The sequence below is a fragment of the Maribellus maritimus genome (assembly GCF_022267315.1).
Lineage (GTDB): Bacteria > Bacteroidota > Bacteroidia > Bacteroidales > Prolixibacteraceae > Draconibacterium > Draconibacterium maritimum.
In genome coordinates this window covers 1-114,484 of record NZ_JAIKLE010000025.1, presented here as the reverse complement: position 1 = coordinate 114,484, position 114,484 = coordinate 1, and the positions used below count along the sequence as shown (strand labels likewise).

Sequence of the window (114,484 nt, the reverse complement as noted above, 5' to 3'; positions counted from 1 at the left end):
AATAGAAATGCAACCCGAAACCATAATGTCAATAACCGGAAACAAACACTACCTAAAAAATTTCAATGCGGCATTTTGTATTTAAAATGGTATAACTTTCAATTAGCTTTTGTAAACCCGCTTCAGTTATTTGAGCTGTTTTTATTGCATTATGCGTTGAATCACTTTTTACGCTCAAACTTATTTGTTTGCGGGCAAGTTTGTTGTTTTTAAACAGAATCTTTTGTGTTTCCTTCGAGTGAGTTTTGAGATTACCTCGGACATCGTTCCCTGAATTTTAATTTCGTTTGGTGTAATCTTTAAATCAGTAAGTTTTTCAGAAAAATCTTCTTCGACTAAAAGAATTTGGTAACCGTCGGTATTTGTTTTAGAAATGACAGCGGTTGTTGTGGAGGAAGACATCATAAAATTAAAAAGAAGCAAAAGAGCAGCGTTGTGTATTCCGTGGAAATAAAATCCATAAAAAAAGCCACAGTGATTTCGTACAAAGCCAAGTATAAGTCCGACTGAAAATTGGGGAAGCACCAACAAGGGTGCAAATATTAAAAGATACCAGCTAAACTGGAAGTTGCTTAAGTGAAGTAGAGCAAAAACTGTTGCTATAAAATAAAAGTAGAGTTTGTATTTTGATTGCAAATACGTTTTTATTTTGGAGAAAATAAATTTGTTGAAAATTAGAAATGAAACGATTCCGGCTATGCAAATGGGGAACAGCATAACCCAGGATGCTTCACCATGGATTTTGTATGTATAAAAAATGCCCTGGTATAAGGGAATTGCGATTATAAATGGCAAAAAATTAATGGGTTTAATTTGTAAAGGAAGCCGGGAAATGAGTTCTTCCAAAAAAGGAATTAATAATATCGTTGATAAAATAACTGGTATTGAGTTTCCCTTTTCCGAAAATAATTCCACAATCCGATGGCTTTCCGGATCGATAAATCCAAGACGTTGCGGTATTTTCTGTAGGGGAATAAAGATGAACATCAACAGAAAATCAAACAGAATAAGCAGCGAAATCCACTTGATCTTGGTTTTTAACTGTGGTTTCTGTGTTGGAAACTCTGTCGGATTTTTCAGAAAAAGAACAAGGGTAGTTAACAGTTTGATCATGATTTTTTAGTCTATTCTTCGAATAAGATACTAAAGATAGCTTTTTTAAAATCTTATAAAAGATTGTTGATTCCATATTTTTGTATTTTTATGATAAATAATTTTGTAAAATGGAAATTTAGAAGAACTGTTTACTTTATTTTTCCCATTCAAAGAAGTATTAATCACCTTTTTTCCAGGTGATATTGACCTGTTGGCGTCCCCATTCTTTTGCAAGTTCCTCGTCTTCGCCCATATAAATATCGATTTTTTTTGTCCATCGTTTGTTCATTTTATCCAGAACCAAGTATTTTCCCGGGAGGCCCTCTATTTTTACTTTTGTTTTATAATCCAATCCCATTTCTAATAAATCTCTGGAAACGGCAATTCCTTTCATTCCCGGTTCAAGTTTATCGCCCCACGCTGCTATTTCTGAATGTTCAGGATGAGTTTGTCCGGGCAGTGAATTGTATGCTGTAGCTATTACTGCAATCGTTTCCGTTTCATGGTTATCGCATTTTAATATTACCAGAAACAACAGGGGAATTACAATCACTATTATTTTTAATCCTTTTGTCTTCATTCGCTACTCCTCTCTGCTTTAATATATTAAAAAAAATAGAAATTGCAAACTAGCTGAAATCAGTCAGAGAAAATAGCATGCCGATTTTTTTATTCGAACTCTTTTTTTGAAAAAGTAAAATATAATTTCTGAATATTCCGGAAAGAATGATTGGGAGTTTATTCAAAAAGATGAAAAAACAAAAAGAATTTTAAATTGGATTTTTTTCAATTGTTTTTAATAAAATATCATTTCCTTAAAGCTTCATAAAGCACCTCTACCGGATGTTTTGCCATTTTGCCGGTACCATCTTTTATCTGGTGGCGGCATGAGGTTCCGGGCGCAGAAATAATCGTTTCTTCGTCAGCTTCCCGGACTGTTGGAAAAAGTACCATTTCTCCTATTTTTTGCGAAAGTTCGTAGTGTTCTTTTTCATAACCAAACGAACCTGCCATCCCGCAACAGCCTGATGGAATTTCTTTTACAGAATAATTGGGCGGCAGAGAAAGCATTACTTTAGTTGGTTCTGTGCTGGCCACCGCTTTTTGCTGGCAATGGCCGTGAAGTAAAATATATTTTTCTTCGTTGGTAAAATCGGAAGCAGAGATATTTCCTTTTTCCATTTCTTTGGCAATAAATTCTTCAAAAAGTAAAGCGTTGTCGCCCAGTTTTTTTGCGGCTGTTTGTAATTCAGAGTCAACCAACTCGGGATATTCGTCACGGAAAGCTAAAATCGCAGAGGGTTCAATTCCTATCAGCGGTGTTGCTTCCGAAATAATATCTTTTAAAAGCGAAACATTTTCAGTTGCAATTTTTTTCGACGTGCGAATCAACCCTTTTGAAAGGAATGTTCTTCCACTTTCTTTGTGAACCGGAATTTTTATATCGTAGCCCAATTTTGTAAGCAAAAGAATTGCTTTTATACCGATGTCACTTTCGTTGTAATTGGTGAACTCGTCGTTAAATAGATATACAGTTCCCTTATTTTGATTTTCTGTTGAAGGGATTCCATTTTGCACCCAACGGGATAAAGGAATTTTCGACAATTTTGGGATACTTCTTTCCGGGGCGAACCCAACCGTTTTTTTGAAAACTGTTGTATTTGTTACCAAGTTTGAAAGTGATCGAAATACCACTGCCAATTGATAAAGCCGGGGTAAGTATGCAATTAATCTGGAGCGCATCGACACACCATGGATGTCGTAGTACTGCTGCATAAACTCGGCTTTTAGCTTGGCCATGTCAACATTCGATGGACATTCACTTTTACACGCTTTACAAGAGATACATAAATCCAGAATATCGTAAATTTCCTTGTGGTCGAAAGCCTTTTCTTTGTGATTGTTGTACAGAAATTCGCGTAAAATATTTGCTCGCCCGCGAGTCGATTTATCTTCGTCGCGCGTAGCCATAAACGTAGGGCACATGGTTCCGCCAATTACTTCACTTTTACGGCAGTCGCCGGTTCCGTTACATTTTTCAATGCTTCTGAAATAACCACGGTAGTTGCTAAAATCAAATACCGTGTTGTATTCGGGTGTTTCTTTGCCCGTTATTACACGCAGGTTTTCCGTAATTGGAGGCGTGTCAACAATTTTTCCGGGATTTAAAATATTATCCGGATCCCAGGCTTTTTTTACCTCTTTTACAAGTTCATAATTTTTATCACCCAACATAAACGGAATGAATTTCCCGCGTGCACGCCCGTCGCCGTGTTCGCCACTCATTGAACCGCGGTATTTTTTTACCAGTTTGGCTACTTCGGTCATCAGTGTGTCAAAAAGTTCAACATCGCCTTTTTCTTTAAAATTAATTAAGGGACGGAAATGGATTTCGCCAGTGGCAATGTGCGCATAATATACACTTGATAACCCTAGTTTTGCCAACACTTTTTTTATGTCGGCTACATAATCCGGCAAATATTCCGGAGCAACGGCAGTGTCTTCAATTCCGGGAACACCTTTCCGGTCTCCGGGAATGTTAGCCAGCAGCCCAAGTCCGGCAGTACGAAGCGACCAAACCCTTTTTATTTTATCAGCTCCGGTAACCAGTGGAAAGTGATAACCCAAACCCGCTTCCCTGAAATCTTTTTCCAAAGCAGTAGCCGTGTCGGTAAGTTCTTGTTCTGTTTCAAAAGAAAATTCGATCATCAGCATTGCTGCAGGGTCTCCCTTTACAAAAAAACGATTTTTCCGCTGCTCAATGTTTTCCTTGGCTGCCTGCATGACCGTGTCGTCCATCAGTTCAATAGCTGTGGGATTGTGTTTTAATGCAATTAGATTCCCCTGCAAAGATTCCTCCAACGAAGCAAAATGGGCACAAACTAAACCTTTAAATTTGGGTGGGAGAGGGATGACGTTTAGTTTTATTTGTGTTGAAAAAGCCAAAGTTCCTTCCGAACCTGCTAATAGTTTGCAGAAATTGAACGGAGTTCCGCCTTTGGTATAAATTTCAGAATCGAGTAACACATCAATGGCGTAACCCATATTCCGACGCGTAAGTTTTGGGTCCGGAAACTTATCTCTTATTTCTTTTTGATTTTCCTCATTAGAAAGAATTTCGTTGATATTTTGATAGATGGCTTTCTCCAGTTTGTTTGGATTTCCATTTAATTTTTGCTGAAATTCTTTTTTTGTAAGTGATTTGAATGTCGTTTCCGAACCATCTGAAAGAATGGCATCCACTTCCAGAATATGTTCACGAACGCTGCCGTAAACCAGGGAATGTAAGCCACAGGAATTGTTTCCAAGCATTCCTCCAATAACGCAGCGGTTGGCGGTTGAGGTTTCCGGGCCAAACTGCATTCCGTATTTCGACAGAACCAGGTTTAATTCAGCCAAAACAACACCGGGTTGAACGATTACATATTTTTTTTCCTCATTGAATTCAATGATTTTGTTCATGTATTTCGACATGTCAACCACAATCCCGGAGCCAACCACTTGTCCGGCCAAAGATGTTCCTGCCCCGCGCGGAATAACCGATGTACCATTTTCGCGTGCAAAAGCAATAATTTTTTTGATGTCTTCCTTGTTTTTCGGACGGGTTACTGCCAGCGGCATTTCCTTGTATTGCGACGCGTCGGTTGAATACAAAACGCGTTGCACATTGTCGAAAAAAAGGTCGCCGTCAAGTTGGGATTTTAGTTGATTAAAGTCGGGTTGCATACATTGATGTTTTTTAGTGGAGTAAAAATAGAAGTTTAACTGTTCAGGTACAAGGAAAATACGTTCTTGTTCATATTTTGTCTGTTCCGGTTATCTTTCCATTTTCAGAAACTCAGTACTAAAAGGAGCCGCGGGTAATCCTACAGAATTATATAAAGTGCATACCGGATTGGTGCGCCAGGCATATCTCGCTGCCACCGGATTTTTTATAAATGAAGAGGAAAGAATAACCTGTGAGCCTTCTATTCTAATTTCGGCGGGGTAATATTTTTTGTCGTCTCCGGCAATTTCAAAGCCGTTTATATCTTTGTTCGGTTTTAGTATCAATTCCTTTTCTGTTTTAAAATGAACCACTATTGAGTTGTCTCCCACAGAAAATGATTCCGCCATTGGTCCGTCAGAAACAACGTTCATCCTGTAAACTTTATCTTCAGCCTGAAGAGCGATCCTTTCGGCAAATTCCTTTTTGTTTTTTGCATGAACATCGTAAGGATCACCAATATCCAAACAAACTACCATTCCTGTATTAGGAAGTACCAGGGCTTTTTTTTGTGCCATTCGAATAAGACAGCGTGAATCGTCAAAGGTTTTAAAATGGTGGGAGAGTTCGGTATTTGAAATCTGGAAAAACAGGAAAGGTAAATTACCAAGTAGCCAATGTTGTCTCCAAACTGTGATTAATTGGTTGAACATTTTTTCATACAAAAATGGCCTGCCTGCGTCAGATTCTCCCTGGTACCAGATGAATCCTTTTATTCCGAAAGGAATTACCGGGGCAACCATGCCGTTAAAAAGAAATGCCGGGTTATTTTGAAAACTTCTTTCAGGGGGATTTACAGTTTCAAGTTGTGCGTTTATTTTCCATTTTTTAGAAAGATCTATATGGAAAGCATTGTCACTGGTAGCGATGAAAAAATTGTCTTTTTCCCCAAGTGTTTGAGCCGAACCAAAAGGTTGCGCAATTCGAATGGTCAATACATTTTCGCCTTGTTTTAAAATGTTGGGCGGGATTTCGGTTGTTACTGGTTTTGGATATTGAAAATAGCCGAGCTCAACACCGTTCATAAATACCTGACTTTGGCGATTCAGAAATCCCAACGACAGTTGAAGCGCTTGATTACGATATTCTTCCGGTATATTAATTTTTTTGCGAAACCAAACTACATTGCTGTTCTTTTCGAATGGAAAATCAGTTTCACTCCAATTCGTATCGTCGTAATTGTCAGCAGTAATTTGTTCTTCCAATTTTTTAGGCGGATAACTAATTTGATTGCGACGAACCCTCTGTTGTTCAATGGAGGAAAGAGCTGTTTTTTTCCATTCATTCTGATTAAAATTTTGGGTAAGCGGAGGAAGAGCAATTGAATCGCAGAAGAGTTCCAAAGATGGCCTGTCGAGCCACGTGCGAATGGGAGTTCCGCCCCAGGAAGCATGGATAATTCCAATGGGTATGTTTAAATCGGTATTTAATTGTTTCGCAAAAAACCATGCTATGGCAGAAAAGTCCTCTACTGAATTCGCGCTTGCTGTTTGCCACTCACCGGAGATCAAATCATCCTGTTCTATAGGCGAAGGAAACTTGGGAACATTAAAAAGCCTTATTTTAGGATAGTTGGTGTCCTGAAGTTCATCCTTGTAATTTTCGATAACGGAGTGCGGAATCCACTCCCAACCCTGAACCGGATGTGTCATATTCGACTGGCCGGAAGCAAACCACACATCGCCAATCAGTATATTTTCAAAAGTTGTGCTGTCGGATTCTCCGGCTATCGTTAAGCTGAAAGGACCACCTGCTTTAAATTCTGGCAGGAAAACCTTCCATTTTCCCTCGCTGTTTGTTTTTTCCGAAACGGATTTTCCGTTAAATGAAACGACAATCTTTTCGCTCGGTGTTGCTGTTCCCCAAATTGGAATTTTTATTTCCCTTTGAAGTACCATATTATCAGAGAAAATACGCGCTGGTTTAATCTCTGCAAAACTACTCGAATAAAAAATAAAGAGTAATGGGACAGTTGCTACTATAAAAAGTCGTTTCATTTTAATTTATGGTTACCGGATGAAAGGTTTGAATGGTCACGGGTCCCAGCAGCCCCGATTTGATAAGAGGAACTTCAGCCCATGGATAACGTTTTTGGTCGCCGGATTCCATCGTTTTGGCCGGCACAATGGTTGTTTCGATGTTGGTATTTGTAAATTTTTGTCCGGTAATAGCATCACCTGTTAATCGGTTCGACCATACGTTGGCAATTTCTATGGTAAGTGTGTTTTCTCCTTGTTTCAGAATGTTCGTGATCTCGAAACGGTAAGGTTTTGACCAGCTAATGCCAAGGTGTTTCCCGTTTAGCCAAACATCTGCTACTTTTGATATTTCACCTAAGTCGAGATAGATACTTTCATTGCCCGTTTTTGTTTTAGCCTCGTATTGAAATGTTTTTTTGTAGGTCGCTGTTCCCGAATAATATTTTATTCCTTCAATCGGCGATTCTGTCCATGAAATTAGTTTCTGAAAAACAGTTTCTTCCGGTGCTCCCCAACCTTTGGCAAACACAACATTCCAGGGGCCGTCTATTGTATTTGTTTCAATTTTATTCTGAACAGAAAGCGATTGTTCTGAACCTTCCAATGAAAAAGTTCCTTCCTGCAAAAAGTTAATTCCTTCGGATGTGTATTCGAAAAGCGGAGGAGTTGTTTCTGAAATGGATGTAAATTTTGGTGGAAGAGAAGATTTTTTGAAAAGGACAAAACAAGCTCCGTAAGGAGGGAGAGTTAGCGGAAGATCTACAAATTCTCCTGTTCTGTTAAAAATAGACGCCGGAAAAATTTCGCCGGAAACCGGATTCCATATTTCAGGCGATTTATTCTGCTGTCTGAATTTTATATTGCGGGAAAGCCATTCATTTTGTGTATTTCGGATAAAATAAAAATCAAGGTCGTTTTTGTTAGAATGAATAAAATCAATCAACTCTGAATCTTTTCCAGAATAATCAATATCGGGCTGAATATTCAGAGTTTGTAACATTTTAAGCGGAGAAATTCCCGAATATATTTTCCCTTTGGGAGGCAATTTATTTTCTGAAAGGCCTGATGCGCTGCTCCATAAATTGTTAAGCAACTTCTTTCTGTCAGTTTCTGCGACAACATCATCCATTTTTTCGGGTTTCTCACCGATAATTACGGCTCCTTGTTTTACCAGTTCTTCCAGTTTTTTAAGTACTTTTGAATTTATATTTCCTTCATCTTCCAACACCAGCAAGCTAAATTCAGCACCATTGGATAAAATCAGTTTCCCATTTTTTACCGAAAGTTTGTCGAGTAGAATTTCCGTATTAATAACTTCATAATCGTAGCCCGACCCCACTTTAAAATGGGTGTTTTTAGGCGTTGCAGAATTCGGTACTTTATCTCCGTAATACCAAAGTACATCGGCTTTAAAGTTCGTTTTCTGAAAAACGGCGGAAATCCTTGAAACATAATCGATAAAAGGTTTTGCTTTCGACCACCAAACCCGCTTGTCATTAAAATGGGTTCCTGCATGATAAACATAGCCGGGAAAGCCCGAACTGCTGATGTTGTGGCTGAAACCGTGAAAAACAACGCGGTTCATTCCCTCACAAAATGCCCGGTCGCCAAAGGGTTTCATGTCAAACGGACCTTCCTGCCAGTGCATAAACGAGGTAAATGCTTCTTCTTCCACAATCCTTTTTTCATAAATGTGTGATGCCGCTGCAGCTTCTTTAACAACACGGAGAATATCAATACTATCATTTCCATCCTTGTAAAAACGGGAGTGGTTAATCCAGAATTCACCGCGGGGAATATCAATAGAACCTTGCGCTTTTAACGGTTCTGCCGGCCCGTTGTAAAGCGGATAACCCGGTCCGCCTGCTTCGCTGTTTATTTTTAAACCATAACGGTTACAAACTTCTTTAGATTTTTTATACAAGTTGTTGATCATTAATTCTGATAACGTTTTCTTGAAATCAGTCTGGATCTTTTCAGCAATTCCCTTTTCGAATAGTTCGGGGTTAAAAAATGACGGAATAAATTTTCGAATGTCGTAGCCGTTTACTTTTTTAAATTCCTCGGGTAATGTTGACGTCCATACAAAACCACGCGCTTCGTAACTGGCAAGATAGAAGCTTTTTAAAGCTGTTTTCCGAAAGTCGCCTAAAACAGGCAGCAGCCGGTTGATAATATACATGAGGTGTGTTTCCACGGCTGTGGAGTCGAAATGGTCTATGGTTAAACCTGCTGAAAACGGGCTGGGACGAACTACCTGCTGCCCTGAATTGGAACAAACATATCGGCATATTTCCCAGTCTCCTGCCGGGGCTTTCCAATTAAGCTCGTCTGTTTCAGGATTGAAAAGCCGGGTGACATCAATAATATTTGCTGTGTCTAGTTTGCCTTTTTCAATTGCGGAAGGAATGGCAAGGACAGCTATTTCTTCGTAATATTCAGGCCTGCCATTTTTGCTGAACGGTATCAATGTTTCTCCATTACCGCCAATTAGCGATTCTTTGGGAAATGAAATTTCAGGAAAAGGAAGTTTTATTTTTTGAGCTTGAGCGTTTCCTTTTATACTGATTTTTGAAGAATACAACGATTTTCCTCCATGCTCAGGTTTTACCCAATTTCCTCCCGCATTCCAACTGCTGGCCAGGTTTAGTCCAACGGTTAATCCCAGTTTTCCGGCTTCATCCACCGCAAATTTTATTAACTGAAGAGATTGGTCGCTCATAAATGCCGGTCCTCCCGGTATCATCGTATCTGAAGGCGGAACGCCAATTTCAAAGAAATCAAAACCTGCAATTCCGGCCTCTTTCATCGCATGGAGTTCTTGTTTGGCGCGCACTGTATCAATGTTTCCGTTAAGACACCACCAGTATACTTTTGGACGAGCCGACTGTGGCGGATTTAGAAAACTATTTTTAATATTTTGGTAGTCGTCACTGTTTTGTCCTTTTGCCGGTGCGCCGGAAAATCCAATGAAGAGAATTACTATTACTGCAAAATATATTTTCATAATCAGGTATTAATTTTAATTCATCGATATACTTTCAAGATTTATTTGCCGTCTTTTTTTACAGGCATTTTTGCATCAATTTCATTTTGCCATTTTTTCAGCATATTGAAAAGCTCTTTTGCCTTTTTAGGTTTTTCAGATTTTAAATCATTGCTTTCCGAAATATCTTCGTCTAAATTGAAAAGTTCTGTTTCTCCGGTTTCATAATTTTCTACCAGTTTCCATGCGCCGTCACGCACTGCCCCGGCCGGTTTTCCGCCTTGTCCGCTAAAATGAGGAAAATGAAAAAAAACAGGACCTCTTTCAAATTTGGCTGCCGGATTGTACATTGTGGAAAGAATACTTTTCCCATCTACATCGGAAGGAATCGCTTTGTCTCCAATTAACTCCATAATGGTAGGTACAAAATCCTGAATAACTACATAGTTTTCATTTTTTGAATCTGCTTTTATTATCTTTTTCCATGACATAATTAGTGGAACACGGATACCACCTTCGTACACATGGCCTTTCCATTTTCGTAATGGTTCCATCGTTGTCGGGCGGTAGGCTATTTGATCCATCCCGACACCGCCATTGTCTGACATAAAAATTATCAAGGTATTTTCGTCTAATTTTAGGCGTTCCAGTTCTTTCATTATCTTGCCAATCCCATCATCCATGCTTTCAACCATTGTGGCATAATACGGGTTATATTTTCCCTCAAACTTGTTGTATTTCCACATATACTTGCTCACTTTTTCTGCTTTCGGAATGATTAAAAGATGAGGAGCAGAGTATGCGAGATACAAAAAGAAAGGATGTTCTTTTTGTTGTGTTTGGATAAATTCAACAGCATAGTTAGTAAGTTTATCTGTGAGGTATTCCAAGCCATTGTCTTCAAAAATAGTTTTTCCGTTACTTGATATTCCGTAGTTGTAATAATCCAGTGCATTTTTGCTGATAACCCTGTTGTAGTCGAATCCCTGGGCAAAAGCTCCCGTTTTATCCGTATCTCCCAAATGCCATTTTCCTACCATGCCGGTATTGTACCCGTTTCTTTTTAGAATTTCAGCCAGTGTTATTTCGGAAGAGGGGAGGTTTTCTACCGTCTTTGGCACAACAACCGGAGAATTTGGATCTTGTCTGTCAAGACCCAGGGCTGTGGTTATTTGTAACCTGGCCGGATGTTTACCCGTCATGAGTGCAGCCCTTGAAGGACTACAGGCCGGATGAGCGTAAGCTTGCGTGAATGACATGCCGCTTTTTGCAAGTTGGTCTAAAACAGGTGTTTCATTAAACGGATTACTATAACAACCTAAATCTTTGTAACCCAGATCGTCGGCCAGTATAAAGATAATATTGGGTCTTTCCTGTGCCTGGAGTAGCAAAGGGAAAAAAACAAAAATGGTAATTATCAGCTTTAATTTTTTCATGACAGGGCACACTCTATAAATGAATTATTTTAATGCAACGGATTCTTCTTTCCCAAACTTAATTGTTACCGGGCCAACTAAACCAGAAGGCATGAGTTCATCTTTGGCAGAAAAAGCCTGGTGCCCGGCTTTATATTCCGACCGATCCGGAACACGGCGAACGTTGGTTTTGGTTGTCCATTGGCTTTCCGGCAGCCCGGCATCGCCAATAAGGCGGTTTGCCCAGCAGTTGGTAACTTCAATTTTAATTTGGTTTTGACCTTCGTTTAAAACTCCTGTAAGATCAACAGACCATGGCGCTGTCCAAACGATTCCCATATCTTTTTCATTAATCCATACGTGCGCGATATCGTGGACTTCTCCCAATTGCAAAATGGCAGGGCTTCCAGCCTGCTCTGCAGTTAAAGTAAAAGCATTTGTGTAGGCAGCTGTTCCTGAAAAATATTTTATTGAGGCATCGGCATTTTCATTCCAAAGTGTAAGTTGAGAAAATTCAGTTTCAAAAGGTAAGGCTTCGGTTGCCGGATGAAATGTTACATTCCAGGTTCCTGTTATTTCTGAAGTAGGAGGAACCGTTGCCGCTATTTTTTTTGTATTTCCATCAGCTGTTGTAAAGTTGTAATCACCGTTTTTCCAGAATACAAATTGAGAAGACCCTTCTTTGTTCTCCTTCGTTTCCGGATATTCCGGACCTTCAATGGAAACAAAATGATTTTTTTCCGTCTCTTCCCGGAATACAACAAAAGCAGAACCATTTTTGGGAAGATTAAGTACGATGCTTGTTCTGCCGTCATCTGTTGATTTGTAGCTGGCAACTTCTGTAACTTCAGTGCTTAGAGGATTCCATATCTCTGGTTTTTTATTGTTTACGCGAAAAGTACACTCGGCTTTTCCTTCGCCGGAAACAAAATAAATATCGAGATTGTCTCCTGCCCGGTGAATATACTCGAACGGCCCTTCAAAGTCAGGAAGGATTTGGTTGTCTTTCAGTATCTCTTCCATGTTTGTTCCGGAATAAACTTTTCCTTTTCCCATTTTACGAACCTGCATTTGCCCGGAAGTTTGCGTCCAAAGTTTATTGGCGATGTTACTGATTTCTTTGTCACTTTCGGGATAGTTGTAAATGCCGGGCGCATTTTGCGGTTTGGTTTCCCCCAGAACAATGGTCGCCCCTTCGTTTATCAATTTATCAATTTTTTTCAGAACAGGAACAGGAATTTCGGGTTCTACGAGATCGATAACCAGCATTTTATAGCTCATCCCGTCGGGAAGTACAAGCCGGCCATCTTTTACCGATAAACGGTTTACAAGCACTTCGGAACTTAAAAGATCGTAGGTGAAACCTTTCACGGGAGCAAGCGATGAGTTTGGATTCCATTTTTCGCCCCGTCCCCATCTTACATAGTTTTTATCGCTGACATAACAACATACATCAGCAACAAAATTCCCTTTGCGGAGCATATACTGGCATCTTCCAAGATAATTGAAAATACTGCTGGCTTCGTTCCACCAGGTAATGTTGGTGTTTATATGTGTGCCGGCAAAATATTCATAACCGGGTTTACCAACTTCCAATGGCGAAGCTGTAAATGTATGCCAGATGAAAAAGTTTGCCCCATCAATTAAATTAACATCGGCAAAGGGTTTTAAATAGGCAGGATACTTTGTCCAGTGCCGCCCCATGTGGGTGAACGCTTCAACTGCAATCAGCGGGTGTTCATAAATGTGCCCTGCCATGGCAGTGTACCGAACATTCGATTTTGTATGTAAATCATCGGTACTGGAACACCAAAATTCACCCTGAGCCATATCGTTTCTGCCCCAGAATGTTAATTGGTCAGCTTCTTTAAACATAGGAGCCTCGCGGGGCCATGGACCGCCATCTTCAGAATGCCATTCCATTCCTTGTGCATGGCAAAGTTCTCCAATGGTTTCATAACAGTTGTGTTTAAAACAGTCGCTGATAGTTGTTAAATAGTCGCGCATAAAACGCTCGTTTACTTTGTTGTCTTTCAATGATATTCCAGCGAGGATGGGCATGTATTGTTGTATGTCGTAACCACGGTATTTTTTAAAATCATTTTCGAAATTTACACTCCAGTCAGGCTCTCCTCCTTCCCAGCTTACATTGTAAAAATGGGTTAGTGTAGTTCCCGCCAGCGGCCCTGCATCTTTCAGAATTTCAGAACCCATTAAATGAAAATATTTTGTTACGGCCTCGGTATTTAAAATATCTACACTGCCTTCTTCTCCGATAACATGGAATCCAAAACGTAAGATTTGCCATTCCCCTTCGGGAGCATCCCATTGCAGAGTGCCATTGTCGATTTTTTCAGCAAGATTAATCATTTCGCCTGCAACCGGTGCATCTTCAGATGGTGTAGATACGGTTTTCCAGTTTGTATTTAGATCACTGCTTTTATCAGATGGTTTTTCCTTTGATTCTATTTTTACCGCCATCAATGCAACATCCTGAAAATATTTTTGGTCAGAAGGATTTTCTATAGGAATCGATACTTTGCTTGAACCGGAAATGGTTGTCGAAGTCCAGATGAGTTGTTTCGGACCGTCTTCTTTCATATCCCACGGACCACGAAGAGAACCTCCTGTATTGGCAATGTTAATACTCATTTTGAGTCCCAGCCGGTTGGCTTCCTGCATGGTGTATTTAACCATTTCTCGCCATTCTGGACTCATAAATTCATATTTTATATGAAGTGGAACCGGAATGTGGCCTGTTCTGCCATCGTAAGAATCCCAATAACCACGGGAATCGAACAGCAAAAATCCTCCAATGCCTTTTTTTTGCATTTCTTCCAAATCATGCGTAATCTGTTCTTCAGTTACATTTCCTTTAAGCCACCAATAATAAACCCAGGGTTTGAATTCTGCAGGAACGGAATGAAAATCATTTTCCGAAATATTTATTGTTGGGAGATTTTCAATCTTTTTTTCTTCCTTGATTGAGCAGCTATAACAAATTAATGTTATTAGAATTACTCCAGAGAGAAAAAGTTTTAAATGATATTTAAGATGTGGGTGATAAATCGTTCGTTTCATGGTTTATTCGTTTAATTCGTTCAGATTAATGAATGTATAAATTATTTTATTTTTCGGGATAAGAATTTCTTTTTACTTTAAATGAATATTCGCCAGATTCCAATTCGTGAAATCTAAAACGGGTTTCATTTTGGAGCTGTTTCAGTTCTTTAATAGGCTTTCCGTTTTTGAAAATTGAATCTTGTTTATTAGCAGGAATGAATATTGTTGCCGTAGTATTTGCCGGAACAGAAACGAACCATTTAAATTCGTTGCCGGCATTCTGCCAGTTGCTGGAAATCGGTCCATGAATGGAGTTGTAAGTTGCTTTTGCAGAATCTAAAACGTTTGTTAACTGAGGGCGGAAGATGATGTGTTTGAATCCCGGATTTTCCGGATCGGGTTTAATTCCTACAATTCCATTGTAAAACCAGGCATCAAAACCGCCCTGAAACGGATGATTTTTTGAACGTTCGTCTCCATCTATTTTCAGTCTGTCTTCAAATTTTAATTCGCCCCAATTTTCCCAGAAAGTGGTTGCTCCCCGCGAAAATAAATATCCGTAGCTGGGGAAAGTATTGGAATGTAATATTTTCTTGACTGTTTCTTCAAATCCAAATTGTGCTAAAATTTCATAAATATATCTGCTTCCAAATATCCCGGTGGACACATGATAATTATGATTTTCGATAATGTCTTTGTTCAGATTATTGGCGACAGCTTGTTTGTCTTCTTGCGGTACAAGGTTAAATGCGAGTGCCAAAACATTTTTCTCCTGTCCTTCGTATGTTTTTTTCTCTTTATTGTAAAATTTGCTATTAAAAGAGTTTTTTATTTGAGTCGCGAGTAAAGCAAATTTTTCAGCTTCACTCTTTTTTTCAATGGCTTTTGACATTCGGGATATCACATCAGCACAGAAATAGTAGAGCATGGTTGACGTAAATGCTTTGGGCGTTTCTTCCGGTGTTATACGATTGGGGGAGAACAGACTGCCAATGCCATTGTGAACAATATTGTTACTGGCTATTTGTTGCAGATGATTCATAAAAAAAGTCATGCCATCATAATGTTCTGAAATTACTGATTTATCGCCATAGTAAAGAAACATATTCCAGGTTAACTGGATATAGGCTGCTCCCCAATCAGGACTTTTGCCTCCGCTTCTTCTTCCCGGTACAATATTATCGGGAATTCCGTCTCTGCGTGAAGTTTCAATGTCGACAAGGAATTTCGACCAAAATGTAGCCGCGTCAAAATTGTAGATGGTCATGTCGGAAGTAAGAAAAGCATCTCCAAGCCAGCCACATCTTTCACGGTGCGGACAATCAGTGGGAATACTGTGGAGGTTGCTTTTTTCTGTCCATAAAGCTGTTTTATGCAGACGGTTCAACCGTTCATCAGAACACGTAAATTCCCCCGCTTCTTGCAGTGAAGAGTGAACGACAATTCCCTTAAGATTGTCTTTGGATGGAGTGCCGGGAAATCCAGCCATTTCCACATAGCGAAAGCCATGGTATGTGAAGCGGAGTTCCCATATCTCTGTTCCGTTTCCTTTACAGGTATAACCATCTGTTTGAACAACGCCGGTTGCATACACACCTGTACTGGCAGGATTCAATAACCCGTTCTTATCAAGGTTTTCAGCAAAGCGCAACTGTATTTTTGTTCCTTTTTCGGCATTTACAGTTAATTTTGCCCATCCTGCAAAGTTTTGTCCCATATCGTAAATATAGATTCCGGGTTTTGGATTGGTAATATTTACAGGAGCAATGGTGTCCATTTTTTTTATGGGAGGGATGTTTTGACATACGAGTTTACCTCCGGGAGCTTCTACCAAACTAACTTTGTTCCAATCGTTATCATTAAATCCTGAATTGTTCCAACCAGGTTGTTCCAGTCTGGCATCGTATTGTTCTCCAGCGTAAAGATTGTTGGAGGTTACCGGCCCAGGGGAAACTTTCCATGTTTCGTCGGAAATAACGGTCTTTTCAGTTCCATCGTCAAAAGTGAGCTGCATCTGAAATAGCAACCTTGGTTTACCATAAACTGCATCTCCCCAACCATATCTGGCGCTGTTCACAACGTTCTGGTTATACCATCCGTTCCCCAGCATTATTCCAATCGCGTTTGTTCCTTGTTTTAATTGCTGCGTGACATCGTATACAACATAAAATGTTCGTTGTTCATAATCGGTTTGTCCGGGGTCAAGTACATGATCGCCAATTTTGTTGCCGTTTATACTTAATTCGTAAAATCCCAGTCCGCTAATATATACCCGGGCTTCTTTTAACGTTTTAGAGATTTCTATTTCTTTTCTAAATAGGGGAGCAGTCTGGCTGTTAAATCCAATCCATTGGGCTTTCCATTGTTCCGGTTTCAATAGACCCATTTCCCAATTAGCAGTGATACTCCATTCCGAACGGTTATTATTTTTATCCCATACGCGTACTTTCCAGTAATATTTTTTTGTTGATTGAAGTGGTTTTCCCTGATAGATAATCTGGCAAGACTGATCTGATTTTATTTTTCCGGTATCCCAAATATCGCCCTTTTCATTATTTAGATGTTTGAGGCTGCTGGCAACCAGAATTTGGTAAGCTGTCTGTTTTTGATTTTTTTCTGTTGATTTAATTATCCAGCTTAATTTGGGATTTCGGTTGTCAATTCCCAGAGGATTTTCAAAGTAGTCGCAGCGCAAGCCAGTAACTGTTATACTACTGTCATATTTCTTTACTGCGCACGACAGACTAAGAATTGCGATTATAAAAAGCAAAAAAATCCCCTTCATTTTGTGGTATATAGCTCGAAGCAGAAAAATTCTGCTTCGAGCCTTTTTGATTTTAATTAATAACCATCGTTTTGTTCCAATTCCGGACTAATCTCTAGTTCATCATCTGGTATTGGCATTAAAAGTTCATAGTCATCCAGAGTATAACTACTTCCTATGCTTTCGAAATAGGCATTTAATACTGTTTTTGCCCGGCCTGTTCTGAGCAAATCAAACCATCGGTGCCCTTCATGAAAGAATTCAACACGGCGTTCTTTTTCCATTGCCAATGTAAATTCTTCTTTTGACAACCCAGTAAGATCATCTAATCCTGCCCGTTCTCTAACTTCGTTTAGATAAGGCAGTGCGTCAGAAGTTTGATTGCTTTCATTTAAGGCTTCTGCATACATTAGCAAAACATCGGCATAGCGTAAAGCTGTATAATTAATGCCTCCGTCGCCTGATGTTCCGGTTGAAAAATCGACAAACTTTAATCCGCAAAGCGTGTATTCGTATGTTCCATCTGTTAAAAGCACAGAATCAATTACCGAAGCAGTTTTTCTTTCGTCTCCTTCTTCATAGGAGTCGTATAAATCTTGGGTGGGGCACATGTATCCATTACCGTTCATATTGTTCGGAAAAATTGCCATGTTGAATAGTCCCGGAGTATAACTTGAAGAAAAAGAATTTCCCTCACCAAGATCGCCTGAATGGTAACCAATTTCAAAAATGGATTCATCAGATTCTTCATTTGTTCCGTCAAACAGGCTTCCATAGTCGTCAACCAAACTGTAGGCATTCATATCAATAACTTCTTTTAAAATTCCGGCAGCATTTTCATATTCATTTAATGTGAGGTAAACTTTTCCGAGTAAGGTTTTTGCTGCTCCTTTAGACGCCCTTCCTTTTGAGAGCTCAATCCCGTCCAGCAAGGTCGCTGCATTGGTCAAATCGTCTTTTATTACCGTATAAATTGCACTAACGGGCTGACGTGACATGTCGAAAGATGAAATCTCGTCGGGGCTTCTAAACGCAACATTAACGACAGGCACATCACCATAAAGGCGTACCAGGTAGAAATAGCAATATGCCCTTAAAAACAATGCTTCCCCTTGAAACTGGTTCTGTTTGGACTCACTCATCTCAATGTCGTCAATTCTTGACAATATATTGTTTGAATAGGCTATTGCAGTAAAACAACTTGTCCAGATACTGTTTATGGTACTATTTGCCGATGTTACTTCGGCTTCATCAAACTCAGCAACAACCGAACCCCATGTATAAGAGTTAATTTCGGTATTGTCGGTTAATAGTTCTGCCGGATACATAATTGTTAAATTATGCAGCCCCTGTAACAAGTTGTATATCCCTATAACAGCTGTTTCATAATCGTCTTCCGACTGATAGTAGTTAATTTCGTTGATTTGATATTCTGGTGATAACGAGAGAAAATCTTTACAAGAAGTCAAACTCACCAGAATGATTGATATTATATAAACTATTTTTTTCATTTTTTACAAATTCAAATTTAGAATGAAAGCTTAATGCCCAATGTGTATGTTCTCGCCAATGGGAATGTACCGTAGTCGAGTCCTGAGCTGGTGATGTTATTCCCCGAACTGCTTGCATCAGGATCGTAGCCCGGATAATCTGTAAATGTGTACACATTTGCAACATCAGCATATACAGTCAGGTTGCTCATGGATATTCTGTTTAATAATTCACCGGGGAACGTATAGGAAAGATTAATATTTTTAATTCTGACATACGAAGCGTCGTGAAGATAGTAGGACGAGGTGCTTAAAGAATATGCATAGTTACTACGAATTGCCCTTGGTGTCCTTCCATCTCCCGGGTCGCTTTCCGATCTCCACCGGTGTATGCTTGCCAATTGGTTTTGTACACCAGCACTGTTCATCATGGCGTTATTCATTAAATAAGTGTCGGCACCATTTGAGCCATTTAAAGCGATACTCAGAGAGAAGTTACGATACAAAAATTTGTTGTTAAATCCCCATGTGAAGTCAGGCCACGGGTTCCCAACAATTTTTTGGTCGGCAGAAGTAATGTCTCCATCGCCATTGAAGTCTTCAAATTTTAAATCACCGGGTTGTACATTGGCATGCTGAAGCGCACTGTTTGCAATTTCTTCTTCGCTTTGAAAAATACCAATTGCATTAAGCATGAAAAAACTGGAAATGGGTGAACCAACCTCGGTTACCTGGTATGAGTTATTGCTGATTCTCGCTCCTTCAGTTGCCAGTTTTAGTACTTTATTTTTATTGGCGCTAAAGGTAAAGTTACTTGTCCAGTTGAAATTTTTGCTTTTAACAGGTATGGTTTCAAGTGCCAGTTCAATTCCTTTATTTTCAATATCACCAACATTTTGAGTAGAGCTTGAATAGCCTGATGCTGCGGGTAATTCAACAGCCAATAACAGGTCTGTTTTTTTGTTTTTATACACGTCAGCAATAAGTGATATTCTGTCATCAAAAAGTCCCAAATCCAATCCGAGGTCGATTTGGTGTGATTTTTCCCAGGTCAGGTCGTCGTTGGACAGGGAGCTGGGACGTAACCCAGAGATTTTGCTGTCTCCGTCAACATAATCAGACGAGCTAAGTAAGCCAATAGTTGCATAGTTCCCAATTTGATTGTTCCCGGAAACACCATAACTAAACCTGAGTTTTAGGTTGCTTAGGTTCTCGACAGATTTCATAAAAGATTCCTCTGAAATATTATATCCTCCTGAAAATGAGGGGAAAGTGCCCCATTTGTTGTTTGATCCAAATCTGGAACTTCCATCTCTTCGCACAGTTGCGGTAAGAAGGTATTTGCCAGCGTAGGAATAATTTATCCTGGAAATTATGGATAACATCGCCCATTCCGCTTTTATTTGTGTGCCGGAGTTTACTGTCCCTGCCGAAATGTAGGTCACATAATCTGTTGGAAAATCAGTTGCACCGGCAGAGAGACGGTTGTAGGTGCTTTTTTGAGCAGTGAATCCCACTAACGCGTCGAATGAGTGTTTTTCTTTAAAAACACGCTTGTAATTTATGGTATTTTCATTTAACCATTCAATGTTGTCGGTTTTTGTAACACCAGCAGATGAAGGATAATTGAGTGTTGTATATAAAGGAATAGCAGATGAACGCCAGAGTTTAATCGTACCTGCGTTGTAGTTAATGCCGACGGTACTTTTGAACGTTAGACCATCTAGAATTTTGTATTCAAGATAATTGTTGATCATAGCGTTGGCTTTTGTACGTTCATCAGAATAATTATCTTTATTTAAAACAGTTAAGGGGTTTACCAGCCATCCAAGACCATAGGAAACGTCGTCTGCACTGAAATATGGGCTACCGTCTTCTGCGTACACCGGAATTGTAGGTGAAGCCGCCAGAGCCATCATAATAACACCGCTTTGTCCATAGTGTCCCTCGGTATTTGGGAAAGTTCCGTATCCGTACGACCCGGATATGGTTGAACCTATTTTCAGATTTTTAAGAACCTGAGCATCTAAATTTGTGCGAATGTTAAAACGTTTGTAGTCGGAGGTAAGAACAATTCCTTCCTGGTGGAAATAACCGCCTGAAACAAGATATTTGAGCTTTTCAGTTCCTCCGCTGGAAGAAAGCTGATAGTTCTGTACCGGAGCAACGCGGAAAATAATATCTTGCCAGTCGGTATTTGTTGCTATTGAAGAAGGAGTGCGAAATTCTTCCGGAACTTTGTATGACTGAGGTCTTGCACTGTTTGGATCGTTGGCATCCCCTCCGGAATAAACCCATGCATTATCCCTGCCCTCGGCAACAAATTCTGCATATTCCTGAGAATTCATCATATCCAGTTTGTGTGCTACCTCCTGAATACCGTAAGAAACATCAACATTAAACTGTGATTTGCCCATACTTCCTCTTTTTGTAGTAATAATAACAACGCCGTTGGCTCCTCTGGAACCATAAATTGCCGTTGCAGAGGCATCTTTCAGAATCTCAATCGATTCTATGTCAGACGGATTTATCGATGTTAAAGGATTAATTCGGTCTGTAGTACTTCCTGCCATGTTGGAGGCTGAATAATTTGAGCCACCAAAGCTAAGCATGTTAGAACTACCTTCACCGATGTTAACGGGAAATCCATCGATAACATATAAGGGTTGATTTCCACCGGTGATGGAACTTACACCACGAACAAGGATATTTACATTTCCACCGGGAGCACCGGTGGTTTGTGTAATCTGGACGCCGGCAACTTTTCCCTGGAGCATCTGGTCAAAAGTTGATGTGGAAGGCAGAATCATCTCATCTCCCTTCACTCTGGATATTGAGCCGGTAAGGTCTTTCTTTCGTTGTGTTCCGTAACCAACGACAATAACTTCATCCAAGCTTTTTACGTCTTCATCAAGTGTCACGTCTATCGAGGTTTGTGAATTTATTTCCACCTCTTTAGTTTGATACCCGATAAAGCTAAAAATCAGTATAGCGTTGGGATTCGCAATTTCGACAGAGTAATTTCCGTCGGTGTCAGTAATAACTCCGCTATTGGTACCTTTTACCAGTACATTTACACCGGGAAGTGTTATCCCGTCAGCACTTTTTACCTGTCCGGCAACCACAATCGGTTGCTGCGGTGCCTTTGCGGAAAAATTGGCGTTGGCAGCAAAAGAAATACAAAACACCAAAGAAAGGAGAAAAATTCCTCTCAAAAGGTTGTAATCCTTTTTTTTGTTCAAATAGTTTAGAAAGATTTTCATAAAATTTTACATTTTTAATTGGTTGAATCAGAAGTAATTATTACAGAGTCTATGTTTAAGTAGTCAGCTATTTTGGCAATAGTATTTGCATGATGTCCGATGCCGAGCGAGAAATGATGGGTGGGGCCTTCTTTAATCCAACGAGTGAGAAATGTTTTAATGTCAGGTTTAAAAAATCCTCTTGTATTTGTATTTCCGGTAGGAGGGATCGGCCCGGCGACCGATTCTCCTTCAGCAATCACAAATTTGAATTTCCCATCGTATGTTGAATTGATTGAAAGCATGGTAATCGGGCCTTCTTTTATTTTAAATTCCACACCTGCTCCGTTTCCGGGCTTACCGTGGTATTTTTTTAAACTTCTTAGTACCGGTTTTCCTTCAGCGATGGCAATGTTGTGTGGCCCGTCGTGGCCAACAAGGACAAATCCTTCGTTAAAATCAACGGGGTGGAATTCCGCAAAACTGCCGCCAATTCCAAGTCTGTCCATAATAAGAAGGCCAATAAGTGTTTTTAAATCTGATTCTCCGCACATTGGAAAACCTCTTGAGGTTAACAGTGAATTTCCAACTATCAAATTGGTAAGTACGGTTTGTAATTCGCTGTTTTCCGGACCGTCGTAATAGTAAGCAAGTCCATCGAGCTTTTTTTCTTCTACAAAACGGGTCAGCGCAACGCTTACTTTTGCAGCAACGCGTAAATCTTCGTCCTGAAGTTTCATTGAAATAGGATCGGAAACCGGATCCGGCGTATCAAAAAAGTTAAGTATTAATTCTTCACGTTCTTTTATTTCTTTTTCGGTAACCTTTTTATAACAGGAAAAGAGTTCGTTCGCTTCACACTCAACCACGTGGCTTCCAAAAACAGAAGTTAACATGGTTTCATCGGTATGCATATCGAGCATAGCGTTTATCGGATGACCCAAGTGGCCCAGCTGAGCATTTTTTAAATCGTGAAGGACACGGGCAATCCGGCAATATTCATTGAATTGGATCTCAACTTCCGGATCGTCATTTAATGTTCCTATTATCATATCCGGAACCTTTTTCCCCATTCTTACGGCCACACCCGCAAATTCAGGCAAGGCGCAAATGTCATCGTTCATCAGTTGCATGTATGTTGAGGCTTTTGTATAATCCAGCGCTTTTCTGGGTTGTAATGCGACAAGTACAATCGGAACCGAAACTGTTTTTATGATGATTCCAAATGTGCCGGAAGTCGCATATGTCAGCATATTACAGAAAATCAAGTCGAGGTTGGCAGCCTCCATCTTTTTTACAGTTTCATAAGCTTTTTGCGGATTATCAACCATCCCAAAATCAACAACTGTTGCTTCCTGAATTTCAACTTTATTAATTATTTCTGCGTGCTTTTGCATTAATTCGTCGAAGAGACCGGGAAACTGCTCCCAGTATTTGTCATATCCTACACCAAATACCCCTATTCTTGGAGCGTTTCTCTCTGCATTAAGCAGCATGTTATTTGATTCTTTTTTTTTCATAATAACGCTTATTGTGTTTGTTCTTTACGCACTAAGTTTATTTTTGTAAATTTTTTTTATGATGTATTTTGTGTTGATCTATTGAAATGCTTTTAAGAGTTTAATCTTTGGTATGAATATAATAAACGCAATAAATGCGATGGAATACATCGAACCTGCATAAATCCACACCGGATCATAGGAGAACCGGGAAATAATCAGGCCGATGACAGGATTGAGAATCAGAGATGAGAGTGCACCTGCCGAACCTGAAAATCCGATTATTGTTGATGTTATTGTTTTCCCGAAGATGTCGCTGATTGACGTTATATAGTTGGTAATCCAGAGCCCGTGGGCAAAAAATGCAATCGAGATAATAAGAATCACCCACTCGGCATTTGGTGCTATTTTTACGAGTAGGGCAGGTGCAGTAAGTAAGGCTGCAAATCCCATTATCATTTTTCGTGCGGAGTTCAGGTTGCCGGTTTTTTTGTACATTTTATCTGATATCCAACCGCCGAGCATGTTTGAAATTCCAAGTGCAAGAAATGGAATCCAGAAGAGTTTTCCAATCAGGTTAATGTCAATTTCCCGTGCCTCGTTTAAATATTTCGGAATCCAGAACATATAAAAATAAAATATGGGATCAAGTAAAAAGCGAATTAGTATAAAAACCCAAACTTCTTTTATTTTAAGTATCTCGATGAGGTTGACGCGATTTTGTTTTGAACCTGTATTGTCTCCTTTTTGATTTGTTTGCTCCGGTGTTGCTGCTTTCTGTTTCGGGCACAGCAGCCATGCAGTTACCCAAAAAATGCCAAAAGCCCCGGTAATCAGAAACACACCACGCCATCCGGTAACACCTATTAAATAAACACACAGAGGAGGAGCGACTACGGCGCCAAGTGCTGAGCCGCCTATGGCAATTCCATTTGCAAGTGCTTGTCTGTGTTTCGGAACCCATTCAACAACTGCTTTTATCGCACCGGGAAATGCTCCGCCTTCTCCTATTCCTAAAATGAACCTGAACAGTCCAAACTGGAAAGCATTATTGGCCAAACTGTGCAAGAGTGTGGCAAAGGACCATATTCCTACTGAAAATGCCAATCCTAGCCGGCTTCCATAGCGGTCTATTAATATGCCGCCAACGGTAAACATAATTGCATAGCTGATTAAAAAACCGGTGTTTATAAAGCCGTATTCAATATCGGAAATATGAAAATCTTCTTTAATTTTTATAATGGAGATAGAAAGTACCTGCCGGTCGAGAAAACTTAAGGCTGTAGCAAAGAAGGTCATCGCAACAATAAGCCAAGGTATCCAAGTTAGATTTCTTTTCATTTTAGTTAACGCACTAAGTTAGATTTTGTGCAAATATAAGTAAGAAATATTAATCTGCAAATACGGGTTGATAAATTCTTTACTTTCATCTACTTTTATGGCATGAATTCGACTCATCCAAAATATATTGAAATTTGCCTGGATATTATTGAAAATATTGAATCGGGCGATTTACAACCCGGAGATAAAATTCCTTCGGAAAACGAGCTTATAAAAAAATACAATATAAGCAATACCACAGCGCGGAAAAGCCTTCACGAGATTGAACTCAGGGGATGGGCTACACGAATTAAAGGGAAGGGGACTTTTGTTTTAAACCGCACAGAAGACAAGCACGTTACCCGAACACTGGGATCCATTTATACTACGCGTTCCGGCTTTGAAGAAAATTTGCGAAAGGAGGGATTTAAACCGAAAAGTGTAATCATTGAGAAGACTATACTCGACGCCGGTATTTCGACGGAGATTAGCGGACATCATTATATTATTGAAGGCCCGGTAGTTAAAATTCACCGTCTTCGGTATGCCGATGATGTTTTAATGAAAGATGAAACACGGTACATTTCATTAAAGCTTTGTCCAAGGATTAATATAATTGAAACAAAGAAGCCATATTTTACAATTTATGAAGAAGTGTACAGCCTTAAAATCACCGACATGAAACAGACATTAAGTACGGTAATTTTAGGCCCAAAATCTTCAGATAACTATTTTGATACCAATTCACCTTTGCCCGTTTTTATTTTGGACGGTGCTATTTTTTGTTCGAGTGGCAAGGTAGTGGAGATAGAAAAGTCATATTATCGCGGAGATCGATACAAATTTTCCATCATTGCAAAACCTGAAGTTTATTGATTTTTTGCCGTGAAGAGACAAAAAAAGAGGCTGTTTTGTAAAACAACCTCTTTTGTGAATTATTTGATTTCCTGTTCTATCCAGCCTGAACGATTTGGTGGTTTTGGTGCTTTTACTTTTTTTACCGGATTTTCTTCCAGTTCTTTTAGTAATACTTCTACGGCTTTTTCAATTCCCGGGTCAATCCCTTTTGCGAGTTGCTCCGGACGATCAACTACTTCAATATCAGGATAAACACCAATTCCCTCGATTACCCATTCACTATTTTCGTCGTAAACCCCAAAACGGGGAACAGAGAAACTGCCGCCGTCAACAAAGCGCGCATTACCGGAAATTCCAACCAATCCGCCCCAGGTGCGTGTTCCGATAAGTTTTCCCAGCCCTTTCTTTTTAAAATAGTAGGGGAAAGCATCGCCACCGGAAGATGAATAACCGTTTATCAGCATCACTTTTGGCCCGTCGTGTGCGATTGCCGGAGTAGACATGGGGCTTAAACCATTTACATTCCAGTAACTAAGCGTTTTCCTATTGAGTAAATCAGCCATCACATCGGGGATAAAACCACCACCGTTATATCGATCATCAATTATCAAAGCTTCCTTGTTATGGTATGCATACATTCCTTTAAATAGTTCGCGGTTTCCATCCGTCGATGTGTTGGGAACATAAATGTAACCGATTTTTCCACCGGATAGTTTATCAACCAAAGCGCGGCGCTCCTGCACCCAGTTGTAATGCAATAAAGCCAATTCACTCTCAATTGGTTCAATCATCGATTTGCGACTATCCTCTGCTTTGGGCTCTGAATTTACAGCAATCTCAATGTGTTTTCCTGCCGTGTTTTCCAAAAATTTGTATGGATTATCGTCTGTAGTAACATTGTGGCCGTTTATACTGATAAGATAATCGCCTTCTTTCACGTCTACACCCTGTTCTGTTAATGGAGAGCGAAGAGACGAATTCCAGTTTTGACTGTCATAAATTTTTGAAATTTTGAAACGACCGGCTTTTTCATCTGCAACTATTTTTGCACCCAGCAAACCACCTTCCACACGTTCAGGTTTTTTGAAATCGCCCCAGTTTACATAGGAGTGCCCCGTGTTCGATTCAGAAACCATTTCACTGAAAATATAATCCAAATCCATACGATGCCCTACAAAAGGAAGCAATTGAGCGTAATTTTGTTTTACTTTTTTCCAGTCAACGCCATGCAGATTGTCTACATAAAAATAATCGCGGTAAATGCGCCAGCCGTCGTTATAAATTTGCTGCCATTCTTTTACCGGGTCAATTTTCATTTCCATGTTATCGAGTTCTAATTTTCCGGTTCCGGCTTTTTGTCCCGGTTTTACAGTTGTGATTCCAAAATCTCTGCCTGAGCGATACAGAAAAGATTTCCCATCATCGGCCAATAAAAATTGCATTGTTTTTTCCAGTATGTCTTCTTCCTTTTTATCTGCAATGCTGAATTTTTTTAGACTTCCGTTGTTGATATAAAGTATTCCATCATCAACAGCAGTGAGGTTCCTGTAGTTGCCATTTCCGAGTGGCAATGCAACGATACGATTGTTTATTCCTTCTACGTCAATTTCAATTGTTACTTCCGTTTTATCTTCGTTCCCATTTTTGTTTTCCTCTGTTTTTTCCTCCTTTTTTACCGGTTCCTCATCATTTTTAAACTTGAAAAGTTCTTCGCCATCTTTTTTCAAAATCATGCCATAAATACGTGTTGGGTTATTGTACACATAATCAAACTCAAAACCAGAAAAATCAAGATTGAAATCCCGATCGGAAAGGAAGTAAATATATTTCCCATCACATGAAAATACTGGCGAGTAGTCGTTGAAAGAATCATCGGTTAACTGAATATTTTTTTTCTCCTGAATATTGTAAACCCAGACTGCAGTTAATTCGTTTGGCGATTGTTTTTCATATATAACCCATTTTGAATCGGGCGAGAAATTGTACGTCTGTATTTCGTTGAATGTGGCATGGTCAATAATCGTTTCTTTTTCGCTTTCCACATTCAGGAGTTTCAAATTGAGCGTGCGGTCGGAATACAGCAAGTATTTGCTGTCGGGCGACCATTCACTGTCGTATTTCCACGCAGAAGAGTTTTTGGTAAGCTGCTTTGGTTTTGCCCCTTCTTTATTTTCCAGAAGATAAATTTCATATTCTCCGGTAGCATCGGAATAATACGTAATGTATTTTCCATCGGGCGACCAGCTCGGATAAATTTCCCGAATCCCCTGCGTTTGCGTTAAGTTTTCTGTTACGCCGTTTTCAGCAGGAACAGAAAAAATATCACCCCGTGCATCAAACAGAGCACGTTTTGCTGTTGGAGAAACCGTAAAACTGTGAATATCTTCTGCTACATTTTTAAAATAAGGAAGCAGATTCGGATTATCGAAATTAATATTTACCGTCACTTTTTCGGTAGCGCCGGTTTCAAGATTTGTTTTGTAGAGAAATCCTCCATTTTCGAAAACCATCTGCCCGTTTTCTCCTGAAGGCCACATCACGTCAAAGTCTTTAAATGTAGTAACTTGTTCGACTTCTTTCGAATTTGTATCGTAACTGTATATATTTAATTTTAAATCGCGGTCGGATGCGAAAAATATTTTGTTGTTATACCAAACGGGCCACTGGTCAGAGCCTTTAAAATCAGTAATTTGTTCTGAAACATCTTTTGCCAGGTCGTAAATCCAAAGCTCAGTTGCACGTCCGCCTTTGTATCTTTTCCAGGTTCTGAATTCGCGGTCGACGGGAGTAAAACAAACTTTTTTCCCGTCGGGTGAAAGCGCGGCAAAACCGCCATTTACAATTTGTAACGGCTTCTCAAGTCCGCCATCAATGTTTACCAAATAGTATTTTCCATTGCGTTCGCCAAATTCTGTGCGATTGGCGCGAATCATTATGTTTTTGCTGTCGGGTGTCCAATCCAGTACTACGTTATCAAATCCACCTCGAGGCGGCATCAATCCTACCGAGTTGTAGTAAGTGAGTTGTTTGGGAACACCACCATTGGACGGAATAACAAACACCTGACGCGAACCTGAATATTCGGCAGAATAAGCAATCCATTCTCCGTCGGGAGAAATTTTCGGGAAAAGTTCCATCCCTTCGTGCGATGTCAGATGTTTGGCATTTCCTCCGCCGGCATCTACTGTCCAAACGTCTCCGGCATATACAAATGCTATTAAACTGTTATTAATGTCGGGGTATCTCATCAGCCGCGAATCGTTTGCAGCTGTAGTTCCAAGCGCAATTCCAATAAAAAGAAATAACGCCAAAAATTGTTTTGTAAAATGTCGCATGTTCATTTATTTTTTTAGAACCTAATTGTAGAAATTATTTTTTATTTACACAAGAATGAAAATCATAATCATTCAGCGGCTTTTGAGTTGATTTTTAATCTCAAAAATTGTTTGGATAAAAAGATAACAAAAACACAGGGGAGAGGTTTATAAATACAAAAGTTTGCCTATTTGTTTCATAATTTCTGCCGCATCACCCTGAAGAAATACATCTGTAATTTCGCGTGTGAAATGTGTTTCTTTTATGTTTATTTCAATGATTTTTGCACCATGTTTTTTTGCTGTTACAGGAATGTCGGCAGCGGGGAGTACTTCTGCGTTTGTACCGATAATTAGAAAGACATCGGCTTTTTCAGCTTCTTCGAACGAACGTTTTTTGGCAAATGGAGGAATGGGCTCGTTAAAAAAAACCATGTCGGGTTTTAAAATGCCTTTACATATGTAGCAGGTAGGAGGGAGGTAGTTTAAGTCAGCAAAACTCATATCATATTCAGAACTGCACTCTGTACAAACGAGTTGTTTGTATGTTCCGTGAAGTTCGTAAACATATTTGTTGCCGGCTTTTTGATGGAGATGATCGATATTCTGGGTAATAACCGACTCAAGGAAACTTCGTTTTTCCATTTTTGCCAAAACTTCGTGGGCAATATTGGGTTCAGCATCGCCTAAACTATCGTAAAAAATTTCCTTGATTTTTTTCCACGACTGGAGGGGTTTTTTATTAAAAAATTCAATTTCCAGAAAGATAGGACTGGTTTTATTCCATAATCCGTTTTTGCCGCGAAAAGGGGGAATACCGCTTGCTACTGAAATGCCGGCACCCGTAAAAGCAACGGTGTATTTTGCTTTCCGGATAAATTTTACGGCTGATTCAAGTTTAGCGATATCCATTCATTTTAACATTAACAACCCGGCAGAGGGATAAACCCTCTGCCGGGAGTTATTTTTTGTACTATTTTTACAGGTTTTCAGTAATTTCCTTATTTACAGAAACCGTGGTGTCTTCATTAAACCTGATTTTGAAGTTTAATTTTCGGAAAACTGAAATCATTGGCTTGTTGTCTTTTGTTGTTTCCGCCATTAATTTTTTGATTCCACGTATGTTGGCAATTTCCATGCAGTAATTGGTTAAAGTGTAACCAAGCTCTTTTTTCTGCCATTTGTCGGTAATTAAAATGGCATATTCCATTGTTTCCAAATCCGGATCGGCAATTAAACGGCCAACACCAATAAGCTCTTTTGAGCCATCTTCCTTTTCATGTTCAGCAACTATGGCTATTTCACGGTCGTAATCAATAAAACAGAACTGAGACGCAACTTCGTGCGAGTCGAAGTAGAAATCATATCTGAAACGGTGATAAATAGCTTCTTTTGAACAGCTTGCCAGGAGTTCAAGCCACATGGGTTCGTCTTCCGGTTTTATCGGGCGAAGTGTAATTTCTGTACCGTCTTTCAATGTGCAGTTTTTTATCAGACTTTCCGGGTATGGACGAAGTACAAGATGCGAGTATTCCTTTGCCGGCTGTTTCATGATTTCTTCATCAACCACAATTCGGGCGTCGAGCGCTATCACATCCTCTTCTGTTACAATCAACGGATTAATGTCCAATTCTTCAATCTCCGGATAATCGGCAGCCAGATATGACATTCTGATTAATACTTCGATGAGTTTATCGATATTTTTTGGTGCATCACCACGCCAACCAGCCAGAAGCGGATATATTTTTAATGATTCCAGCATTTGTCTTGCCAGTTGTTCATTTAACGGAGGAAACTCTAGTCGTTTATCTTTAAATAATTCGGCAGTTGTTCCACCCATTCCAACAAGCATCACTGTTCCGAAAATAGGGTCTTTTTTTGTTCCGACAATAAGTTCAATTCCGCCTTTTGTATTTACCATCTTTTGAACGGTAACTCCATCTATTCGCGCGTCAGGACGTTTTTCAGCAGCGGTTTTTACCATATTTCTGAAAGTAGCCCTTACCATGTCTTCATTTTCGATATTCAAAGCAACACCACCAACATCCGATTTGTGGGTAATGTCAGGAGAATAGATTTTTAATACAACGGGGTATCCTTTTTTCTCTGCAATGACAACAGCTTCATCTTCTGTAGCAGCAGGAGTAGGGTGAGTTGTGTCGATACCGTAATCGTTAACCAGCATTTTCGAATCGTCCTCGTTCAAAATCTTTGCTTTTGGGAAAACGTTTTCAAGGTATTTTTTACGTAACTCATTTCTGTCGTATTGGAAGGATACAGGAACTTCTTTTGGTGTTTCATACAACATTTTAAGATTTTGCGAATAGTCGGAAAGAGTCATGAAAGCTTTTATTGCCTGCTCCGGCGTTCCGTAACTGGCAATTCCTGCATTGTTGAAAATCTGTGTTCCTTCCCGCATACTTGCTCCACCTAACCAGGCCGCCATTATCGTTTTGGTTGTATTGCCCGCCATCTTAGCAATTGCATCTGCAGTAGCAGTTGGGTCTGTCATCGCCTGAGGAGTGAGGAGTACCAAAACTGCATCCACATTCTCGTCTTCCAAAACAATTTCAGTTGACTTGGCAAAACGTTCTGGTGTTGCATCTCCGAGCACATCAATTGGGTTTCCGTGCGACCAAAACGGCGGAAGATAGTCGTTAAGTTTTTGCATGGTTTCGTCGGAGAGCTTAACCAATTTTCCTCCCTGTGAAATTAAGGAGTCGGTTGCCATAACTCCCGGACCACCTGCATTGGTTACAATAGCAAGACGGTTGCCTTTTGGAATTCGGCGCCGGCCAACAAGGTCGGTAAAATCAAAAATATTTCCAAAATCGAATACACGAGCCAGTCCCGCTCTGTGGAATACGGCATCGTAAATGGAATCTTCCGAAGCCATAGCGCCGGTATGCGAAGCTGCTGCGGCAGCTGATTCAGGAAAGCGCCCTGATTTATAAACGATAATAGGTTTTTCGCGGGAGAATGCGCGCGCTGCAGACATAAAAGTTCTGGCATTCTGAATCGACTCAACATATAGAACTATGGATTTCGTATTGGGATCCTGACCAAAATAGTCAATTAAATCTCCAAAACTAACATCCATTGAGTTGCCGATTGATACAAAGTTTGAAAAGCCAACATTTGATTCATAAGCCCAGTCAAGAACAGAGGTGCATAAAGCTCCTGATTGTGAGATAAATGCAACATGTCCTTTTTTAGGCATCCCGTCAGCAAAACTAACGTTCATATTTAAGCCGGGAACTAAGATACCAAGACAGTTTGGCCCAATTACCCTCATATCGGGGAATTTTGCTTTTTCAGCTTTTACTTGTGCTTCAAGTACTTTCCCTTCTTCCCCTGATTCCTTGAATCCTGCTGACATTATAATTAGTCCGTGAATCCCAACTTCTCCACATTCGCGCACCAATTGGGGGACAAACTTTGCAGCAGTCATAATAACTGCCAAATCCGGAACTTTTGGTAAACTTTTTACATCAGGATAACAAGGTATGCCAAATACTGCTTCGCGTTTTGGATTAACCGGATAAACAACCCCGTTAAAACCTCCTCCTACTAAATTTCTAAGTGTTATTCCTCCCACGCTGTCGGGGTTACTGGAAACCCCAATAAGAGCAATTCTTTTGGGTCTAAAGATACTATCAAGTTTTTTGATGGCCATTTGTATATATTTTTGGTTTTCTAAATTTTGTATTCAGAACTTTATTGGTCTTAAAGTTGAATAAAAGCGGTCATAAAATTCATGAAAAAAAATCAGGTTAGAAAATTTTACGGGGAGGATTTTAGATTAGGGAGAAAAGATTAAAGTTTATTTAAAATCAGTGAATTAGCTCAAATTTCCCCAAGCAAATATCATCTTTACATGTTTAATAACAATCCTGTTGTAACCTGTTTAAAAACACATGAAAGGCTTAAAATGTAAAAGCGCCCTTTTACAGAACGCTTTTATTTTTTTACCGGATAAATTTAAAATTGTTTATTTATATACCTTTAACAGCAACGTTAGCTTGTATAACATCCTGGGGGTTCTGCACTGTTTCCGGTAATTTTTGTTTTGCCGGTTTAACAAAGAGGATTAAAAGGGTTCCAATCAACACCGCTATTCCGGAAATCGTAAATGCAAGGCTAAAATTGTTCAGATCGCCCATTCTTCCGCCAAGAATAGGTCCGAAAATTCCGCCCACTCCATATGCCAGGAAAACAAAAGGATAGTTTTGCCCTACATTTTTTGCTCCAAATGTATCTGCTGTGATGGTTGGAAACAGGGCAAAGTTTCCACCAAAATTGAAACCAATTAACGTGGCTCCCAGGTAAAGTAATATTTCATTTCCTGCCATAAAGGTGAATAGGATCACCGTTATCCCCTGAATGCCGGTCATTAAAATAATGGATAGTTTTCTGCCAATTTTGTCACTGATGATTCCCCATAAAATTCGCCCCAAACCATTAGCTAAGCTAAAGAAAACAGCCATAGCGGTTCCGGCAATGGCACTGGCCGCCGTTTCACTGATTCCCGATTCCATTAAAGCTTGCATGGGGTAAAGTTTCATAAGTCCGATAGACATCAATCCTGCGCCGGCGCTAAATACAAAGGTTAAAAAGATGAGGTAAAACTGAATTTTAGAGAGCATCTCTTCACTTGAAAAATCTTTAGCAGCTGTAGTCTTTATATTTTTAGAAGTAGTTGCTCCATCTGTTTCGAAATCTTTTGGTTTCCATCCTGCAGGAGGAAATTTCATCCATACTCCGCCAATGATTACCATTGCAGCAAACGCAATTCCGTAAATAATAAAGGTAGCGGAAAGCCCCATGTTTTCGATGAGGTGCCCCCACGAACCGGCAAGTTTTACCCAAAGCATGGCTCCAAATCCGAATCCTGCCACAGCTAGTCCGGTAATCATACCTTTTTTGTCGGGAAACCAACGCATCCCAACGGCAATAGGCACGACATAAGCAAAGCCAATTCCCATTCCTCCTACGATACCGATTAAAATAAGCAGTGTGATGAAATTATCACCGCCGAAAACTCCGGCTAACATATACCCGAGACCGAGGATTATTCCTCCAATCCAGGAGAGTTTTTGAGGTCCCCAGCTTGTTAATTTTTTTCCTGCAAAAACCATAAATAGAGCGAACGAAGCAAGTCCGGCCGAAAAAACCCATTGCGTGTTTTCACTCGACCACCCCGCGTTTTTTAGCGACGGTGTAAAAACCGACCATGCATAAATAGCTCCTAATGCCAGTTGTATAAGAATTGCGCCCAGAATTACAAAGCCCCGGTTAAATACTTTTTGATCATTCATAAGTTCGATTTTTTTGATTAAAAGAGTAAAAAAGAAAGAGTGACAGCTTTTTATATTGAATAGAGTCGGATATAAAAACAGTGTCAAAAAGAATAAGAACAAAAAAGACACCTTTGATTTAAAGATGTCTTTTTGCTTGGTTCAGATCTATCGTTTTACCTCTACTTTAGCTCCGTCAATAATTTCATCAACTACTCCCGGATCAAGCAAGGTTGAAGTATCACCAAGATTGGTTGCATCTCCTTCACCAATTTTACGTAAAATGCGACGCATGATTTTCCCCGATCTTGTTTTTGGAAGACCGCTAACGATTTGAATCTTGTCAGGTTTTGCAATCGGACCAATAAATTTGGTGACGGTTGCCCGGATTTCGGCTTCAATGTTTGCTAGATCGGTGTCTGACAAGTCTTCGCAAATAACATAAGCATAAATTCCGGACCCTTTAATTTCGTGTGGGTACCCTACTACAGCTGATTCAACTACTTTTGGATGTTGGTTGATGGCATCTTCCACCTCAGCAGTTCCAATCCGGTGACCGGAAACATTGATTACATCATCGATTCTGCCAATAATTCTGTAATACCCCTCTTCGTCACGTTTTGCACCATCCCCCGTGAGGTATAAACCCGGGAAGGCTGAGAAATAGGTTTGGAAACATCTTTGGTGATCGCCGTAGGTTGTTCGTAACATACCAGGCCACGGATGTTTTATACATAAAATACCTTCAACACCGTTTCCTTTTAACTCGTTCCCTTCCGGATCTACCAGGATTGGCTGGATTCCCGGAAGCGGTAGTGTGGCAAGAGAAGGTTTGGTTGGCGTAATTCCAGCCAGAGGAGAAATCATAATTCCTCCGGTTTCGGTTTGCCACCAGGTGTCAACAATAGGGCATTTGCCTTTTCCAACCAAATCATGGTACCAGCGCCAGGCTTCTTCGTTGATTGGTTCACCAACCGTGCCCAGTACTTTCAAAGAGCTTAAATCATGACTGGTAACCCATTCGTCTCCTTGTGCAACAAGCGCCCGGATAGCTGTAGGTGCAGTGTAAAACTGATTCACTTTGTATTTGTCAACAATATCCCAGAAACGTCCTGCATCGGGCCAGGTGGGAACGCCTTCAAACATAATCGAAGTGGCTCCGGTTAACAGTGGGCCATAAACGATATAAGAGTGACCGGTAACCCAGCCAATATCAGCTGTACACCAATATATATCGCCATCGCTGTATTGAAAAACATTTTTGAAGGTGTATTCGGCGTAAACCATGTAACCTCCTGTGGTATGAACAACTCCTTTGGGTTTTCCGGTTGAGCCGGATGTATAAAGTATAAAAAGAATATCTTCAGCATCCATAACTTCGGCGACATTTTCCGTTGATAAACCTTCGATTAAATCGTGCCACCAAATGTCCTTTTCGTTATTAAAGTTGATATCTTCTCCGGTTCTTTTTAATACTATTGTATATTCGACAGAAGGGCAGTTTTGAAGCGCGTCGTCAACAATGGCTTTTAACGGAATCGATTTTGTTCCCCTGAATCCGCCATCAGAAGTAATAACGACCTTTGCCTCAGCGTCAACAACTCTGTCGGCAAGTGCTGTTGCTGAAAAGCCTGCAAAAACAATGGAGTGAATAGCTCCAATTCTTGCACAGGCCAGCATTGCAACAGCCAGTTCCGGAACCATGGGAAGATAAATGGCAACACGGTCGCCTTTCTGAACGCCGAGTTTTTTGAGACCGTTGGCAAATTGTTTTACTTTTTCAAATAATTCTCCGTAAGTGAGTTTGATTTCGGGTTCTTTAGGGTCGTTGGGTTCCCAGATTATGGCCACCTGGTCTTTGCGCATAAACATATTGCGCTCAAAAATATTTTCGGTAATATTTAGTTTACCGTTTACAAACCAGTTTACATTTGGTGCATCTTTGCCTTCAAACCGCCAGTCAAGCGTCTGGTCCCATTTTTTTCTCCAGAAATGAGTTTCGGCAATGTCTCCCCAAAAGCCATCCGGATCGGCAATACTTTGTTGATATTTCTTAAAATATTCCGCTAAACTAGTTATTTTGTTTACCATAACTGTAGTTTTAAAAAGTTAATGATTTAATTATTAAAAAGAATAAGTCTATAGCTGTACTGTCTATATCAAATTGTAATAACAAACTTTAACGAATTCCGTTCGATCGTCTTTTGCTCGTTGAGAATTTTTCGAAGTAATTATTCGTTATTTTGGTTGTTTTACAACTTTCAGAGTCTAGCGATTTAAGATAATATGGTAAAACAGAATTGTACAAATTGGGATGTATTAGAATTACCAAATGTTAGTGAAAAAAACCGACTTCGAAAATAATACAAAAAAATCTTTTCGGGAATCAATTCAACATATTGTATAACACCTAAATATGTATTTTAAAAGCATGTTTTTTTATAAGGAAGTTTTGGCTTTTTTTTTGTAAATTAAAGTGCCCTTCATCGCCTTATTTTTCTAGGAAATATCTCTGAGGTTTTGTTTGCGACCGTCTTTGTCGAGATTTACAAAAGTGATATGTGTTGAAAAAATTAATTCTAAATCAGTATTACAATTGTTTTGGCAAAATACTTTCACCAGGTATTGAACCGATGTTTTCCCTACATGTGTTTTTTCGATATCGAATTTTAATATTGACCCTTTGTTAACACCTTTTTTGAAGGTTACTTTATCAAGGGCAACAGTTACAAAACTACTTCCCGGGTAATCCAACGTTGCTGCAATCCAGGTATATTCGTCAATCCATTTTAACAAATTTCCTCCATACAGATAGCCGTTTTGATTAAGATCGCCGGGTAAAACCAGTTTGTAATTTTCCATAAAAACCTTTTGCAACTAATTTAAGGTTTATTTTTCAATTGATTCATAAGGAATAAATCCTTTTGGACTTTTATCGCTTAATGCTTCTCTCGGTTTGTAAAACTCAGGACTGTCGTATATTTTTCGAAGTAACATTTCTTTTGTATTCTGTTCTGCCAGATGAGCTATGCCTATTGCATGCTCTGCCAGATTCAGTCCTAATGGATTAAATGCGCCGTTTTCGGTAACAATTACGACAGGATCAGCGGCAATAGCAGTAGTCGTAATTCCTTCCGGACACATATCGATGATTTTGGAAATACCATTGTTGGTTGTTGATTCCATCGCGATGATGCCATAACCATTTTTCGATAAAATAGAACCACGCAAAAAGTCTGCTTGTCCGCCAATTCCACTGTAGATTTGTCTTCCTTTTAAAGAATCGGCCCAAATATTTCCATGAAGGTCTACTCCAATTGCGCTGTTAATAGCAATCATTTTGTGTTGCTGGGCAATACGTAAAATATTATTGGTAAAGTTGCAGGGCCGGTTCTGTACCGAACTGTTGTAATCGAGCCAGTCGTAGCCGTTTTTGTCTTTTGCGAGGAAAATAGATGAAATAGAAAAGTTAACGTCTGAAAATTTGTTTGTAACTATTTTCTTCTCAATGAGTTTTTGCATGGAGTCTGTAAATAGCTCGGTGTATATTCCAATATCTTTAATTCCTTTATCGATAACAGCGTCAGTCACAGCTTCAGGTACCTTGCCGATGCCATATTGTAAAGTACATCCATCAGTAATAAATAGTTCGGTTATTAGTCGGCCTATTTTATGTGCTGTTTCATCGGGGCGCAAATAAGGAATTACAGGAAGAGGGTAATCTGTGTCAATTAAAAAATCAATATTCGATTCGTCGATGGTTGTTCCCAAAATAAAAGGCATTTGTCTGTTTCTCTCGGCGATTACAATACCTCCATTTGCTTTGGCTGTATTAACCGCAGCCTGAACCCCTTCCACTGTGGTACCGTAGCTGTAATTGCCCCCTTTGTCAGGGCCGCTGACCTGGATGAAAACTACATTAGGCTTCAAATAATTTTTGACTTGGAAGGGAACATTCGAGAGGTGCATCACCTGGTAGGTAGCCAGTCCCTCGTTTAATGCTTTTCTTGAATATGGTCCTGAGAAAATAACCCTGTGTTTTATGCGTTGACATGATTCATTACTAAATAATTCCTGAATATCACCCAAAAGTAAAATACTTATTAATTCGACGTTTTTTATCGATTTATCTTTCACCAGTTGTTGCAGTAAAGTCTGAGGTGTCGCTGCATTCCCCCCTGTATAGATTACTGACCCTGGTTTTACAGTTGTTGAATTAACTGCTTCTGAGATATCCTTAATTACTTTCATATCTATTTATATTGTTAAAGCTTTTTTGTAGACCGAAGTTAGACGTATCAAAACAAACAAGACAAGAAAAATATCATATAATCGAACTTGACAATGTTTTGTACGACATGTTTTTAGATTTCGAAACAGTTTTTGTGATGATCAGCAATGCTTTAAAAACAATTATGTGTTGTTGCGGATGATAAAATCCGGAGGAAAAAAACGGGATTGAGTTTGTATATTCAAGTTGTATATGTTTTATAGCATATTTTTAAATGTGTGTTTTTCTCTATATTAGTGCAATCGATTGCTGCAATCGATTGCATTTGTAGAACTAACTTAAATGAGAATAATTAATGACTATCTATTTAAAAGCACCAATATAGTTTAGTTAGAACGATGAAAGGGATCTGTGCTTAATAGGCTGGATTCCTTTATATCTTGAAAAGAGTTTAATATAATTTAACTAGACCATGAATAATTGCAAATACTTCTTATTCGCAATCCTCATATCATACTCATGCTCTTCAGGTAAAAAATATTTGAATGAATCCGAGTTGATAACGAATGCAGAGGAACAATTAACTTACGCTTTGGAAATTGCGGAACCATTGCGGGATTCGATTTTGGTATCACCAAGAACCATTGAAGACGGGAAACTGAAATTAGTAAAAAGCAGTGACTGGACCAGTGGTTTTTTCCCGGGAAATTTGTGGATGATGTACGAAATGACCGGTAAAGATTTCTGGCAAAATGAGGCATTAAAATATACATTACCTTTAAAAAAAGAACAATGGAACGGTGGTACTCACGATATGGGATTTAAAATGTTCTGCAGCTATGGGAAAGCCTGGGAAAAAACGAACAACAGTGAGTTTAAGGAAGTCTTAATTCAATCGGCAAAAACACTGGCTACCAGATTTAATCCGGAGGTTGGCTGTATTCGTTCCTGGGATCACAATTCTGATAAATGGGATTTTCCGGTGATAATTGACAATATGATGAATCTTGAGCTTTTATTATGGGCTGCAAAGGAATCAGGAGAAGCGTATTTAAAAGATGTTGCGATTGCTCATGCCTATACGACAATGGAAAATCATTTTAGAGAAGATAACTCATCGTATCATGTAGTTGACTATAATCCCAAAAACGGTAATGTTCAAAATAAACATACCCATCAGGGGTATTCCCATGAAAGTTCCTGGGCAAGAGGACAGGCATGGGGGCTTTATGGTTTTACCATGATGTACAGAGAAACCAGCAACGAGGATTTTTTGGAACAAGCGCAGAAAATCGCAGAATTTTTGCTGGAGCAGCCAGGCATAAAAGAAGGCAGGGTTCCTTACTGGGATTTTGATGCTCCGAATGTCCCTGATGAGCCTTTTGATGCCTCAGCGGCGGCAGTAATGGCTTCCGCTTTTTATGACTTGGGATATCTTGCTCCTGACGGTGAAAGATATCTTGATGTTTCAGAAAAGCTGTTTTTGGCGTTATCATCACCCGATTTTCTGGCTTCCGTTGGAGAAAACAAAGGATTTCTTTTGATGCACTCAACAGGGCATAAACCACATAATTCAGAAATCGATGTGCCCATTGTTTATGCCGACTACTATTATCTTGAATTATTGAAAAAAAGATCAAGTTCTATGCTCAACTAAACTTTTGAGTAACAGGATTTACTTATTATTATTTTTTAACTAAAACTATTACTATGAAAAACAAAAATGGAATTAAAAGAGCGTTAAGCTTTTTAATGCTATGTTTCTTTTTCGTTGCGGTAAGTATTGGCGCGCACGCTCAGAAAACCGTCAGCGGAGAAGTAAAAGACGAAGGAGGGCTGCCTCTTCCTGGTGTATCTGTTATTATTAAAGGTACAACCAATGGGACAGTGACAGGGATTGATGGCGATTATTCCATTCCGAATGTGAATGATGATGAGGTTTTGGTATTTTCATTTGTTGGGATGGAATCGCAGGAGGTTGCTGTTGGCAACCAAACAACAATTAATGTAACCATGAACACTTCAACCATTGGTCTGGAAGAGGTTGTTGCCATAGGTTACGGTACGCAGAAAAAAGCTAACCTGACAGGTTCGGTGGGGGTTGCCACAGCTGAAAGATTGGAGAATCGTCCGATTACTTCTGCAGGACAAGGATTACAAGGTGTAATTCCAAACCTTAATATTACCATTCGAAACGGTGACCCGACACGAACCGCCGATTTTAATGTTCGTGGTATGGAATCTATCAATGGAGGAGAACCACTTATTTTAATTGACGGAGTGCCCGGCGATATGGATAAATTGAATCCTAATGATATTGAAAGTATTACAGTATTAAAAGATGCCGCCGCCGCCGCTGTATACGGGGCCAGGGCCGCTTTTGGTGTTATCCTGGTTGAAACTAAAAAAGGGAAACAAGGGAAAATGACAGTAACGCTGGCGACCGAGCAATCAGCAACACGACCTATTTTTTTAATCGATCCTGTAAAAGATCCTTTAAAAGCTGCACTCGCATGGAATGAAGCTACAATTAGAACAAATGGTACGGCCCGTTACGATGAAGATTATATTGCAGGATTTCAGGCTTGGAAGGACAATCCCACATTAGAGAATGAATGGGGAGTGTTTGACGGAGACCTTCGCCGTTATGGCTACACCGACTACAAGGATATGACTGTTGACGACTTCTCGTGGCAGCAAAAATATGACATGAATATTTCAGGTGCTACCGAAAGTGCTTCTTACTATGTGTCTTTTGGTTATATTGATAAAGAGGGATGGGCAAATATTCCAAGAGATAAAGATTATATGTATAAAAGGTACAATGTGTTGATGAAAGGTGACTTTAAAATTAACGAATGGATGACGCTTGACGAACAAATCAGTTGGAGTGCAGAACATAACGATCAGCCGCACTTTTATAACTGGGATACCAACATAAATTCTATTGCAAGAGTACAGCCAAATCATATGGTCACTTTCCCTGATTTACCTTATTATCTTGAACCGGGGGATCGTGACCAGTATGAACAATATATTGGAAAATATTTCCTGAGTTTAAATGCATTACCTTACTGGGAAGAGGGTGGACGCGATACAGAAACCAAACAAAGGCTTTTGATGAAACAGGGGATAACACTCACACCTGTTAAAGGCTTGCGCGTACGCGGAGACTTTTCTTACAGTACTTACCATCGCGAACGGCAGGATGTAGCCAGTAAAATTGAAGGAATTCAAAATACAGATTTAACAAATATTCAAATTGGAAATGGTTTTAGCGGAAGTGACTTTATCAGAAATTATTCGAATTACGACCAATATTATGTAGCAAATGTTTACGGTGAATATACAGTTCAGGAATTAGAAGACCATTTTATCAAAGCTATGGTTGGCTACAATCAGGAATGGGGCAGAAATACCTATGTGAGTGCACAGGCAAATAATTTGATTACTCCGTTAATCACAGATTTGAATGCTACTTCAGGATCTCAGCAAACTTTTGGCGGTAAATCGCATGTTACCTTAAGAGGATTGTTTTATCGTTTAAATTACAGCTACAAAGACAGGTATCTTTTTGAAGCAAACGGACGCTACGATGGAACTTCCCGTTTTCCCAAAGACGATCGATTTGGCTTTTTTCCGTCAATTTCTTTAGGGTGGAGACTTTCCAACGAACCATTTATGGAATCAGCAAGTACCTGGCTTGATAATTTGAAATTGCGTGTTTCATATGGTACATTAGGTAACCAGTTGTTAGGCACTAATTATTATCCTTATGTTGCAACAATGGGATCAGGAGCATCGCCCTATATGATGTCTTCAGCCGGAAGAATTCCTTATGTTTCTCCTGCGGGGTTGGTTAGTCCAACGTTAACCTGGGAGACTGTTACCACGCAGAATATTGGCTTTGACATTACAACATTGAATCAGAGATTTGACTTATCATTTGATTATTTTATTCGCGATACCAAAGATATGTTAATGGATGTGCGACTTCCTGCGTTGTTGGGTACAGATGCACCACAGTCAAATGCGGCTGATTTAAGAAATACCGGATGGGAGTTGGCAGCGACCTGGCGCGACAGAATAGGGCAAGACTGGGCATATAGTGTAACTCTTGCTTTGTCTGATAACAAATCGGAAATTACAAAATACGATAATCCTTCAGGAAATTTGAGATGGGATGATGAAGATGGATTGGGGGATGAATTTTATGTAGGCCAGCAGGTAGGTGAGATTTGGGGTTATGTCACCGAAGGGATTTTTCAAAGTGATGCTGAAGTGGAATCCCATGCTGACCAATCACAACTAGGCGCTAACTGGAGAGCCGGTGATATCAAATATAAAGATTTGAACGGTGATGGAAAAATAAATAGAGGTAGTGGAACTTTGGATGATCACGGTGATCTCCAGATTATTGGATACAACAGAGACAGATATAATTTTGGGTTGAATCCTGATGTTCAGTATAAGAACTGGACATTGAATTTATTTTTCCAGGGAAGATTAAAACGTGATTATTTGCCTCACAACGGAAACTGGAATGCTTTCTATCCTTTTAATGCCGGACATATTGAGGAATTCTATATTACTGAAACATGGAATGAAGATAATCCCAACGCATATTTCGCTGCCCCTCACATATCAACAAATACCAAAAAAAATATTATAGCTCAGTCACGCTACGTGCAAAATGCAGCATATGTTCGTTTAAAGAATATAACGTTAAGTTACTACTTGCCGGATAATTTTGTAAATAAAATTGGAATTAGTCGTGCTCAAGTTTATCTTTCAGGAATGAACCTTTGGGAAGCTACAGGTATGCATAAACCACTTGACCCCGAACAAACTTCTACTGTAACACAGGAATACTATTTTGACCGTGTTTATACGATGGGTGTTAAGGTTACATTCTAATAATGATAAAAAGAAAAAAAATGAAAAAATATAGTTTAAAACTTAGCTTAGTAGCTTTTGCAACCTTTTGGTTTGTGAGCTGCAATAACGAATTTATCGAGAGATATCCTATAGATGAAGTAAGAGGAGAGACATTCTGGAATACTGAAAATGACCTGATGGTATACAACAATTGGTTGTACGATTTAACTTTGGAAGACGATGTTGTACCCATTTTAATGGGGCACGACCATGACTTTGAAAGTCATCGCAGTGGAATATGGTACATTGATGAATTTTCAGATAATATTGCGCCCCGGCATTCCCGCCACACCCGATATCAGGAGGTTCGCTCGGGTAAACATAGTATTCCCTCCGGTCCGCAGTGGTACGGTTGGAGTGATGAAGGCTGGGAATTTGTCAGAGCTGTAAACATTGGAATGGATAATTATGATAAGGTTATTGAAAAAGGTGTTTCTGAAGAAATAGTGAATAAATACAAAGCAGAAGCCCGGTTGTTTCGCGGTTGGTTTTACGCGGATAAAATTTCAAAATTCGGAAGGGCTCCCTGGGTTGACCATGAATTATCTGTTGACTCGGAGGAACTTTATGCACCGTTGGATTCAAGGGAAACGGTGATGGCAAATGTGTTGGCCGATTTGGACTTTGCTTGTACATGGCTGCCTGATGACTGGGGTGATGGCGGAGGTCCCGGAAGACTAAACCGTTGGGCTGCATTGTTGATTAAATCTCGTGTTTGCTTGTTTGAAGGGACATGGAGAAAATACCATGGTGTAGGTTCAGAAGCTAACATGTGGTTGCAGGAAGCTGCCGAAGCTGCCAAAGAGATAATGGATAATGGACCTTATTCACTATACAGTACCGGTGATCCGCAAAATGATTATCAGGCCATTCATAAAATGAAATCAGACCTGACCGGAGTTTCTGAAGTGATGTATTGGAGGAGGTATCAACTGGGGGTATTAACAAATCATGTGCAAAGTTATCACAGAGGATACAACGGGGGAGCCACCAAAAGTTTTGTAGAAGATTATCTTTGTACAGATGGATTACCTATAACATTGTCTCCCGAATACCAGGGAGATGAGGATCTGTATAAGGTTTTCGCTAATCGCGACCCGAGGCTACGCCAGACAATCCTTCATCCTGATGATGCTACACGCTGGAGTTGGAATAATGGAGACACGCAACGTACTTATCCCCGTGTTTCGGGCCAGGGAGGTCAAACTTCGGAAACCGGCTATTCGATATGTAAAGTGTATGACCCGGCTACTGCTCATGCCACATATAATACATCTGATACACCCGCAATTATTTTGCGGTTTGCCGAAGCGCTTTTAAATTATGCCGAAGCGATGGCAGAATTGGGAACACTGGATCAGGCTGGGTTAGATGCAAGTATCAACTTATTGCGTGACCGTGCAGGCATGCCGCACATGCCCATAGATCCTCCGATGGATCCTCGTTATGCAAATGATGGAGTTTCTTCTCTGATCGTGGAAATTCGGCGTGAACGTAGAATCGAGTTGTTTATGGAAGGTTTCCGTTACGATGACCTGAGACGTTGGAAACAAGGTAAAAAACTGGAAAATCCTGATCTCGGTATCCGTTGGGATGCTAATATGCAGTCAATCATCGATCCGGAAGGTTCGGCAGTAGTCAAGTCAACAATGGTTAATGGCGTGCCATATGTCGATGTTTACCAGGGAACAGATTGGGCCAATCCTGTTTTTGATGAAAGTAAACATTATTTGTGGCCTATTCCGTTGAGTACTATTGCGGAAAATCCCAGTATTGAGCAAACAACGGGGTGGTAAACCAAAATAAAAACAATAACGATTATTCATTAATCGATTAAATAATACAAAGCCGTAATTATTTGTAGTTACGGCTTTGTTTCTCTTTTTATAGGAAAACTTGTTGTGTTAGATAAATGTCTGCAGTTGGGAGAGATAGTCGTTGAGGTATGCCGACTACTTTTTTTGTGGCGAATTTTAATAATCAATGATTCTTATTCGGAAATATAAGGAAAGAGTTTACAACAGGAAGATTCTGCTTGTTTTTACAGTTCTGCTTTTTTTATTTACAGTTTCTATCCATACATACGCAAAATCTGCATATGATATTGACGAGATAAATAAATTAATTTCACATTTAAATACCGATTCACCCGAAATTCGTCAATTTAAGTCGGGTTCAACAAATCCTGAGAAATTTATTGAAAAGCTACTGGAGTATTATAAAACAAGAACTTCAGTAAAACATTTTGTTAATCCTGATTTTAGGACTCAGTTTGTCGGCAATTATGCTGACAGTTCCGATTTTATGATTGCGAATAATGCCCTGAACCATATTTTTATCGGACAGCGTGCTTACCCTCCTCATTTTTGCGGCGATGATATCAACTGGAATTCGCGTCCAGTTGCTGATAATGAATGGGTATGGCAACTCAATCGAATGTATTTTTGGAGTTCTGTGGCAAAAGTATACTGGCATACCGGCGATGAAAAATACGCAAAAGAATGGTGTTATCAATTCATTGACTGGACCAAAAAAAATCCAAATGACAAAAACCACAAATATGCGTGGAGATCGATTGAAGCAGGAATTCGTGGACACAGTTGGATGAGTTTATACCAGCATTTTATTGGCTCGCCACATTTTTCATCCGAGGTACTGGTTGCATTTTTAAACAGTTGTTACGACCACGCTGAATTTTTGATGACAAAATACCGATCAGGAAGTAACTGGGGGCTTATGGAGGCGGAAGGGATGGCATTTATAGCCATTACTTTTCCTGAATTTAAAGATGCTGAAAAATGGAAAACAGAAGCCTTCAAACGACTAAATAATGAAATAAATATTCAAGTGTATCCTGACGGACACCAGCTCGAACTCGCCATGGGGTACCATCTTGGTTGTATCAACTGGTTTTTACGAACCTACCATCTGGCAAAATTAAATGGAATAGAAGATGCATTTCCTGAATCTTACCTTGAGAAGATTCAGAAAATGTGTGAAGTTCCAATGAAACTTTGCCTTCCAAACGGCACAAATGTCCAGTTTGGTGACGCATGGGCGGGGAAACCGGGACAGCATAAAGAAAGATTTAAAGAATGGGCGGACTTTTTTAACCGCGAAGATTTTTTATTTTTGGCTACCGGAGGATTGGAGGGAGTTAAACCTGATTCGACTGCTTATATGTTGCCTTTTAGTGGCTTATATTCCATGCGTAGTGGTTGGAATAGCGACGCGGTTTGTCTTGTTTTAAAATGCGGACCGGATGGTGGAGGTCATTCCCAACCCGACAATGGTACTTTTGATGTTTATGCAGGAGGAAGAAATTTGATGCCGGATGCGGGAAGTTATATCTATAGCGGAGACTCGGAAGGAAGGCGTTGGTTTAGACAAACTAAAGTGCATCAGACGCTTACCTTGAATGGCGAGAATACAGTTTATGCACCTAAGCTTGTGCTTTGGAAATCCGGTAAAAAAACGGATGTCCTTGTAGTTGAGAACCACAGTTATGAAAGTTTGAAACACCGCCGTTCCGTTTTTTTTGTAGATAAGAAATATTTTGTGGTAGTTGACGAAGCAATTGGAAATGCAACAGGAGATGTCGATATTCATTTTCAATTTGCGCCAGGTGACGTGATTTTTAATCGTGCCGAATTTTCTGTAAAATCTGAATTTGAAGATGGGTGGAACATTTACGTGAAATCCCAAAAACAACCGGGAATGAAATTAAAAGAAGAAGAGGGCCGGGTTTCCTTTGAATATACCAAAAAAGAGCCGCGCCCTGCGTTTTGTTATAGTCTGAAAAAGGAAAAGGAGGCCACAGTTGTCCGTTTTGTTACGCTGGTAGTTCCTTATCAATCAAAATTACCCGAAATTGACATCTTGGGTTTTAACGCAAAACAAAACCAGTTGGAAATAACGCTTGTAGAAAATGGTGTTCGTAATCAGATTGGATGCGAGATATTTTAATATAATGAATAGATATCGTTTGGAAATTCCAGATAGAACAGAGATGAATAAACAATAATAGAGAGTTAATCATACAATAAATAAATCTTAAAACCAACTAATATGAGAACACGAGTTTTACTATTAATCAATTTGTTTTGTTTGGCAATTATATTGCCATCGTTTGCACAGAAAGATGAAGTCAGGAAGTTAGATAATCCGATTTCTGTTCAATATCTAAAAAAGAATTTAAGAAAATCGGAACCACGTTTGGTATTAAATTCCAAAATAAGAAGTAACCTCAAAAAGAAATTAAAAAGCGACCCGGTTGTACAAAATATGTATAAAGCCATAAAGCTGAATGCGGAAAGTATTTATGATGACCCGCTTTTGGAGAGAGTTGTAGTTGGCCGTCGGTTGCTGTCAACTTCACGCGAAATGTTATGGCGGATGAATATGCTGGGAATGGTTTATCAAATGGAGAATGATAAAAAGGCGCTGGATCGTATAAATGATGAAGTTGTAGCGGTGTGTCATTTTTCTGACTGGAACCCGTCTCATTTTCTCGATGTTGCAGAAATGTCTATGGCTGTGGCGTTTGCTCTCGACTGGACTGCCGGTAAACTTCCTGAATCAACCATTGAACTCGCAAAAACGGCATTGATAGAAAAGGGCTTAAAACCGAGCTGGCCCGAAAGTGGAAATTCTCCGGGCTGGGCATACGGGCATAATAACTGGAACCAGGTTTGTAATGGTGGAATGATCGCAGCTTCTATCGCCATTGCGGAAAAAGATCCGGAGCTCGCAGCAAAAACAATAAGCCGCGCGCTTGACGGAATGGTACAGGCGTTAAAACAATATTCGCCCGACGGCGTGTATCCCGAGGGGTCAACCTACTGGGGTTATGGAACCAGTTTTTCAGTGGTTACTGCGGCGTTCCTGGAAAGTGCATTTGGAACCGATTTCGGAATTGCCGATTACCCTGCATTTAAAGAAAGTGCAGTATTTCGTTATTTAATGAATACTCCGTCTGGCTGGTATTTCAATTTTGCTGATTGTGGCGATAAAAGAAGTGCTGCCGGTGATGTTTTTCTGGCGTGGTTTGCAACAAAAACTGGTAATCCTGAGTTTTTTGAAAAAGAACGATTTTTGATGCCTGCTGAAGACATGGGTAAATTATCGAGGCTGGGAGGAGCTGCGTTGGTATGGTTGTCGCAATACAAAGAAAGCGCAGATGTAAAAATGCCAACGGCTTGGAAAGGCAACGGTTCAAATCCGCTTGTGGTTTTTAAAGGCGATGAAAATGACAACCACAACTATTATTTTGGCGGAAAAGGAGGAAGAGCAACTACCAGTCACGGAAACATGGATGCTGGCTCTTTTATATTTGAATTAAACGGTGTGCGTTGGGTAGTTGATCCGGGGAACCAGTCATACCATGAATTGGAAAAAACCGGGTTCGATTTATGGGGAAGCTGCCAGGACTGCGAACGCTGGACTTTGCTTACCAAAAATAATTTTGGTCACAGCACTATTTCCGTTAACGACCAATTGTTTATAAACAATGGTCAGGCAACTTTAATTGAATTTAAAGAGGGCGAAAATCCAGCAGCATCGTTTGATTTAACAGCTGTTTACGGCGAAAATATGAAAAGTGCAGTTCGCACATTTACGAAGGACAGCCCGACCTCAATTGTAATAGAAGATAAAATGGAAACTTCAGAAAAAACAACACAAATTACCTGGCAACTGATGACAACTGCCGATGTGGAAGTTGTTGACGGAGGTGCTGTTTTAACTCAGGATGGCCAAAAGTTAAAAGTTGAAAATTTGTCTCAGCCCGAAATAATATTCTCGGTAATTTCTCTTGACCCCGCGCCAATGGAGTTGGATCGCCAAATCAAAAAATTAAAACGTCTGGAATTACGTATCCCTGCATGGACTTTGGAAAATGGAAAAGGCACAATTAAAGTTCGTCTTTCAGGAGAATAATTAATGTAAAAAGAATGTATAAATGAAGGTTTGGCTTGGTATTATATTATTTCCCTTACTTTCTCTTTCCGCTTGTTCCCAAAAAGAACAGGAAGAAAAAAAACCAGGCGAATTAATTTTTCAATCGGGATTTGAACCGGATTCGGAAGTAATTCCACGGGGAAACGATGCGGATATTTTTGGCGTGGATAATTCATTAAATAAAAACAATGATTGGGTGACCGATTTTGATAATCACCCCGATATTGGAAACTTTAATCTGCAATATCAAGGGGGCGATTCAATCATGCGTTATGCAAAAATAATTTCGGAACCGGGAAATCCGTCCAATCACGTCTTACAATTCTGGCTAAATAAACCCAATGTTGATGGAAAAAAAGGGCGCATTCAGGCAAATATTTATGGAAATAACGGAATGAAGGATTTTTTTCAGTCTGTTCGTATTTTCCTGCCCAACGATTTTAATGCGGTGCGAACGTTTCCCGGTAAAATTCATTGGCTGACCATTGCTGAATACTGGAATAACATTACCTGGAGCCAGTCGGTGCCAAATCGTTTTCGAATTACGCTGGGAATTGGAAAACCTGTAGAGGAAGAAAGTGATTTGTATTTTATTCTGGATGCACAGGATTGTGAGTTATTTGAAGACGGAAGCCAGAAATATACTACTGTTTGGGCAGAAATTAATCAAAGTGTGAAAGTTCCCGTTGGTACATGGTTTACCGCTGAGTATTATTATAAAGAAGGAAACGATAAAAATGGCCGGTACTTTATGACAATTCAGCCCGACGGAGGAGAGAAGATTGTTGTTTTTGATGTAAACAAAGTTACCCACAATACCGGGGATAATAATCCGGATGGAGTAACAGATTTTAATCCGATGAAACTTTATACTTCAAAGAATTTGATTGAATATATGAATAGCAAGGGAAAAACATTGCAGATTTACTGGGATGATTTTAAATTGTGGAAAAATAAACAACCATAAATGATTCCTGAAGAATAGATGAATATTTGAAAATAACTTAAATCAACAAGGATGAAAAACATATTGCCTGTATTAATTATAGCCCTTTTTATTTTTTCGTTTAAAACGAGCGTTTCCGCTGACTCTGATTTAGACATTATCGAAAAGCGTGTTTTTGAAACACTGGAGAAACCGGAGGTTGATGATGCGGAGATTGCTTCGTTGCTTCGCACTTTTACCAGCGATGGAAAGTGGCCGGGTATCAACTATGAAGATGTTTCCAGAACCGGTTTTGAACACAGAAATCACAGCGGGAATATGGTGACATTGGCAAGAGCTTACCAAAAAAAAGATTCAAAATATTACAAAAGTGCAGAAGTAAAATCAACCATCTCAGCAGCATTAAAAACTTGGGTTGATAACGACTATATATGCGACAACTGGTGGCACAACCAGATTGGTACGCCCAATAATCTTGTTACACTTATGGTGTTGGCAGGAGACGAACTCCCGGAGGAACTGGTAAAAAAGGCTCAGCCAATAATCGGAAGAGCGAATATTAGTGCCGGAGGCGCCCGCCCGGGAGGAGACCGTATTAAAATAGCAGGAATTGAAGCAAAGAATATGCTTTTCCTGGGAAATAGAGAAAAGTTTGATGAAGTTATTAAAGTGATTGAAGGCGAAATAAAACATGTTGAGTGGATTGGAAACGACTACGGTTTTGGCTTTCGGAGGATAGTTGGTGGCTTTGATAATCGGTCGGCTGAAGGTCGTGGAATTCAGTATGACAATAGTTTTCACCACCGCACAGACGGAGTAAATAACACACTCTCATACGGATTGGGTTATGCCGATGCTTTTGTTGAATGGGCGGTTTATACAAACGGAACGAAATATGCTTTTTCTGAAGAAAAACTGGAAGAACTGATAAACTATTTCCTCGATGGAATTTGTAAAACTTGTGTGTTTGGAAAATACCCGGACCCCGGAGCAAAAAACAGAAGTATCAGCAGAGAAGGAACGTTAAAACCATACAGCGCAACAACTGCAGAAAACTTATTAAAAACCACTGATTACCGTAAGAAAGAGTTACAGGAAATTGTTAACATCCGAAATAAAGGAATAAAACCAACACTTTCTCATGCAACTTTTTTTTGGGATTCCGAGCATTTTTCATTTCAGCGGCCCGACTGGTTTACATCCGTAAGAATGTATTCTACACGAGTTTACAACATGGAGTGGCCCTACAACAGTGAGGGACTGCTCAATCATCATCGTGGCGATGGTGTCAATCATGTATCACTTACCGGCGACGAATATTTTGATATCTGGCCGGTTTACGATTATTTGAAAATTCCGGGAACAACAGTGATGCAAAAGCCGGAATTGCCTTCAGAAAATGAAGTTCAGAAATTGGGTGAAACTGATTTTGTGGGAGCAGTAACCGATGGAATATACGGCGCTGCGGCTTTTGATTTTAAAAGCCCGCATGATCCATTAATTGCCCGAAAAGCATGGTTCTTTTTTGATAATGAATATGTTTGTTTGGGAACCGGAATTTCGTGCAGGAATAACGATTTCCCCGTATTTACAACTTTAAATCAGTGTTTACTCAGGGATGATGTAACTGTTTCGGCAAACGATATTTCTTCCGTAGTTGAACGTGGGAAGAATAAATTTGAGAACGTAGATTGGATATTTCAGGATGGAGTGGGCTATGTTTTTCCTAAATCAACAATTGTAAATATCAAAAACGAAGCTGCAACCGGCTCGTGGTGGAAAATCAACAAACAATCCGATTCGCCAAAAGACCAAATGAGTTTGGATGTTTTTAGCCTTTGGCTTGACCATGGGAAAAGACCAAGCAACGAAACTTACGAATATATCATTGTACCCGCAACAACAATCGGAAAACTTGAAAGGAATGTTTCAAAGAATAATATAGAAATTCTTGTCAATACCGCTGAAATACAGTCGGTAAAGAATAAAGAATTACAAATCTGCCAGGTCGTGTTTTACAAAGCCGGCGAACTTGATATTTCAAATAATCTTAAACTGGTGAGCGAACATCCGGGAATTGTGATGTTAAAAATGGAAGGAGATAAAGTCTCCAAAATAACAGTTGCTGATCCGAATAGGGAATTGGATAATTACCACCTGTCGATTTCACAAAAAATTGCAAATCCGGGAGAATATTTGGATGCTACGTGGAATGCAAAAGAAAATTTAACGAACATTACCATTCGTTTGCCCCGAAAGAACTATCGGGGAGCCAGTGTTTCAATTAAATTATAAGGATGATTTAAAACCACAACCAATGAAAAATCAATTGTTAAGATGGTCAGTATTTATTTTTCTTATTGCTTTTTTAATTTCCTGTCAGGAAAAGTCAGGACATCCCAGGATATTGTTACTGGATGGCGAGGAAAAAAGTATTCAAAACCAGATAGAATCCAGTGAAACCTGGGGGAAGGTTCATGAAGCAATCATTGGTGAAAGTGAAAATATTCTTCAATCCGAGTTACATGAACGAATAAAAATTGGAAGAAGGTTACTTGGAACCTCAAGAGAATATTTGCGCCGGATATTTTATCTTTCTTATGCTTACCGGATGACGGGTGACGATCGTTTTGCCAAACGTGCAGAAAAAGAAATGGTAAAAGCGGCCGGTTTTTCCGACTGGAATCCATCTCATTTTCTTGATGTGGGAGAAATGACCATGGCACTGGCTATAGGTTACGATTGGCTTTTTGATGAACTTTCGGAAGAATCAAAAGAAATAATTAAAAAGGCGATTGTGGAAAAAGGGATTGAACCTTCTTTTAATGAAGATTACAATTGGTTTTTGAATGCGGAACATAATTGGAACCAGGTGTGCAATGCAGGAATGACATACGGAGCTCTGGCCGTTCAGGAGGATTATCCCGAACTTGCTCAAAAAGTAATTGACCGGGCATTTGAAACCATTCCGAAAGCAATGGAAGGCTATCAACCTGATGGGGCATATCCCGAGGGATATGGATATTGGGGCTACGGAACTTCATTTAACGTGATGTTTTTAAGCGTTGTTGAAAAGGCGCTGGGTACCGATCGTGGATTATCAGAATCGCCGGGGTTTCTTGAATCCGGAGGTTTTTTAGAGCACATGCTGTTGCCCTCTGGTGGCTGCTATAATTGGGGCGACTGTGGTTCAGGCGGAAGTTTAAAACCTGCCATGTTATGGTTTGCCGAAAGAAATAATGATCCCTCTTTGCTCTGGATGGAAAAACAATTTCTGGAAACGAACGACTATTCGCAGTTTACGCGCGATCGTCTTTTGCCTGCTATTATGATTTGGGGGAAAGATATTCCTCTGGATAAAATAAGCCACCCCAACGAAAAAGTTTGGATGGGACAGGGGAAAAATCCGATATGTTTAATGCGTAGCTCCTGGACAGACCCGAATGCCGTTTATCTCGGTTTTAAAGCCGGTTCTCCGTCTGTAAACCACGGGCACATGGATATTGGTTCTTTTGTTATGGAAGCAAATGGTGTGCGCTGGGCTATGGATTTTGGTTCGCAAAATTATGAATCTTTGGAATCAAAGGGAATGTCGATTTTCGGGCGCACTCAGGATGCAGAAAGATGGACCATTTTCAGGTTAAACAATTTCGCGCATAGTACACTTATCGTGAACGATGAATTACAACGGGTGGATGGTTATGCAAAAATCGATAATTATTCGGATACCGGTGATTTTATATATGCCATTTCTGATATTACAACTTTGTATAAGGGGCAACTAAAAAAAGTAGTTCGGGGAGTTGGAATAAAGGATGAAAGTTTTGTTGTTGTTCGCGATGAACTCGAAACTCCCGATAAACAAATCAAAGTGAGGTGGAATCTGGTAACACCCGCCGATGTCGAATTGGGCTCTCATTCAGCTACCTTATCAAAAGATGGCAAAAAGTTATTCCTAAAAATAAAAGGCCCTAAAAATTTAAAGATGAAAACCTGGAGTACCGCTCCGACAAATGACTACGATGCTGAAAATCCGGGGACAATAATGGTTGGTTTTGAAGTTGATTTGCCTGCAAATTCAAAAGAAACATTTGAAGTGTTGCTGGTTCCGGAAGAGGCCTCTGATACAGCAGATTTTGGAGATAAAACACTAGCGGAGTGGTAAACATCAGACATTTTAATTGTATCTACTATTGAATAATTTTTGTTTAAACCGATATTTATGAAACATATTCTTTGCTTTTTGGCTTTTGCTTTGATTTCGTTAGTAGTTATTTCACAAACTGACAGAAACGGGATAGTTATAGATGAAAGTGGAGAGACGGAATCAATTGAACAGATAATTGAGATTGATAAAGTGTGGGCTGGTCATCCGGTTGGTTTTTGTTTATACACAAACGGTAGCCGCCAGTATATTGCATATTATAACGCCGAGCGACGAACAGTTGTTGGACAAAGAAAACTTACCGACAAAAAATTTGAACTCTACGTTTTACCGGCAACATCGCGCGAAACTGCTGGCGGGACCAGTACCGTTTTAGGATGGGATAGTCACAATTCCCTTACTTTGGGTATCGACAAAGAAGGATATATCCACCTTTCAGGCAATATGCATGTCAACCCAATTACTTATTTCCGGAGTGAAAAGCCAAACGACATTTCAACGCTTCAACAGGTTTTTGAGATGGTGGGAAGGGAAGAAAAAAGATGCACCTACCCACATTTTATGCTTACCAAAGAAGGGGAGTTACTTTTTCATTACCGTGATGGAGGAAGTGGAAACGGAAACGAGATTTACAACATTTATAACTGCGAGTCAAAAACATGGAAAAGACTGTTGGACACGCCGCTTACTGATGGACAGGGTTTGATGAATGCTTATCAAACACAGCCAACAGTAATGAAAGACGGTTGGTACCATGTATATTGGGTTTGGCGCGACACACCTGATTGTTCTACAAATCATGATCTGTCATATATGAAAAGCCCGGATCTGAAAAACTGGTATAATGCTTATGGAGAGCAAATAAAAATGCCGGCAACGCTCGACCAGAAATCGTTAATTGTTGACCCGATTCCTGTACAAGGTGGAATAATTAATTTGGCCGCAAAACTTTGTTTGGACGATGAGAACAGACCTGTTTTTGTTTATCATAAATATGACGAAGATGGGAATTTGCAGTTTTATTCCGCGCACCTTGTAAATAAAAAGTGGATTTATAAACAAATTACAAACTGGGACTATCGTTGGGAATTCTCGGGTAACGGAAGCATTAACAGCGAAGTGCGTTTGAAGGGATTAAAAAAACGCGACGACGGATATTATGAGGTGGATTTCTGGCACATCAAATACGGGAATGGCACTATTCTTTTAAATGATAGATTTGAAAATATTGGCAAAGTTTTAAAGCCTGAACCATTTTATACACAGTTGGAGATTGAGGGGAATTTTCCCGGATTGCAAATTCAAACAACCGGTGATATTGGTGATCCCAGTGAAGATGTCAGATACATGATGAAATGGGAAACTTTGGATCGAAACCGAGATCGCCCACGTGATAAACCCTGGCCCGAGCCAGGCCAGCTGTATTTATATAAAGTAAAGAAAACGAAATAAACTATATTAAAAAATGAAAAAATACTTACTGTTCGTTGCAACAGTCTTTATCTTTTGGGGAAATCTTTTTGCTCAAAAAAGTTGGAAGGATATAAAAAGTGTAGAGGATGTTTGTAGCACCTACCCTGAGCAAATGAAAAAAATGCTTGATGATTTTAATCTGGATTACCCGGGTTTGGAAAAAGTGAGGAAAGCCTATCAGAAAGGTAATATTGAAAAAGCTTGTGCCGAGCTCCTGGAATACTACAAAAACGGAAATGCAGCTGAACATTTGCGACGTGAACAGCCGGTGCCGGGAACAGGAACGGTTGCTTCTGCCGATACGATTTTAAAAAATGTGTTTACCATTCAGAATGTAAAAGGGGTTGTTCCCTATCTGGAAGATGGTCATCGCGACTGGTATTACAAAGGGCCAAATACAGATGAAGAATGGGCGTGGTTATCCAATCGGCACAGTCAGATTAGTGAAGTTTTTTTGGCTTATTTCAAAACCGGAAACCCTGAATATGCAAACTATATCGACTTGTTTTTGCGTGATTTTATTATCGGGAGCTGGCCCTATCCGGAGAAAAAAAGCAGTACATCAGTTTGGCGTGGATTAGAAGTAGCCGCACGCGTAAAAGTATGGTCGCGTATTTTCTACGGAATGATTAACAGTAATTATCTGTCGCCTGCAACCCAATTGTTAATGTTAAGCAGTTTGCCCGACCATGCGCATTACAACCGAAATTTTCATGGACAAAATAACTGGCTCACTATGGAAATTTCTTCATTGGCAACGGCTGCGACCAATTTTCCTGAGTTTAAAAAATCAGATGAATGGTTGGATTATGCGATTGCGACCATTTCTGAGAGTATGAAGGGACAAGTGTACAAAGATGGTGTACAAACAGAACTTTCATCACATTATCATATTGTAGCGATGCGGAATTTTGAGTTATTCGAGGAGATTTGTAAACATGCAAACCGCGAGCTGCCCGAGTTTTTTGTTCAAACTATTGAGGACATGTGTTATTATATTGCTCACGCTGTTCGCCCCGATGGCAACCGAATTTTAAATAACGACGGCGACCTTGGCAGCGACCGGGAACTAATTCTTTACGCCGCTGAAAAGTACAGTAAGCCCGACTGGAAACACATCGCTACCAACGGAAAAGAAGGAACCTCGCCAATAGATGGGCCATCATACTTTTTCCCCTGGGCAGGGCATTTAATTTCACGAAGTGGTTTTGATGTTGACGCTCAATGGTCATTTTTTGACGTTGGACCTTGGGGGAGCGGGCATCAACATAATGATAAATTGCATATTTCTCTAGCTGCTTTTGGCCGCGATTTACTTGTTGACGGCGGACGATTTGCCTATCGTGGTGCAGTGGCCGACAAGTTCAGGAGATATGCGCAGGGAAGTCAAAGTCACAACGTTATTCTGATTGATGGAAAAGGACAGGCGCCCGGACCACGTTTAGCAGAAGAGCCTTTAACCGAAAAGTATTACAGACTTACCGATGATTACGATTACGCGATTGGTTCATTTGATGATTTTATTGATTTGCAAGGAGAGTGTAAACATACACGGCGCTTGTTTTATGTGCGCGGAGATATGTGGGTGGTTATTGATGAAATTGAAACCGATCGTCCGAGGGAAATTGAAACACTTTGGCACTGGCATCCTACCTGCAATGTAAAAGTTGAAGGTGAACGTGTTTTCTCCGACAATGAAAGAGGAAACCTGCAAATCATTCCTGTAGGAGATCAGGATTGGGATATCAAATTTATAAAAGGACAGGAAAAACCTGAGATTCAAGGCTGGTATAGCAAAGAATACAATACTTATGAGCCCAATGTTGCATCAGCATATTCTACAAAAATAAAAGGGAATAGTCAATTTATCTGGGTTTTGTATCCTTCAGAAAAAGTAATAAAAGATGTGAAAGCTGAAATCGTTTCGAAAACCGATGACGAAATTAGGCTGCGAGTTTTCAATTCGAATAATGATGAGTGGTTTGTAACCATTCCTCTATAAAATTAATTGAAAAATGGCCCGAGTTTTTAGCCTTTTTAGTTTCATAATAATTTTATCCTTTATCTTTTGTAAAGATGTAATTTCTCAAAATCAGCTAAAATATCCGGAGCAATTAAAACAATTGCATCAAAATGTTTGGGCAAATATTTTAGAGACACCTGTTGATGAAGAAGAAGTTGCGGTTTTGATGAGTTTTCTGACTGCAAAAGGCTCCTGGGAAGATATCGATTATACCAGTCAGCAACGCGGTGCCTGGGAACCACGGAGTCATATTTCGCGTTTGCTGAAAATGGCAACGGCCTATCAAACCGAGGGTTCCCGGTTGTTTCAAAACAAAGAGCTTTCACAAAAGATTCACTCAGGACTAAATTTTTGGTTCAAAAACGATTTTATCTGTCCAAACTGGTGGTATCCTGAAATTGGTGTTCCAATTGTTTTAGCGCCCTTAATGATTTTAATGGAAGTTGAACTCTCTGCAGCGCAAAAACAGATGGGAATACAAATATTGGATCGTGCAGAGATTGGAATGACAGGACAAAACAAAGTTTGGCTTTCCGGAAATGTTTTAATGAGAGCATTGCTGCTGAAAGATACAAAAACGATAAAAAAGGCGGCTGAATCCATAAAAGAAGAACTTGTGGTTAGCACAGGAGAAGGAGTTCAACCCGATTGGTCCTATCACCAACATGGCCCGCAATTACAATTTGGGAATTACGGCTTATCGTATATAAACGATATGATAAAATGGATTTCAGTTTTGCGAAAAACATCTTTTCAGTTTGATGAAAACAAAATAGAAATTCTACGAAACTATTTACTCAATGGGCAACAATGGGTAACCTGGAAAAATCAGATGGACATTAGCGCGTGCGGCCGCCAGTTATTTATCGATTCTCCTGAACAAAAAGCAGCGAGTCTTTCCTCTTGTTTTTCAAAAATGGAAAGCCTCGATCCTGCCAATGCAGAAAAATATCAAAAGGCCAACGATTATAAAATGCTTTCCGGAAACAAACATTTCTGGCGTTCCGATTTTCAAGTGCAGCGAACTCCTGGATCCTATTTTTCTGTTAAAATGTGTTCGGAACGCGTGATTGGTGCAGAGTCGTGTAATTCTGAAAATTTACAGGGATATTACATGGGAGATGGAGCCACTTTTCTGTATCAAAACGGAGAAGAATATCGTAATATCTTTCCATTTTTGGATTGGAAAAAGATACCCGGAGTTACAGCTCACCAGGATAAAGATACATTACCAGTGTTAACGGCCCGTGGTTACCGGCTTGAAAGTAATTTTGTCGGTGGAGTTTCTGACGGGAGGGATGGAATTGCTGCTATGGATTACAAACGTAATGGGCTGACTGCGAAGAAGTCATGGTTTATGTTTGATGATCTGGTCGTTTGTTTGGGGGCAGGAATCACTTCTTCCATGGATTTGCCCGTGACCACCGGAGTCAATCAGGTTTACTATAACGGTGAAATTGAGTCTGCAACAAAACCGGGCAGCGACGAAATTTACAAATGGATACTTCACGAAAAAAGTGGGTATTATTTCCCTGAAGGCTCAAACGTAAAACTGACGGCAAAAACTGAAAAAGGTTCGTGGAATTGGGTTGCCAGTCGCTATCCCCCAAAAACTACCTATGCAAAGATCTTCCGATTGTGGCTGGAACACGGTGTAAATCCTCAAAATGAAACGTACCAATATCTTTTGGTTCCGAATGCAACCGTTGCAAAAATGAAAACTTTGGATGCTGATTTTCCTTTCAAAGTTCATAATAAAAAGAATTTACAGGAAGTTGTTTCAAAAGATGAAAAGATAGCCGGAATTGTTTTTCATGAGGCTGGTAAATCGGAACTTATGGGAGGTATAGAAGTGGATGAACCCTGTTTGGTAATGTTAAAAAAGCAAGTGGATGAAATCAGGCTTTTTGTGGCAGAGCCTACACAGCTTTTAAATGAAATAACCTTGACATTGAATGGCAAGTTTTTAGGCGAAAATACAGTACAGGAAAATGGCAGGACGAAAATAAAAATAGACCTTCCTAAAAACGAGGAAGCCGGAAAAACAATGAATTTGATATTGAAAATTCGATAGAAAGAAAAGATATGAAGGAATTTATACTGTTATTAGTCGTATTGGTAACTATCGGGAGTGCCGGAAAAGCACAAATCTTAACCAATCAAAAGTTCAACGGCTACCGTGCTATTTGGTTCGAACTCAACCAGAAATATGAATACGGCGACAAGTATTCCGGCGCGTTGGGAACTTATACTGCAAAGCATGTTCCGCTGGCAATTTATGCAAAGGAAGTGGATAAAACTTTTTTTGTGTATGGCGGAACGACGAAGGCCGATGAACGGCACCTGCTTTGTATGATTGGCGAGTACGACCACAAATCGGGAATGGTTTCAAAACCGACGGTAGTGTACGACAAACAAGGTGTGGACGACCCGCATGATAATCCTTCGTTACTGATTGACGACGAAGGTTACATTTGGGTATTTGTAAGTGGGCGCGGACAAACCCGCCCGGGATTTAAATATAAAAGCAGAAAGCCGTTTGATATCAATGATTTCGAACAAATTACAGAAGAAGAAATGACCTATCCGCAACCCTGGAAAACGCAGTTTGGATTTTTTCATTTTTTTACGAAATACACCGGAGTTCGCCAACTTTATTTCGAAACAAGTACGGATGGAGTTCATTGGACGGACGACAAATTACTGGCTGCAATTCCGGTAAACGAAGGCGAAAAATCGGGCCATTACCAAACCAGTGCTTGTTTTGAGGGAAAGAAAGTGGGAACATTTTTTAACCGGCATCCCAATGGGAATGTGGATAAAAGAACCGATTTGTATTACATGGAGTCGTCCGATTTTGGAAAAACATGGAATGATGTGCTTGGTGGCAAACTGGAACTTCCTTTGTTAGAACTGGATACACCGGCACGTGTTATAAATTACAGTAAACAGGGCAAAAATGTTTATATGAAAGACATGGACTTTGATAAGAATGGAAATCCGGTTTGTTTATATGTTCGAAGCAACGGCCATGAACCTGGCCCGAAAAGTGCACCCTACGAGTGGTGCATTACCAAATGGGACGGTGTGAATTGGCAAACATTTGTGATAACAACTTCCGATCATAATTATGACATGGGGAGTTTGTATCTTTCAGAAAAAGAATGGAAAATAGTTGGGCCAACCGAACCCGGACCACAAAAGTGGGGCGTTGGCGGAGAACTGGCCGTTTGGAGTTCAAAAAATAAAGGCGAGAATTGGAAACGAAAAAAAATGCTTACAAAAAACAGCAAAATGAGCCACTCTTATGTTCGTCGTCCGGTGAATTACAAAGCACCATTCTGTTTCTTCTGGGCTGATGGTGATTCGCATGAATTCAGTAAGTCGGAGCTGTATTTTGGCGATTTTGATGGAAATATCTGGAAGTTGCCGTATGAGATGAGAAATTCGAAAGAAAAACCTGAAAAAATAAAGTAGTATGTAAACTCCTAAAGCGGGTTCGTGCAGTATTCAGCAGGATGTGAAATGTAGTTCAAATGTTTACTTTTAAAAAATTAGAACCATAAAATTTTTATAATGAAACTAAAACTGACCGTGTTCTTTCTTTTTTGTTTTTTGTTGCTGAATAGTGTTTTATCAAAAGCCATTGAAAAGGCAAAAACAGATACACAAAAGCCAAATATCATTTTTATCTTAACAGATGATCAGCGCTGGAGTGCGTTGGGATACGCAGGGAATGCTGTCATACAAACTCCTGAAATGGATAAACTGGCTGCGACCGGTATTTATTTTCAGCATGCTATTGTAACAACACCAATTTGTTCCGCCAGTCGTTCCAGCATTTTTACAGGTTTACACGAACGCACACACAGGTATACATTTCAAACAGGTCCTATTCGTTCTGAATACATGGAAACGGCTTACCCCAGATTGTTAAAAGATGCAGGGTATTATACCGGATTTTATGGTAAATATGGCGTGAATTTTCCCGGCAAAGAAGAACAATTTGATGTAATAGAAGACTATGATCGTAATAATCAGTTTAATGATTACCGGGGATATTATTATAAAACCCTGGATGGCGATACCGTTCATTTAACAAGATATACCGGGCAAAAGGCACTGGATTTTATTGACGATGTTCCTGCTGGAAAGCCCTTTTGTTTATCGTTAAGTTTTAGTGCGCCTCACGCCCACGACGGGGCACCTTTGCAGTATTTCTGGCAGGAAGAACCGGATAAATTGTATCAGGGGATGGAAATGCCGGAAGCTGATATTTCCGATGACAAGTATTTTAATTCCTTGCCGTTACATGTTCGCGAAGGTTTTAACCGGTTGCGCTGGACATGGCGTTATGATACACCGGAAAAATACCAGCACAGTGTAAAAGGATATTATCGTATGATTTATGGCATCGATTTGGAAATCGCCAAAATCAGGCAGAAATTAAAAGAGACGGGGCAAGACAAAAATACGGTCATCATTTTAATGGGCGACAATGGGCAGTTTTTAGGTGAACGCCAACTGGCCGGTAAATGGTTGATGTACGATAATTCCATTCGGGTTCCACTCATCATTTACGACCCTCGGGAAAGTAAACATGAGGATGTCAGCGACATGGCGTTAAATATTGATATCCCTGCAACAATTCTGGATTTAGCAGGTATAGAAATTCCGGAAACATATCAGGGAAAAAGCCTCGTGCCTGTTGTTTCCGGTAAAGAAAAGTCAGTCAATCGTGATACAATTTTAATTGAACACCTTTGGGAGTTTGAGAATATTCCACCAAGTGAAGGTGTGCGCACAGCCGAATGGAAATATATGCGATACATCAATGATAAGTCTGTGGAAGAATTGTACAATTTAAAAGACGATCCAAAAGAAATAAATAATCTTGCCGGTCGCAGGAAATTTAAGAAAGTGCTTCAGGAATTTCGTGCGAAGAATGATGAACTCGCGAAAAAATATGCTGATCCCTATTCCGGAGTTCCATCTGGTTTGACAGTTGAATACATTCGTGATCCACGTTTTACAAAAATTATAGACAGCAAGCCCGAATTTAGCTGGATTGTGCCCGCGGAAGCAGTTATTCAAAAGGCATATCAGGTTTTGGTGGCTTCAAGTAAAAAGAATATCGACAATAATATTGGCGATGTTTGGGACAGCGGAAATGTAAGAAGCAACAAATCGATTGATATTGAACTGGGGAGTGAGCCACTCAAACAAAATACTACCTATTTCTGGAAAGTTCGTATTTTTGATAAAGATAACCGGCTATCGGAATATTCCGAACCACAACAATTTACTACAGGCACTTTTGGCGACAAAGTTACTTCAGAAAATTGGTTTCAAATTGAAAAAATAAAACCAGTTACGTTCAAAAAGAACCTGGAGGGCAGTTATTTTGCCGATTTTGGAAAAGATGCTTTCGGAACGCTTCAGATTAGTTATTCAGTAAGGCAAAATGAGACAATTACTATCCGTTTAGGAGAAAAATTACTCGACGAAAAAATTGATCAGAATCCCGGAGGAACCATTCGTTTTTCAGAGTTGAAATTAGAAGTGTCGCCCGAAAAAACCAAATATCAGATAAATTTGATACCTGATGAACGTAACACAAATTCAATGGCTGTTACATTGCCCGATTCATTTCCGGTTATTACACCTTTCCGTTATGCAGAGGTGGAGTGTGCCGGTAACCTTGAAGCAGATGATTTAACACAAATTGCATATTTTAACTATTTTGATTACAGTGCGAGTTCATTTTCAAGCTCCGATGATATTCTTAATCAAGTGTGGGAAATGTGTAAATATTCGCAAAAAGCAACTTCTTTTGCGGGTCTTTACGTGGATGGCGACCGTGAAAGAATTCCTTATGAAGCCGATGCTTATTTAAATCAATTGAGTCATTACTCGGTGGACAATGAGTATGCGATTGCCCGGAAAACCATTGAATATTTTATGGATTATCCAACCTGGCCCACTGAATGGCAACTTCATGTGGTCCTTTTGTTTTACCAGGATTATATGTACACCGGAAACACTGAACTTATCGAAAAATATTATGAGCCATTAAAATATAAAACCTTAATGGAACTGGAATATAAACACGGGTTGATTAGCACTCACTCGCCAAACTTAAACGGCGAATTTATGGAGAAACTCGGTTTTGCAGATACAACACAGCGTGTTCGGGATATTGTGGACTGGCCGCCTGCACAAAAGGATACCGGATGGAAACTTCCCAAAGACTGGCCACAGGGAGAACGTGACGGTTTTGTGTTTACGTCAATCAGTACGGTTATTAATAGCTTTTATTACCAGAATTTGAAAATTATGGCTGAGTTTGCCCGCATTTTAAACAAAACCGAGGAACAGTTGGATTTTGAGATGCGTGCGGCAAGAGTGAAAAAATCGATTAACGAGTACCTGTTTAATAAAGAAGGTGGTTATTACAAAGATGGGATTGATACCAATCATGGTGCCATTCACTCGAATATGTTACCATTGGCTTTTGGAATAGTACCCGATGCCTACAAGAAAGGTGTAGCCGATTATATTAAAACCCGCGGAATGGGTTGCAGTGTTTACGGTGCGCAATTTTTAATGGAAGGCCTTTACAATGCAGGTGCCGGCGATTATGCTCTGGAGTTGATGACAGCCACCCATGATCGTAGCTGGTACAATATGATTAAAGTCGGTTCAACAATAGCAATGGAAGCCTGGGACATGAGATACAAACCCAACTCCGACTGGAATCATGCCTGGGGAGCTGCACCGGCGAACATTGTTCCGCGTTATTTGTGGGGGATTCAGCCCAAAACACCAGGCTATGGCGAAGCAGTAATTAAGCCGCAAATGAGTAGTCTTAAAACAAGTTCTATTATTGTTCCTACGTTGAAGGGACAAATTAAAGGTGAGTACCAGTTTGTAAATCAGCGTTTTCAGAAATATAACATTGAACTGCCAGCCAATATGATTGGCGAATTTATCCTTGATTTTTCTCCGCAGGATGTGGTAACTGTAAATGGTGAACCGGTAAATCTTTCATTTGGAAGCATTCGGTTGAGTCCCGGGAAAAATGATATTGAAATCAGGATTAATTCTTTTTAAGTGGTAAAGAAATAATAACCAACTAAAAATAATTTATTATGAAACGAATTTTTCTTTTGCTAATTATAGTCGTTTTCTCAACGACAGTTTTTTCAGCAGAAAAACGGGACTTGTTACAAAAAGAAGCCGCCGAAATTAATTTGGCAGCGTCGTTAATCAAAGATTTTTCGGGGTTAGATTTTCCAAATTATAAATCACGTGCTTTTTGGAATTCTTTGCCCGAAGCTGTAAAAAGTGAATACATAAAAGAAGCCGAAAGTTATCTCGATTACGATTGGCCGGTTGTAAAAGCAACCGATTATCTGGAAATTATTCGTTCCGGCGATCGTCGGCAACAGGTTTATGCTGCTCCGCGCGCGGCTTTGGGGGCACTGGTTATGGGCGAATTAACAGAAGGAGAAAGTCGTTTTATCGACCAGATTGTAAACGGTGTTTGGTATTACTGCGAACAAACCTGGTGGGGATGGTCGGCACACTTAACAGCACAAAAAGCACCGCACGGTTTACCCGATGTTAATGAACCAATTATCGATTTGGGGGTAGGTGAAATCGCCAATATTCTTTCATGGACATGGTTGTTGTTTAAAGATCAATTTGACGAGATTCATCCCTTGATTGCAAAGCGTTTGAAAAATGAAATCATGAAAAAAGCTGTGATTCCATATTACGAACGTAACGATTTTTGGTGGCAGGGACTGGACGGTTCTCGCGATGTAAATAACTGGAATCCGTGGACAAATCATAACATGTTAACTGCAATTTTAATTTTGGAAGATGATCAGGAAAAGAAAATTGCAGGAGTTGAAAAAGTGGTAAAATCGCTCGACCAGTTTGTAAATGTTTATCCAAATGACGGCGGTTGCGATGAAGGTCCGTCGTATTGGGGAAGGGCGGGAGCTTCGTTGTATCAAAACCTTGATTTGTTAAAACGGGCAACCAACGGAAAGTTTGATGTATTTGACAATCAGTTGATAAAAAATATGGGGAATTATATTTACAAAGCTTATATCAACTATCCGTATTTTATCAATTTTGCCGATGCCGATGCAACTACGGGAGGCCGCCCGCAGATTATTTACAGTTACGGAAAAGATATCAACGATCCGGTGATGCAAAAGTTTGGCGCTTTCCTGGCAGAAAAACAGGATTGGGGAACAAAACCTCCGGGAGGAAAAGTTGATGAACAAATTATGCAGCTGATGCATTTGGCTGAAATCAAAAATGCCGACGCAGAAAATGCCCTAATCAGCAACTTCTGGCTGCCGGAAACACAGGTGGCTGGTGCACGCGATAAAGCAGGTTCTGCCAAAGGTTTCTTTTTTGCAGCCAAAGGCGGACACAATGCTGAAAGTCATAATCACAACGATTTAGGAACCTGTGTTTTGTATTATAACGGAAAACCCTGTTTGGTTGATATCGGTCGGGAAACCTATACCGCAAAAACATTTAGCAGTCGCCGTTATGAAATCTGGACAATGCAATCACAATATCATAACCTTCCCAAAATTAATGGAGTTGATCAAATGAACGGCCGAAATTTTGTGGCAACAAATTCAAACTTTAGCGCCAATTCTAAAAAGGCAACTTTCTCAACCGATATTTCAAAAGCTTATCCTGAAGACGCTGCAGTTGACAAATGGGAAAGAACTTACACGCTCGACCGTGGCAAAAAATTTACCATTGCCGATAATTATGTTTTAAGCGAAGTTAAAGACGAACCCACTACTTTGAATTTCGTAACCAATTGCGATGTGCAAAAAGTCGACGAAGATAAGCTGCAATTAAAAGGCGATGGATTTGTTTTGGAAATGAGTTACAATCCGAAAGTTGTAACACCTGAAATTGAATATACAAAAATTACAGACTCGGGGTTAAAACGATACTGGGACGGAATCAACCGGATTGTTTTCAATGTAATTAACGCAAAAGAAAAAGGGAGAAACGAGATTGTGGTGACAGAAGTAAAATAAAATTTTAAACGTAATGAAATTTATTGCAAAGATTGCAGGTGTAATTTTTTTTCTCGCTCTGATAAGTTGCAGCACAAAGGAAAATGCTGTTCCGTTTATTTCGGACGAAGAACAAAATTATATAATTGAAACAGCAAATTCTTACATCGACAGTTTGCCGGTAACCGTGACTGCATCAAAATGCGAGCGCAGTGCCGGCGGGCTGCACGATTTTTATTCCGAAGGTGATTATTGGTGGCCCGACCCTGAAAATCCGGATGGACCGTATATTCGAAAAGACGGGCAAACCAATCCTGATAATTTTATGGCACACCGGCTGGCAATGATTCGTTTGAGTCAAATTGTAGGAATGCAAACTTCGGCTTATTTGTTAACCGGCGACGAGAAATTTGCCTTGGCAACGCAAAAACATTTGGAAGCGTGGTTTGTGAATACTGAAACCCAAATGAATCCTAGCTTACTTTATGTGCAGGCGATAAAAGGCCGTGTAACCGGGCGGGGAATTGGAATTATTGACGCCATTCATTTAATCGAAGTGGCGCGTTCTGTAGAAATTCTGGAAAAAAATAATGCTTTGCCAGCAGAAACAATTTCCGGAGTAAAAAACTGGTTTAGCGATTTTGTAAACTGGCTGACAATACATTCCTACGGCATTGACGAGATGAACACTAAAAATAATCACGCCACCTGCTGGGTGATGCAGGTAGCCGCTTTTGCCAGATTGGTGAATAATGAAGAAATCGTGGAAATGTGCCGGAATCGTTTTGAAAATATTCTGCTTCCCAACCAGATGGCAAAAGATGGTTCTTTTCCGCTTGAGTTGGAGCGCACAAAACCTTACGGATATTCACTTTTTAATTTAGACGCATTTTATGCCTGCGCCGAAATTCTTTCGGATGAAGACCATAATTTATATACATTTACAACTTCCGATGGAAAAAATTTGGAGAAGGGCGCAGAGTTTATGTTTCCGTACGTGAAAGATAAGTCGGCTTGGCCTTATAAGCATGACGTAATGTATTGGGATGAATGGCCGGTGCGGCATCCGTTTTTATTGTTTGCGGGAAAAGCTTACGATAAACCGGAATACATAAATTTGTGGCAAACGCTTGACGCTTATCCGAAAACACAGGAAGTGATTCGCAATTTGCCGATACGAAATCCGTTGATTTGGCTTTTGGATGAGCCGATAACTGAAAATAATTAATAAAGGAGTGTCATTTGAAAAGACGTAAGTTTATACAAAATTCTATCGTAGCAGGGGTTTCAACTGTACTTTTGCCATCTTTCCGATTTTCAGAGGGCAAAAGCTTGTTTCATTTGAAACGAACTACTGCAACCAGGTTGTATGACGGAGAAAAATGCTGGACGCATCCCCGCGCAGGAATTATTCCCGCCACAAACAAAAAGGAAATCCCGAAAGTGGTAATGACCATGAATAGCCTTGACTTGGCAGGAAGTGACGTGTTTAAAGGTATGTTTGGACTTGAAAGTTTAAATTTTGGTGACACCTGGACTGAACCAAAACTCTTACCAACACTGGCGCCGCGAGTAGAAAAAATAGATGGGGAACAAAGACCGGTTGCAGTTAGCGACTTTTGGCCGCGCTGGCATAAAAAAACAAAAACGCTTCTTGGAACCGGGCATACTGTAGCTTACACAAGGGATTGGAAAGTGACAAATCCACGACCCAGGCACACCTCATATTCTGTTTATGACCGGGCAAGTGGAAGTTGGAATCAATGGCGAAAATTGGAAATGCCCGATAACATCAAATTCTATAACGCCGGAGCCGGATGTGTACAAAGGTACGACCTTGAAAATGGAAATATTTTGCTTCCCTTTTCCTTTAAACCAACCGGGAAAAACTCACGAGTTTCGGTTGCAAAATGCACCTTTGACGGAGAAACATTAACATATCTCAAACACGGTTCAGAACTTGAATTAAACGATGAAACCCGTGGTCTGGGTGAGCCGTCTTTAATGAGGTTTGACGGGAAATACTTCCTGACGATCAGAAATGACAAAATGGGTTTTATAACAACCGGTAACGACGGTTTAAACTTTGCAAAAATCAAGCCCTGGGTATTTGATGACGGAACAGAACTGGGAAGTTATAATACCCAGCAACACTGGGTAGCTCACAGCGATGCTTTATTTTTAGTTTATACAAGGCGGGGGGCGAATAACGACCATGTTTTTCGTCATCGTGCGCCACTGTTTATGGCTCAGGTAGACACGGAAAGACTCTGTGTAATTCGCGAAACAGAACAAATTTTAGTCCCGGAGCGGGGCGCGCGGCTTGGAAATTTTGGTGTAACCGATGTTAGTGAAAATGAAACCTGGGTTACCGTGTCGGAGTGGATGCAACCTGAAGGAGTCGAAAAATATGGGAGCGATGGAAGTGTGTTTATTGCACAAATAAAATGGCAAGCTCCAAATAAATTATTTGTATCCTGAATGTTCGTAGAATTAAGGCAACTTGTCATAAATTATTAAAATAACCCGCCAAATCATCCGATATTTTGCATTGGATTTATTTTTGATCAAAAGTTTTTCCAGTTAAATTTGAATTAGAACAAATTGTGATGACGGAAAAGCAACTCAAAAATAAATACGTAGAAATATGTGACAATCTTGCAGCAAGAAAGTTAAAACCGGCATTTGATCAGTTAGAGAAATTAATTAATGAAAAAGGTTTGCTGGCGTTAACTGACGAGTACCGAAATCTGGAGGAAACTTACCACTATATGCTAAAATATACGGTGGAAGGAATTCAGGATCCTGAACGCCAAAAAGTTTATCGTAAGCTTATTGTTTCTGTTTACGAATTGACCGATAAAGTGAACGAAGCGCTTCGTTTAAAATTTTCTTCATCGGTTGAATACGAAAAGAAAAGGCTTTGGGCAGAAGATTTTATAAAAGATTTCTCCGGCATCCTGCCTGAATTGGAAGATTTTTATCTTGATAAAGATTTGAAATCTTTAATAGAAAACGGGGAAATTAAAACTTCAAATCAGCTTGCTGATGCAAAGCAACATCAAAAGGAAATCGTCAGATTATTCTATCATTTCTGGTTCAGTAATGAACTTTCATCGGAAGAAACAGATTTTTTACGTGCGTTTTTCGAAAGCGAACAGATTATCGATTCGTATAAGGCATTAATTGTTTCTGCACTAATGTTAAGTTCACAAAGATATTTTTGCCCTGAAAAACTCAAGGTGTTTTTTGAGTTATACGAATCAGACCAAAATGAAATTAGTCAGCGTGCATTAATTGCATTGCTTATTAATTTTTATCGTTATGATTCCAGAATGCAATATTATCCGGAAATTACGGGGAGGTTGAAAATTTTGAATGAAGATCCCGGATTTAAAAGAAACCTGGAACGGATTATTATTCAGTTAATAAGAAGTAAAGAAACCGAGAAAATCCAGAAAAAGATAAAGGATGAGATAATTCCTGAGATGATAAAAATAAGTCCGAATTTAAAAGATAAAATTAATCTCGACAGTTTAATGGACGATAGCATTTCGGATGATAAAAATCCGGAGTGGGAGGAAATTTTTAAGGATTCTCCGGGATTGATGGATAAAATGGAAGAGTTTTCTGAACTTCAAATGGAAGGGGCGGATGTGTTTATCGGTTCATTTTCAATGTTGAAATTATTTCCGTTTTTTAATGAGATTAGCAACTGGTTTATTCCTTTTTTTAGTGAGAATCCACAAATTTCACAAGACATTAATTTGGATGATGATTTGAATCGAAAATTTATTGAAACCATAAACAGTGCACCAATTTTATGTAATTCCGATAAATATTCGTTTTGTTTTAGCATACAGAATCTGCCTGCTGAAAACCGTGAATTTATGGCGCAGGGAATGAAAGCTGAAATGGATCAGTTTAAAGAAATTGAAAAGGATAAAGAGATAACTGCGCCGGGGAAAAAGGCTGAGTTTATTTCCAATCAATATATTCAGGATCTGTATCGTTTTTACAAATTACATCCCCGCAAATCGGGTTTTGAAGATATTTTTAGCTGGCGTTTTGATTTTCATAACTCGGAAACCATCGGCGGAATACTGCAGGAAGATCCTAAAATATTGCGAAATATTGCCGAATACTATTTTGGGAAAAATTATTTTGATGAGGCGGTGGAAATATATAATTATTTGCTGACCATTGAAAAAGGTGGCGAAATCTACCAAAAGATAGCCTTCTGTTATCAGAAAATGGGAATGTTTCAAAAAGCATTGGATAATTATCAGAAAGCGGAGTTGTACGAGTTAAATAAATTGTGGAATTATAAAAAAATTGCACTTTGTTTCCGAAATTTAAAACAGCCGGCAAGTGCGCTTGAGTATTACCGGGAGGCAGAAAAAATAGATCCTGAAAATTTGAATATTCAACTTTCCATCGGGCATTGTTTGCTGGAGTTGGGCGAGTTTGAAGAAGCGCTGAAATGTTATTTTAAAGTGGAATATTTGTCGCCCGGAAATAAAAAGGTATGGCGGCCGATTGGCTGGTGTTCTTTTGTAAGTGGCAAAAAACAACAAGCCGAAAAATATTTTCAAAAATTAGTTGATGATGAGCCAAATAAACACGATCTCATGAATATGGGACACGTGCAGTGGAGTATGGGAAACCGGAAAGAAGCACTTGATTACTACAAAAAATCGGTGGAGAAAAATGATTTTACAGAGCAGGAGTTTTTTGATGTGCTTGAAGAAGATTATCATCATTTGGTTGGCCAGGGGGTAAATCCGGAGGATGTGCCAATTATGTTAGATCAACTGAGATATTTTATTGAGAATTAGAATAATTCAGACCTGAAAAAATAAAACCCGGAATTCATTTTGAATCCGGGTTTTGATATATTTATTCGTAATGTTCTGAGTCAACTACTATACTAAAATTTTTGTTGTCAGGTTATTGACACTGGTTTCAATTCCTTCAAACGGTTTACCATTTCCCTGGTTGTCGTCCTCAACAAAGAAATTTTTCAACCCTGCAGTTTCTCTGGCTGCGTAAATTCTGTTAAAATCGATAAGACCGGAACCTACCGATGTGATATCATCTTTTATTACTTCGTAGAAAGGCGCGCTTTGTTCCGACATATCTTTGAAATGCCACAACTGGAATCTTCCCGGATATTTTTTAAACATTTCAACCGGATCCTGGCCTGCTTTTGTTGCCCAGTACAAATCAAGTTCCATGGTAATCAAATCCGAATCCATTTCTTTCAGGAAAAGATCATAATAAGGAATCATTCCATCCACTTCCTTGAATTCAAAATTATGATTGTGATACGCAAACTGAATACCTACATTTTTCATGATTTCTCCAACGCTGTTCCAGTCAGCAATCATTTTTTTATAGGTTTCAATATTTCTGTCTTCGTCGTTAATCCATGGTTGAACGCAGTATTTAACACCTAACTCAGCATGAGCATCGGCCAATAATTTTGCACTGTCAACGGTAACCACTGCTGATTCTACCGCGGTGTGGCTGCTGTTTGCCTCCATTCCCAGATCATTCACCATCTTTTTGAATTCAGAAGGAGTGTAGCCATAAAATTTGCCATCAGCATAATCGGCAAGTTCTACATATTTATATCCTAAATCCGAAACCTTTTTTAACGAACCAGGCACGTCCGCAGCCATGGCATCACGGATAGTATATAGCTGTAGCCCAACGCCAAAACTTTTCTTGTCGACTGCAGCTCCGGATGTACATGCTAATGGACTTAAAGCCATCAATCCAACTGTTCCTGCGGCAGAAATTCTGAGGAAATCTCTTCTGTTTTTAAAAGTCTTCATATTGTTGTTTTTATAGTTTGATTAATTGTTGCCCCATAAAGAGCCTAAAAATAATACAAACCTTTCATATAAAAGGGACTGGAAAAGAAAAATTCTAAAATTTTATCCTGTTTCCAGATTTTTATTATTCTCCTGTATTTTTAATAAAGGACAAAAAAAACAAAATTTAAGAAGAAAGTGACCTCATTTGAAAAGGGAAGCTTCTATTTTTTAGCATTGAAAAAGAAATACCGGATTCTGCAAACGTTTCCCAAACTTTCAGAATTTTTATCTTCCGAAACTCTAATTTGTAGCGTGTGACTTCGGTCTTTTAGTTCGTTTTCCAAAGTGTAGTACCAGGGTAAGTGCAGCGAATTACTCCATTCTGTGTATAAATCCTGTTTTTTCCAGGGATGATTATCAACGCTGTATTCGATGATTCCGGCATCTGGCCCAGCAGCTACAGCAATGCCAACAGCAGTTCCTTTAAAATGAAATTTAATAACTTTTCCCGGATAGGTTCCTTCGAGTATTGGTACATCAATATAATTATTACGTGTTCCTTTTTTGTCTTCCGGCTGCCAGTTTTCGATCATTGTCCATCCTTTAAATGTTTTTTTAGGATTGGGCTCAACCAGTTTTCCGTTGGAATAGGAATACTCGTCAATGGCATCTGGAATGTCGTGTTCTGTAATTTTTGCTCCGGGAAAATCATTTGTCCACTGGTCTTCCAAAAATGTTTTGATAGATTGAAAATAAATATTTTGCCCGAATGGCGAGGGGTGCAGATTTTTAAAGTCGTTCTTCCAGTCAAATTCGCCGGCATCAATTCGTTCCGTAACTTCCTGTGCCAGGTTAATTGCTGAAATGTCGTAATATTTTGCAACAGCATCCTGTAATTGAATTTCTTCAGGAATTTCTCCTGCCTGGTAATGTTCCATTTTTCCGGGGTCGACAAAATACATAAAAACAATATCACAGGCAGGATTTTCGGTTAATGCATGCCGGACTATTCCTTCCATGCCGCGTGTAATCTCCTCCGGTTTCCGATGATTAGTATCATCGTTTACCGACGCTTCTTCAAAAAGTAAATCCACCGGACCGTTTTTCAAAACATCGCGTCCAAACCGAAAGGCAGCAGGAGTTGAACCCATCGAAGGAATTCCGGCATTGATAAAATCAAATTCAGTATCAGGAAATTTTTGTGTGAGATAATTACACACAGAATCTCGCCAACCCGGATTATGTGTAATTGAACCTCCCAAAAACACAACGCGCCCGCGCTTTTCATTCGCAAACTTCAGATACGAATTTTTTAATGCCGAACGATGGATGTGATATTTTTCAGAACTTAATTTAGTTTGTGCTTTTGTTGTAACCGTAATAAGTAATAGGCTCAGTAAATACAAGGTAATCCGGGTTGCTTTTTTCATTTTGTCGATTTAGGTTTTATTTCCATTCCACTTTGGAATCGACAGGCCCGCGTCCGGGAGAAGGGTAGTCCACTGCAACTTTTCCCACGTAAAAGAATCCCATTGGCAACTGGCCCGGTTTTACTTCCAAAATGTCGTGGAGCAAAGATATAAAATAAGGCGTCGCCCAGAAAGCGCCAAGCCCCATTTCTGTTGCAGTGAGCCACATATTTTGTACAGCCATTGAAACGGCAGCTACCTCTTCCCATTCAGGAATTCGTTGAGCTTCGTCGCGTTGCATGGCAACCGAAATTACTACCGGAACACGTTTTATGTTTTCGCGCAGTTTTTCAGCCTTTTGCATATTTACGTTTGCTCCCTCTTTCATCTTTTCTTCGAGCCGGAGAAAAATAGCATTCGCCACTTTTTCTTTTGCTGCTCCTGAATAAACTTTAAATCTCCAGGGTTCAGTTTGTTTGTGGTTGGGCGCCCAATTGGCATTTTCAAGCAACTGTTGAGTCGTTTCTTCCGAAATTTCTTCTTTCGACATAAAACGGGGCGGCGTTGCCCTGCGGTTTTTTATGATATTATTTATGCTCATGATTACTAGAATTTTTATAATAAACTGGAAAAAGAATAAAATGTTGATTGTTCTTTATAAAAGTTGAAAAATGAATTATGTTTATTATTAAAAAGTATTTAATTTGTTTGCGTATATTTTTTCCGTATTTTAAACAATTTGAAACGAAAAAAGGGAGATTACCCTGTAAATAAACGATTGAAAATGAGTAAAGTTTTAATAATTGGAGCCGGTGGAGTTGGCCGGGTAGTTGCAAGTAAATGTGCTGATAACCCGGATGTTTTTTCTGAGATTTTGCTGGCTAGCCGTACAAAATCAAAATGTGATGTAATTGCCAAAGAAGTTGGTAAAGGACGGATTCAAACAGCGCAGGTTGATGCCGATAATGTTCCTGAAGTTGTTACTTTAATAAATAGTTTCAAGCCGGAGTTGGTAATTAATGTTGCGCTTCCGTATCAGGATCTTCCAATTATGGATGCCTGTTTGGAAACCGGTGTGAATTACATGGATACCGCCAATTACGAACCCAAAGAAGAAGCAAAATTTGAATACAGTTGGCAGTGGGCTTACCAGGATCGCTTTAAAGAAAAAGGAATTATGGCTGTTTTGGGCTGTGGTTTTGATCCAGGTGTAACAAGTATTTATACCGCTTATGCAGCCAAACATCATTTTGATGAAATTCATTATTTAGATATTGTTGACTGCAACGGTGGCGACCATGGAAAAGCTTTTGCAACCAATTTTAATCCTGAGATTAATATTCGCGAAATAACCCAAAACGGGCGTTATTGGAAAGACGGGAAATGGGTTGAAACCAAACCTTTCGAAATTAAAAAAGCGCTTAATTATCCAAATATTGGAGCACGCAATTCGTATGTGCTTTATCATGAAGAGTTGGAATCGCTGGTAAAAAATTTTCCGACTATAAAACAAGCTCGTTTCTGGATGACTTTTGGCGATGAATACTTAACTCACCTGCGTGTGATTCAAAATATCGGTATGTCGAGAATCGACCCTGTAAAATATAAAGGTGTTGATATTATTCCCTTGGAATTTTTGAAAGCTGTTCTTCCCAATCCGGGAGATTTAGGTGAAAATTATACGGGTGAAACGTCTATCGGGTGCCGCATAAAAGGACTAAAAGATGGCAAAGAACAAACTTACTATGTTTGGAACAATGCCAGTCATCAGGTAGCATACGAAGAAACAGGAACACAGGGAGTTTCATACACAACCGGAGTTCCTGCCATGTTAGGTGCCAAAATGGTACTTACCGGAAAATGGAGTGGAACCGGCGTGTTTAATGTGGAGGAATTCGATCCGGACCCGTTTATGGCAGAAATTGGAAAACATGGCCTGCCCTGGAACGAAGAATTTAATCTTGACTTGGAAGTTTAATTTATTCATATTCGGGAGCTTCGTTTTTTTGCGAGGCTCTCTTTCTTTAAATTTATTACATTGGACTATTCAAAAATTCCATTCCCGGCGTTTGTGTTGGATGAAGAACTTCTCCGGCAAAATTTACAACTGATAAACAGGGTTCAGAACGAGGCCGGGATTGAAATTATTCTGGCATTTAAAGGTTTTGCCATGTGGAGTGCTTTTCCTATGGTTCGCGAATATTTAAGCGGTGCAACTGCCAGTTCACTTAACGAGGCCCGACTTTGTTTTGAAGAAATGAAAACTCGCGCACATGTTTATTCTCCCGTTTATTTTGAAAGCGAGTTCCCGGAGTTGATGAAATATACGAAGCATATCGTTTTTAATTCTTTTAATCAATTCAATAAGTTTTATTCAGAAACACAGAAAACAGATCATCCTGTTTCCTGTGGAATAAGGGTAAATCCTGAATATTCCGATGTAGAAACTGATTTGTATAATCCGAGTGCAGCAGGTTCGCGTTTGGGAGTGGGAAGTGAGGAATTTCCGGATGAACTTCCGGAGGGCATCGACGGAATTCATTTCCATGTTTTGTGCGAATCCGATTCCTACAGTTTGGGAAAAGTGCTTCAAAATTTGGAGACGAAGTTTGGAAAGTACCTGCATCAGGTAAAGTGGGTGAATATGGGCGGTGGCCATTTAATGACGCGCAAAGGTTACGACCACGACCATTTGATTCAGTTGCTTCAGAATTTCAGAAAAAAATACGATGTAAAAGTGATTCTGGAACCGGGAAGTGCCATTGCCTGGGATACCGGGGTTTTGGTTTCGAAAGTGATGGATATCGTGGAGCACAAAGGAATAAAAACCGTTATTCTTGATGTTTCATTTACTGCCCACATGCCCGATACGCTTGAAATGCCTTACCGGCCAAGAATTGTGGGTGCAAAAGATCCGGATGAAAACAGTAGGCATTTGTACCGTTTGGGAGGAGTGAGTTGTTTGGCTGGCGATTTTATGGAAGCTTATGATTTTGGACACGAACTTCAAATAGGCGAACAGGTTATTTTTCTGGATATGATTCACTACACAATGGTAAAAACAACGATGTTTAACGGCGTGAATCATCCGGCCATTGCTGTCTGGACTGAAAACGATGAATTAAAAATTGTTAGAGAATTTCATTACGAAGATTTCAAAGGAAGGCTTTCCTGATTCTTACTTTATAACAAATAAAATCCGACAAAATACCATGAAACAATTGTCATTATTATTTCTATCTCTTTTTATATGTTTTTCAGTATTTGGACAAAACCAGACCAACGAACGGGCAAAATGGTTTGCCGATGCGCGTTTTGGTATGTTTATTCATTGGGGAATTTACAGTAGTGCGGAGGGATACTGGAAAGGTGAAAAATTGCGTAATGACAACGATTATGCAGAATGGATTTTTTACCGGAACCGTATTGAAAAAGAGGAGTATCTGACTTTGCTCGATAATTTTGATTGGGACGAGATCGATCCGGAAGAATGGGTAATTCTGGCTAAAAAATCGGGGATGAAGTATGTTACGATTACTGCAAAACACCACGACGGATTTGGATTGTGGGACAGTAAAGTGAGTAATTATGATTTGGGAAATTATACAAATCCCAAACGTGATATTATCAAAGAATTAGCTGATGCTTGCAAAAAACACGGTTTAAAATTGGGCTTGTATTATTCGCATTGGCTGGATTGGGAGCATCCTTTTGGGTGGGATCACACAAAGGAGTTAAATCCGATTTCACAAGAAGATTACGATAAATACTGGCAGGAAAAGGTGATTCCTCAGATGCGGGAATTGTTGACCAATTATGGCGAAATAGGCATGATTTGGTTCGATATGTGGATTGACCACTCTCAGGCAATTGTTTCGAAAGAGGAGTTGATGCAACTCAAAAATCTAATTCGGGAGTTGCAACCCAATTGTTTGGTGAATTCTCGTCTGGGATTGACCATAGAAGAAGATCCTGATATTGATTTCAAAACTTTGGGCGATAATCAACTTGGTGACAAAAAAGAAGATTTTCCCTGGCAGTCGCCGGCAACCGTTGCTCATTCCTGGGGATTTCATTCTTCTGATACGCAATGGAAGTCAACGTCAACGCTGCTAAAATCGCTTATCAATAATGTAAGCCTGAATGGAAATTTCATGTTAAACATTGGCCCTCGTGCAAATGGTGATGTGCCTTTTGAAATTCAACAGCGCATGCTGGAAATGGGAGAGTGGTTGAATGTAAACGGAGAATCGATATACGGAGCTGAAGCCTTTGATTTGGATAAAGATTTGCATGACTGGGGAAAGATTACCTGCAAGAAAACAGAAAATGGAGAAAAACTGTTTCTGCATGTTTTTAATTGGCCGCTGAGTAAAAAGCTTTATTTAACGGGGGTAGAAGCGAAGCCTGAGAAAATTTATCTGCTTGCGGATAAACAAAAGAGTCCGCTTCATTTTAACTGTGAAAATGTTTTTACTGAAATTGAATTGCCTTCTTTGCAGCCCGATCCGTATGTTTCTGTTGTTGTAGTTGAGTATAAAACAAAACCGGAAATTGAAGATGGCCTGGTGGCAAAAAATCAGGAAGGCGGATTTTCTTTGACTCCCCTCAATGTATTTGAAAAGCGAGATGAAATGCAGATTGAGAAAAAGGAAAGAGGAGGCACTATTCCTGAACACGTTGTTGTTTCCGAATCTCAAAAGTTTTCGTGGAAAATATATGTGGATGAGCCGGGTAAAAAGTCGGTTGATATTTCTTACAGTTTTCAAAGTAAAAAAGGTAGCAGCATAATAAAAGTGATCGCAGCGGGGGATAATCTTGTGCATGAAGTAAAAAATACAGGTAAAACCGTTGGGGAGGCAAATTCCCGCTGGGTAATCGATAATTACAAATCAAATTCTTTGGGTGAGTTTAGTTTTGCAGAAAAAGGTTTTTATATCGTGGAGTTGGAAGTGATTCCTGCAGAGGGAGAAAGCATCCTGTTTCAATGGGGGTGGTTAAAATAGAAGAATGTCCGGTTTTTATTCGATTAATGTTTTGTGGTTATCAACAATTGTTAATATCTCCGGTTGAAATATGGTGGATATAAACAGTGGGTGGTCTATTGTATGAAATTTAATATTTATTTAATTTTGATTCATCAGGTGAGCGATAAAAGACTGCTCCGAACGTGTGGAAACGGGAAAAGTTTCTTAGTTGAAACCGGAACCTTTCAACCCAACCTTCGGGATGGCACACAGAAAGAGCCGAAGTTTGAACTTGACAGTCTGGAAATCAACGTTCAGTCAATTATCGGAAGAACACCAGACGTTCTTTTAATATTGAGTCATCAGGCAGGAGATAAAAACGATTTCGGTCGGAAATATCAAACTGCACAGTTTAAGGGCTAAAACCCGGAAAACTGGAAGAAATTCAACAACCGAAAGGAAGAAGAATAAACACTGAATGACACTTCGTCCAGGAAGGCAATCCGGAATGCCGAACGGAATGCTGAAAAGTTTACGCCGTAGAAAGCTAAGCTGGAAGCTAAAGGGCAGAAATCAAATTCGAAAGAATTGAAGAAAGCCGGTCAAAATAACCGTAACCTGGCACGAGAGGAAACTTCGGTTACCTCAAGTGAATGGGAGCTATTCGTTACAGAGTAGTTCCCATTTGTGTTTTTATACATTTGAATTTTGTCAAAAAGTAATTGATTCCGAAACGATATAGCGGTTTTTATAATCGGTGAATTTCACTGCAGTAATTGTAATGTTTTGGGTAGTTAACGGAATAAGAATTTCGCCCACACCTTTTACTACCTGTAATCCTTTTAAGTTTTCCGGTAAATATTTTCCTTCAGCTAAATCACCAATAAAAAAATCTACATTTTTTGAACCATCTGATAAACGGGCTGTGATATAGTAATTTTCCAGAGTTTTGACTTTCTTAAGCAGTAAATCAGGGTGTTTTATCTGGTTTCCTGATTGATAATATTCTTTTAATCCAACTGCCGGAAGACCGTCCTTGTATTCGTATTCGGCCTGAAGTGTTCCGTCGCGGTGATATCTTCTGCAAACTCCGTCCAGTTTATTTTTTTTGTAAGACTGCTCTTTCCAGATAATGGGCTTTGCGTTTCCGTTTACAGGGTAGTAGGTGTATGCTGTTCCTTCCCGTTCTCCTGCAACGTAAGGGATTTCTGAATATAAACTGCCATGTTGATAGTATCTTTTTTGAATCCCGTGTTTAATGCTTGTTCCTTTTACCACAGGAATTTCATACTCAACTGCGGTAGCCGAATTTTCATATAATCTTGTTACGATTGTAATCCCCTCTTCTGCGGGTGTCAAATTAACGGTTTCTTCCACCTTTGGTTTTGGGTTTTGACAACCAAGATAAAAAATAGCAGTTATAAATATTATCCGGTAAAATTTCATTTTGACTTTTGTTTACTGAATGTCAGATAAAGTTAGTTAAAAGTGTTTGTAAATTGTTGTTTTCACAAGAGTTTTTATAGATATGGTTAAAAGGCTTTTTTTGCGTTATTTTCTATGACTTACCTTTTTAGCGAGCCCGTGTAAACTTGAAAGTGCAGACAGGATTAACCCTGAAAAAATACTTTGGGAATGGTGTGCTCATGGATATTACACTCCGGGCGATTTGGTGTAGCGAATAAACTCTGGAAGTTATAAATGTTTGTTGACTTTGTGCTGTAAGAGGAGTAGTGTGTTTTTAATTGATGCTGATTGGTACACAAAGATTGTAAAAGGCATTTTTGAAATAAATGAGAAATTTGATTTGTCCAAAGTCATTAACGAGGCAAAGACAAAGAATGTAGATATTATTTTATATTGTGACAGGCATGAGGGAGGTTATGGCGACAAAGAGTTATTCCCATACCTTTATTCAGTGGGTGGGAAAGGAATTAAATATGGTTTTATGAGCGTCAATGTTCCTTTTGCAAAAAAGGCCATGCACATGGGGCTGAAAGTAAATTGTTGGTCGGTTTTTATGATGAACCGTTTTTATTTACAGAATTTATGGTAGCTGCTACTCCGATGCTATTAATTGCCACACAACAATAAGAAAGGAAGAGATAATAGAAGAAAAACTGGCTCTGATTGGCGAATATTGTATGTGGATTAAACCAAAGATGAGAAAGTAAACGTATTATTGTGAAAATTAATGTTTGATAAATAAAAAGAGGATTATGAAGCTATTAGGTGTAATTGCAATTCTTATAGTAATGAGTGTGAGTTTAAACGCACAGACCAAGAACTATTTAAACGAATCAAAAGAAGAATACCAAAGACGAATGGAATGGTTTACTGATTCTAAGTATGGAATGTTTATTCATTTTGGATTATATAGTCAGTTGGGGGGAATTTACAAAGGAAATGAATCAGGTCGTTATGCGGAATGGATCCAGGCTAATCAGCAGATCCCAAAATCAGACTATATCAAACTGATCGATACGTGGGCTCCCGAAAAATTTAATGCCAATAAAATTGTAAAACTGGCAAAGAAAGCTGGAATGGAATATATCGTAATAACTACCAAACATCATGAAGGATTCTGTTTATGGGATTCTGATTATACTGAATACGATATTGCCGGTTCCCCAATGAAGGGCCGTGATTTTATTAAAGAATTGTCAGAATCCTGTAAAAAGCATAAAATCCGTTTTGGTACGTATTACAGTATCATCGACTGGAATCATCCATCGCACGACATTCCGGATTCAGACGCTAAAGAAGTTACCCGCAAACGTTGGCAAAATCCACGTTTTAATAATGGGAAAAAGGAGGAATACGTACAATATATGAAAAACCAGATAAAGGAACTTATTGAAAAGTACGATACCGACATCCTGTGGTTTGATGGTGATTGGGCGAGTTATTGGACGACTGAGGATGGAAATGATTTATACCAGTATATCAGGGAGTTGAAACCAGAAATAATTATCAATAACCGGGTTTCAAAACGCGAAATCTTCAAAAAAGACTTCGGCACACCAGAGCAGTTTCACCCGGATGGAACGCTGGATTATTATTGGGAAGCCTGCTATACGATGAACGATTCATGGGGGTTTAAGATCAAAGATACCGATTGGAAAAGGCCTGAAGAGGTTTATGAAAAACTGAAGGATATTAATAAAAAAGGTGGAAATTTTTTACTTAATGTGGGACCTGATGGTAATGGCGAAATTCCGGACGCTTCTGTTGATATTTTACTGAAAGTTGGTAAAATGTTGAAACGATGAGTAAAAAATAGAAATTTATAGCTTAACCCCTGTATGCTTTTTTGTGTCCCTGTTTTTTTTTTTTTGAGTTACAGTGTAACAGGAAATTACATTGGGAACACCAGAAATTGTGAAGGCTCTTTTCTTATGATAGTTTTTTCTGAGATTAATGTAATAAAAAACTATTGGTCTATTATTTTTACAATTAAGCTCTGTAAAGTATATCTTTGTTGCATTTTGATAATTATTTAAAACCCTTTGTACTCGGCACAGATAAAATTTAAATAATTAGTTTGATAAATCTTTGTATTTTTAAGGAGTTGGTCGATAAAATTATTTAATACAATTTGTCGGGGAGATAAGGGAAAATAATTCCTGGTTTAAACGGAGATATTGATGACTGATTTTGACCAAATATTTCAAAAATATTACCATTCTTTATTTTTGTACGGAAAGAAATTCATTAATAACGAGAACGATGTTTGTGATATCTTGCAGGAAATATTTATGGTTGTTTGGGAAAATAGAAAGTACAAACTAGAGGATGTACATTTAAAGTCATACTTATTTAATTCGGTTCGGAACAGTTGTCTGAATTACCATCGGCATCGGGCTGTTGTAAACAAGTACAAAGAATATGAGGTATTTAATGAACTGAATTTCTACGAAAGCGGAGAGAAGTCATTGATTGAGAAAGAAGATCTGAATAATATTTATGAGGCAATTTCTTTGTTAAAAGAAGATTATAAGGAAGTTATAGAACTAAGCAGGTTTGAAGGTCTAAAAAATAAAGAAATAGCTGAAAAATTAAATATTCCTTTACGGACGGTTGAGACCCGGTTGTTTCGGGCTTTGTCTGCCTTAAAAAAGATGCTCACACAGAGACAAATTTTTATTTTGGTAAACATGATATTTGAATCCGATTGAATCGTTAAATTTCTGTTAGAGTTTCCTTCTTTTATATTTGCTTTATGGTCACATAATCTGCTAATTGGGAATGTTTATTTAACAAAAAATAATTTTTTCCTAATTCGTTGACGTAGTTTTTACGCCAAAGGTGTATTAGCATATAGAAGCGAATAGAAAATGAACCAAAAAACAAATATCGAACAATTAATTGCCCGTCACTTGAATGGAGAAAGCACTTCCTCAGACCGGGAAACATTTAAAATATGGTTGGAGTCATCAGAGGAAAATAGAAAATTGTTTTATCAGACTAAAGACACCTGGGATGCATCTGTAAAAGAAAAGGACAATTCAAAAGATGCTTTGCTTCATTTTTATAAAAGACAGGCTTCCCAAAATAGTTCTTTCGGAAAGACTCTTTACTTATGGAAAACGATTGCCGGTGTTGCGGCCGTTATAGCTGTCGTTTTTTTTAGTGCGTTTCTGTTTAATATGTTTACCCGGGGAGAGGAAGTGACAGGAAGTAAAACAGAATTGGTTTCATTTAAAGTTCCAATGGGCTCTCGTTCTCAGGTAAACTTGCCCGATGGAACAAATGTGATACTAAATTCCGGCTCGGAATTAAAATATCAGGGAGTATTTACCAACAAAAATCGGGAAGTGAGTTTGAGTGGCGAAGCTTTTTTTATGGTGAAGTCAGACAAAGAACACCCTTTTATCGTGAAAACTTCCGATTTAAATGTGGAGGTTACAGGTACTCAGTTTAATATTTGCTCGTACGCAGACGATAGTTTTTCAAAAGTATCGCTTCTGGAAGGTAAAGTTAGAATCCAGTTGGAACAAGGGGAGCCTGCCGTTGGGATTGTTCCCGGTCAGCAGCTATACTTAAATAAAGAAGAAAGAAAGTACAGCGTATCGGAAAGCGATGTAGATATAGAGTCATCGTGGAAAGAAGGAGAGTTTCGATTTAAAGAAATTGCTTTTCCTGAATTAATAAAACGTTTGGAACGTTGGTATGATGTTCGTCTTACTTACACAGCGCCTCAGTTGAAAGAGATGTTGTACAGTGGAAATTTCAGAAACCAGGAATCCATTTGGCAGGTGTTGGATGCTTTAAAGTTAACTACCCCTATTGATTACGAAAAAACAGGATTCAGAAAATTCGAAATCAGATATAAAGCGAAATAAAAAAGAAGGTGGAGAGTCGGCCAGGACAAACCACCTTTCAATAATCAATAACATTTAATCATTGAATTAACATTTCAAATTTATGAAAAAAAAACGAACTCAGGGGAAGAGTTTTCTGTTTGACGACCTCCCCAAAATTTATCGGATTATGAGATTAATTTGTCTGTTTTTATTTGCTGCCTTGCTTCAGGTCTCGGCTTCCAGCTATTCTCAAACAACAAAATTAAACTTAAATGGTAAAAATTTGTCGCTTGAACGGGTGTTTGAATTGATTGAAGACCAATCTGAGTTTTCTTTTATCTACAATCTAAAACAGGTTGATTTGAGTAAAACAGTTGATGTCGATTTTAAAAATAAACAGGTCGAAAAAATACTTGACTCTGTTTTAGAAGGAACGAACATCACTTATACAGTAGACAATCGTTTGATAATTATACATCAGGAAGGTACTCCAAATATTAGTTCGGTTATTGGTGCACAGCAGTTGGAAACGGTTTCCGGGAAAGTAACTGATTCTTCAGGCCAACCACTCCCGGGAGTAACAGTAGTAGTAAAAGGAACTACCCAAGGAACGGTAACGAATGCTGATGGCGAATATTCATTAGCAAATATTCCAGGTGATGCAATATTGCAGTTTTCTTTTGTTGGGATGCGGACACAGGAAGTAGTTGTTGGAGGACAAACGGTGATTGACTTAATAATGGAAGAAGATGCTATTGGGATTGAAGAGGTGGTGGCGATTGGCTATGGTACAATGAAAAAAAGTGATTTAACCGGTTCTGTTGCTTCAGTTCAAAACGAAAGTGTTAATGCCTTCCCTACTACAAATGTTTTACAGGCTCTTTCGGGGAGAGCAGCGGGAGTACAAGTATTACAAGGAACTGGTGAGCCTGGTGGTTCTATTAGTGTGAGGATTAGAGGTACTAACTCTATCAAGGGGAGTAATGAACCTTTATATGTAATAGATGGATTTCCTACATCAGGCAGTAATCCTACTATTTTAAATAACCTTGACATTGAGTCCGTTGAAATATTGAAAGATGCATCGGCTACCGCGATTTATGGTTCTCGTGGTGCAAACGGAGTAGTTTTAATTACAACTAAAAGTGGGAATGTCGGTAAGACTAATGTACGTTTAGAATCTAATTTTGGGATACAATCTCTCAGAAAAAAAATGGATTTAATGAATGCACGTGAATATCTTGAGTTTTATAACATGGCTTGGGAGAATGCTGGTTTGGATCCACTTTTTACCCAGGAGGAAATTAATTCAACTGGAGAAGGATTTGACTGGCAGGATTTTGTTTTTCAAAAAGCACTAATACAGAATCATAGTATTTCAGTTAACGGAGGTAATGAAAAAACACAATTTTCAATATCCGGTTCTCTTTTTGATGAAGATGGGATTATAGTAAATAGCGGTTATAAACGATATTCTGTAAGGACTAATGTGGCACATAATATAAGTGACAAGTTTAAAATCAGCAGTAATATTACTTTATCAAAACTTTACAAACAGAATCAAAGCAGTAGTGGCGGAGGTAGAGGCACTTCACTTATTTCCAATGCTTTAAATACATTTCCAACTGTCACTCCCTGGAATGAAGATGGTTCCTGGAGAAACACGAAATTAGTCTATAATCATGCTCCGGAAATTTCTAATCCGGCCTTAGAAATGTATGAAAAAAATTCAGAAGGTCGGGAAAATAAAGTATTGGCAAGTGCAAGTCTTGAATATAAACCAATACGTGATTTAACCATACGGATAATGGGTGGAATAGAGAACAACGATTACAGGGGTGATTATTATCGTACCAATAATTATATTGGCGCGAGTGCATACGCAAGTGTCAGTACCAGTCAGTTTACAAGTTTGTTAAATGAAAATACTATATCCTACTCAAAAACAGTAGGAAAACATAATTTTTCAGGACTGGTTGGATTTACGTATCAGGATTTTTTGTCAACTTCTTTGAGTGGCAGTGGTACGGGATTTTTAAGTGATGTTCAGGAGTCTTATGACCTCAGTGCAGCCAGTGTTCCTGGAATCCCGGATTCAGGTTATTCGCTTTCCGTCATTCTTTCAGGATTGGGACGTATAAATTATAATTATGATGACAGATATCTGGCTACAGTCAACTTCAGGACTGATGGTTCTTCCAAATATTCTGAGGGGGCCAAGTGGGGATATTTCCCTTCAGGTTCTGTTGCCTGGCGTTTATCTAATGAAGGTTTTCTAAGTGATTCTGAAATTATTTCAGATTTAAAATTACGCGCTGGTTGGGGAAGCACTGGTAGCCAGGCAATTGGAGTTTATGCAACATTGAATGATTTATCAGCTGGCAAAACTGTACTGGGAGGTCAGTACTATACATCTTTTGCACCTGGAACTAATCTTCCGGGTGATTTAAAATGGGAAACAACCGAGCAAACCAATTTAGGAGTTGATGTCGGATTTTTTAATAACAGTTTATATTTCACGGTAGATTATTACATGAAAAAAACTCGTGACTTGCTTAATACGGTGCAACTGCCTCCATCTGGCGGTTTTCTGACAACAATTGACAATATTGGAGAAATTAGTAACAAAGGAATAGAGTTAGCTTTAAATGCAAATATTTTATCAGGTCCTGTAAAATGGGTTGTAGATGCAAATATTTCATTTAATCGAAGCAGAGTTGACAAATTATATAAAGGAGAAGATATTTTGGGTTCAAGTATTAATGTAACAGTAATTAACGACTATTTCAATATTCTCAGAGAAGGAGAACCCTTTGCCATTTTTTATGGATATTTGGATGATGGTTACAATGAGAATGGGTTGATTGGTAATTATGTTGACATTAGTGGAGATGGCGTTATTAGTGAGGAAGATAAAACCATTATTGGAGATCCAAATCCTGATTTTATTTATGGTTTAAATTCAACTCTATCGTTCAAGAATTTTGAGTTTACAGTTTTTATACAAGGGACTCAGGGGAATGATATATTTAATCTTGCAGGGGTTAACAGTACCCTCGATGTTCATTTCGGAGGGAATATGCCCAAAGAAGTACTATATAATCATTGGACACCTGAGAATCCAAATGCCAAATATCCTATCCCAAGCCGCTACAATAGTATTCGCGTTTCCGATAGATTTATTGAGGATGGTTCATATTTAAGATTCCGGAATATTCAATTGGCATATAATATCCCATTTTCCAAATGGGGCATTTCTAAGATTAAGAATGTTCAGGTATATATTGGTGGGAAAAATCTTATCACTTTAACAAACTATTCAAGATGGGATCCAGAAGTAAATTCCTTGGGAGGATCTAATTCAATGAACCAGGGTATAGACTATAATACTTTCCCGGTAAATAAGTCTGTAAATTTTGGAATACGAGCTGATTTTTAAAATTAAAATTGATAAATCATGAGAAAAATAATATTAGTTGGGATTATCACTGGAATTATTATTGGAGTAACATCTTGTGAAGATATTTTACAAGAAGAGCCTAAAGCAATGGTTGTAGAACAGTTTTATAACACAGCCGGAGATCTTGAGACAGCTGTTAATGCAATATTTAATCCACTTCGGTCAAATAATTGCTTTGGTGCGCTCTATACCTGGCAATTAGAAGTTTACTCTGGAATGCATCTTATTCGTGGTGGTAGCTATTTGCCTTTATTGGAATTTAACGGACTTGACAATACCAATATAAATAGAATTAGTTCTATTTGGATCCAATTTTACCAGGCGATTAGAAACGCTAACCTGGTGATCGAAAATGCACCAAATGCAAATAATGCCAGTGAAGCGGAAATTGTAAAATATATGGCAGAGGCTAAATTCTTGAGAGCTTTATCTTACTTTTATATGATTCCCATGTGGGGCAAGCTACCTTTAATTACTGAAGATAATTATAGAGATTTGAATATTCCTTTAAGCAGTGAAGGTGATGTTTATGCCCTTATTATTAATGATCTTCTTTATGCGGAACAAAATCTTCCAGATGATCCCAGTGTTGCTGGAAGGCCAACAAGGTGGGCGGCAAAGTCAGTTTTGGCCCATGTATATTTTACAAGAGGTGACTACGACAATGCAATGAATAAAGCGAACGAAGTAATTAACTCAAATAAATTTGAATTAATTGGTATTGAAACTGTTGAGGACTTTCAAAAGCTTTATGGAGCAACTCTTATTACTTCTTCGGAAGAGATCTATTACATTAAGTACAACCAGGAGTCAGGATGGTATTTCGTTGAATTTTTGCGCCATCCAAATGATGGTCTATATAATGGAGGTGGACTATATGGATTGCATTTGGATACCGTATTACAGGCAAATATTTGGAACAGATGGAATGATGCAGATCTTCGCAAACAACTTTATTTTCCCTTTGAATTTGGTATGGGGCCTAATACTATGCTAAGTAAGAAATTTTATGATACCGAACGTCTCTCAAATTCTGCCACAGATTTTCCTTTATATCGATATGCTGATGTACTGTTACTATATGCAGAAGCAGCGGCCAGAATGAGTAATGGCCCAACAGCAGATGCGATGGAAAAACTAAATATGGTGCACCGCAGAGCCTATGGGAAAAATCCTTCACAACCATCTGAAGTCGATTTTCAATTAACCGATTATTCTGATTTGTCGGGTTTCCTTGATTTAGTTTTAATAGAAAGAGGCTATGAAAACGATTTTGAAGGGGGAAAACGTTGGTTTGATTTGATTCGACTTGGCAGGGATAAAACAAGAGAAGTAATAAAGGATATTACAGGAAAAGATATCGCTGAACGACATTTTTTATGGCCGTTTCCAAGTAATGAGCTTGAGCTAAATGATGCTATAAACGACAATGAACAGAATCCGGGCTATTAAATGTAATTGACAGCATAGTCGGTGCTACGCAAATTATGAATTTGGTGAAAACATTTTTTGTGGAGTAAAATCCAACCCGCTTTTTGACAGACAGGTTGGTTATGGTAACCACCTGTTTGTCACTTAGGGCAATAGTTTTTGTCTTATCACCTAAATCAAAGACGAATCAAAAGAACAATATATTGGATTAAATAGAATAATATGACGCAGAGAAGAGATTTTATTAAAAAAAGCTTAGTGGGGACTGCCGGTACCGCTTTAATAGGCCCCTTTTCTTATGGTAGGCCAGCTTATGCTGACAACACAAAACAATGGAAAGTTGCCATCGTCAAAGACAAGTCGAAACAGATGTTCGGCCTGCACGGAATGCATGTTGCTTTTCATGGTATACCTAATGTCAAAGTTGTTGGTCTTGTCGATGGCAGCACAAGCAATATCGAAGCAAAATTGGCGCAAACAGAGGCAAAACAGCATTACTTAAGCTGCGAAGCGTTATTGAAAAACGAAAGACCAGACATAGTTGTACTGACGTCACGTTGGCCAAATGATCATTTGGAGCAGATTCGTTTTTTTGCTGAAAATGGTTGCCATATTTATTGCGAAAAACCGTTGACCGCCTTTTTATATGAAGCAGATGAAATTATTCAAATTGCAGAAAAAAACGAAATAAAAATCGCTATGGCTCATCCCTGTCGCAACGGACTTGGTTTCGTTACGATGAAAAGGCTCATTGAGTCTGGTAAAATTGGTATCCCCCTTACTGTTCATGGATGGGGTAAAAGCGATCATCGTGGCGGCGGCGAAGATATGATGACGCTTGGAACACACATTTTCGATCTGATGATTTATCTCTTCGGGCGACCGGAATCTGTATCTGCTGATGTACGGGTCAACGGAAAGCCCTTTACAGGTCTGGAACTGACTAAAACAACGGAACCTATTGGACTGGCGGCAGGCGACGAAATTTTCGCTACATTCCGGTTTCCCGGTAGTGTTCGGGGGATTTTCGAAAGTCGCAGTAATCTGTACAAAAATGATAACCGAATGGGAGTTTGTGTTATTGGAAGCAAAGGCATGTTGTCACTTCGGTTTTCAGACGCTCATCGTGAGCCACAGCCACTCCGGTTCAACAATGCACCATGTGCACCTGCAAATGAAACCGTAGCTGAAACGATAGAATTGAATGAAGATCGGGTAATCCCTGGTGCCCAACCGTTGGATTATTCCTTAGTAGGTACACAAGATGTTCCTTTTGGACCGATTTTTATTGAAGCTGGCCGCTTTGCGGTTTGGGACTTGATGCAGGCGATTCAGGAAGATCGTCAACCGATAACGAATATTTACGATGCACGGGCGGCATTGGAAATGATCTATGGTGTTTACGCGTCTCATCTCACGAAGAGTCCGATATACTTTCCACTGGCAGATCGTAGGCATCCCTTAGAAAAATTCAAAAGTAAATAAGATAAAAAAGAATTGAATATGAAAAACAAAATGACACGTCGTGAATATCTCTCATTGACAGCTACCGCCGCAGCAGCTGCAACCTTCGGTAGCACTTTGGGTTGTGGAAGTGCCCATGTGGGAAAGAAGAAGTCACTTATTCCAAAACGAATTTTGGGACGGACGGGTGCGGAGGTCCCCATTATTGGCTTTGGTACCGGCAGCAAATTCCAAAGCGCCCACGAAGGCCGGGAAGACGAGGCGGTCCAACTGCTCCACCGCGCGGTTGACCTCGGCATCACATGGTTAGAAACCGCGCACATCTACGGCAAAGACGGCTGGTCTGAAAAGTTAATAGGGCGTGTGCTCGAAAATCGGCGCACGGAAGTCTTCCTCACCACAAAAATCCACGACCGTACTTACGACGAAATTATGCGTCAAGTCGAGATCTCGCTGAAGCGCCTTCAAACAGACTACATTGACCTGCTTCATGTCCATTGGCTCAAGGCAGACGAAGTCGATCTTCTCGGACAAAAGGGTTACAGTGTGGAAACCTTCTACAAGCTGCGCGAGCAAAAGGTAGTACGTTTCATTGGTGTTTCGTCGCACGATCAACCGGTCCAGATGAAGCGCTTCATCGAACGCTACGATTTTGACTGCGTACAACTCGTGCTAAATGCAGCAACGCAGGGTGTTACCCAACCAGGTTGGAGGCTCGCCCCGGAAGTATCCTCTCCCAGTTTCGAGGACATTACGTTGCCGGCTGCGCAAAAAAAGAACATGGGCATCATCGCTATGAAGACACTCGGCTATGGACACCTACTGGGTACCCCTCCTAAAAAGGCCGATCCGCAAACCCTTATGCGTTATGCATGGAGCCTTCCCATTGCATCCTCTATGGTCGGCATGACCAGCCTTGAAGAGGTGGAGCAAAACGCCAGGTGGGCTTCCACATTCCGTGAGATGCCACAGGACGAAATGCGCGAACTTTCCAACCGCCTCTCTTCTGCAAATAAGGTTGCGCTCAACAGCTTTTTAGCTAGACATAGTGATTTCTGCTAAAAAACTAAAATCACTAACTGAAAGAAATAACCTTTGAAAATTTCAAGCAAGCTTTTAGGGTTTTCATGGACACTGAAAAGTTTATTGCTAATAAAATTTTATAAGTGTAGGATAAAAACAAATAAAAATAATGGAACGAAGAAAATTTTTCTTTATAGCGGGCACCGGTGCAGCAGGTTTAGCCTTGTCCTCTTCATGTAAGGGAACAAAAACGGATTCCCTGTCTGGTTCGGAAGAGACTGTAAAATCTTTGGTAACAGAGGAACCTTCCTACCGTAAAGTTGTCAAAAAAACGTTTAGGAATAAATATAAAAGCGCTAATGATATGATAACTGTAGCCCTTATTGGCGCAGGGGGCTGGGGTACAAATTTAATCACGCAGGCCTCTGATGTAGGCGAGAACATGAGGGTCAAATATGTCTGTGATGTTGATGATACAAGAGGTGGGTTCATTATTAAGGAACTTGAAAAAAAACAAAATTTTAAACCCATCAGGATTAGGGATATGCGAAAAGTTTTTGATGATAAGGAAGTAGATGCGGTGTTTATTGCAACCCCGGAACATTGGCACGCATTGGCTACAATCTGGGCATGTCAGGCTGGTAAAGATGTTTATGTTGAAAAACCCGTCTCACATAATATTGTTGAGGGGCAAAGGATGATTGAAGCCGGAATGAAGTATGAAAGAATTATTCAAAGTGGGACACTAAACCGAAGCGCAGCCGAAGCCCTTACTGCAAAAAATTATATTGATAGTGGAGAATTGGGCGAAATTGCTGCAGTTAAAGTAAAGTCGTTGTATATGGGACCTGTCCCTTTTAATGAAAAGGAAAATAGTGATGTACCTGATACAATTGACTGGGATATGTGGTTGGGCCCTGCTGCTTTAGTACCTTATAATATTACAAGAAATAAATCATGGACTTATTATTGGGCTTATGGAGGGGGCGAAGTTATGACCAACCAGGTTATACATCAATTAGACTTGGCAAGGTTTGTTCTGGGTGATCCTGGATTCCCTTCTTCGGTTTACTGTCTTGGAGGGAGGTATTTTTTTGATGATAAGAGAGATATTCCGGATTACCAGATGACCACCTTTGATTTTGGTAAATATGTAATGACAATTGAAGCGGGTCAGTGTACGCCATATATGGTACCAGCTCCGCCAGAAGTGCGTTATGGTAACATTTTCCCAAAGTGGAATACAAATGCATTCCATGTTGAAATACTAGGCACTAAACGAATGATGTTTCTGGGACGTATGGGGAGTGGCTGGCAGGTTTTCGACAAAGGTGGAGAAGTTGTTGCCGAGCAAACAGGGTATTATCCATTAAAAAGGCATTTGCAGAATTTTTTCGATTGTGTCCGAAGTAGAAAACGTCCAAATGGAGATATTGTTGAAAGTCATAAAAGTACGGTTTTGGTACATCTTGCTAATATGTCTTATAGGGTGGGCTGTAAATATCTTGATTTTTCGCCCGAGTATGAAACTATAATAAACGACAACAAGGCTCAGGACTTGGCTTTCTATCAATATCGGAAAGGTTTTGAAATGCCGAAAGAAATTTGAAAGGAAATTATAAATATATGATATCAAAAAAGGTCAAGATAAGATTATTAATAGTCTTACTTTCTGGATTATTTATATTAGGCAGTCTAATTTTTTATGCATATGCTCAGACTTGGGGAAAAACAGAATTAGAGTTCAGGATTCATATTAATGAAGAATTGGTTTTACAATCAGTCTATGGAGAATCACCGACATTTGTCATCTGGATTGAAAACCCCGAAACAAGAGAGACCAAAACCATATTTGTTACAAATCGTGCCGGAGTGGATGACTGGGAAGGGAAGGTTGATGTTCCAACTGCACTGCCTAAATGGGATTCAATAAGAAAAAAGGAGATACAGACAGAGCCGACAGACATTAATATTGACGCAGTTTCAGGAGCCACCCCAAAGCCGGGATATTTTATAACAAGAGTTAGGGTTAACCCAGAAAGCAAATGGATTTGCTGGATAGAAATGAACCTTGCAGGTGATTATAACGAGAACTTTCCGAATTTCGATAAAATAAGTAAAAAGACTGATGAATTTGGAACAGGGCAGCCTGCTATAGTATATAAAACCAATATTGAGGCAGTAAGTGGTAATATTGTTATTCCTGAAGTTATTGGTATGAGCGTATTGAATGAGCAAGGAGAGGTAATCCAGCCATTGGAAGGTATAACTTCTGCACTGAATGTTTTTGACGAAATAACAATTTCAGCGATTAAGCCTAAGCCTAAAATATTATAATTCAATTTTCAGAAGTTGTGCTTTATCATTGCTTTTATTTTTTGCAAATAAAGTACCTGCAAGTCACATAAATGAAAAAAGAAAAACGTAATGCATGCGATCCTGATAAATAAAGACAAATCACTTGTTTGGAGTGAGGTTCCTGATCCTAAGCGTAGGGAGAATGAAGTAATAATAGACGTCCATGCCGCAGCACTAAACCGTGCCGACCTGATGCAACGCGAGGGTAATTATCCTCCGCCTCAAGGTTGGCCAAAATGGATGGGGCTTGAAGTAGCTGGAGAAGTTATTGAGGTTCCAAAGAAAGGACGATGGAGAGTTGGTGATAAAGTTTGTGCATTACTTGGTGGCGGGGGATATGCAGAAAAAGTGGCGGTTCCAGCCAACATGATATTACCTATACCTGAAGGTCTGTCTATGGTTGAAGCTACTGCGATACCAGAAGCATTTGCTACATCTTATCTAAATTTATGCATTGAGGGTGAGATGAAATTTGGGGACACAGTGTTTATTCAGGCAGGCGCCAGTGGATTGGGTATGGCTGCGATCCAGGTAGCCAAAGAGTTTGGAGCAAAGGTCGTCACAACAGTTGGTTCGGAAGAAAAGTTGCGATTTGTAAGTGAACTAGGGGCGGATGTTGTCATCAATCGAAGAAACGAAAGCATTCCGGATGTTCTGTCAAAATATTCAGTAGACGTGGCATTAGACTGTGTAGCTGGTCCAGAACTTGGTCCTTGTCTGGAGAAAATGGCATATGGTGGACGCTGGATCGTTATCGCTACATTGGGAGGATCTATATGCGAATTGAATATGCTGAATTTTTTTAAAAGAGGAGTAAAGCTTATCGGCAGTACCCTTCGAAACAGGACTTTGGAGATGAAAGCTGAAGTTCTTGGCGGACTTGAAAGACAGTTATGGCCAGCATTTTCTTCTGGCAAAATTAAGGTGTTGATTTATAAAACACTTCCGATCACCCAAGTAGAGGAAGCTCACGCTATTTTACAAAATAATGAAAATACTGGCAAAGTGGTGGTGTTGATTAAGTAATTTTTTAATCCTGTCTGTTTTTTTGTTATCCTGTAGCACTTTTACCGCTCCCTGTTGTCTTTTTAGTTGGCCTGTAGGGTTTTTTTGACGCCCTGTTTCATTTTTTTCAGAATCCTGTTCACTTTTTTCCTGTCCTGTTTAACAGGAAGGCCCAAAACGGTACAGGGAAGATAATTTTGTAACAGGGAGGGGCAGAAAACAACAGGGCGCCCCGTGTACTAACAGGACGCCCCATATTATACCAAAGACAACAGTGTTATTCAGCCACTTCACTATTATCATCGTTGCTTTTCCGGTTTTGTTTTCTCCAGTACTCGCTTGAATAACCTTTCAACCGGTTTTTATCTTTTCGGAATACATATTTACCGGCTTCACGTATCTCATCCACCAGTACTTTCATATGCGTGTAGGCCTTGTCGCGGATAATTTTCGATTCGTTGGGATCGGCTTTGTCGCCGTTCGCTTCAGCCAGCAGGTTAGCCAACTCATCTGCCCGGGCGGCCGCCAAGTCGAGTTGTGTGAGATCGAAACCAATAGCCGTAAGCGGATCGGATTTTCGCGGCCCAAAACGGCGATGTCATTCAGATCCTGTATCATGTCGGCATGGCCGCTGCCATCGGTAATAGCACTTACATGGCTTAGAAGGGCATCGTCTTTCCGGTAAGCAAAACGAAGCGAAGCGAGCAGGTCATCGCGGAAAGCGTAGCCTTCAGGTGCTTGTTCTGCCCATTCTTTCTGGGCTTCCTGTTGCGAACGGTAGTCTTTGTTCCAAATCGATTGTGCCTCGCGGCAGGCGCCTGCACGTACGGGCAGGTCGTTAATCATGTCGGAAGTAATTCCAACGACCGCTAATGCGGCGGCATCGTTTAAACTCCAGTGATGGAGGTTTTCGGCTTCCTGTAAAGCAACATCTACAGGAATACCCGGTTCCCGGGTTTCTTCATCAGGAATTGCCTTGATGTCGGATAACCGGGCATTGTAGTCATCAATGTTTGCCATAATTTTATAAATTTACAATGTTAATATTATGCCCTTCAAAGGGCGTTATTGATCTCTGCCGGCAGGCTCCGTTACAGCTTGCCGGTTTTTTGCCATTCAGGATTAAAAACAATTTTTTTAGCTATTTTTTTCGGTATTCAAGGTTATTTCCTTGTTTTTCGGGTTTGTAAGTAGCTTAATTTAAGAATTATTTGAGAGAAAAAAGAATCAAAGTCCCGGAAGATGCTCCAAAACATTCCTCTCTAAAATCGGAAAAGTGAAAAATAATTACTGTTTTGAGTGATGTTTGTATGGGGGTTGAGATGAGATACTTCCCTTTTCAATTTATCAAACTTGTCTATGATAAGATTTCTCTTTAATTGCAGTTGTTTAATTCTGCATCAAAAACTTTTAAAAAAGAATGTATCGTGTTTTATTGATTTTTGTGATTAATTTATATTAATACTTTTGTAATTCTAATCATTTAACTAAATCTTGAAAAAGACCGATACAAATACCGACCTTGTAAAACTCCTGAAAAATGGAGACATGTCGGCATTTGATATTATTTACAAAAAATATTCCAGGAGATTATATGGTTTTGTTTTTCGTTATGTAAAACAAGAAGCTGATACTGAAGAAATTGTACAGGAGGTGTTTGTGAAGATTTGGAAAAGCCGGGAAAAACTAAATATTTATTCCTCTTTTGAATCTTTTCTGTTCACTATTGCCCACAATGCAACGGTAAATCTGCTAAAAAAGAGGGCAACCGAACAAAAATACGTTGAACATATAAAATCGCTTCAATGCATTGATGAAGCATATGAATTTACCGATGAAATTCATTATAAGGAATTAAAACAGAAGTTTCAGGACTTGTTAAATGAATTATCGCCCCGTCAAAAAGAGATCTTTCAGCTAAGCAGAGAAGAGGAGTTAAGTCATAAAGAAATAGCAGAAAAATTAGGAATTTCAGTACACACGGTAAAAAACCATCTGGTAACTACACTTTCTTTTTTAAGAAGCAAGCTTGATAATGGCTTGTTAATTAGTGGCTTGTTTGTTAGTTTATTCCTATAGCATCAAAAATATCATTTTTTATTAGTCCTGTTTGCAATTCTTGTTGTATAACTTGTAAAAGATATCATTAGTTGATAGTTTAGTTAGTTTTCGGGGCCTCAGCAATTTTGAGGTCCCGTTCAGAAAAAGAAAGATGACAAAAGATTTGCTGGAAAAATATTTGAATAACCGTTGTACTTCACAGGAAGCTGAAGAGGTTATTCAATGGATGAAGCAACAGTCCTTCTTTGCTGAAAGTAAAGAGCTTGCAAGGGTAGACTGGCAGCAATTTAAGGAAGAAGATAGTTTTGTATCAGACGAAAAGCTGGATACCCTCCTTGATAAAATCCACCATAAATTAAATATCGAAGAGATCCGAACGGTTCAAATAAAACGTAGCAGGTTAATTGGTTGGATATCGAAAGTTGCTGCCATTATTTTAATTCCGGTTTTGGCCTTTTTGTTTTATACAATTTCTGAAAATATCCGGTTAACAAATCAAATTACAACTGTTTCTGTCGATTCTTTAGAAGTGATAGCACCGGTTGGTTCACGAACTGTTGTTGAATTGTCGGATGGGTCAGTAGTTCATCTTAATTATGGCAGCCGGATAAAATACCCTAAGAATTTTTGGGGAGAGACCCGTGGTATTGTTTTAAGCGGTGAAGGTTATTTTGAGGTTGCTCATAATCCGGATAAACCTTTTGTGGTTACAACTGGCCGTATTGATGTTAAAGCGCTGGGTACGATTTTTAATGTTAATGCATACCCGGAAAACACTGACGTTGCTACTACCCTTGTAGAAGGAAAAGTGTTAATAGAGGAAATGAAAAAAGACGGAAATAAAGAAATCATGAGAGAACTGATACCCGGTCAGCATGTAATATACGAAAAGAAAACGGGTGCTGTAAAGTCAAGCATAGAGCGAGTTGATAAATATATTGCCTGGAAAGATGGTAAACTGGTTTTTGATAACGAACTAATTGAGCAAATCGCCCAAAGGTTAAGCCGAATGTTTAATGTTGAAATACAGGTCGATAATGAGGTGAAGAAATACAGATATACGGTAACCTTTGTTGATGAACCGCTTTTTCAAATACTTGAATTGTTGTCAGTTGCAACACCAGTTCAATACCATGCATTGCCACGTGTAAAAAATCCTGATGGAACATTCTCGAAACAAAGAATATTAATTGAGAAAAAATAAAATAAAACCGAACTAAAACGAAGTTGCCTATGAACAAACGAATTCATTAAAAAACAACAGGGAAATGCTATCAACATTTCCCCGGTGATTGTAAAAATTACCCTGTACGCTTCACTTTACAGGGCATTTCTAACTTTATCAATACAAAAATATGAAAAAAAAATTCTGTTTTGACCGGGATTGGAAATTTTCCGGGCTAATTAAATTATTAAAAGTAATGAGACTAACGGTTTTTCTATTATTGGTTTCGGTGGCTGGGGTTTTAGCCAATAAAAGCTATTCGCAGACCAAAATGCTTAACCTAAATATGCATGAAGCCACTGTTAAGGAGGTTTTAAAAAGTATTGAAGACCAAAGTGAGTTTTATTTTTTGTATAGCGAAAATCTTATCGATGTAGAACGAAAGGTTAATATAACTATTGAAAACAAAAAAGTAGAACAGGTACTGAATTTAATATTTGAAGGTACAGGCGTTGAATATTCTATACGTGACCACTTTATCGTGTTAACAACACCTGAAGAAAGTACAGGAGAATTAGATGTATTGCAGCAACCAAAGACGATTTCAGGTAAAGTAACCGACTCGTCCGGATTACCGCTTCCCGGTGTGTCAGTAATAATTAAAGGCACAACACAGGGGGCCGTAACTAACGCTGATGGGGAATACTCACTGGTCAATGTGCCAGAAAATACAATACTGCAATTTTCATTTGTGGGGATGAAAACACAGGAGGTTCCAGTTGGAAGTCAAACCACTATTAATATATCAATGGTTGAAGAAGCTATAGGGTTAGAAGAAGTAGTTGCAATTGGCTACGGGACCATGAAAAAAAGTGACTTAACAGGGGCCGTTTCATCGGTGAAGTCAGAAGAACTTAATTCGTTCCCTACAAACAATCTGTCACAAGCTTTACAAGGTCGTTCTACTGGAATTCATGTACAGCAAAACTCCGGGGCTCCGGGTTCAGCAATACAGATTCGTATAAGAGGAACAAACTCAATTCAGGGAAGTAATGAACCTCTTTGGATAATTGACGGATTTCCTGGTGACCAGAGTTTATTAAATTCTTCAGACATTGAGAGTATTGAAATATTAAAAGATGCTTCAGCAACTGCGATTTATGGTTCGAGAGGAGCTAATGGAGTAATACTGGTTACTACTAAAAGAGGTCGAGAAGGAAAGACTAAAATTGATTATCAGGGAGGATTTAGTATCCAAACCATACGAAAGAAAATGGATTTGATGAATGCAAAGGAATACGCACAGTTTTACAACATTTTCTGGGAGAATACAAAAGGTGCTGAATACTTTTCACAAAATGAAATTGATAATTTTGGCGAGAGTACTGATTGGCAGGATATAGTCTTTAGAGCAGCTCCGGTTCATAATCATTCATTAACTGTAAGCGGTGGAAATAATAAAACACAATTTTCAGTTGGAACAAGCTACCTTGACCAGGGCGGAATTATTGAGACGAATGATTATAGGAGAATTGTTTTACGAAGTAATGTAAATCATGAGATCAGTGACAAGTTTAATATATCATTTAATACAATATTAAGCAGGATAGATAACAATCCTGTAAATGATTCGAGAATTTTACTTGCCGCATTATCTGCAGCCCCAACGGTCGACCCTTATGATGAAGACGGTGATTACACAGACTTAAATACAATTTATGCATTTAGCCCCGATAATCTATATAACCCTGAAGCCGATTTTAATGAAGTTTCTAATTTGCAGGTTACAAATCGGGTAATGGCAAACGTCTCTCTCCTTTACAAACCAATTGATGGCTTATCGATAAAAATTTCAGGGAACGTCTCGAACACTGATTATCGCTCCGACAGCTACACCGGAGTAGATTATCCCACTTCTTCAGGCGGAGCAAGTATTAGTTCAAATAGGTCACTTCATTTAAATAGTGATAATATAGTAACATACAATAAAAATATTAATGAGGTCCATAATATCTCTGTCACAGGTGCACTTACTTATGAGAAATCTACATCTAAGTCTTTAGGGGCAAGTGGTTCAGGGTTTTTGAGTGATGCGACAGAAACTTATAATATTGGTTCAGCAAGTACAATAGGGACACCTTGGTCTTCATATTCAGATTGGGCATTGCTTTCCTATTTGGGACGACTAAACTATTCTTATAAAAATAAATATTTGGCTACAGTGAGCTTTAGAGCAGATGGCTCGTCACGTTATAGTGAGGGGAATAAATGGGGATTTTTTCCTTCAGGAGCTATCGCATGGAGGATTACTGAAGAAAATTTTATGAAAAATTTAGGTACTATTTCTGATGCAAAAATTAGAGTTGGATACGGAGAAACAGGAAGTACGGCAATAAGTCCATATTATACATTAGACATGCTTTCGTCAGGCAAGGCTTTATTTGAAAATGGTCTCTATACCTATTTTGCTCCAGGGACTCGTTTACCTGGTGATTTAAAATGGGAAACCACTTCTCAAATAGATTTTGGATTGGATATAAGTTTCATAGATAATCGTTTTAGAATAACTTCTGATTACTATATAAAAAATACCCGGGATTTATTAAACACTGTTCAGCTACCGGCTTCATTAGGATATAGGACGACTGTTAAAAATATTGGGGAAATGAGAAACAGAGGTTTTGAATTTCAGTTAGATGCTAATATCTTAAACAGAGAGTTCAAATGGGATATGTCAGCAAATATTTCTTTTAACAGGAATGAAATTGTAAAACTTTATGAAGGACAAGATATCCCGGGTAGTATTTTTAATGTGATTGTTGCAAATAACAATATTAACCTGTTAAGAGAAGGAGAATCAATCAGTGCTTTTTATGGTTATAAATGGAAAGGTTTTGACGAAAATGGACACTATACATATCAGGATATAACCGGTGACGGAGAAGTTACTGATGAAGATAGAACCTTTATTGGTGATCCAAATCCCGATTTTATTTATGGTTTAAATTCAAATATGTCCTGGAAGAATTTTGATCTGAATTTGTTTATTCAAGGATCATACGGGAATGATATTTTTGCATTAGGTATGGTAAACCAAAACTATAAATGGTATATCGGATACAATATGCAGAAAGAAGTGTTATACAATCACTGGTCCCCGGAAAATGTAAATGCCAGATATCCTGTAATAGACGAGATTTTTTCCACGGAAATGGCTGATAATTTTATGTATAATGGTTCCTATATAAGGTTAAAAAATATCGAACTTTCGTATAACCTTCCATTAAAAAAATACGGGATCAATTGGCTAACAAAAGGGCAGGTTTATATCAGTGCTCAGAATTTACTGACAATTACTGATTATCCTTGGTGGGATCCGGAGGTTAATTCATATGGAGGAGGTAATTCCATTAACCAGGGAATAGATTATTATTCATATCCAACTGCAAAGAGTTTTACAGTTGGAGTTAAGTTATCATTCTAAAAAATAGTCAAATGAAAAATATTGGATTAATATTAATAGCCATTTTGTTGTTTTCAGCATGCGAAGATATTCTGGAAGAGCATCCGAAATCAATAGCAAGTGAAACATTTTATAATACAAGAGCCGAGGTAGAGGCTGCAGTAAATGCTATTTATCCTCCCCTGCATGGTGGTGAGTTTGTTTCTTATTTTACACATTTAACTCCCTGTGCTGATTATGTTTATGGAAGAGGGAGCATAGGTTCAATAAATGCTTATCAGGGGTTCAATACAACTAACATTGGAAACATGCGACGTGTTTGGGACGCTCTCTATTTATCTATTCGAAATGCCAATTTAGTCATTAAACATACGCCTCAAGGTTCGAATACAACAGATGGAGAGAAAGCACAATATATAGCCGAAGCAAGATTTATGAGGGCTCTTGATTATTTCTTTTTAGTTCGATTGTGGGCTGGTGTTCCCCTTCGTACCGAAGAAACAATGAATGAGCTTGATATACCAAGAAGCTCTGTAGATGATGTTTATAAATTAATTATAGATGACCTAAAATATGCAGAGAATAACTTACCTGATTCTCCTCGTTTATTAGGTACTCCTTCAAAATGGACAGCAAAAACACTATTTGCTGATGTCTATCTTTTTCGTGAAGAATGGGCAAATGCCAGGGATAAGGCAGATGAAGTTATCAAATCGGGTAAATATTCATTGGTTGAGGTAATTATACCGGATGATTTTGAAAAAATTTATGGAGCAGACGTACTCACTACCTCTGAAGAAATCTTTTACTTTAAATATAACGATGAAAGCGGATGGGCACTAATGAATTTTTTTCATCATCCCTCAGACGGTTATAAACCTTATGGAAGTAATTGGTATTCTTTCTATTCAACAACTGATAATTATTTTTATAAAAATTGGGACGACAATGACTTTAGAAAACAACACGTTTACTACTCTTGTGACATTGGGCTTGGAGATAATACTTTATTGTTTAAAAAATACATAGATCCTAATGGTACTGTAAATGCTTCAAATGATTGGCCAATCTATCGCTATGCTGAGTTGCTTCTTATATATGCGGAGGCCGCAAACAATGCTAACAATGGACCAACAGAATTTGCGGTTGAATGTTTAAATAGTGTTCATCGCAGAGCTTATGGGTATAATCCTGAATCACCTTCTCCTGTCGATTTTGAAATTGGAGACTATGATAAAGATTCATTTTTTGAATTGGTCTTTAAGGAGAGAGGCTATGAAACTCTTATGGAAAGTAAGCGTTGGCTGGATTTGGTTCGGACGGGGAAGGCAGCGGAAGTAATAAAAGAAACCGAGGGAATTGATTTAGATGAAAGTATGTATTTGTGGCCAATACCTATATCAGAAACAAACTATAATAAGGCAATAGATCCTATACAAGATCAAAATCCAGGATATTAATGGCTTTGGGCTGTAACTCTCATTTGATTTGAGAGTTACAGTCTTCCTTTTCGAGCCGACAACTACTGTTTAGTGATATAAACAACAGGTAGATACATTTCTAATTAATTAACTAGTATTAAATTTTCTAACTGAGAAATGAAGCCAAAATTAGTTTTAATTCTATTGCTCATTTTGCCCGGCAGTTGGGCTGAAAACATAAATCAAGTTTTTGCGAAAAAAGCTAGGCAAGCTCAACCTCAAAAAATACAGGGTTCAAATGTTCATCTGAACAATCTTCAAGTGTGTATGGAGCAGGCTTGGGAAGTTTCCTGGAGTATGTTTTTTAATGACCGTACACAGCAATTTTACGATTATTTGAGTAGTTATGAAAAAGGGCAAGGGCTAAACCATTTGCCAACCTCCAATGAGGTGGATGAACAATATCCAAATTATCAGGGCTATGATACAGGAATGGAAGATTGTATGATTTCCGCCGGTGTTATGCTGTGTATGATTATAGACAAATATATGGTTAACAATGATAATAATCTAAAGAACTACGCATACGCTGTTTTTCAAGGGATAAAACTATCTGCAACGGTTCATGGAAGTCCTGGCTTTTTAGCAAGATGTGTTTGTGTTGAAGATCAAAAAAGTATATATATAAATTCATCGAGAGATCAATATACTCACGTTGTGTATGGGCTATGGCATTATTTCCATAGCCCTTTGTGTGATGATAAAACAAAAAAAGAAATTGGAGAAATTTTATCTGAAATTGCTGATAGGATGAAGCGTAATGTTACACCTGAAAATAATTACGATTTTCTTAGAGCCGACGGTACACATGATACCCGAGGTATAAGCAAAATGTGGAATGTTAAAGGGCATGAGGCCGCGCGTCTTCCGATGATATATGCAGCTGCTTGGAATACAACAGGTAATATTGAATATTTTGATTTATACAGAGAATATATAAAACCAGCAATTAATCAATCTCTTAAGATAGAAGAGGGGCAACCAACTTATGCTTTATTGCAAATGCAGAGTTCAATTGAATTGTTATTGTCTCTTGAGGAGGATTCAACTCTTAAAAACAAAATGGGAATCATCATGGAATCGTTAGTCCATATGGCTGAAAAGCGCACTGTAAATGCGAACAAAAGAGCGCAAATGCTTGATTTAACAATGGTTGGATCCGACTGGAGGACGGGGGAAGGGCTTAATCCTAAAGGAGAATATAGAAAAGTTTGGTATTGTATAAGAGAGAGCGGGGAAGCTGCTTTGGTTCAATTGATGTCTCAAAAAAGCTCTTTTTCCAAAGAACAGAAAGAGTTATTATCCCTGGCAATCACAAGGCTTGACTACGAGCATGTTTCAAGTAGTGGTATATTCTATCTTCAAGGCGCCTACTGGAGAGCGCGGAGGCTTGGAATTTTATGAAATACCACTATTAAAATGTTCATGGATTCTATTTTCTGAAAAGGTCAATAAGGTAATTGATGAAAAATTATATCCATAATAATCCTGTTAAATAAAGAAAAAATCACAAGCCTGTAAGTTCTTTTGTTGTCCTGTAGCACTTTTACCGCTCACTGTATATTTTTATCGTCCTGTAGTGTTCTTTTGGGTAGCTGAAAAAATATTTTGGTTTATTTCTACTGTTTACCGAAAACATAAGTTACAGGAAGCAAAAATGAAAGAAAGATGAATAAATGAGTTACAATCCTGTTTCTGCTTTTGGCAAAGCGGGATGGTAACTTATTTCTGTATGTATTTTGTTTCATTCTCCCGTAAACAAAAATCAAAAGCGTATCCACTGTTTTGCCCATCAGGTTTATTTTGATACTAAAACTGCTCTTTCACATGGTAAAATAATCGCTTTTTTTCTGCAGCAGAAAAGTCAGGAAAACCAAATTTATCAGTTTCCCTTATTTTATAGGTTTCAACAATTCCCGGATATCTACATCCAAAACTGTAGCAATTTTTTTTGTCGGAATAGACGGTTACGACTTATTATTACAGTAATTGGTAATCACCACATAGCTCTTACTAACGCCCTTTGCTGGAAATATGGAGGTGTAACTTATTTAAAATTAGGCAAATATTAGGATGTTGGTTAGCATAAATCAGACCTGAAATTATTTGTTGATTTTATTTTTTAGTTTTGTGATTAAATAGACAAAAACCAATGAACCAAAACGAACAACAACTTTTTGAAAGGTTAAGAAACGACGATGAAGCTGCTTTCAAAGTCCTTTTTAACGACTTTTATCCAAAGTTGTATTATTTCGTATTAGAGTTTATCCCTTTCAAAGACACTGCAGAAAATATTGTACAGGATACTTTAGTCACGTTGTGGAACAAACGCAACGAACTAAAAGACGATTCAAATCTTACGTCATACCTTTTTACGGTAGCCAAAAACAATGCCCTAAAAAAGTTACGCAATAAAAGGTACAGTCAAAAGTTGTTCACGAATACCATCGATGTTGGTGAGTTGGATTTAAATGCAGAAACACTGTCAACTGTAGATACATCGGTATGCGCATTCATGGATATTGAACAAATCATACAGGAAACTTTAGCAAGTTTGCCTCCCCAATGTAGAAAAGTCTTCGAGCTCAGCAGGTTTCAGGAAATGAAAAACCGTGAAATTGCAGAAGAACTCAATATTTCTGTAAAAACAGTAGAAAAGCATGTCTCAAAAGGAATCAAAACATTTAAAGTTGCTTTAAAAGATTATTTACCGTTAGTGGCCTATCTGTTTGTTCTTTAATTTTCAGCATCTTATATACAGACGAAAAAAAAAGATGTATAAAAAAGGAAAGCATTACTGGGGGTAAATGCTATTTCATGGTTTATTTATAATATAGATGAAGAATTTTGAAGACATAATAAAACTGGTAACAGGAAATTTACCTTTTGAGGAGAAGGAAAAAGTTATTACAGAAATTAATAATCAAAAAGAGAAAAAGGAAATATTTAAAAAAATGAAAATTTCCTGGGCATTCCTCTCTTCAACAAGAAAATTGGACGATTATGAGATTGAAAATGCATACCTGAAAGCCCGGCATAAAATTTCAGGGAAAAAAGAAAGGTTTAACCCAACAATTAGAATCGTTTTTAAATATGCAGCCATAATTGTTTTTCTGATTAGCCTCACCACAATTTATTATACAAGCAAACAACAACTTAATTCCGCCATTACCACCCAAAAGTTATCTTATACTTCTTTTATTACTGAAGATGGTCAACGGTCAAAGGTTGTTTTACCCGATAGTTCAATAGTTTGGTTAAATTCAGGCACGACACTTTCTTATCCCGGCAACTTTTCTGAACAAAACCGAAAAGTTTCACTCAACGGACAGGCTTTTTTTCAGGTTTACCACAAAGAAGATGACCCTTTTTCAGTACAAGCGAATGGTCTGATAGTTAAAGTACTGGGTACGAAATTCGATGTAGATGCATATCCTGAAAACGATAAGATTGCTGTTGTGCTTGAATCGGGTAAAGTAGAGCTGGCACACAAAGAGATTGAAACCTTTAGTTATACCATGCAACCCGGAGAAAAAGCAACGTATAACATAGCCGATAATGCATTAACGCTGAATTTTACTGATGTAACCATTTATTCATCCTGGAAAAATGGAAAGCTTATCTTTCGCAACGAATCGATGAAGAATGTGGTTGAAAAGCTAAAAAGGTGGTATAACATCAACATTGAAGTAGCCGATGAGGAAGTATATAACTCTATTTTCTCAGGAACAATTCAAAACGAAAGCTACGAGGAAATTTTCAGGTATATAGAAATTGTTTGCGATGTTCATTGTAAACTAATACATAATTACGAACAAGAAGCTAAACCCGAAATAATTATTTCAAAAAAATAATGAACTGTATAACTTAAAAAAATCTGCTTATGATATGAATTAAAACGATGTACTAAAAAGGAGATGCTGTTAACATCTCCCTCTTGCTTTATTATTGCCTCGCAGTGACCAACTCCAGAGGCAAAATCAACTTGAATTATTAAATAATCCAAATCAAAACAAATTTATGAAAAAAAATTATTATGGATTGATTTCCGGAGTGTTTGAAATCCGGAAATCTAAATTTTTAAAAAGAATGAGGATTGTTGTATTATTAGTTTTAATAACAGTAACCCAAACTTTTGCTGTCGACAGCTATGGACAAAGTAAACGCTTAAGTATTAATTTAGAAAATGAAACAATCACTAACATCTTAGAGAACATAGAAGATCAATCCGAATTCTATTTTATGTTCGATGCTTCAAGAATCAATGTCAGTCAAAGAAAAACTGTTGACTGCGAGAACCAAGCCATAAGCAATATCCTTGATCAACTTTTCGAAAATACAGGGATAACATACAGCATTAACGACCGCCAGATATTACTTACAACGACTGACAAATTTGATATCGAACAACAAAAGTCAGTTTCAGGGAAAGTAACCGATTCTTCCGGTGCACCCCTTCCCGGTGTAACGGTTGTATTTAAAGGAACAACACAGGGAACTGTTACCAATGCTGATGGAGAATTTTCACTTTCAGATATACCTGTAAATGCAACACTGCAATTTTCTTTTGTTGGTATGCGGACACAAGAAATAGTTGTTGGAGGACAAACAGTGATTGATGTAAAAATGGAAGAAGATGCTATCGGAATTGAAGAAGTAGTTGCAATTGGCTATGGAACGCAAAAAAGAATAAACTTAACGGGAGCTGTAAACTCAGTAAGCAGTGATGAAATAGAGAAGAGGCAGGTCGGTCAGTCTTCCATGTTATTGCAGGGAATTGTGCCAGGGGTAACAGTTACCCAATCGTCCGGCCAACCTGGAAATGATGGAGGGACTATAAGAATTAGAGGAATCGGAACTTTAAATGATGCTAATCCTTTGGTTTTAGTGGATGGTATTCCGATGGATATTAATAACATTGATCCTAATTTAATAGAAAGTGTCTCTGTATTAAAAGATGCAGCTTCTGCTTCTATTTATGGAGCAAGAGCGGCTAATGGTGTTATTCTTGTTACTACGAAGCGTGCTTCAAATAATAAATTTTCCTTTAATTACTCAAATTATTTTGGAATCAGTGCACCTACCAATCTGAAAGAAAAGGTTAATGCAGAGGAGCACATGACTCTATTAAACCTTTCATATAAAAATATAGGAAGTACTCCACTATATTCAGAAGATTTAATTTCCAGCTATAGCAGTTTGCGCAATGAAGACCCTTTGTTGTATCCGGACACAGATTGGTTTAAAGAAGTTTTTACAGAAAATGGATTCACTCAGAATCACTCTTTAAGTTTTGAAGGGGGGAATGAAAAGATTAAGGTTCTGGGAGCATTGGGGTATTATAATCAAGGTGGAATTATAAAAAACACAGGTTTTGACAGATATAGTTTTCGGTTAAATACTGATATGAAAATAAATACAAAACTTGCAATAAAAGCAGACGTTTTTTTCCAATTAATGAAAAATGAAGAACCTGGCTCCGGTATTGGAAGCGTACTTTTTAATGCAAATCATCTTTCAGCAATCGAACCAACTGTTTATCCTTTTGGATATGCCGCTCCTTCTACAGCAAGTAATCCTTTGGCCATGGCAGAAAGCAGCGGTTATACTCGCACTGAAACACCTTCTTTCTTGTTAAATATTGGATTTGTTTATGATATTACTAAAAATTTGTCTTTTGAGTTTACATATTCACCACATATTTGGGAAGATAACTATAAACGTTTTAGAGATATTATAACTGTTTATTATCCAAGCGGGGAGGCATATAATAGTCCTTCAATTAATTCATTAGCACAAATGCAAACACGCTATTTCAATAATAATTTATGGGCAACTATAAATTACGAGAAAGATTTTAACGACCATAATTTGAAGGTTTTATTAGGGGCTTCTCAGGAAGACTACAGTAACCGATGGTTTTCAGGCTTTAGAGATGGATTTGACCTTCCTCAATATGATGTATTAAATGCGGGAGATCCAAGCAATATGCAAGCTGAGGGATCGGGTTATGATTGGGCGTTACAATCTTTATTCGGAAGGCTGAATTACAACTTTAAAAATAGATATTTGGTTGAAGCAAATTTTAGGTTTGATGGTTCTTCACGATTTTTATCAGGAAATAAATTTGGCTTTTTCCCATCCTTTTCTTCAGGATGGAGAATTTCAGAAGAGAATTTTTGGAGTGATTACAGAGACTTAATTAATAATTTAAAGATTCGATTTTCCTGGGGACAGTTGGGAAATCAGAACATTGGTTATTATCCTTATGATTCTTTTCTTGAAACTGAAACAATCGTTTTAAATGAAGAAGCAGTCAAGGGATTAACTGTAACAGACCTTGCAAACTCAAACATCTCCTGGGAAACAACAGAGATGTTGAATCTTGGAATCGACGTAAATGTAAAAAATTTCAATGCCTCTTTTGATTATTATCATAAAACAACAAATGGTATTCTTTTGCAACTTGATATTCCTGCTTATCTGGGTGTAAATGCCCCATATCAGAATGCAGGTATTGTGAAGAATAATGGATGGGACTTTTCCGTAGGTTACAATGCACGAAAAAAGGATCTTTCTTATGGGATAAATTTATCACTTTCTGATGTGAAAAATAAAATTGTTGATTTAAAAGGAGCAAACGTTGGCGACCTTTTGGTAAATTTTGAAGGTTATGCGATAAACTCCTTTTATGGCTACGAAGCAATCGGATATTTTACAAGTCAGGAAGATATTGATAGCTCTCCTGCACAAACTGGGACTATCATCCCGGGAAGTATAAAATATAAAGATCAGGATGACAGTGGAGCTATTGATGGAGATGATCGAAAAATTATTGGAAACAATATTCCAAGGTATACATTTAGTATCAATGGTAATTTGAAGTGGAAAAATATAGACTTTAGCATGTTACTCCAGGGGGTGGGAAAAGTAGATGGCTATTTAACTGAAACCGCTATCTGGCCTTTTTCCAATGGATCAACAGCTTTAACCATGCATAAAGATTATTGGACGAAAGAAAATCCAAATGCAAGTTTTCCAAGTTTGGCGTTTAATAACGACAATAATTATCAGAATTCAACATTCTGGTTAAAAGATGCTTCTTATCTGAGAGTGAAAAATATACAAATTGGCTATAGTTTTAGTAGTAACTTTTTGAACAAGGCCAATATTAGGCAATTGCGGTTTTATGTTTCAGGACAGAATTTACTCACTTTAGACAATTTCTGGGATGGATTTGACGCTGAAACACCGGTAGGTAATGCAACCTATTATCCGCAACAGAAATCGTATTCTATTGGTGTTAATATTTCATTTTAAACTGCTTAGACATGAAAAAAATATATTTAAATACAAGTTTTTTATTCCTTATAATTACCGTTTTTACTTCGTGTAATGATTATTTAACAAAGAGTCCAATAGATAATCCATCGGTTTCAGTGTTTTTACAATCTGAGTCAGAATTAGAATTGGCAGTAATTGGAGCCTACAATAGCCTTTGGTATGATTTTAATTACGGATTGCCAATGGAGCAACATCTCGATTTAGCTTCTGATATTGGTTGGAGCAGGGCTTGGGGAGATTTTCAACTATTGGGTAGCGGAACTCTCGATCCTACAAATGCTGTTATTCTTGAAATGTGGGAACATTTGTACACTGGCATTCAGCGATGTAACTATGCAATAGAAGGAGCTGCAAATATTGAAACAATTTCAGATCAAAGTAGGATTGATCAGCTGCTTGCTGAGTCTAGGGTATTAAGAGCATATTTTTATTATCAACTAGTTGAACTTTTCGGAGATGTGCCATTTTATACAACTAATTTAACATTGGAAAATAGTAAAATAGAGAGAACTGAAAAGTCACAAATAGTAGAATTTATATTAAGTGAACTAGAGGAGTCTTCATCCATTTTGGTTGCAGAATATTCTGATGACAGTTATTTAGGACGAATTACTAAAGGAGTAGCTTTAGCATTAAAAGCCAGGGTTGCATTATTCAATGAAAAGTGGACTGTCGCAATAGATGCGGCACAACGAACAATGGCATTAAATTATGAATTAGATGAGGATTACACTCAATTGTTTGAAAAAAGTGGACAGATAAATTCAAATGAAATTATACTAAAGCTTTCATATTTAGTTGGTACAATTGATCACTCTTCTCCAAGATGGTGTGGCTCTCGAATGGCTTCCGGATATAGCGGATTAATTCCTACCCAATCAATGATGGATTCTTATTTGTGTGCTGATGGATTAAATATTCATGAGTCTCCCTTATATAATCCGCAAAAACCATTTGAAAACAGAGATCCCAGATTGCAATATAGTACAATTGTGCCTGGCTCAATTTTCCATGGTTATCAGTATGAAACCCACAAAGACAGCTTGCTTTGCTGGAATTATAATGTCTCACCTCCCGCTAGAGTTACGAATACTGACGTAACAAATCCTTATGCATCATTTTCGGGGTATTGTTGGCGAAAATATGCTACATATGAAGATGCCAACTCGCTTAGACATAGCGAAACAGGAATTATTTTAATAAGATATGCAGAGGTGCTGTTGACTTATGCTGAAGCAAAAATTGAGGCTAATGACATTGATCAGTCTGTTTATGATGCGATAAATCAGATTAGGGAAAGAGTTGGTATGCCTATAATAGAAGGAGGAAAATCGCAGAATGAATTAAGATCAATTTTGAGAAAGGAAAGAAAAATTGAACTGGCTTTTGAAGGACTTAGGTTATTTGATATTCGTAGGTGGAAAATTGCTGAAGATGTACTAAATGGCCCACTCTATGGCAGAATACCAAAAGGATTATTAAGTTCTGCTCCTTTGATTGATGAAAATGGTACACCTGATTATTCTGCCGTTTCAAATAAAGATGAAATGCGAATAATAGAAAATAGGGTTTTTGATACTAACAAGAATTATTTGTGGCCCATTCCTCAATTCGAAAGAGATTTGAATAGCGACATGAAACAAAATCCCGGATATTAAGTAGGTAGTGAAAATCAAGCTCACAAGTATTTAAATTTGCTAATCTCTCTTTATTCTTATAAGAGAGATTAGTAGGTTTAAGTCAAAATTCAAATTACAATTGAGAATGAACAATCTTAACCATTAAAATAAATTAAAATGAAAATAAGTTTAATTATTCTGTTTTTTAACCTATTCATATATACAAATATACATGCGCAGAGGGATAAAAAAGAAGAGCTTAATTTAGCCGACTTTTCTCCCAAAGCAGATGGAATTACGGATGATACACCTGCATTCCTGGAAATATTTAAACAGGTAAAGAACTCAAATGGTGGAGTAATTGTAATTCCTGCCGGAGATTATTATGTGAGTGGAAAATTTGAAATTCCAATGCACTCAAACACTACTGTTTTCTCACACGGAGCAAATTTTTATTTACCTAAACATTTGGGAGATGAGAAAAGAATCGTTTTGTTTTCAGGGGAAGATATTTCTAACTTTTCGTGGTATGGAGGTTCTTTTAACGGATTTGTATATAATCCAGAGGCAACAAATAATACCTGGGAACCTAATGTAAGTACACGTATTTTTGTCATCAATACATCTGAAAAGGGGAAGACAGATAATATTATTTTTAGTGATGTCCATTCACAGGGAATTGCCGGTTCTGTAATTAATGTGAATGGTTACTCATCAAAATCAAAATCGCGAACTAACAATTTTGCAACGAATGTAACGGTTGAAAACTGTTCTTTAATAAACAGTGGTAAATTTATGTGGGATTACGGCTTTCTTTGGCAAATAGTAGTTTTCAGTGAGTACTATTCGAGAAATGAAATCGATATGGCATATAAATATTTTGATACAGATTTGATCATTAAAAATATTAGCATGCAAAATGGAGAAAGCCATATTTTATTAAATAATAGTAACTCAATTCTTGAAAAGAATCAGAATATATGTTTTTTTAATGATAAACTGCCGGATAATATTATCAAAGGGAAAAAGTATTATGTTGTAAATTCATCACCCACTTATATTGAAATTAGTGGCGCTAGGGATGGCAATCCCATAATCTTCAAAGGAAATGGAGGGAAAGATGTTCAAATAATAAAAAATGCTACCAATGCATTTTATATTTGGGCTCCCAAAGGCTCAGGCCCCGGTAAAGGCGCTGTTGATTTGGTATCCTGCGAAAATACATTAATTAAAGGTTGTAAGCTAAGTGCATACGGCGATGCAATGCATGTGTATGCATGCCATAATAATATTATTTCAAATAATCATATTCTGGGAGCCCGAATGGGGGCATTTTTCCTTGCCGAATATTGCGAAAATTCAACAATTTCAGGAAATATTGTGGAGGGTAATAATGGTTCAAGAATTTTAAGTGTAGAAAGATCAAATAAGAATGTAACATTAACAGGTAATATTTTTAAAGGTGGAGGAAGAGGTGCATGGATAAACCAACCTGAAAACATAATTATTAAGGACAATATTTTTGTAAATAACACTAACAAAGGAGTTCAGAACCCAGTGATTGGAAGACGTAATATTGTTAACGGCGGATGGCAAAGTTATTCTGAAATATATTTTACTACATATGAGACCAATGCTACATACGGCCCGGTCATTTTAAAAGATAACATTTTTATTACTAATGACGCCGCTGCAGCTGCCATACAGTTCGAAAAGAATGGAAATGATATTTTAGTTGAAGGAAATGTGTTTAAAGGTGCAACTAAAGAAATATGGCTCGATGAGCAGGATGAATCCATTATTATAAGGAATAATAATGGAGATGTTGTTAAAAAAGGTAAAGAATATTCAAAACCTTTATTCAGGAATATGAGATAAAATTCTTACTGCCTTTTAGCCTTAGGTAAAAGAATATCCGGAATTATTGTATTCTACTACTGATTTGTTTTTCAATCTTATGAAGCAGAATCCTAAAATTATTCTATAGTTACCCGTGCTGGATGATGGTGAAGTTAAATATACAACTACAAAGGAAAATTAAAATGGAAACTTTTAATAAAACGAGTAAGGTTATCATTATAGCGGCTGCTATTTTTTTAGTAATTACATTTGGCTGCCAAAATAAAGCTGCTAAAAAGCAACCCGGTATTGAAGATTTAACTGTTTATGTCAATCCTTTTATCGGGACACACAAAGAGGGACATACCTTTCCCGGGGCATGT

General features: G+C 38.7%; 69 protein-coding genes. 44 read left to right on the top strand and 25 right to left on the bottom strand.

Features of this window, described 5'->3' with window-relative positions; translation table 11 throughout:
- Positions 1-180 precede the first annotated feature (180 nt).
- From K5G00_RS20210 to K5G00_RS20155, 12 genes are all read right to left on the bottom strand, one after another.
- Positions 181-1,113, bottom strand: coding sequence for a hypothetical protein (locus tag K5G00_RS20210; RefSeq protein ID WP_238768052.1), 933 nt, complete (start codon positions 1,111-1,113; stop codon positions 181-183).
- 160 nt (positions 1,114-1,273) lie between these two features.
- On the bottom strand, positions 1,274-1,675 hold the full coding sequence (locus K5G00_RS20205; protein WP_238768051.1) for a 3D domain-containing protein: 402 nt from the start codon (positions 1,673-1,675) through the stop codon (positions 1,274-1,276).
- Between the two features lie 227 nt (positions 1,676-1,902).
- Positions 1,903-4,821: an FAD-binding and (Fe-S)-binding domain-containing protein gene (locus K5G00_RS20200; RefSeq protein ID WP_238768050.1), complete on the bottom strand. Its 2,919-nt coding sequence runs from the start codon at positions 4,819-4,821 to the stop codon at positions 1,903-1,905.
- Positions 4,822-4,911: 90 nt separating this feature from the next.
- A complete protein-coding gene (locus K5G00_RS20195; protein ID WP_238768049.1) occupies positions 4,912-6,858 on the bottom strand; it encodes a sialate O-acetylesterase in 1,947 nt (648 codons plus the stop codon).
- 1 nt (position 6,859) lies between these two features.
- A complete protein-coding gene (locus K5G00_RS20190) occupies positions 6,860-9,847 on the bottom strand; it encodes a glycosyl hydrolase (protein WP_238768048.1) in 2,988 nt (995 codons plus the stop codon).
- A 41-nt stretch (positions 9,848-9,888) separates the two neighbouring features.
- Positions 9,889-11,262, bottom strand: coding sequence for a sulfatase (locus K5G00_RS20185; RefSeq protein WP_238768047.1), 1,374 nt, complete (start codon positions 11,260-11,262; stop codon positions 9,889-9,891).
- Positions 11,263-11,286: 24 nt separating this feature from the next.
- Positions 11,287-14,322: a glycosyl hydrolase gene (locus K5G00_RS20180; RefSeq protein ID WP_238768046.1), complete on the bottom strand. Its 3,036-nt coding sequence runs from the start codon at positions 14,320-14,322 to the stop codon at positions 11,287-11,289.
- Between the two features lie 46 nt (positions 14,323-14,368).
- Entirely contained in the window at positions 14,369-17,089 is a 2,721-nt protein-coding gene (locus tag K5G00_RS20175; protein WP_238768045.1) for a family 78 glycoside hydrolase catalytic domain, read from the bottom strand.
- A gap of 56 nt (positions 17,090-17,145) precedes the next feature.
- Positions 17,146-18,579 carry a RagB/SusD family nutrient uptake outer membrane protein gene (locus K5G00_RS20170; protein ID WP_238768044.1) on the bottom strand — a complete coding sequence of 478 codons (1,434 nt, stop codon included), beginning with the start codon at positions 18,577-18,579 and terminating at the stop codon, positions 17,146-17,148.
- Positions 18,580-18,596: 17 nt separating this feature from the next.
- Entirely contained in the window at positions 18,597-21,821 is a 3,225-nt protein-coding gene (locus K5G00_RS20165; protein WP_238768043.1) for a SusC/RagA family TonB-linked outer membrane protein, read from the bottom strand.
- Between the two features lie 14 nt (positions 21,822-21,835).
- Positions 21,836-23,320, bottom strand: coding sequence for an L-fucose/L-arabinose isomerase family protein (locus K5G00_RS20160; protein WP_238768042.1), 1,485 nt, complete (start codon positions 23,318-23,320; stop codon positions 21,836-21,838).
- A gap of 78 nt (positions 23,321-23,398) precedes the next feature.
- Positions 23,399-24,640, bottom strand: coding sequence for an MFS transporter (locus K5G00_RS20155; RefSeq protein ID WP_238768041.1), 1,242 nt, complete (start codon positions 24,638-24,640; stop codon positions 23,399-23,401).
- 102 nt (positions 24,641-24,742) lie between these two features.
- On the opposite strand from K5G00_RS20155, the gene K5G00_RS20150 reads away from it, so the two are divergent.
- Positions 24,743-25,495, top strand: coding sequence for a GntR family transcriptional regulator (locus tag K5G00_RS20150; protein ID WP_238768040.1), 753 nt, complete (start codon positions 24,743-24,745; stop codon positions 25,493-25,495).
- A 59-nt stretch (positions 25,496-25,554) separates the two neighbouring features.
- Here the strand turns inward: K5G00_RS20150 and K5G00_RS20145 are convergent, their stop codons facing one another.
- From K5G00_RS20145 to K5G00_RS20115, 7 genes are all read right to left on the bottom strand, one after another.
- Positions 25,555-28,812 carry a S41 family peptidase gene (locus K5G00_RS20145; protein WP_238768039.1) on the bottom strand — a complete coding sequence of 1,086 codons (3,258 nt, stop codon included), beginning with the start codon at positions 28,810-28,812 and terminating at the stop codon, positions 25,555-25,557.
- 147 nt (positions 28,813-28,959) lie between these two features.
- On the bottom strand, positions 28,960-29,703 hold the full coding sequence (locus tag K5G00_RS20140) for an SIR2 family NAD-dependent protein deacylase (RefSeq protein WP_238768038.1): 744 nt from the start codon (positions 29,701-29,703) through the stop codon (positions 28,960-28,962).
- A gap of 67 nt (positions 29,704-29,770) precedes the next feature.
- On the bottom strand, positions 29,771-32,467 hold the full coding sequence (locus tag K5G00_RS20135; protein ID WP_238768037.1) for a bifunctional acetate--CoA ligase family protein/GNAT family N-acetyltransferase: 2,697 nt from the start codon (positions 32,465-32,467) through the stop codon (positions 29,771-29,773).
- Between the two features lie 319 nt (positions 32,468-32,786).
- Positions 32,787-34,109, bottom strand: a complete 1,323-nt coding sequence (locus K5G00_RS20130) for an L-lactate MFS transporter (protein WP_238768036.1) — start codon at positions 34,107-34,109, stop codon at positions 32,787-32,789.
- 147 nt (positions 34,110-34,256) lie between these two features.
- Positions 34,257-36,179, bottom strand: coding sequence for an acetate--CoA ligase (gene acs, locus K5G00_RS20125; RefSeq protein WP_238768035.1), 1,923 nt, complete (start codon positions 36,177-36,179; stop codon positions 34,257-34,259).
- Between the two features lie 408 nt (positions 36,180-36,587).
- Positions 36,588-36,950: an acyl-CoA thioesterase gene (locus K5G00_RS20120; protein WP_238768034.1), complete on the bottom strand. Its 363-nt coding sequence runs from the start codon at positions 36,948-36,950 to the stop codon at positions 36,588-36,590.
- 27 nt (positions 36,951-36,977) lie between these two features.
- Positions 36,978-38,339, bottom strand: coding sequence for an acetyl-CoA hydrolase/transferase family protein (locus tag K5G00_RS20115; protein WP_238768033.1), 1,362 nt, complete (start codon positions 38,337-38,339; stop codon positions 36,978-36,980).
- Positions 38,340-38,791: 452 nt separating this feature from the next.
- On the opposite strand from K5G00_RS20115, the gene K5G00_RS20110 reads away from it, so the two are divergent.
- The 17 genes from K5G00_RS20110 (at position 38,792) to K5G00_RS20030 (ending at position 71,722) form a co-directional block, all read left to right on the top strand.
- Entirely contained in the window at positions 38,792-39,976 is a 1,185-nt protein-coding gene (locus tag K5G00_RS20110) for a glycoside hydrolase family 88 protein (RefSeq protein ID WP_238768032.1), read from the top strand.
- A 53-nt stretch (positions 39,977-40,029) separates the two neighbouring features.
- Positions 40,030-43,236 carry a SusC/RagA family TonB-linked outer membrane protein gene (locus K5G00_RS20105; protein ID WP_238768031.1) on the top strand — a complete coding sequence of 1,069 codons (3,207 nt, stop codon included), beginning with the start codon at positions 40,030-40,032 and terminating at the stop codon, positions 43,234-43,236.
- Positions 43,237-43,256: 20 nt separating this feature from the next.
- A complete protein-coding gene (locus K5G00_RS20100; RefSeq protein WP_238768030.1) occupies positions 43,257-45,053 on the top strand; it encodes a RagB/SusD family nutrient uptake outer membrane protein in 1,797 nt (598 codons plus the stop codon).
- A 187-nt stretch (positions 45,054-45,240) separates the two neighbouring features.
- Complete coding sequence (locus K5G00_RS20095; RefSeq protein WP_238768029.1) at positions 45,241-47,223, top strand: alginate lyase family protein; 1,983 nt, start codon at positions 45,241-45,243, stop codon at positions 47,221-47,223.
- A 102-nt stretch (positions 47,224-47,325) separates the two neighbouring features.
- On the top strand, positions 47,326-49,194 hold the full coding sequence (locus K5G00_RS20090) for a heparinase II/III domain-containing protein (RefSeq protein ID WP_238768028.1): 1,869 nt from the start codon (positions 47,326-47,328) through the stop codon (positions 49,192-49,194).
- A gap of 22 nt (positions 49,195-49,216) precedes the next feature.
- On the top strand, positions 49,217-50,182 hold the full coding sequence (locus K5G00_RS20085) for a hypothetical protein (RefSeq protein ID WP_238768027.1): 966 nt from the start codon (positions 49,217-49,219) through the stop codon (positions 50,180-50,182).
- Positions 50,183-50,233: 51 nt separating this feature from the next.
- On the top strand, positions 50,234-52,456 hold the full coding sequence (locus K5G00_RS20080; RefSeq protein WP_238768026.1) for a polysaccharide lyase family 8 super-sandwich domain-containing protein: 2,223 nt from the start codon (positions 50,234-50,236) through the stop codon (positions 52,454-52,456).
- Between the two features lie 22 nt (positions 52,457-52,478).
- Positions 52,479-54,326, top strand: a complete 1,848-nt coding sequence (locus tag K5G00_RS20075) for a heparinase II/III domain-containing protein (RefSeq protein WP_238768025.1) — start codon at positions 52,479-52,481, stop codon at positions 54,324-54,326.
- Positions 54,327-54,383: 57 nt separating this feature from the next.
- Positions 54,384-55,778, top strand: coding sequence for a BNR repeat-containing protein (locus K5G00_RS20070; RefSeq protein ID WP_238768024.1), 1,395 nt, complete (start codon positions 54,384-54,386; stop codon positions 55,776-55,778).
- A gap of 13 nt (positions 55,779-55,791) precedes the next feature.
- A complete protein-coding gene (locus K5G00_RS20065; RefSeq protein ID WP_238768023.1) occupies positions 55,792-57,801 on the top strand; it encodes an alginate lyase family protein in 2,010 nt (669 codons plus the stop codon).
- Between the two features lie 13 nt (positions 57,802-57,814).
- The gene (locus K5G00_RS20060) at positions 57,815-59,896 is read left to right on the top strand and encodes a polysaccharide lyase 8 family protein (protein WP_238768022.1); all 2,082 of its coding nucleotides are present in this window, start codon (positions 57,815-57,817) and stop codon (positions 59,894-59,896) included.
- Between the two features lie 11 nt (positions 59,897-59,907).
- Positions 59,908-61,299 carry a BNR-4 repeat-containing protein gene (locus K5G00_RS20055; RefSeq protein ID WP_238768021.1) on the top strand — a complete coding sequence of 464 codons (1,392 nt, stop codon included), beginning with the start codon at positions 59,908-59,910 and terminating at the stop codon, positions 61,297-61,299.
- A 99-nt stretch (positions 61,300-61,398) separates the two neighbouring features.
- Positions 61,399-64,935, top strand: a complete 3,537-nt coding sequence (locus tag K5G00_RS20050; protein WP_238768020.1) for an alpha-L-rhamnosidase-related protein — start codon at positions 61,399-61,401, stop codon at positions 64,933-64,935.
- 38 nt (positions 64,936-64,973) lie between these two features.
- Positions 64,974-66,905 (top strand): heparinase II/III domain-containing protein, encoded by a 1,932-nt coding sequence (locus tag K5G00_RS20045; RefSeq protein ID WP_238768019.1) that lies wholly within the window; start codon positions 64,974-64,976, stop codon positions 66,903-66,905.
- Positions 66,906-66,918: 13 nt separating this feature from the next.
- Complete coding sequence (locus K5G00_RS20040; RefSeq protein WP_238768018.1) at positions 66,919-68,112, top strand: alginate lyase family protein; 1,194 nt, start codon at positions 66,919-66,921, stop codon at positions 68,110-68,112.
- Between the two features lie 113 nt (positions 68,113-68,225).
- Positions 68,226-69,365: a sialidase family protein gene (locus K5G00_RS20035; protein WP_238768017.1), complete on the top strand. Its 1,140-nt coding sequence runs from the start codon at positions 68,226-68,228 to the stop codon at positions 69,363-69,365.
- A 128-nt stretch (positions 69,366-69,493) separates the two neighbouring features.
- Positions 69,494-71,722 (top strand): tetratricopeptide repeat protein, encoded by a 2,229-nt coding sequence (locus tag K5G00_RS20030; RefSeq protein ID WP_238768016.1) that lies wholly within the window; start codon positions 69,494-69,496, stop codon positions 71,720-71,722.
- 87 nt (positions 71,723-71,809) lie between these two features.
- On the opposite strand, the gene K5G00_RS20025 is transcribed toward K5G00_RS20030, so the two are convergent.
- From K5G00_RS20025 to K5G00_RS20015, 3 genes are all read right to left on the bottom strand, one after another.
- Positions 71,810-72,724 carry a sugar phosphate isomerase/epimerase family protein gene (locus K5G00_RS20025; protein ID WP_238768015.1) on the bottom strand — a complete coding sequence of 305 codons (915 nt, stop codon included), beginning with the start codon at positions 72,722-72,724 and terminating at the stop codon, positions 71,810-71,812.
- 203 nt (positions 72,725-72,927) lie between these two features.
- Positions 72,928-74,136, bottom strand: a complete 1,209-nt coding sequence (locus K5G00_RS20020) for an SGNH/GDSL hydrolase family protein (protein WP_238768014.1) — start codon at positions 74,134-74,136, stop codon at positions 72,928-72,930.
- Between the two features lie 16 nt (positions 74,137-74,152).
- Entirely contained in the window at positions 74,153-74,716 is a 564-nt protein-coding gene (locus tag K5G00_RS20015) for a nitroreductase family protein (RefSeq protein WP_238768013.1), read from the bottom strand.
- 183 nt (positions 74,717-74,899) lie between these two features.
- On the opposite strand from K5G00_RS20015, the gene K5G00_RS20010 reads away from it, so the two are divergent.
- The 4 genes from K5G00_RS20010 (at position 74,900) to K5G00_RS19995 (ending at position 79,505) form a co-directional block, all read left to right on the top strand.
- A complete protein-coding gene (locus tag K5G00_RS20010; RefSeq protein WP_238768012.1) occupies positions 74,900-76,093 on the top strand; it encodes a saccharopine dehydrogenase family protein in 1,194 nt (397 codons plus the stop codon).
- A 60-nt stretch (positions 76,094-76,153) separates the two neighbouring features.
- The gene (nspC, locus tag K5G00_RS20005; RefSeq protein WP_238768011.1) at positions 76,154-77,290 is read left to right on the top strand and encodes a carboxynorspermidine decarboxylase; all 1,137 of its coding nucleotides are present in this window, start codon (positions 76,154-76,156) and stop codon (positions 77,288-77,290) included.
- A 37-nt stretch (positions 77,291-77,327) separates the two neighbouring features.
- Entirely contained in the window at positions 77,328-79,121 is a 1,794-nt protein-coding gene (locus K5G00_RS20000) for an alpha-L-fucosidase (protein WP_238768010.1), read from the top strand.
- Positions 79,122-79,223: 102 nt separating this feature from the next.
- Positions 79,224-79,505 carry a hypothetical protein gene (locus K5G00_RS19995; protein WP_238768009.1) on the top strand — a complete coding sequence of 94 codons (282 nt, stop codon included), beginning with the start codon at positions 79,224-79,226 and terminating at the stop codon, positions 79,503-79,505.
- Positions 79,506-79,793: 288 nt separating this feature from the next.
- On the opposite strand, the gene K5G00_RS19990 is transcribed toward K5G00_RS19995, so the two are convergent.
- Positions 79,794-80,528, bottom strand: coding sequence for a toxin-antitoxin system YwqK family antitoxin (locus K5G00_RS19990; protein WP_238768008.1), 735 nt, complete (start codon positions 80,526-80,528; stop codon positions 79,794-79,796).
- Between the two features lie 289 nt (positions 80,529-80,817).
- Between K5G00_RS19990 and K5G00_RS19985 the strand changes: the two genes are divergently transcribed.
- The 11 genes from K5G00_RS19985 (at position 80,818) to K5G00_RS19935 (ending at position 95,150) form a co-directional block, all read left to right on the top strand.
- Positions 80,818-81,138 (top strand): hypothetical protein, encoded by a 321-nt coding sequence (locus K5G00_RS19985; protein ID WP_238768007.1) that lies wholly within the window; start codon positions 80,818-80,820, stop codon positions 81,136-81,138.
- 163 nt (positions 81,139-81,301) lie between these two features.
- Positions 81,302-82,354, top strand: coding sequence for an alpha-L-fucosidase (locus K5G00_RS19980; protein WP_238768006.1), 1,053 nt, complete (start codon positions 81,302-81,304; stop codon positions 82,352-82,354).
- Between the two features lie 375 nt (positions 82,355-82,729).
- The gene (locus K5G00_RS19975; RefSeq protein ID WP_238768005.1) at positions 82,730-83,260 is read left to right on the top strand and encodes an RNA polymerase sigma factor; all 531 of its coding nucleotides are present in this window, start codon (positions 82,730-82,732) and stop codon (positions 83,258-83,260) included.
- A 159-nt stretch (positions 83,261-83,419) separates the two neighbouring features.
- A complete protein-coding gene (locus tag K5G00_RS19970; protein WP_238768004.1) occupies positions 83,420-84,427 on the top strand; it encodes a FecR family protein in 1,008 nt (335 codons plus the stop codon).
- Positions 84,428-84,509: 82 nt separating this feature from the next.
- A complete protein-coding gene (locus tag K5G00_RS19965) occupies positions 84,510-87,827 on the top strand; it encodes a TonB-dependent receptor (protein ID WP_238768003.1) in 3,318 nt (1,105 codons plus the stop codon).
- A gap of 18 nt (positions 87,828-87,845) precedes the next feature.
- Positions 87,846-89,300 (top strand): RagB/SusD family nutrient uptake outer membrane protein, encoded by a 1,455-nt coding sequence (locus K5G00_RS19960; RefSeq protein ID WP_238768002.1) that lies wholly within the window; start codon positions 87,846-87,848, stop codon positions 89,298-89,300.
- A gap of 201 nt (positions 89,301-89,501) precedes the next feature.
- Positions 89,502-90,764, top strand: a complete 1,263-nt coding sequence (locus K5G00_RS19955) for a Gfo/Idh/MocA family protein (protein ID WP_238768001.1) — start codon at positions 89,502-89,504, stop codon at positions 90,762-90,764.
- Positions 90,765-90,782: 18 nt separating this feature from the next.
- A complete protein-coding gene (locus tag K5G00_RS19950; RefSeq protein ID WP_238768000.1) occupies positions 90,783-91,805 on the top strand; it encodes an aldo/keto reductase in 1,023 nt (340 codons plus the stop codon).
- Positions 91,806-91,935: 130 nt separating this feature from the next.
- Positions 91,936-93,375, top strand: coding sequence for a Gfo/Idh/MocA family protein (locus K5G00_RS19945; protein ID WP_238767999.1), 1,440 nt, complete (start codon positions 91,936-91,938; stop codon positions 93,373-93,375).
- A gap of 17 nt (positions 93,376-93,392) precedes the next feature.
- Positions 93,393-94,103, top strand: coding sequence for a hypothetical protein (locus K5G00_RS19940; RefSeq protein WP_238767998.1), 711 nt, complete (start codon positions 93,393-93,395; stop codon positions 94,101-94,103).
- A 90-nt stretch (positions 94,104-94,193) separates the two neighbouring features.
- The gene (locus K5G00_RS19935) at positions 94,194-95,150 is read left to right on the top strand and encodes an NAD(P)H-quinone oxidoreductase (RefSeq protein ID WP_238767997.1); all 957 of its coding nucleotides are present in this window, start codon (positions 94,194-94,196) and stop codon (positions 95,148-95,150) included.
- A gap of 256 nt (positions 95,151-95,406) precedes the next feature.
- Here the strand turns inward: K5G00_RS19935 and K5G00_RS19930 are convergent, their stop codons facing one another.
- Both K5G00_RS19930 and K5G00_RS19925 read right to left on the bottom strand, forming a co-directional pair.
- Positions 95,407-95,550, bottom strand: coding sequence for a hypothetical protein (locus K5G00_RS19930; RefSeq protein WP_238767996.1), 144 nt, complete (start codon positions 95,548-95,550; stop codon positions 95,407-95,409).
- Positions 95,547-96,149, bottom strand: coding sequence for a hypothetical protein (locus K5G00_RS19925; protein ID WP_238767995.1), 603 nt, complete (start codon positions 96,147-96,149; stop codon positions 95,547-95,549). Before K5G00_RS19925 ends, K5G00_RS19930 begins: the two co-directional genes overlap by 4 nt.
- A gap of 474 nt (positions 96,150-96,623) precedes the next feature.
- On the opposite strand from K5G00_RS19925, the gene K5G00_RS19920 reads away from it, so the two are divergent.
- The 11 genes from K5G00_RS19920 to K5G00_RS19870 form a co-directional block, all read left to right on the top strand.
- Positions 96,624-97,208: an RNA polymerase sigma factor gene (locus tag K5G00_RS19920; RefSeq protein ID WP_238767994.1), complete on the top strand. Its 585-nt coding sequence runs from the start codon at positions 96,624-96,626 to the stop codon at positions 97,206-97,208.
- A gap of 133 nt (positions 97,209-97,341) precedes the next feature.
- Positions 97,342-98,394 carry a FecR family protein gene (locus K5G00_RS19915; protein WP_238767993.1) on the top strand — a complete coding sequence of 351 codons (1,053 nt, stop codon included), beginning with the start codon at positions 97,342-97,344 and terminating at the stop codon, positions 98,392-98,394.
- A 151-nt stretch (positions 98,395-98,545) separates the two neighbouring features.
- Positions 98,546-101,839 carry a TonB-dependent receptor gene (locus K5G00_RS19910; RefSeq protein ID WP_238767992.1) on the top strand — a complete coding sequence of 1,098 codons (3,294 nt, stop codon included), beginning with the start codon at positions 98,546-98,548 and terminating at the stop codon, positions 101,837-101,839.
- An 11-nt stretch (positions 101,840-101,850) separates the two neighbouring features.
- Positions 101,851-103,278, top strand: coding sequence for a RagB/SusD family nutrient uptake outer membrane protein (locus K5G00_RS19905; protein ID WP_238767991.1), 1,428 nt, complete (start codon positions 101,851-101,853; stop codon positions 103,276-103,278).
- A 138-nt stretch (positions 103,279-103,416) separates the two neighbouring features.
- Complete coding sequence (locus tag K5G00_RS19900; RefSeq protein ID WP_238767990.1) at positions 103,417-104,703, top strand: hypothetical protein; 1,287 nt, start codon at positions 103,417-103,419, stop codon at positions 104,701-104,703.
- A gap of 748 nt (positions 104,704-105,451) precedes the next feature.
- Complete coding sequence (locus K5G00_RS19895; RefSeq protein WP_238767989.1) at positions 105,452-106,039, top strand: RNA polymerase sigma-70 factor; 588 nt, start codon at positions 105,452-105,454, stop codon at positions 106,037-106,039.
- 97 nt (positions 106,040-106,136) lie between these two features.
- The gene (locus K5G00_RS19890; RefSeq protein WP_238767988.1) at positions 106,137-107,153 is read left to right on the top strand and encodes a FecR family protein; all 1,017 of its coding nucleotides are present in this window, start codon (positions 106,137-106,139) and stop codon (positions 107,151-107,153) included.
- Between the two features lie 166 nt (positions 107,154-107,319).
- Positions 107,320-110,619: a TonB-dependent receptor gene (locus K5G00_RS19885; protein WP_238767987.1), complete on the top strand. Its 3,300-nt coding sequence runs from the start codon at positions 107,320-107,322 to the stop codon at positions 110,617-110,619.
- An 11-nt stretch (positions 110,620-110,630) separates the two neighbouring features.
- A complete protein-coding gene (locus K5G00_RS19880; RefSeq protein ID WP_238767986.1) occupies positions 110,631-112,301 on the top strand; it encodes a RagB/SusD family nutrient uptake outer membrane protein in 1,671 nt (556 codons plus the stop codon).
- A gap of 138 nt (positions 112,302-112,439) precedes the next feature.
- Positions 112,440-114,140: a right-handed parallel beta-helix repeat-containing protein gene (locus K5G00_RS19875; protein ID WP_238767985.1), complete on the top strand. Its 1,701-nt coding sequence runs from the start codon at positions 112,440-112,442 to the stop codon at positions 114,138-114,140.
- A gap of 164 nt (positions 114,141-114,304) precedes the next feature.
- Positions 114,305-114,484, top strand: a 180-nt coding sequence (locus K5G00_RS19870; protein ID WP_238767984.1) for a hypothetical protein, incomplete at its 3' end; no start/stop codon positions are given.

What these genes read in the sequence shown, in the direction of transcription:
- K5G00_RS20210 (WP_238768052.1), bottom strand. Translation starts at nt 1,113, where the DNA reads ATGATCAAACTGTTAACTACCCTTGTTCTTTTTCTGAAAAATCCGACA.
- K5G00_RS20205 (WP_238768051.1), bottom strand. Translation starts at nt 1,675, where the DNA reads ATGAAGACAAAAGGATTAAAAATAATAGTGATTGTAATTCCCCTGTTG.
- K5G00_RS20200 (WP_238768050.1), bottom strand. Translation starts at nt 4,821, where the DNA reads ATGCAACCCGACTTTAATCAACTAAAATCCCAACTTGACGGCGACCTT.
- K5G00_RS20195 (WP_238768049.1), bottom strand. Translation starts at nt 6,858, where the DNA reads ATGAAACGACTTTTTATAGTAGCAACTGTCCCATTACTCTTTATTTTT.
- K5G00_RS20190 (WP_238768048.1), bottom strand. Translation starts at nt 9,847, where the DNA reads ATGAAAATATATTTTGCAGTAATAGTAATTCTCTTCATTGGATTTTCC.
- K5G00_RS20185 (WP_238768047.1), bottom strand. Translation starts at nt 11,262, where the DNA reads ATGAAAAAATTAAAGCTGATAATTACCATTTTTGTTTTTTTCCCTTTG.
- K5G00_RS20180 (WP_238768046.1), bottom strand. Translation starts at nt 14,322, where the DNA reads ATGAAACGAACGATTTATCACCCACATCTTAAATATCATTTAAAACTT.
- K5G00_RS20175 (WP_238768045.1), bottom strand. Translation starts at nt 17,089, where the DNA reads ATGAAGGGGATTTTTTTGCTTTTTATAATCGCAATTCTTAGTCTGTCG.
- K5G00_RS20170 (WP_238768044.1), bottom strand. Translation starts at nt 18,579, where the DNA reads ATGAAAAAAATAGTTTATATAATATCAATCATTCTGGTGAGTTTGACT.
- K5G00_RS20165 (WP_238768043.1), bottom strand. Translation starts at nt 21,821, where the DNA reads ATGAAAATCTTTCTAAACTATTTGAACAAAAAAAAGGATTACAACCTT.
- K5G00_RS20160 (WP_238768042.1), bottom strand. Translation starts at nt 23,320, where the DNA reads ATGAAAAAAAAAGAATCAAATAACATGCTGCTTAATGCAGAGAGAAAC.
- K5G00_RS20155 (WP_238768041.1), bottom strand. Translation starts at nt 24,640, where the DNA reads ATGAAAAGAAATCTAACTTGGATACCTTGGCTTATTGTTGCGATGACC.
- K5G00_RS20150 (WP_238768040.1), top strand. Translation starts at nt 24,743, where the DNA reads ATGAATTCGACTCATCCAAAATATATTGAAATTTGCCTGGATATTATT.
- K5G00_RS20145 (WP_238768039.1), bottom strand. Translation starts at nt 28,812, where the DNA reads ATGCGACATTTTACAAAACAATTTTTGGCGTTATTTCTTTTTATTGGA.
- K5G00_RS20140 (WP_238768038.1), bottom strand. Translation starts at nt 29,703, where the DNA reads ATGGATATCGCTAAACTTGAATCAGCCGTAAAATTTATCCGGAAAGCA.
- K5G00_RS20135 (WP_238768037.1), bottom strand. Translation starts at nt 32,467, where the DNA reads ATGGCCATCAAAAAACTTGATAGTATCTTTAGACCCAAAAGAATTGCT.
- K5G00_RS20130 (WP_238768036.1), bottom strand. Translation starts at nt 34,109, where the DNA reads ATGAATGATCAAAAAGTATTTAACCGGGGCTTTGTAATTCTGGGCGCA.
- acs (WP_238768035.1), bottom strand. Translation starts at nt 36,179, where the DNA reads ATGGTAAACAAAATAACTAGTTTAGCGGAATATTTTAAGAAATATCAA.
- K5G00_RS20120 (WP_238768034.1), bottom strand. Translation starts at nt 36,950, where the DNA reads ATGGAAAATTACAAACTGGTTTTACCCGGCGATCTTAATCAAAACGGC.
- K5G00_RS20115 (WP_238768033.1), bottom strand. Translation starts at nt 38,339, where the DNA reads ATGAAAGTAATTAAGGATATCTCAGAAGCAGTTAATTCAACAACTGTA.
- K5G00_RS20110 (WP_238768032.1), top strand. Translation starts at nt 38,792, where the DNA reads ATGAATAATTGCAAATACTTCTTATTCGCAATCCTCATATCATACTCA.
- K5G00_RS20105 (WP_238768031.1), top strand. Translation starts at nt 40,030, where the DNA reads ATGAAAAACAAAAATGGAATTAAAAGAGCGTTAAGCTTTTTAATGCTA.
- K5G00_RS20100 (WP_238768030.1), top strand. Translation starts at nt 43,257, where the DNA reads ATGAAAAAATATAGTTTAAAACTTAGCTTAGTAGCTTTTGCAACCTTT.
- K5G00_RS20095 (WP_238768029.1), top strand. Translation starts at nt 45,241, where the DNA reads ATGATTCTTATTCGGAAATATAAGGAAAGAGTTTACAACAGGAAGATT.
- K5G00_RS20090 (WP_238768028.1), top strand. Translation starts at nt 47,326, where the DNA reads ATGAGAACACGAGTTTTACTATTAATCAATTTGTTTTGTTTGGCAATT.
- K5G00_RS20085 (WP_238768027.1), top strand. Translation starts at nt 49,217, where the DNA reads ATGAAGGTTTGGCTTGGTATTATATTATTTCCCTTACTTTCTCTTTCC.
- K5G00_RS20080 (WP_238768026.1), top strand. Translation starts at nt 50,234, where the DNA reads ATGAAAAACATATTGCCTGTATTAATTATAGCCCTTTTTATTTTTTCG.
- K5G00_RS20075 (WP_238768025.1), top strand. Translation starts at nt 52,479, where the DNA reads ATGAAAAATCAATTGTTAAGATGGTCAGTATTTATTTTTCTTATTGCT.
- K5G00_RS20070 (WP_238768024.1), top strand. Translation starts at nt 54,384, where the DNA reads ATGAAACATATTCTTTGCTTTTTGGCTTTTGCTTTGATTTCGTTAGTA.
- K5G00_RS20065 (WP_238768023.1), top strand. Translation starts at nt 55,792, where the DNA reads ATGAAAAAATACTTACTGTTCGTTGCAACAGTCTTTATCTTTTGGGGA.
- K5G00_RS20060 (WP_238768022.1), top strand. Translation starts at nt 57,815, where the DNA reads ATGGCCCGAGTTTTTAGCCTTTTTAGTTTCATAATAATTTTATCCTTT.
- K5G00_RS20055 (WP_238768021.1), top strand. Translation starts at nt 59,908, where the DNA reads ATGAAGGAATTTATACTGTTATTAGTCGTATTGGTAACTATCGGGAGT.
- K5G00_RS20050 (WP_238768020.1), top strand. Translation starts at nt 61,399, where the DNA reads ATGAAACTAAAACTGACCGTGTTCTTTCTTTTTTGTTTTTTGTTGCTG.
- K5G00_RS20045 (WP_238768019.1), top strand. Translation starts at nt 64,974, where the DNA reads ATGAAACGAATTTTTCTTTTGCTAATTATAGTCGTTTTCTCAACGACA.
- K5G00_RS20040 (WP_238768018.1), top strand. Translation starts at nt 66,919, where the DNA reads ATGAAATTTATTGCAAAGATTGCAGGTGTAATTTTTTTTCTCGCTCTG.
- K5G00_RS20030 (WP_238768016.1), top strand. Translation starts at nt 69,494, where the DNA reads ATGACGGAAAAGCAACTCAAAAATAAATACGTAGAAATATGTGACAAT.
- K5G00_RS20025 (WP_238768015.1), bottom strand. Translation starts at nt 72,724, where the DNA reads ATGAAGACTTTTAAAAACAGAAGAGATTTCCTCAGAATTTCTGCCGCA.
- K5G00_RS20020 (WP_238768014.1), bottom strand. Translation starts at nt 74,136, where the DNA reads ATGAAAAAAGCAACCCGGATTACCTTGTATTTACTGAGCCTATTACTT.
- K5G00_RS20015 (WP_238768013.1), bottom strand. Translation starts at nt 74,716, where the DNA reads ATGAGCATAAATAATATCATAAAAAACCGCAGGGCAACGCCGCCCCGT.
- K5G00_RS20010 (WP_238768012.1), top strand. Translation starts at nt 74,900, where the DNA reads ATGAGTAAAGTTTTAATAATTGGAGCCGGTGGAGTTGGCCGGGTAGTT.
- K5G00_RS20000 (WP_238768010.1), top strand. Translation starts at nt 77,328, where the DNA reads ATGAAACAATTGTCATTATTATTTCTATCTCTTTTTATATGTTTTTCA.
- K5G00_RS19995 (WP_238768009.1), top strand. Translation starts at nt 79,224, where the DNA reads ATGAAATTTAATATTTATTTAATTTTGATTCATCAGGTGAGCGATAAA.
- K5G00_RS19990 (WP_238768008.1), bottom strand. Translation starts at nt 80,528, where the DNA reads ATGAAATTTTACCGGATAATATTTATAACTGCTATTTTTTATCTTGGT.
- K5G00_RS19980 (WP_238768006.1), top strand. Translation starts at nt 81,302, where the DNA reads ATGAAGCTATTAGGTGTAATTGCAATTCTTATAGTAATGAGTGTGAGT.
- K5G00_RS19975 (WP_238768005.1), top strand. Translation starts at nt 82,730, where the DNA reads ATGACTGATTTTGACCAAATATTTCAAAAATATTACCATTCTTTATTT.
- K5G00_RS19970 (WP_238768004.1), top strand. Translation starts at nt 83,420, where the DNA reads ATGAACCAAAAAACAAATATCGAACAATTAATTGCCCGTCACTTGAAT.
- K5G00_RS19965 (WP_238768003.1), top strand. Translation starts at nt 84,510, where the DNA reads ATGAAAAAAAAACGAACTCAGGGGAAGAGTTTTCTGTTTGACGACCTC.
- K5G00_RS19960 (WP_238768002.1), top strand. Translation starts at nt 87,846, where the DNA reads ATGAGAAAAATAATATTAGTTGGGATTATCACTGGAATTATTATTGGA.
- K5G00_RS19955 (WP_238768001.1), top strand. Translation starts at nt 89,502, where the DNA reads ATGACGCAGAGAAGAGATTTTATTAAAAAAAGCTTAGTGGGGACTGCC.
- K5G00_RS19950 (WP_238768000.1), top strand. Translation starts at nt 90,783, where the DNA reads ATGAAAAACAAAATGACACGTCGTGAATATCTCTCATTGACAGCTACC.
- K5G00_RS19945 (WP_238767999.1), top strand. Translation starts at nt 91,936, where the DNA reads ATGGAACGAAGAAAATTTTTCTTTATAGCGGGCACCGGTGCAGCAGGT.
- K5G00_RS19940 (WP_238767998.1), top strand. Translation starts at nt 93,393, where the DNA reads ATGATATCAAAAAAGGTCAAGATAAGATTATTAATAGTCTTACTTTCT.
- K5G00_RS19935 (WP_238767997.1), top strand. Translation starts at nt 94,194, where the DNA reads ATGCATGCGATCCTGATAAATAAAGACAAATCACTTGTTTGGAGTGAG.
- K5G00_RS19930 (WP_238767996.1), bottom strand. Translation starts at nt 95,550, where the DNA reads ATGAAAGTACTGGTGGATGAGATACGTGAAGCCGGTAAATATGTATTC.
- K5G00_RS19925 (WP_238767995.1), bottom strand. Translation starts at nt 96,149, where the DNA reads ATGGCAAACATTGATGACTACAATGCCCGGTTATCCGACATCAAGGCA.
- K5G00_RS19915 (WP_238767993.1), top strand. Translation starts at nt 97,342, where the DNA reads ATGACAAAAGATTTGCTGGAAAAATATTTGAATAACCGTTGTACTTCA.
- K5G00_RS19910 (WP_238767992.1), top strand. Translation starts at nt 98,546, where the DNA reads ATGAAAAAAAAATTCTGTTTTGACCGGGATTGGAAATTTTCCGGGCTA.
- K5G00_RS19905 (WP_238767991.1), top strand. Translation starts at nt 101,851, where the DNA reads ATGAAAAATATTGGATTAATATTAATAGCCATTTTGTTGTTTTCAGCA.
- K5G00_RS19900 (WP_238767990.1), top strand. Translation starts at nt 103,417, where the DNA reads ATGAAGCCAAAATTAGTTTTAATTCTATTGCTCATTTTGCCCGGCAGT.
- K5G00_RS19895 (WP_238767989.1), top strand. Translation starts at nt 105,452, where the DNA reads ATGAACCAAAACGAACAACAACTTTTTGAAAGGTTAAGAAACGACGAT.
- K5G00_RS19890 (WP_238767988.1), top strand. Translation starts at nt 106,137, where the DNA reads ATGAAGAATTTTGAAGACATAATAAAACTGGTAACAGGAAATTTACCT.
- K5G00_RS19885 (WP_238767987.1), top strand. Translation starts at nt 107,320, where the DNA reads ATGAAAAAAAATTATTATGGATTGATTTCCGGAGTGTTTGAAATCCGG.
- K5G00_RS19880 (WP_238767986.1), top strand. Translation starts at nt 110,631, where the DNA reads ATGAAAAAAATATATTTAAATACAAGTTTTTTATTCCTTATAATTACC.
- K5G00_RS19875 (WP_238767985.1), top strand. Translation starts at nt 112,440, where the DNA reads ATGAAAATAAGTTTAATTATTCTGTTTTTTAACCTATTCATATATACA.